At 56.3% G+C, this 115,343-nt stretch carries 85 protein-coding genes, 3 rRNA genes and 4 pseudogenes (1 of these 92 running past the window's edge); 55 read left to right on the top strand and 37 right to left on the bottom strand.

All coding sequences use genetic code 11. From position 1 onward, the window contains the following. From ACEN8Q_RS00460 to ACEN8Q_RS00450, 3 genes are all read right to left on the bottom strand, one after another. Nucleotides 1–867: the 5' portion of an aspartate aminotransferase family protein gene (locus ACEN8Q_RS00460; protein WP_413423770.1), read on the bottom strand. Its footprint begins 528 nt before the window's first position; only the first 867 of its 1,395 coding nucleotides appear in the window; it begins with the start codon at nt 865–867; its stop codon lies off the left edge, out of view. 198 nt (nt 868–1,065) lie between these two features. Then, complete coding sequence (locus ACEN8Q_RS00455) at nt 1,066–2,391, bottom strand: ATP-binding protein (protein ID WP_413423768.1); 1,326 nt, start codon at nt 2,389–2,391, stop codon at nt 1,066–1,068. Continuing rightward, on the bottom strand, nt 2,388–3,068 hold the full coding sequence (locus tag ACEN8Q_RS00450) for a response regulator (RefSeq protein ID WP_413423766.1): 681 nt from the start codon (nt 3,066–3,068) through the stop codon (nt 2,388–2,390). Before ACEN8Q_RS00450 ends, ACEN8Q_RS00455 begins: the two co-directional genes overlap by 4 nt. Before the next feature lie 154 nt (nt 3,069–3,222). Here ACEN8Q_RS00450 and dsbD point away from each other — a divergent pair, with 154 nt between their 5' ends. From dsbD to dsbG, 3 genes are read left to right on the top strand one after another with little or no spacing between them, the layout of a single operon-like run. After that, on the top strand, nt 3,223–4,959 hold the full coding sequence (dsbD, locus tag ACEN8Q_RS00445; RefSeq protein WP_413423764.1) for a protein-disulfide reductase DsbD: 1,737 nt from the start codon (nt 3,223–3,225) through the stop codon (nt 4,957–4,959). Continuing rightward, on the top strand, nt 4,959–5,813 hold the full coding sequence (locus tag ACEN8Q_RS00440) for a prolipoprotein diacylglyceryl transferase family protein (protein WP_413704295.1): 855 nt from the start codon (nt 4,959–4,961) through the stop codon (nt 5,811–5,813). The genes dsbD and ACEN8Q_RS00440 overlap by 1 nt, the downstream gene beginning before the upstream one ends. Next, a complete protein-coding gene (dsbG, locus tag ACEN8Q_RS00435; protein WP_413423760.1) occupies nt 5,789–6,556 on the top strand; it encodes a thiol:disulfide interchange protein DsbG in 768 nt (255 codons plus the stop codon). Before ACEN8Q_RS00440 ends, dsbG begins: the two co-directional genes overlap by 25 nt. A gap of 173 nt (nt 6,557–6,729) precedes the next feature. Here dsbG and ACEN8Q_RS00430 read toward each other — a convergent pair whose 3' ends face one another. The 5 genes from ACEN8Q_RS00430 to ACEN8Q_RS00410 all read right to left on the bottom strand — a co-directional run bounded on the left by ACEN8Q_RS00430 (nt 6,730) and on the right by ACEN8Q_RS00410 (nt 13,340). After that, entirely contained in the window at nt 6,730–7,467 is a 738-nt protein-coding gene (locus tag ACEN8Q_RS00430) for a molecular chaperone (RefSeq protein WP_413423758.1), read from the bottom strand. A gap of 58 nt (nt 7,468–7,525) precedes the next feature. Further along, nucleotides 7,526–8,749 (bottom strand): hypothetical protein, encoded by a 1,224-nt coding sequence (locus tag ACEN8Q_RS00425; protein ID WP_413704294.1) that lies wholly within the window; start codon nt 8,747–8,749, stop codon nt 7,526–7,528. A gap of 50 nt (nt 8,750–8,799) precedes the next feature. After that, nucleotides 8,800–11,322, bottom strand: a complete 2,523-nt coding sequence (locus tag ACEN8Q_RS00420; RefSeq protein ID WP_413423754.1) for a TcfC E-set like domain-containing protein — start codon at nt 11,320–11,322, stop codon at nt 8,800–8,802. Between the two features lie 108 nt (nt 11,323–11,430). Beyond that, nucleotides 11,431–11,928 (bottom strand): CS1 type fimbrial major subunit, encoded by a 498-nt coding sequence (locus ACEN8Q_RS00415; protein WP_413423753.1) that lies wholly within the window; start codon nt 11,926–11,928, stop codon nt 11,431–11,433. Nucleotides 11,929–12,485: 557 nt separating this feature from the next. Continuing rightward, a complete protein-coding gene (locus ACEN8Q_RS00410; protein WP_413423751.1) occupies nt 12,486–13,340 on the bottom strand; it encodes a fibronectin type III domain-containing protein in 855 nt (284 codons plus the stop codon). Between the two features lie 452 nt (nt 13,341–13,792). Here ACEN8Q_RS00410 and ACEN8Q_RS00405 point away from each other — a divergent pair, with 452 nt between their 5' ends. Beyond that, nucleotides 13,793–14,119 (top strand): helix-turn-helix transcriptional regulator, encoded by a 327-nt coding sequence (locus ACEN8Q_RS00405; RefSeq protein WP_413423749.1) that lies wholly within the window; start codon nt 13,793–13,795, stop codon nt 14,117–14,119. A 187-nt stretch (nt 14,120–14,306) separates the two neighbouring features. On the opposite strand, the gene ACEN8Q_RS00400 is transcribed toward ACEN8Q_RS00405, so the two are convergent. After that, entirely contained in the window at nt 14,307–27,305 is a 12,999-nt protein-coding gene (locus ACEN8Q_RS00400; protein ID WP_413704293.1) for a non-ribosomal peptide synthetase, read from the bottom strand. A 381-nt stretch (nt 27,306–27,686) separates the two neighbouring features. On the opposite strand from ACEN8Q_RS00400, the gene ACEN8Q_RS00395 reads away from it, so the two are divergent. Beyond that, nucleotides 27,687–28,235, top strand: coding sequence for an RNA polymerase factor sigma-70 (locus tag ACEN8Q_RS00395; protein WP_116264816.1), 549 nt, complete (start codon nt 27,687–27,689; stop codon nt 28,233–28,235). Nucleotides 28,236–28,358: 123 nt separating this feature from the next. Here ACEN8Q_RS00395 and ACEN8Q_RS00390 read toward each other — a convergent pair whose 3' ends face one another. From ACEN8Q_RS00390 to ACEN8Q_RS00380, 3 genes are all read right to left on the bottom strand, one after another. Continuing rightward, nucleotides 28,359–29,372 carry a GNAT family N-acetyltransferase gene (locus ACEN8Q_RS00390; RefSeq protein ID WP_413704292.1) on the bottom strand — a complete coding sequence of 338 codons (1,014 nt, stop codon included), beginning with the start codon at nt 29,370–29,372 and terminating at the stop codon, nt 28,359–28,361. Nucleotides 29,373–29,447: 75 nt separating this feature from the next. Then, nucleotides 29,448–30,266, bottom strand: a complete 819-nt coding sequence (locus ACEN8Q_RS00385) for a substrate-binding periplasmic protein (RefSeq protein WP_413423743.1) — start codon at nt 30,264–30,266, stop codon at nt 29,448–29,450. A 93-nt stretch (nt 30,267–30,359) separates the two neighbouring features. Beyond that, nucleotides 30,360–30,986: a TetR/AcrR family transcriptional regulator gene (locus ACEN8Q_RS00380; protein ID WP_413704291.1), complete on the bottom strand. Its 627-nt coding sequence runs from the start codon at nt 30,984–30,986 to the stop codon at nt 30,360–30,362. Between the two features lie 177 nt (nt 30,987–31,163). On the opposite strand from ACEN8Q_RS00380, the gene ACEN8Q_RS00375 reads away from it, so the two are divergent. The 8 genes from ACEN8Q_RS00375 (at nt 31,164) to ACEN8Q_RS00340 (ending at nt 40,481) form a co-directional block, all read left to right on the top strand. Then, entirely contained in the window at nt 31,164–32,966 is a 1,803-nt protein-coding gene (locus ACEN8Q_RS00375) for an acyclic terpene utilization AtuA family protein (protein WP_413704290.1), read from the top strand. Nucleotides 32,967–32,978: 12 nt separating this feature from the next. Next, nucleotides 32,979–33,848: an SDR family oxidoreductase gene (locus ACEN8Q_RS00370; protein WP_413704289.1), complete on the top strand. Its 870-nt coding sequence runs from the start codon at nt 32,979–32,981 to the stop codon at nt 33,846–33,848. 3 nt (nt 33,849–33,851) lie between these two features. Then, entirely contained in the window at nt 33,852–35,468 is a 1,617-nt protein-coding gene (gene atuC / locus ACEN8Q_RS00365) for a geranyl-CoA carboxylase subunit beta (protein WP_413704288.1), read from the top strand. A gap of 25 nt (nt 35,469–35,493) precedes the next feature. After that, nucleotides 35,494–36,651: a citronellyl-CoA dehydrogenase gene (gene atuD, locus ACEN8Q_RS00360; RefSeq protein WP_413423735.1), complete on the top strand. Its 1,158-nt coding sequence runs from the start codon at nt 35,494–35,496 to the stop codon at nt 36,649–36,651. Then, nucleotides 36,648–37,445 carry an enoyl-CoA hydratase/isomerase family protein gene (locus ACEN8Q_RS00355; protein WP_413423733.1) on the top strand — a complete coding sequence of 266 codons (798 nt, stop codon included), beginning with the start codon at nt 36,648–36,650 and terminating at the stop codon, nt 37,443–37,445. The genes atuD and ACEN8Q_RS00355 overlap by 4 nt, the downstream gene beginning before the upstream one ends. Before the next feature lie 109 nt (nt 37,446–37,554). Beyond that, the gene (locus ACEN8Q_RS00350) at nt 37,555–39,516 is read left to right on the top strand and encodes an acetyl/propionyl/methylcrotonyl-CoA carboxylase subunit alpha (RefSeq protein ID WP_413423731.1); all 1,962 of its coding nucleotides are present in this window, start codon (nt 37,555–37,557) and stop codon (nt 39,514–39,516) included. A gap of 70 nt (nt 39,517–39,586) precedes the next feature. Next, nucleotides 39,587–40,135 (top strand): exonuclease domain-containing protein, encoded by a 549-nt coding sequence (locus ACEN8Q_RS00345; RefSeq protein ID WP_413423729.1) that lies wholly within the window; start codon nt 39,587–39,589, stop codon nt 40,133–40,135. 61 nt (nt 40,136–40,196) lie between these two features. Beyond that, nucleotides 40,197–40,481 (top strand): pyrimidine/purine nucleoside phosphorylase, encoded by a 285-nt coding sequence (locus ACEN8Q_RS00340; protein ID WP_007940055.1) that lies wholly within the window; start codon nt 40,197–40,199, stop codon nt 40,479–40,481. Nucleotides 40,482–40,552: 71 nt separating this feature from the next. Here ACEN8Q_RS00340 and ACEN8Q_RS00335 read toward each other — a convergent pair whose 3' ends face one another. Beyond that, a complete protein-coding gene (locus ACEN8Q_RS00335) occupies nt 40,553–41,359 on the bottom strand; it encodes an MOSC domain-containing protein (RefSeq protein ID WP_413704287.1) in 807 nt (268 codons plus the stop codon). A 187-nt stretch (nt 41,360–41,546) separates the two neighbouring features. Then, nucleotides 41,547–42,482 carry a chemotaxis protein CheV gene (locus tag ACEN8Q_RS00330; protein ID WP_007973464.1) on the bottom strand — a complete coding sequence of 312 codons (936 nt, stop codon included), beginning with the start codon at nt 42,480–42,482 and terminating at the stop codon, nt 41,547–41,549. A 462-nt stretch (nt 42,483–42,944) separates the two neighbouring features. Here ACEN8Q_RS00330 and ACEN8Q_RS00325 point away from each other — a divergent pair, with 462 nt between their 5' ends. From ACEN8Q_RS00325 to ACEN8Q_RS00315, 3 genes are all read left to right on the top strand, one after another. Continuing rightward, on the top strand, nt 42,945–43,415 hold the full coding sequence (locus tag ACEN8Q_RS00325) for a hypothetical protein (RefSeq protein WP_413423725.1): 471 nt from the start codon (nt 42,945–42,947) through the stop codon (nt 43,413–43,415). A gap of 501 nt (nt 43,416–43,916) precedes the next feature. Next, on the top strand, nt 43,917–44,810 hold the full coding sequence (locus ACEN8Q_RS00320) for a sensor histidine kinase (RefSeq protein WP_413423810.1): 894 nt from the start codon (nt 43,917–43,919) through the stop codon (nt 44,808–44,810). Then, nucleotides 44,807–45,466: a response regulator gene (locus tag ACEN8Q_RS00315; protein ID WP_413423723.1), complete on the top strand. Its 660-nt coding sequence runs from the start codon at nt 44,807–44,809 to the stop codon at nt 45,464–45,466. Before ACEN8Q_RS00320 ends, ACEN8Q_RS00315 begins: the two co-directional genes overlap by 4 nt. Here ACEN8Q_RS00315 and ACEN8Q_RS00310 read toward each other — a convergent pair. Continuing rightward, nucleotides 45,450–45,767 (bottom strand): annotated as a pseudogene (locus tag ACEN8Q_RS00310) (lipid kinase YegS); the annotation flags it as partial. The gene ACEN8Q_RS00315 and the pseudogene ACEN8Q_RS00310 overlap by 17 nt on opposite strands. Nucleotides 45,768–46,126: 359 nt before the next feature. Between ACEN8Q_RS00310 and ACEN8Q_RS00305 the strand changes: the two are divergent. Next, nucleotides 46,127–46,417, top strand: coding sequence for a hypothetical protein (locus tag ACEN8Q_RS00305; protein ID WP_413704286.1), 291 nt, complete (start codon nt 46,127–46,129; stop codon nt 46,415–46,417). Nucleotides 46,418–46,481: 64 nt separating this feature from the next. Here ACEN8Q_RS00305 and glp read toward each other — a convergent pair whose 3' ends face one another. Both glp and moaB read right to left on the bottom strand, forming a co-directional pair. Beyond that, nucleotides 46,482–47,708 (bottom strand): gephyrin-like molybdotransferase Glp, encoded by a 1,227-nt coding sequence (gene glp, locus ACEN8Q_RS00300; protein ID WP_413423719.1) that lies wholly within the window; start codon nt 47,706–47,708, stop codon nt 46,482–46,484. Next, nucleotides 47,692–48,231, bottom strand: coding sequence for a molybdenum cofactor biosynthesis protein B (gene moaB / locus ACEN8Q_RS00295; RefSeq protein ID WP_413423717.1), 540 nt, complete (start codon nt 48,229–48,231; stop codon nt 47,692–47,694). The genes glp and moaB overlap by 17 nt, the downstream gene beginning before the upstream one ends. 81 nt (nt 48,232–48,312) lie before the next feature. On the opposite strand from moaB, the gene mobA reads away from it, so the two are divergent. Then, the gene (mobA, locus tag ACEN8Q_RS00290) at nt 48,313–48,915 is read left to right on the top strand and encodes a molybdenum cofactor guanylyltransferase MobA (protein ID WP_413704285.1); all 603 of its coding nucleotides are present in this window, start codon (nt 48,313–48,315) and stop codon (nt 48,913–48,915) included. A gap of 76 nt (nt 48,916–48,991) precedes the next feature. Next, nucleotides 48,992–49,213: a YgdI/YgdR family lipoprotein gene (locus tag ACEN8Q_RS00285; RefSeq protein WP_413423713.1), complete on the top strand. Its 222-nt coding sequence runs from the start codon at nt 48,992–48,994 to the stop codon at nt 49,211–49,213. Nucleotides 49,214–49,463: 250 nt separating this feature from the next. Here ACEN8Q_RS00285 and ACEN8Q_RS00280 read toward each other — a convergent pair whose 3' ends face one another. The 4 genes from ACEN8Q_RS00280 to ACEN8Q_RS00265 all read right to left on the bottom strand — a co-directional run bounded on the left by ACEN8Q_RS00280 (nt 49,464) and on the right by ACEN8Q_RS00265 (nt 52,467). Continuing rightward, nucleotides 49,464–50,354, bottom strand: coding sequence for a pseudouridine synthase (locus tag ACEN8Q_RS00280; protein WP_413423711.1), 891 nt, complete (start codon nt 50,352–50,354; stop codon nt 49,464–49,466). A gap of 71 nt (nt 50,355–50,425) precedes the next feature. Continuing rightward, a complete protein-coding gene (locus ACEN8Q_RS00275) occupies nt 50,426–50,743 on the bottom strand; it encodes a hypothetical protein (RefSeq protein ID WP_008020364.1) in 318 nt (105 codons plus the stop codon). A gap of 172 nt (nt 50,744–50,915) precedes the next feature. Continuing rightward, nucleotides 50,916–51,152, bottom strand: coding sequence for a glutaredoxin family protein (locus ACEN8Q_RS00270; RefSeq protein ID WP_085715299.1), 237 nt, complete (start codon nt 51,150–51,152; stop codon nt 50,916–50,918). A gap of 106 nt (nt 51,153–51,258) precedes the next feature. Next, nucleotides 51,259–52,467, bottom strand: coding sequence for an ammonium transporter (locus tag ACEN8Q_RS00265; RefSeq protein WP_413423707.1), 1,209 nt, complete (start codon nt 52,465–52,467; stop codon nt 51,259–51,261). Between the two features lie 330 nt (nt 52,468–52,797). On the opposite strand from ACEN8Q_RS00265, the gene ACEN8Q_RS00260 reads away from it, so the two are divergent. The 7 genes and pseudogenes from ACEN8Q_RS00260 to ACEN8Q_RS00230 form a co-directional block, all read left to right on the top strand. Next, nucleotides 52,798–53,112 carry a DUF883 family protein gene (locus tag ACEN8Q_RS00260; protein ID WP_046040614.1) on the top strand — a complete coding sequence of 105 codons (315 nt, stop codon included), beginning with the start codon at nt 52,798–52,800 and terminating at the stop codon, nt 53,110–53,112. Between the two features lies 1 nt (nt 53,113). Next, nucleotides 53,114–53,503 carry a phage holin family protein gene (locus tag ACEN8Q_RS00255; protein ID WP_008020360.1) on the top strand — a complete coding sequence of 130 codons (390 nt, stop codon included), beginning with the start codon at nt 53,114–53,116 and terminating at the stop codon, nt 53,501–53,503. Beyond that, nucleotides 53,500–53,844, top strand: coding sequence for a hypothetical protein (locus tag ACEN8Q_RS00250; protein ID WP_413423705.1), 345 nt, complete (start codon nt 53,500–53,502; stop codon nt 53,842–53,844). Before ACEN8Q_RS00255 ends, ACEN8Q_RS00250 begins: the two co-directional genes overlap by 4 nt. Nucleotides 53,845–54,023: 179 nt before the next feature. After that, nucleotides 54,024–55,352 carry a deoxyguanosinetriphosphate triphosphohydrolase gene (locus tag ACEN8Q_RS00245; RefSeq protein WP_008020358.1) on the top strand — a complete coding sequence of 443 codons (1,329 nt, stop codon included), beginning with the start codon at nt 54,024–54,026 and terminating at the stop codon, nt 55,350–55,352. A gap of 177 nt (nt 55,353–55,529) precedes the next feature. Next, entirely contained in the window at nt 55,530–55,922 is a 393-nt protein-coding gene (locus ACEN8Q_RS00240) for a response regulator (RefSeq protein ID WP_413423703.1), read from the top strand. 245 nt (nt 55,923–56,167) lie between these two features. Next, nucleotides 56,168–56,794 carry a response regulator gene (locus ACEN8Q_RS00235; RefSeq protein ID WP_413423701.1) on the top strand — a complete coding sequence of 209 codons (627 nt, stop codon included), beginning with the start codon at nt 56,168–56,170 and terminating at the stop codon, nt 56,792–56,794. An 8-nt stretch (nt 56,795–56,802) separates the two neighbouring features. After that, nucleotides 56,803–59,772, top strand: a pseudogene (locus tag ACEN8Q_RS00230) (transporter substrate-binding domain-containing protein); the annotation flags it as partial. 310 nt (nt 59,773–60,082) lie between these two features. Here the strand turns inward: ACEN8Q_RS00230 and ACEN8Q_RS00225 are convergent. From ACEN8Q_RS00225 to ACEN8Q_RS00210, 4 genes are all read right to left on the bottom strand, one after another. Continuing rightward, entirely contained in the window at nt 60,083–62,485 is a 2,403-nt protein-coding gene (locus ACEN8Q_RS00225; protein WP_413704284.1) for an efflux RND transporter permease subunit, read from the bottom strand. Beyond that, the gene (locus tag ACEN8Q_RS00220) at nt 62,482–63,591 is read right to left on the bottom strand and encodes a WD40/YVTN/BNR-like repeat-containing protein (RefSeq protein ID WP_413704283.1); all 1,110 of its coding nucleotides are present in this window, start codon (nt 63,589–63,591) and stop codon (nt 62,482–62,484) included. Before ACEN8Q_RS00220 ends, ACEN8Q_RS00225 begins: the two co-directional genes overlap by 4 nt. An 88-nt stretch (nt 63,592–63,679) precedes the next feature. Next, nucleotides 63,680–65,032, bottom strand: coding sequence for a DUF1329 domain-containing protein (locus ACEN8Q_RS00215; protein ID WP_413704282.1), 1,353 nt, complete (start codon nt 65,030–65,032; stop codon nt 63,680–63,682). A 24-nt stretch (nt 65,033–65,056) separates the two neighbouring features. After that, nucleotides 65,057–66,709, bottom strand: a complete 1,653-nt coding sequence (locus tag ACEN8Q_RS00210) for a DUF1302 domain-containing protein (RefSeq protein WP_007941915.1) — start codon at nt 66,707–66,709, stop codon at nt 65,057–65,059. A gap of 226 nt (nt 66,710–66,935) precedes the next feature. Here ACEN8Q_RS00210 and ACEN8Q_RS00205 point away from each other — a divergent pair, with 226 nt between their 5' ends. Next, complete coding sequence (locus tag ACEN8Q_RS00205) at nt 66,936–67,844, top strand: GntR family transcriptional regulator (RefSeq protein ID WP_413704281.1); 909 nt, start codon at nt 66,936–66,938, stop codon at nt 67,842–67,844. Nucleotides 67,845–67,927: 83 nt separating this feature from the next. On the opposite strand, the gene ACEN8Q_RS00200 is transcribed toward ACEN8Q_RS00205, so the two are convergent. The 3 genes from ACEN8Q_RS00200 to ACEN8Q_RS00190 all read right to left on the bottom strand — a co-directional run bounded on the left by ACEN8Q_RS00200 (nt 67,928) and on the right by ACEN8Q_RS00190 (nt 71,112). After that, nucleotides 67,928–69,574: a bifunctional 3-(3-hydroxy-phenyl)propionate/3-hydroxycinnamic acid hydroxylase gene (locus tag ACEN8Q_RS00200; RefSeq protein WP_413704280.1), complete on the bottom strand. Its 1,647-nt coding sequence runs from the start codon at nt 69,572–69,574 to the stop codon at nt 67,928–67,930. A gap of 85 nt (nt 69,575–69,659) precedes the next feature. Next, entirely contained in the window at nt 69,660–70,220 is a 561-nt protein-coding gene (locus tag ACEN8Q_RS00195; RefSeq protein ID WP_413704279.1) for a VOC family protein, read from the bottom strand. 40 nt (nt 70,221–70,260) lie between these two features. After that, on the bottom strand, nt 70,261–71,112 hold the full coding sequence (locus tag ACEN8Q_RS00190) for a fumarylacetoacetate hydrolase family protein (RefSeq protein ID WP_413704278.1): 852 nt from the start codon (nt 71,110–71,112) through the stop codon (nt 70,261–70,263). Between the two features lie 126 nt (nt 71,113–71,238). On the opposite strand from ACEN8Q_RS00190, the gene ACEN8Q_RS00185 reads away from it, so the two are divergent. The 9 genes from ACEN8Q_RS00185 to ACEN8Q_RS00145 all read left to right on the top strand — a co-directional run bounded on the left by ACEN8Q_RS00185 (nt 71,239) and on the right by ACEN8Q_RS00145 (nt 80,819). Next, nucleotides 71,239–71,820, top strand: a complete 582-nt coding sequence (locus tag ACEN8Q_RS00185; protein WP_413704277.1) for an amino acid synthesis family protein — start codon at nt 71,239–71,241, stop codon at nt 71,818–71,820. Between the two features lie 70 nt (nt 71,821–71,890). Beyond that, nucleotides 71,891–73,006: an alcohol dehydrogenase catalytic domain-containing protein gene (locus ACEN8Q_RS00180; protein ID WP_413704276.1), complete on the top strand. Its 1,116-nt coding sequence runs from the start codon at nt 71,891–71,893 to the stop codon at nt 73,004–73,006. Between the two features lie 58 nt (nt 73,007–73,064). Beyond that, on the top strand, nt 73,065–73,616 hold the full coding sequence (locus ACEN8Q_RS00175) for a cupin domain-containing protein (protein ID WP_413704275.1): 552 nt from the start codon (nt 73,065–73,067) through the stop codon (nt 73,614–73,616). 36 nt (nt 73,617–73,652) lie between these two features. Continuing rightward, entirely contained in the window at nt 73,653–74,210 is a 558-nt protein-coding gene (locus tag ACEN8Q_RS00170) for an NADPH-dependent FMN reductase (protein WP_413704274.1), read from the top strand. Between the two features lie 122 nt (nt 74,211–74,332). Further along, entirely contained in the window at nt 74,333–75,349 is a 1,017-nt protein-coding gene (locus ACEN8Q_RS00165; RefSeq protein WP_413704273.1) for an AraC family transcriptional regulator, read from the top strand. A 276-nt stretch (nt 75,350–75,625) separates the two neighbouring features. After that, entirely contained in the window at nt 75,626–76,972 is a 1,347-nt protein-coding gene (locus tag ACEN8Q_RS00160) for an MFS transporter (protein ID WP_413704272.1), read from the top strand. Nucleotides 76,973–77,036: 64 nt separating this feature from the next. After that, nucleotides 77,037–77,777 carry a nitroreductase gene (locus ACEN8Q_RS00155; RefSeq protein WP_413704271.1) on the top strand — a complete coding sequence of 247 codons (741 nt, stop codon included), beginning with the start codon at nt 77,037–77,039 and terminating at the stop codon, nt 77,775–77,777. Further along, a complete protein-coding gene (locus ACEN8Q_RS00150) occupies nt 77,774–79,417 on the top strand; it encodes an AMP-binding protein (RefSeq protein ID WP_413704270.1) in 1,644 nt (547 codons plus the stop codon). Before ACEN8Q_RS00155 ends, ACEN8Q_RS00150 begins: the two co-directional genes overlap by 4 nt. A 139-nt stretch (nt 79,418–79,556) precedes the next feature. Further along, entirely contained in the window at nt 79,557–80,819 is a 1,263-nt protein-coding gene (locus ACEN8Q_RS00145) for an OprD family porin (RefSeq protein ID WP_413705457.1), read from the top strand. Nucleotides 80,820–80,981: 162 nt separating this feature from the next. Here ACEN8Q_RS00145 and ACEN8Q_RS00140 read toward each other — a convergent pair whose 3' ends face one another. Continuing rightward, nucleotides 80,982–81,197, bottom strand: a complete 216-nt coding sequence (locus tag ACEN8Q_RS00140; RefSeq protein ID WP_413705456.1) for a hypothetical protein — start codon at nt 81,195–81,197, stop codon at nt 80,982–80,984. Between the two features lie 1,033 nt (nt 81,198–82,230). On the opposite strand from ACEN8Q_RS00140, the gene ACEN8Q_RS00135 reads away from it, so the two are divergent. From ACEN8Q_RS00135 to ACEN8Q_RS00110, 6 genes and pseudogenes are all read left to right on the top strand, one after another. Continuing rightward, nucleotides 82,231–83,124, top strand: a complete 894-nt coding sequence (locus ACEN8Q_RS00135) for a LysR substrate-binding domain-containing protein (RefSeq protein ID WP_413704269.1) — start codon at nt 82,231–82,233, stop codon at nt 83,122–83,124. Between the two features lie 373 nt (nt 83,125–83,497). Continuing rightward, nucleotides 83,498–83,862 (top strand): annotated as a pseudogene (locus ACEN8Q_RS00130) (hypothetical protein); the annotation flags it as partial. A gap of 399 nt (nt 83,863–84,261) precedes the next feature. Beyond that, entirely contained in the window at nt 84,262–85,602 is a 1,341-nt protein-coding gene (locus ACEN8Q_RS00125) for an aspartate aminotransferase family protein (protein WP_413704268.1), read from the top strand. A gap of 440 nt (nt 85,603–86,042) precedes the next feature. Further along, nucleotides 86,043–87,458, top strand: a complete 1,416-nt coding sequence (locus ACEN8Q_RS00120) for an APC family permease (protein WP_413704267.1) — start codon at nt 86,043–86,045, stop codon at nt 87,456–87,458. A gap of 562 nt (nt 87,459–88,020) precedes the next feature. Further along, complete coding sequence (locus ACEN8Q_RS00115) at nt 88,021–89,367, top strand: aspartate aminotransferase family protein (RefSeq protein ID WP_413704266.1); 1,347 nt, start codon at nt 88,021–88,023, stop codon at nt 89,365–89,367. Between the two features lie 262 nt (nt 89,368–89,629). Further along, the gene (locus ACEN8Q_RS00110; protein ID WP_413704265.1) at nt 89,630–90,103 is read left to right on the top strand and encodes a hypothetical protein; all 474 of its coding nucleotides are present in this window, start codon (nt 89,630–89,632) and stop codon (nt 90,101–90,103) included. A gap of 259 nt (nt 90,104–90,362) precedes the next feature. Here the strand turns inward: ACEN8Q_RS00110 and ACEN8Q_RS00105 are convergent, their stop codons facing one another. The 4 genes from ACEN8Q_RS00105 to ACEN8Q_RS00090 form a co-directional block, all read right to left on the bottom strand. Continuing rightward, nucleotides 90,363–90,617, bottom strand: a complete 255-nt coding sequence (locus tag ACEN8Q_RS00105; RefSeq protein ID WP_413704264.1) for a twin-arginine translocase TatA/TatE family subunit — start codon at nt 90,615–90,617, stop codon at nt 90,363–90,365. 355 nt (nt 90,618–90,972) lie between these two features. Next, nucleotides 90,973–91,731, bottom strand: a complete 759-nt coding sequence (locus ACEN8Q_RS00100) for a hypothetical protein (protein ID WP_413704263.1) — start codon at nt 91,729–91,731, stop codon at nt 90,973–90,975. A gap of 403 nt (nt 91,732–92,134) precedes the next feature. After that, the gene (locus ACEN8Q_RS00095; RefSeq protein ID WP_413704262.1) at nt 92,135–93,592 is read right to left on the bottom strand and encodes a flavin monoamine oxidase family protein; all 1,458 of its coding nucleotides are present in this window, start codon (nt 93,590–93,592) and stop codon (nt 92,135–92,137) included. Between the two features lie 388 nt (nt 93,593–93,980). Further along, a complete protein-coding gene (locus ACEN8Q_RS00090) occupies nt 93,981–94,991 on the bottom strand; it encodes an AraC family transcriptional regulator (RefSeq protein ID WP_413704261.1) in 1,011 nt (336 codons plus the stop codon). Nucleotides 94,992–95,449: 458 nt separating this feature from the next. Between ACEN8Q_RS00090 and antA the strand changes: the two genes are divergently transcribed. The 13 genes and pseudogenes from antA (at nt 95,450) to ACEN8Q_RS00025 (ending at nt 109,379) form a co-directional block, all read left to right on the top strand. Continuing rightward, entirely contained in the window at nt 95,450–96,853 is a 1,404-nt protein-coding gene (gene antA / locus ACEN8Q_RS00085) for an anthranilate 1,2-dioxygenase large subunit (protein ID WP_413704260.1), read from the top strand. Nucleotides 96,854–96,857: 4 nt separating this feature from the next. Then, nucleotides 96,858–97,349 carry an anthranilate 1,2-dioxygenase small subunit gene (gene antB / locus ACEN8Q_RS00080; RefSeq protein WP_413704259.1) on the top strand — a complete coding sequence of 164 codons (492 nt, stop codon included), beginning with the start codon at nt 96,858–96,860 and terminating at the stop codon, nt 97,347–97,349. Nucleotides 97,350–97,368: 19 nt separating this feature from the next. Next, entirely contained in the window at nt 97,369–98,388 is a 1,020-nt protein-coding gene (antC, locus tag ACEN8Q_RS00075; protein ID WP_413704258.1) for an anthranilate 1,2-dioxygenase electron transfer component AntC, read from the top strand. Between the two features lie 124 nt (nt 98,389–98,512). Next, nucleotides 98,513–99,457 (top strand): PDR/VanB family oxidoreductase, encoded by a 945-nt coding sequence (locus ACEN8Q_RS00070; protein ID WP_413704257.1) that lies wholly within the window; start codon nt 98,513–98,515, stop codon nt 99,455–99,457. A gap of 18 nt (nt 99,458–99,475) precedes the next feature. Further along, nucleotides 99,476–100,807 (top strand): aromatic ring-hydroxylating dioxygenase subunit alpha, encoded by a 1,332-nt coding sequence (locus ACEN8Q_RS00065; protein WP_413704256.1) that lies wholly within the window; start codon nt 99,476–99,478, stop codon nt 100,805–100,807. Next, entirely contained in the window at nt 100,797–101,330 is a 534-nt protein-coding gene (locus ACEN8Q_RS00060) for an aromatic-ring-hydroxylating dioxygenase subunit beta (protein ID WP_413704255.1), read from the top strand. Before ACEN8Q_RS00065 ends, ACEN8Q_RS00060 begins: the two co-directional genes overlap by 11 nt. Then, complete coding sequence (locus tag ACEN8Q_RS00055) at nt 101,330–101,920, top strand: cysteine hydrolase family protein (RefSeq protein ID WP_413704254.1); 591 nt, start codon at nt 101,330–101,332, stop codon at nt 101,918–101,920. Before ACEN8Q_RS00060 ends, ACEN8Q_RS00055 begins: the two co-directional genes overlap by 1 nt. Continuing rightward, a complete protein-coding gene (locus tag ACEN8Q_RS00050) occupies nt 101,920–102,714 on the top strand; it encodes an SDR family oxidoreductase (protein WP_413704253.1) in 795 nt (264 codons plus the stop codon). The genes ACEN8Q_RS00055 and ACEN8Q_RS00050 overlap by 1 nt, the downstream gene beginning before the upstream one ends. A gap of 23 nt (nt 102,715–102,737) precedes the next feature. Next, nucleotides 102,738–103,973, top strand: a complete 1,236-nt coding sequence (locus ACEN8Q_RS00045; RefSeq protein WP_413704252.1) for a dienelactone hydrolase family protein — start codon at nt 102,738–102,740, stop codon at nt 103,971–103,973. A 111-nt stretch (nt 103,974–104,084) separates the two neighbouring features. Continuing rightward, the gene (locus ACEN8Q_RS00040) at nt 104,085–105,551 is read left to right on the top strand and encodes an aldehyde dehydrogenase family protein (RefSeq protein WP_413704251.1); all 1,467 of its coding nucleotides are present in this window, start codon (nt 104,085–104,087) and stop codon (nt 105,549–105,551) included. A 258-nt stretch (nt 105,552–105,809) separates the two neighbouring features. Then, nucleotides 105,810–107,105 (top strand): hypothetical protein, encoded by a 1,296-nt coding sequence (locus tag ACEN8Q_RS00035; RefSeq protein WP_413705455.1) that lies wholly within the window; start codon nt 105,810–105,812, stop codon nt 107,103–107,105. Nucleotides 107,106–107,231: 126 nt separating this feature from the next. After that, nucleotides 107,232–108,521, top strand: a pseudogene (locus ACEN8Q_RS00030) (HAMP domain-containing protein); the annotation flags it as partial. A 102-nt stretch (nt 108,522–108,623) separates the two neighbouring features. After that, the gene (locus ACEN8Q_RS00025; RefSeq protein ID WP_413705454.1) at nt 108,624–109,379 is read left to right on the top strand and encodes a methyl-accepting chemotaxis protein; all 756 of its coding nucleotides are present in this window, start codon (nt 108,624–108,626) and stop codon (nt 109,377–109,379) included. Between the two features lie 80 nt (nt 109,380–109,459). Here the strand turns inward: ACEN8Q_RS00025 and ACEN8Q_RS00020 are convergent, their stop codons facing one another. The 4 genes from ACEN8Q_RS00020 to ACEN8Q_RS00005 form a co-directional block, all read right to left on the bottom strand. After that, nucleotides 109,460–109,885 carry a tyrosine-type recombinase/integrase gene (locus tag ACEN8Q_RS00020; protein WP_413704250.1) on the bottom strand — a complete coding sequence of 142 codons (426 nt, stop codon included), beginning with the start codon at nt 109,883–109,885 and terminating at the stop codon, nt 109,460–109,462. A 281-nt stretch (nt 109,886–110,166) separates the two neighbouring features. Continuing rightward, a 5S ribosomal RNA gene (rrf, locus tag ACEN8Q_RS00015) occupies nt 110,167–110,282 on the bottom strand. A 149-nt stretch (nt 110,283–110,431) separates the two neighbouring features. After that, nucleotides 110,432–113,323, bottom strand: a 23S ribosomal RNA gene (locus ACEN8Q_RS00010). A gap of 311 nt (nt 113,324–113,634) precedes the next feature. Then, nucleotides 113,635–115,171 (bottom strand): 16S ribosomal RNA (locus tag ACEN8Q_RS00005). The 16S, 23S and 5S rRNA genes sit together here, the layout of an rRNA operon. Between the last annotated feature and the right edge of the window lie 172 nt (nt 115,172–115,343).

Here is a 115,343-nt window from a genome sequence, read left to right as displayed (position 1 = left end):
ATGCTCGAAGGCGAACATCTTGCCGGTGCGGGCGAATCCACTCTGGATTTCATCGACGATCAGCGCGACACCCGCCTGCTCGGTGATCCGCCGCACACCACGCAACCAGTCCAGATCCGCCGGGATCACCCCGCCCTCGCCCTGCACCACCTCCACGATCACCGCCGCCGGCAATTGCACGCCGGCCTCGGGATCGTTGAGCAGGTTTTCCAGGTAACTCAGGTTGGCTTTGACCCCTGCCGCACCGCCGAGCCCGAACGGGCAGCGGTAATCGTAAGGGTACGGCATGAACTGCACGCCGCTGCCGAGCAAGGCGCCCAGGGGCTTTTTCGGCCCCAGGCTGCCCATCAGGCTCAACGCGCCCTGACTCATGCCGTGATAACCACCCTGGAACGAGATCACGGTGCTACGACCGGTGGCGGTACGCACCAATTTCAGTGCGGCTTCCACGGCGTCGGTGCCCGTGGGGCCACAGAACTGGATCTTCGCTTCAGCGGCCAGGGCTGGCGGCAGCAGGCTGAACAGATCCTGGACGAACCGGTCCTTGACCGGTGTGGTCAAGTCCAGTGTGTGCAACGGCAGTTCATCGGCCAGCACTTGTTGAATGGCTTCGATCACCACCGGGTGGTTGTGCCCCAGGGCCAGGGTCCCGGCACCGGCCAGGCAGTCGATGAACGTGCGGCCTTCGACGTCTTCGACATATATGCCCTTGGCGCGCTTGAGCGCCAGGGGAATGCGTCGCGGATAGCTGCGGGCATTGGATTCCTGCCGGCTCTGACGAGCCAGCAGCGGTGATTCGTTGAATTGATAAAGCGTCTCGGCGGACGTCGCCGGCTGATCTTCGATAAGGCTGGTAGCGACTGACATCTCTCGACCCCTCAATAAGGTTTTCCTGTTCTGGAAACGCATCAGCGCTTGAGGGATTTAGGCGGTAACACGCAAACCTCTGTAGGAGCGAGCTCTGCTCGCGATGGACTCAAGAACACCGCGTGCATTCAGAAAGCACGCGTTATCGTTATCGACCATCGCGAGCGAGCTCGCTCCTACAGTGGTATGTGGTGTTTTTCAGACCGGTTGCAGCGGCATTGTCAGCTCAACCCGCAAGCCGTCCGGCCGGCTATCGAAATGCAACGTGCAGCCGCAACGCTGAACGATGGCCTGGACAATCGCCAGGCCCAGACCACAGCCTGTGCTCTGGCCGTTGCGCCAGAAGCGCTGGGTCAGGTGTTGCAAATCCTCTTCGGCAATCCCCGGCCCATGGTCGCGCACCACGAACTGCACACGATTGCCGGTGGTTTCCAGGCTTAATTCCACCGCTTTGTCGGCCGGGGTATGACGCAGCGCGTTGTCGAGCAAGTTGCGCAGTGCGGCAATCGACAGCACCGCTGGCATCTGTACAGGTGCAGCGGAGACTTTGCTCGGCAGCTGAAACCTGATGCGTTGACGATCGCCGCTCGCCGCGTCCTGGATCGCCAGTTTCGCCACTTGTTCGGCATTGCATTGCACACCGTCATCGAACGACAGGCTGCCCTCGACTCGCGCCAGCAACAGCAATTGTTCGAGGGTCCGGTGCATGCGGTCCGCGCCCTCTTCGGCCCGGGCCAGGGACTGATCCCGAGCGTTGCCGTCGGTCATCCGCGCCACTTGCAGGTGGGTCTTGATCGCCGTCAGCGGGCTGCGCAGTTCGTGGGCCGCGTCCCCGGTCAGGCGACGTTCGCGCTCGATGGTCTTGCCGATGCGCTGGAGCAACTGGTTCTGGGTTTCCAGCAAGGGTTGCAGCTCACTGGGCAATGGCTGGATCTGCAAGGGCTCGAGGGAGTCGGCGCTGCGGCGCATCAAGGCATCGCGCATGCGGTTGAGCGGCGCCAACCCCTGGCCGATGCCCAGCCACAGCAGGCACAGGCACCCGAGCAAAGCCACGCCGACCGGTACCGAAGCGGCCAGCAGGATCGACATGTTCAAGGCTTCACGCTCGATCTGCCGGTCGGCGGTGGTGATGCGCAGATCGCCCCGGGCCAACGTGAAACTGCGCCACGGCGCACCGTCGATCATCTGATCGTGAAAACCGAGTTTTTCGGCCTCCAGGGCCTGCTGCGGATCGGTGTGACTGCGGGCCAGGATTTCACCGCGCAGCGAGCTGACCTGGCACGCCATGCCACCCGGAATGTTCAGTTGTTCGGCGCTGAAGTGGGTGCCCTCGCCCTTGCTCGGCACGGGCGGCAGTTGCTCCATCAGGCCGGCGACCATGCGTGCCGACGCCACCAGGCGCTGGTCGAGGGAAAACATCATCTGATTGCGCAAATCGCTGAGCATCCAGGCCGCGGCCAGGGCCCAGATCAACGCAAATGCGGCGCCGAGCGTCAGGCTCAGGCGCAAACGCAGACTCATCACTTCGATTCTTCTCCGCCATCAGCCGGCCCCAGGCGATAACCCAGGCCGCGCACGGTCTCGACAATGCCGTTGCCGAGTTTACGCCGCAGGTGATGGATATGGACGTTGAGGGCGTTGCTTTCCAGCTCGTCGTTGAAACCGTAGACGCTGTCCTTGAGTTGCTCGGTGGACAGCACGCGGCCACGGTTGTGCAACAAGGCTTGCAGCAGCGACTGCTCGCGGCGTGACAAGTCCACCGGCCGCCCCGCGAGCGTGGTTTCGCGGCTGCTCGGGTCGTAGGTCAGGGCACCATGCTCGATCAGGTTGACGCTGCGGCCTGCCACCCGCCGCAACAGCGTGTGCAAGCGTGCCGCCAGTTCACGCAGGTCGAACGGTTTGAGCAGGTAATCATCGGCACCGGCTTGCAGGCCATCGACGCGGTCGGTGACCGAATCACGCGCGGTGAGGATCAACACCGGCAACTCCAGGCCTTGATGACGCAACTGTTGCAGCAGCTTGAGGCCATCTTCGTCCGGCAGGCCAAGGTCGAGCACCATGACGTCGAACTCCGCGACCTTGAGCATCGCCCGGGCGGCGGACGCCGTGGCGACGTGTTCCACGGTCAGGCCCTGGGCGGTCAGGCCGGCGACAATGCCGCTGGCAATCAGCTCATCGTCTTCGCAAACCAGTACGTGCATGGGGAGCCTCGTAGAAATAAAGCTGATTAAGCCGTTGACCGATTAAGCCGACATTATGCCGCAGGCGCCACCGCTACAAGGCCGGGACGGTTAATCATCGGTTAATCGCCACCCGCCACTGTGCACCTCAATAGCACAGGGCAAAGGCTTATCCATGCATCGTCTGTTTTTACTTTTTACCCTCATGATCGCTGGCCTGGCCCAGGCGGGAACCAATCCATTCGATAGCAAACCCGAGTTTCTCCCGGTCGATAAAGCGTTCGCGTTTACCTCTGAACGCCTGGAGTCCGGTGAAACCCAGCTCTTTTGGCAGATCACCGACGGCTATTACCTGTACCAGAAACGTTTGAAATTCGACGGTTTGCCTGTCGCGCAGCATCCCGCGCTACCGGAAGGTGAAGCCCACAGCGACGAGTTTTTCGGTGAACAGCAGATCTATCGCCAGGGTCTTGAACTGAAGATCCCGGCCGGTGCCAGCGGTACGGTCAAGGTCAGTTACCAGGGTTGTGCCGATGCCGGATTGTGTTATCCGCCGCAGACGCAGGTCGTCGATCTGGGTGGCAAAGCGGTCACCGTTGCGGCAAACGAAGCACCGGACCAGGCATTGGCCAGCGACCTGCAACAACGGGCGCTGGGCTGGAGCCTTCTGGTGTTCTTCGGCCTTGGCCTGTTGCTGGCCTTCACGCCATGTTCGTTACCGATGTTGCCGATTCTGGCCGGGTTGATCGTCGGCAGCGGCGCCACGCCCAAACGCGGATTCGCCCTGGCCAGCAGCTACGTGGTCAGCATGGCGCTGGTGTATGCGGCGATGGGTGTCCTGGCTGCCTCCCTCGGGGCGAACCTGCAAGCCTGGTTGCAGAACCCCTGGCTGCTGGGCAGTTTCGCGGCGATTTTCGTGCTGCTGGCGCTGCCGATGTTCGGCTACTTCGAACTGCAACTGCCGGTGGCCGTGCGCGATCGCCTGGAAAACGTCTCGCGCAATCAACGCGGCGGCAGTCTGATCGGCGCCGGAGTGCTGGGCGCCCTGTCCGGCCTGCTGGTCGGCCCGTGCATGACCGCACCGCTGGCCGGCGCCCTGCTCTACATCGCGCAAAGCGGTAACGCGCTGCATGGCGGATTGATTCTGTTCGCCATGGGCATCGGTATCGGCGTGCCGCTGCTGTTGCTGGTGACCGTCGGCAATCGCTTCATGCCCAAACCCGGTGCCTGGATGAACCTGGTCAAAGGCATCTTCGGCTTCCTGTTCCTCGCCACCGCGTTGCTGATGCTGCGCCCGGTGCTGGACGAATCGCTGTGGGTTGGCTTGTGCGGTGCGCTGCTGTTGATAGCGGCCTACAGCGCCTGGAAACAGTCGGAAGGTTTCGGCCGTATCGCGCACCTGTTTGGCGCCAGTTCGTTGCTGCTCGGATTGTGGGGCAGCCTGCTGGTGATCGGGGCGGCCGGTGGCAGTGACGATCCGTTCAAGCCGTTGCAGGTCTTCCGTGCCTCGAACCAGGCGGTGGCTGCCGTGTCTGTTGGCCACGATGCCTTCACCACCATCAAGGATCCACAGGCACTGCAACGGGAACTCGACGCCGCACAGGCTCAAGGCCAGTGGGTGCTGCTGGACTACTACGCCGACTGGTGCGTGTCGTGCAAGGTCATGGAAAAGCAGGTGTTCGGCAAAGCCAATGTCCTGCAAGCCCTGAACGACGTGCGCTTGCTCCGACTGGATGTGACCGCCGACAATGCCGCCAGCCGCGAACTGCTCGGCCGTTACAAAGTGCCAGGGCCACCGAGCCTGCTGTGGATTGGCGCTGACGGTGAAGAGCGGCGCAGCCAGCGCATCACCGGCGAGGTCGATGCCGATACCTTCCTGCAACGCTGGACCAACACCCGAGACGCCCATTAATGCTGACCTTCACCCTCGGCACCTTTGCCATCGCGCTTAATCATCTGCTACTGATCAGTGCGCTGGCGCTGGCCACGTTTGTCGGCTGGCGGGTGGCCAAGCGTGGCGGCGACAACCCCGAGTCGGTGCTATTCAGCCTGTTTCTAATGGGCATGCTGGCGGCGCGAATCGGTTTCGTGGCGGCCTATTGGGCGCACTATCACAACGATCCGTGGCAGATCATCGACCTGCGCGATGGCGGTTTCCTCGCCTGGCCGGGGGTGATTGTCGTTTTGCTCGCCACACTTTATCGCGGCTGGCTTCGCCCGGGTTTGCGCCGACCATTGGGCTTTGGCGTGGCCAGTGGCCTGGCGTTCTGGTTGTTGGCGACGTTCTCCCTGTCGATTTATGAACAAGGCACACGCCTGCCGGAAATCGCCCTGCGCAATGCCGCCGGCGAAACCGTGCAATTGACCGACTACAAGGGCGGCCCGTTGGTGATCAACCTCTGGGCCACCTGGTGCCCGCCGTGCCGCCGGGAAATGCCGGTGCTGGAAAACGCCCAGCAACACCGGCCGGACCTGACGTTCCTGTTCGTCAATCAGGCGGAAAGCATGCAAAGCGTCGCGACCTTCCTCGAAACCCAGGGCCTGAGCCTGTCCAACGTGCTGTTCGACGGCGGTGGACGTCTGAGCCAGGCCGTCGGTTCCATGGCATTGCCGACTACGCTGTTCTACAGCCCCGAAGGTCGCCTGCTGGGCAGCCATCTGGGCGAGTTGTCGGACGCCAGCCTGGCCCGCGCGCTGGAAAACTTCGACACTGTACCCGCCACCTCTTCAAGGAAATTGCCATGCCCCGCCTCCGCCACCTGCTGACCCTGAGCCTCGGTGCTGCCCTGCTGCACCTGCCATCGGTGCAGGCCGAAGAATTGCCCGATGCGATCAAGAAAATCGAGGCCAAGGGCGCGAAAATCGTCGGCCAGTTCGACGCCCCCGACGGTTTGCGCGGTTATGCCGCGCAATACCAGAGCCGCGGCATGGCGCTGTACCTGACCCCGGATGGCAAACACGTGTTGCTGGGCAACTTGTATGACGCCGAGGGCAATGACCTGAGCAGCGCACCGTTGCAGAAACTGGTGTACGCACCGATGGCCAAGGAAGTCTGGGCCAAGTTCGAAACAAGCAACTGGATCGGTGACGGCAAGAAGGATGCGCCGCGCGTGGTGTACCTGTTCAGTGACCCGAACTGCCCGTACTGCAACATGTTCTGGGAACAGGCCCGGCCGTGGGTCAAGGCCGGCAAGGTGCAGTTGCGCCACATCATGGTGGGCATCATCCGCGAAGACAGCCCGGGGAAATCCGCCGCACTGCTCGCGGCCAAAGACCCGGAAAAAGCCCTGCAGGACCACGAAGCCGCTGGCAAGGGCAGCTCGCTCAAGGCCCTGAAGGAAGTGCCACCAGTGATTCAGGCAAAACTCGCGGCCAACATGCAGTTGATGGAAGATCTGGAGCTGCAGGCGACACCGGCGATTTTCTACATGGACGACAAGGGTAATCTGCAACAGCAGCAAGGTGCGCCGTCGCCGGACAAGCTGGTGAAGATTCTCGGACCGAAATGACGCTGCTTGATCCGCACAGGTTGAGCGGCCACATGAACTGGTAATCAGACCCCGAAAGCAAGCGTGGCCACAGTCAAAATGACAGTGGCCACGCAAAACGAACTATCCCACCGCTAATCCATGTCCCACTTGCCTGCACGTCTGGTTTGGGAAACATGACTCATGAGCGCTAACTACCTCCTCACTACCACAGGTGTATTCTTTTCGTCTTCGATCAGGTTGTAGCGATAGACTCGACCCGCCTGTTTTTCGAACGCGAAATCATTACCTGGAATCAAGTGTACTTTTTTGGTCGGCTTGCAATCATCTTCATTCTTGGCCGCACAGTCCTTGAAGGAGTCGATTACGACGACGCTATTGCCATTGTTTTTCAACTGGTAGCGATCAGCAGTGTTGTCTATTTTGGTATCAAAACGGGTATTGGCCGGACGAACGAAAAACACCATGCCATAACCGGCCATTACGTTGAAACCGGCAGACATGTCTTTTTCATAAATTTCACGCTCAGTGTCCGAGACGGCAAACTTGTCTTCTTTTTCGGGGACGACGGGTAAAAATCGAACCCGAAAATACCGCTCTTTACTACGATCACCGGTATAGAGCAGACGTGTTCCCTGGGTACCCTTGGCTGGCACGATTAGTCGGGCCGGGCTGGCAACCAGACCATCACGGGTACTGCCTTCGACAATCTTCAAGGGCTCTTCACGGGAGTCGGCATTTTTTTCGTAAAAAATCTCCTTGATCTCGATTTTGACAAATGCCGTCGACGTTCCGCCATTATGAATTCGCTTTAAAAAGCTACTCTGATTAGCGCCCATAAAATCATAGAACGTACCAATTTGCAGACTGGGTCCGGCTTGAGCGCACATACTGAATAAAAGTGTGCACAGCGACATATAAATATATTTCATGAGAAAAGCCTCGCACTGTAAAATCAGCCTGAGTAAGCCTCAGGCTTTGCTACTGCTATTAGATATCCGAATCGAAAGTCACATAGACGGTTCCACGATAACGGCTGCCGGATTGCATATCCTTCACTGAATCTTGCGGCACTTCAAAGTGCAACAGGCTGGGCGATTGATTGGGCGAGCCTGTAGCCTTTATATTTTTCAAGCCCTCGCCACCCAATATCAGCGGACGCCGCTCTATTGGCCGGCCCGTATCATCCACCCAGGGACTTGGCAGGCTGACACTGATGTCGACCGGTACTTGATGTGAACCGTTAGAGATCAAACAAGTATCAATTCCCAGACGCTCGCAACTGAGATCCATTTTGAACGGCGCGGAACTCAGAATGAAAAACCGCAGGTCTCCCAATAACTTCTCGGGTTTTCGCCCGTGGGTGATCCACTCCATCCAGCCGCCCTTGGGTGTCAGGTAGACCCGGTCGGCGGACATTTCGACTTTCACGTCTTGTTTTACCGCCAGGTTCAAATTGAATGTCATTGAAGGGTCATTGGCATTCAGATTGCCCATATCGAAGTCGCTACCCATGGAATAGGTATACGACCCCTGATAGTTACCAGTCATTAATTTTTCCGGTCGAACAGCCCGCAACTCGTAGTGCACGTCAAGTCTTTGCAAGGAAATGCCTGGGACTTCAAATTTTGGCCTCCTTGGGCAGGAGGTAACGTGCTCAGGTGTCAACCAGAAGGCGGTAAAATCCGTTCCATTGGCATCCGCACCTTGGGAGGTACCGTTCACTCCCAGGCAAGGAGCAATTGCTTCAGCCCATGAGGGAGACCAGAGAAAAGCATGATAATCAAACACCGGCAAACCTATCGGCATGCCCGTTATTTCTTGCGCTTTTTTACTCAAGCGATAACGGGTTCCCACTCCGGCAATGCGAATTTGAATCTCTGCCGTTTCGCCAGGAATACTCGAATGAGAAACAGTAAATGTGCGCCATCTCGCCGGAAAACCAAACGGGATCGCTTGATCAACGGGAATGCTCCCTGACGACTGGAAACTGATGTTAAAGCTGTCGCTTCGAATCTTTCTGCTGTTACATTCAGCAGGAAACTCCGTACAGTATCCGGTAACTGGAGTGTTATTGATAATCTGCGCGCTTCCCGGATTACTCGGATCCGGCCTTATTTCGGCCTGGACCTCCAATACAGCGGCATTGGATAAACCTGCATAAAACCCGCCGAGTGCCGATACCAACACCAGGCGGCTCATTAACTTGTTCATTTGACTGTCCTGTGTACGCCATGTTCTGACTGCTGTTCGATAAGTGCCTGTCAACTGGCTTTCTCAGACTTATAAGCAGCTTCGGCCAAGGTGTCGGGATGACACCGCAGATCCCCTACCATCAGCACATCATTCTCTCGACGCTGGGAGGCCGGATCGAGCCTGAACTGGCATAACAACTGACTGTCGTGCCGCACTTCGAGTGTAGGAGAGTTCTCGCTAAGTTCCATGGAGAAGAACCCATCGACTTCGCTGACGCCACGACTGGCGTGGTTGATAACGTGATGGCCTTTCAAAGGCTTTCCACCCGCATCCAGCAGGCGCCCCATCACCGTCACGGTCTTCAGGATACGCACCTGGCGATAATCCACCCCACCCTTGTTCAAGTGATAGGTCGTACGCGCAGGCTGGATTGCCGCCGCAGGGACATCAGTCCCGTTGAAATCAAAATTGACCGTGCCGTTCTTGTACGCTGAAACAGGAATGAAGTTTCGTCCTGGCCGCAACGAGGCATGGGTGCCGGAAAAATCGTCGGCCCGCAGCTGGATATCATCCACGTCGCTCTCGACATCAATGATCATTCCCGCCTCCCCGTTAGTCGCCTGGCTGCTCAAGACCACGTTTTTGCCACTGACGGCCAGGGTGCTGTCCAGATTCAGGCCTCCACTGATCTGACCGTTGAAGGAAGAACGTTGCGCATGCATCGAGCCGTTGACCTGGTCAGTCTTGAAATCCGCCGTGCCCGCCTGACCTGTCCCGTACACATCCTTGCTGACGGTTGCAGAAACACTTTGCAGAACGTGATCCTTGAGGTCGCGGCGATAGGTCACGGACGCATTGGCATCCCGCCCACCGTCACGCGATGTGCGCGAACCGACGCTTCCGGACACTTGATGACCGTCCGCCCCCAGCGCCAGGCGCAGGCTGATATCGATCCCGCGATTGCGCTGGTCAGCAGTGCCAACCGTGCCTGGTCGATCAAACAACGACACGCGCCAGTCAGCGTTATTGCCGAACAACTGGGCGTTGCGGCTCCAACTCAGGTCGAGGCCCAAGCCTTCGGAATACCCCTGGCTTTGAGAGACTTGCGCGCTGACCGAGCTCTTGCTGTTCAAACGCTGATTCAAAGACAGCGACGTATTGCTGGTTTGACCGTTGTACGTGTTGCGTTGACGGATGTGTGTCCCGTCTGGCAGCACTTCGTAACTGTTGCGGGTATCCAGCCAGCTACGCTGGTGACGCAACACCACACTGCCGCCGTCGTAGTGATGCACACCTTGCACCTCGACCCCCGTGCCTTCGCCCTTGGTCTGGGAGAGGCTGCTGTAAAGGGACGTTTTCTCGCCCACCGTCCATTCGGCGGAGGTGCCCAACTGCATCTGCTCCTTGACCTGACGAGCGGAAAGCCCCAGGACAATTCGCGGATGCAGAAGGAAATTAAAGGCAGCCCCCGCCGTCATGTCGCCGTCATCGCGCTCCTGCCAATTACTCAGTAATTTGGATTCGCGACCGGCAAACAGGTTGTAGCGCCAGCGATTTTCCGGGTTGCGCCAATTGGTGGGCTTATAAACAAGCTCCGGAGTGGTAGTAATCACTTGACCGTCCTCGACCAGGCGTACTTCCACTTCGTAAATTCCGCCCGGCAACGGTCGCGTGTCGAGGGTCTGAAGGCCGCTCGCCACCTGCTGACTGTTGATCAACACGCCGTTGCGATAGATTTCCACCATCGCTTGTCGATTGGCGGTCACCGTTATGGGATAGAGACTGGGTTTGACGTTGTCGACCGCCAGGCTATCCGAACTGCCGTACATCATTCCCATTACCGTATCGGGACCAAGCCCCATTGTGCGTGCTGGTCGCGTCAGACCTTGGGCACTGGGCGTAAAGTACCCGGCACGGATGAAAGTACCCTCCAGTTCGCGCTGCATATGCAACTCATAAACAGCATGCTTGATGCCGGTATCTACCCCGGACATGCGCGAAAGTTGAGCATTGAACGTGTTAGTCCAGTTGCCCAGGCTCGCACTTGCCTCCAGGCCATATCGACCGGCCATGTTCTGCTGCTGACCGCCGCTGACATTCAGCTGATTGCGCACAATCAGACCAAGGCTGCCGCCCTCGGGTTGATCGTGAAACAATCGGGTTTGCGGGTCGCGCTCGGCGTTAGCCGTCACCAGCGACACCATGGAATCTTCAAGGCTGTAGTGAACCGACAGCAACTGCCGGGGGCATCCGCTTTTACATGCGCCCAGCGCAACACCCGGAGTCAGGAAAGCGGACCACTCGTCTCGCTCACTGGAGGTCAGGTCACTGTTCCGAGTATCGGTGAAGTTGATCAATGTCACGCGCTCATCACGACTTAACAGGATCATGGCTTCGCCCAGAAACTGTTGGTCGACTTCGATTCGAACCGCGACTGGGACATCAAAAAAGAATTCATGAAAATCCGCAGGCAAGCCTTCAGCCTGCTGAAGCAAACTAACAGACTTATCCGCTGGTCTGGTTTCATTGGCGAGCGCGCCTGCGCAAACAATAAGCGCAAGCGCTCCCGCGATAGGAGTCTTCGAAAACATGGAAACGTATCTCAAGTTAGCGCTTGCGAGTGCAAGAAAGAGTGTGGCCAACTTTACTCGTCGGCCACACAGACAACACAGTGATAGCTGGAACTTAACCAGCAAACGTTATGGCGCGTCGAACATCACACGAACGATACCGGCGTAGTTACCTTCTTTATAGCCAGCGCCTGGTTTGACCGGGGTAATTTGCATAGGCGCAATGATTTCAGTCACTGCAGCATCAGCATTAACAACATCTACGGCAGTATCTTTTACCAATGCAATATTATTAAAACGAACCTGCAAATCGATAGTCTCTCCACCGGAGGTCATGCCAACCGGATCCAGCAACGTTGCCTTGATGGCCGGGTTACCAGTCCCACCGACAGCAGCACTTTTTGCCTTGAAATCACGGCTGATGCCTTCCAGTTCAGAAGTAGTGTCATTCCATACCAGGCGCTGCGGCTGAGTAACAGTGCCGTGATCTACTGGCTGCACATAAAAATCGGTGCTCGGCACGTCAGCAATCACCTGGATATCGTGAGTCTGAGGAACAGCCAGTGCAGCGGAAGAAGCAAAAGCCAGGGCAAGCACAGAAGAAGACATCGCAATTTTCTTGAACATTAAATTCACCATCTTTTAGAACATCTAAGTAATAGTGCAAGCTTCAGCCAAGCTGACGAAAGTCCGGCACTGGGTTGTTGATCAAGCAATGACGAAATGAGTCGTTGCGTTTGAACGGCGCACATCTTCGCGCTTTCTGTAGGACCGGTATGCAAGAACAATCTGCAGTATCTGTAGGATTTATCCCGCACCCCTGAAACAGAAATGCAGTCATTTCCTATCGTTTGCAGGAATCATTTTTTTGAAATGACTGGCCAGACCCAGCTGTCTAAAACCGTATTTTCAGGACGTAGGGAGTCATCAGGATGTGGAAAACGGAACCGTAAGCGTGCGCATGGCCGGTGGCAACGGATAAGGGATAGGGTGTTGGCAGCCTGTGTTGACGAAACAGTCAGTCGGCCGTTTACGGAAGTCAGGCTGAAATGGACAGATCACATGGGTGAGTGCCACCCGGAAAATCCTCTCGTGATGAAGCCTGTGCTACGCACATAAAAAAGTCCCGATGCAAGGCATCGGGACTTTTTTATGCACACATGGTCAGCGACACAGGGAAACGACTATTTCCTCTGAAGGGAAACACCCAGTGCCGGATATTGAATGGTCACCCTCTCCGACTTATGACCGGTTTTATCGGAGGCCGTCACTCCAAATTCATATCGCTGCCCCGGTTGCAATCCGGTAATGGCAAACTCCGTTTCCTTTGTCGTCCCCAATTGAGTACCCTGGCCCTGATCAATTGTATAAGTAATATCACCGGAACTGTCGTACGACTCCTCCCAACTCAATATCAGGCCTAGATTGCTGGTACGCAAATTCGTAGGGGCTGTGGGTGCGGTTTCGTCCTTGATGGGGACGGTTATACAATGAGGCTCAGAAAAATAAAACTCATCATCAAAGGTACGTATGCAGTAAACATGGTCCTTTCCCTGCTGAGGATTTTTATCTGTATAGGGGGGGCGTGAAGGCGTATCGAGCAAAACCCCGTCTCGTCGTATTTCATAACCAGGCTGGCCACCATCTACTACCCCTGCATCCCAATAAAAAGATACTTCTGTGGGCGTTTGACCAAATGCTTCAAAAAATGTTGGTGCAACCGGAACTTCTCTAACGGCCGTACGTGCGTGGATCAAGATCGGCTTAGTCGACTTCCCACCGGCACTTTCTCCGCTGAGAAAATAAGAATATTCGGTATTTGACTTAAGCGAAGAGTGAGTAAATGCAGTATCTGGCCCTTCATAAACTGTTCCACCTGGGTTCCCGTTTGCGGAAGTAAGAAGATACTTTACTACACCTTCGCGCTTCTCCCACGACAGCCCGATAGTGTTTCTTGACTCATATTCAACTTTATAGGAAAGATGTGACTCATCGAAATCCAAGGAAAGAACTGACTCATCGAAACATGGCTTATTCATTTACCATCTCCACCAGAAGTAATTTTACAATCACAGTGTTTTCCATAAAAACACTCCGCACCTGTATTAATCCATAAAAAAATCTGCCAGCACACTAACAGAACTGCTAGGACACCATACAAATCACTTCCAGCTCGCGTAAATCCTTTACTTTTCACCAACTTAACACTTATCCCTCCATCAGCATCAACTTACTGACAACAGTTTCATCGCAACTTTTTTCAATTCGCACCCAACACAATAAAAAATTTTAATTCTCAACTAAAAACAAGACAAAACACTATCCACTCAGTCAGCACACACTCCCCTCCACTTACACCCGCAACCAGCCTACGAAAAAAGCGCACCGACCTGTTATTTCTTACAGGTTCCAACGACGCTGAATCGCGCTATAAAAGACTCCTGGAGTTACTCACTGCCCTCCGGGGCGCCCCTACCCCGGGAGACCAGCCATGTACACTGCGAGCCCAACCCAATTCCAACCCGGGACGCTACCTGCCAAGCCCCACAGCTATGCGGATACAGCTCAAATCCCGCCGAACCTCTCTGCCAAAGAGCAGGAAATCCTGAAGTGGTGTGCCATTGGCAAATCGTCCTGGGAGATCGGGCGGATCCTCAATTGCTCTGAGGCAGGAGTGAACTATCACTTTTGCAATATCCGCCGAAAATTCGGCGTCAGCTCGCGCTGGCTGGCACTGATCAAAGCGCTGGAAATGGGAATGATCCATTTGGAGGGAGAGGCCGAACTTCATCCAGCGGTTGCACAGATAACTCGATGAGCGTCGAAAAGGTTGTAGCGCCCTGCTGAAGGGGCAAAGCGAATACCAGCCAAAAGTCAGTTGAGGGTTTCCCCTCAACCATAGAATCTCCCACATCGGATTTTTGTCGCTCACAAAATCTGTAGCCACTGCAAATCCTTGTGGGAGCTGGCCTGCCCGCGAGAAGGCCTCTATAGACGCTAGAGAATCAAAGCCCCTCCAACTCGGCCATCAAGTCATTCAAGCGATCCACTTTCTCCTCGGTGATCTCACTCGCCGCCAGCCCGGCTATATGCCCGGCCAGTTCCTCCACCGTGCTGCACTCGAACATCGCCCGCAGCGGCACGTCCCGTTGCAGGGTTTTCTGCACCCGCGAAGCGATTTGCGTGGCCAGCAATGAGTGTCCGCCGAGCTCGAAGAAGTTGTCGTGAATACCCACTCGCTCGACCTTCAACACCTCTGCCCAAATATCCGCCAGGGTCTGCTCAAGTTCATTGCGCGGCGCCTGATAGGCCTGGCTTTGCATCTGGCCGATTTCCAGCGCCGGCAACGCCTTGCGATCCAGTTTGCCGTTGGCGTTGAGCGGCAGTTTGTCCAGCCACAACCAATGCAGCGGCACCATGTATTCCGGTAGCTCGGCACGCAGGCGTTGCTTGATGTGCTCCAGGCATTTGGCAGGATCGAGCGCTGAATCGACAGCCACCAGGTAGCCCACCAGATGCTTGCCGTTCGCCCCTTCCTGCACACCCACCGCCGCATCGCGGACTTCCGGTTGCTCATGCAGGCGAGCCTCGATTTCACCCAACTCGATGCGGTAACCGCGAATCTTCACCTGATGGTCGATGCGACCGACGTATTCCAGAACACCGTCGCTGCGACGGCGTGCCAGGTCGCCAGTTCGATACAAACGCTCGCCAGGGGCACCGAACGGGTTCGGCACAAACACCGGTGCGGTGCGCAGCGGATCGCTGACATAACCGCGGCCGACCCCGGTGCCCGCCACGCACAATTCACCCACCGCGCCCAGCGGCACCAGTTCCAGCGCTCCATCGAGCAGGTACAGACGGTTGTTGTCGGTCGGCGTGCCGATCGGCAGGTAGCTGCCGCGAGTCGAAGCCATGTCAACGCGGAAGAACGCCACGTCGTCCGAGCACTCAGCCGGACCGTAGGCATTCACCAGACCGATCTGCGGATAGCGCAACAGCCATTGATGCGCCAGTTCCGGTGGCATCGCCTCACCGGTTGGCAGCATCCAGCGCAAGCCGTCGAGGCTCATGCGCTCCTGGGCGAGCATGCCATGGATCAGCGACGGCACGCTCTCCAGCACAGTAATGCCCTGGCTCTGCACATGGGCCAACAAGCCTTGCGGATCGTGGGCAATGGCGTTCGGCACAATGTCCACCCGTGCGCCGAACAACGGCGCGGCGAGGAACTGCCACACGGAAATGTCGAAGCTTTGCGACGCCGTCTGGGCGATCACATCGGCGTCGCTCAGGTTCAGGTACGGCACCTTGCTCAACTGATTGTTGAGCATGCCGCGCTGTTCGACCATCACGCCCTTCGGCAAACCGGTGGAGCCAGAGGTATAGATCACATAGGCCAGATTGTCCGGGGCGCTGTACAGGCCAGGGTTATCCGCCGACAGCGCAAGGGCCTGAACTTCCTCCCAGACCAGCAGCCGTGGCCGATTGGCGCAGGCGAACTCGTCGAGCAGGGTCTGCGCCTGTTCACGGCACGCTTGCGTGCACACCAGCAAAGGCGTGCGACTCAATTCGATGATCCGGCTCAGACGCTGGCTCGGCAGCCCCGGGTCCAGCGGCAAGTAACCCGCACCGGCCTTGAAGCTGCCGATGATCATGCCCAGCAAATCGAGGTTGCGTTCGGCCAGCAACGCCACCGGTTGATCGCACCCGACACCTGCGGCGATCAACGCATGACCCAGACGGTTACTGCGCTGGTTCAGTTCGAGGTAGCTGTACTGCCGGTCAATACAGCTGGCGGCAATGCGCTGCGGGTGCCGGGCGACCTGGCTTTCGAACAATGAAACGTAGCTCTGCTCCAGCGGGTACTCGTGTTCGCTCTGGTTGCAGCCATGGATGAGGAAGTCCTGCTCCTCGGCCCCCAGCAACGGCAAGTCGGCCATGTCGCCATGGAACCCGTCCATCAATGCCAGCAGCAAACGCTTGAACTCACCGAGCATGCGTTCGACCGTGGTCTCATCGAAATAGCGCTGGTCGTAGGACAGATGCAAGCCCAGGTCATCACCCGGATAGCACACCGCCGTCAGCGGGAAGTTGGTGTGCGTGCGACCCGAATCCGAGGTCGCGTTGAGGCTCTGCGCGCGGTCCAGCACCGAGACTTCCACCGGGGCGTTTTCGAACACGAACAGGCTGTCGAACAGAGGCTGGCCTTTGGGCAGTTCGCTCTGTTCCTGGATGTTCACCAGCGGCAGGTATTCGTATTCACGCAGTTGCATGTTGTTGTCGAGCAGACCGCTAAGCCACTGGCGCACGCTGCAACGCTGGCCGTCCTCGGGCATTTTTACCCGCAGCGCGATGCTGTTGATGAACAGGCCGACGGTGCGCTGCATCTGCGGCATGTCCACCGGACGCCCGGCCACAGTGACACCGAACAGCACGTCGCGATCACCGCTCAAGCGCCGCAGCACCAGCGCCCACGCCGCCTGGGCGAAGGTGTTGATGGTCAACTGATGGGCCTGGGCCAGTTCACGCAATTGCACGCCGTCACGGGCATCGAGCCTTGTGTAGCGGTCGCCGACGATCATGCCGCCGCTGTCGCCGGCATGTTCGCGCAGGAACGGCCGGTCGCTCGGGATCGGTGTGGTGCGTTCGAAACCCTGCAGGCTGGTTTTCCACCACTGCCGCGCTTCGGCGAGGTTCTGATGCTGCAGCCAGCCGATGTAGTCGCGATAACGCGACACAAGCCCAAGCTGCGCTTCCCGGTCTTCGCCGAGGGCGCTGTAGATCTCGAAGAAGTCATTCATCAGCAGCGAACGGCACCAGGCATCGATGAGGATGTGGTGGTTGCTCATCATGAACCAGTAGCGCGGCGCGCCGACCCGGATCAGGCGCAAGTGGAACGGTGCCTGGTTGAGCAGGTCGAACCCGGCCTCGCGTTCGGTCTTGAGCAAGGTTTGCAGCTTCGGCTCTTGCTCCGCTTGCGCGATGTCACTCCAGTCGAGGTATTCGATCGGCGTGCTGCCCGGTTTGTGAATCACTTGCAGCATATTTTTGCCGACGTTCCAGCAGAATGAGGCACGCAACGCTTCGTGGCGGGCGATCACCGCTTGCCAGGCCTGGGCAAAACGCTGCGGATCGAGTTCGCTGTTGATGCGGTAGCGGTCCTGCATGTAGTACAGGCCGGTGCCCGGCTCCAGCAAGGTGTGCAAGAGCATGCCTTCCTGCATGGGGGTCAACGGGTAGACGTCTTCAATTTCGGCGGCCGGGACCGGCAGCGCATCCAGTTGCGTCTGATTGAGCTGCGCCAGCGGGAAGTCCGACGGCGTCAGGCCACCCGCGTCGTCGCGCAGGCAATGCTCGATCAGGCTGCTCAACTCACCAAGGTAGGCATCGGCCAGCTCGCCGATGGTTGACGGATCGAATCGTTCGGCGCTGAAGGTCCAGCGCAGTACCAACTCACCGCCATACACCTGACCGTCGACGCTCAGCTCGTTGGGCAGCGGGGCATTGGCATCGTGGGCCGCACCGATGGCTTCATCCAGTGGACGGAACAGCGCATCGGCACCGAAGCTCTGGTCGAACTGGCCGAGGTAGTTGAAGGTGATCGGCGCCTGCGGCAACGCCGTCATGCGGTGGCGGCTCTGCTCATCGGCGAGGTAACGCAGCACGCCATAACCCAGGCCCTTGTGCGGCACGGCGCGCAATTGCTCCTTGATCGCCTTGATCGACGCGCCCTGACCGGCGGCTTCTTCGATGTTCGACGGCGTCAGGCGCAGCGGATAGGCGCTGGTGAACCAGCCTACGGTACGGGTCAGGTCGATCTCGTCGAACAGCGCTTCGCGGCCGTGGCCTTCCAGTTGAATCAGCGCCGATGACTGACCGCTCCAGCGGCACAGCACGCGAGCCAAAGCGGTCAACAGCAAGTCGTTGACCTGGGTGCGATAGGCGCTCGGCGCCTGTTGCAGCAACTGCCGCGTGTGCTCGCTGTCGAGGCGCACGCTGACGGTTTGCGCATGACGGTTCTGCCGTCCGCCATTGGGGTGATCGCAGGGCAGATCTGCACCTGGCCCGGCCAGATGCGCCTGCCACCAAGCCAGTTCTTCGCGTAGGGATTCGCTACCCGCGTAGGCCTGCAAGCGTGCGGCCCAGTCCTTGAAGGCGCTGGTTTTCGCCGGCAGTTTCACCGACTGCCGGGCGTCCAGTTGGCGATACACGGTCTGCAAGTCATCCAGCAGCACCCGCCACGACACACCGTCCACCACCAAATGGTGAATGGCGATAAACAAGCGTTGCTGGCCTTCAGGGCCATCGACCAGCAACACGCGCAGCAACGGCCCCTCTTCAAGGTCGAGGCTGCGTTGGGCATCGGCGAACAAGGCGGCGCATTTGTCCATGGACGCAACGCGCACCTGCCACAGCACCGGCGCATCGGAAATCGGCTGGTGTGTGGCCTGCCATTGGCCGGTAACCTTGCTGAAACGCAGGCGCAGGGCGTCGTGCTGTTCGATCACCGCCAGCAGTGCTTGCTCAAGACGATGAGGTTCCAGGGCGACAGTCGGCTGCAGCAACAACGCCTGGTTCCAGTGGTGGCGCTGCGGGATGTCGGTGTCGAAGAACCAGTGCTGGATCGGCGTCAGTCGCGACTCGCCCATGATCAAGCCCTGCTCGGCGCTGACCTGCTCGCTGCAGGTGGCCACGGCGGCGAGAGTCTGCACGGTCTGGTGCTGGAACAGGTCGCGAGGGCTGAAGTGGATGCCCTGCTGGCGCGCCCGGCTGACCACCTGGATCGACAGAATCGAGTCACCGCCCAACTCGAAGAAGTTGTCGTTGAGGCCAACCTGAGCGACGTTCAGCACTTCGCACCAGATCTGCGCCAGCGTGACTTCAAGCTCGTTGACGGGCGCCACGTAATGTTGGCGACCCGACTCCGGGTCCGGCGCCGGGAGCGCACGGCGGTCGAGTTTGCCGTTGGCGGTCAACGGCATGCTCGCCAGCAGGATCAGGTGCGTGGGCACCATGTAATCCGGCAGGTGCGACTTCAAGTGTGCCTTGAGCGCTTCGCGCAATGCGGCGTGTTGCGCTTCGCTCTGTTCGGCGACGTCAGTGGCGAGGTAACCCACCAGTTGCTTGCCGCCCGGTGCATCCAGGGCCAGCACCACCGCTTCACGAATCGACTCGTGCTCCAGCAAACGGGTTTCGATTTCACCCAATTCTATGCGGAATCCGCGAATCTTCACCTGATGGTCGATCCGGCCAAGGTATTCCACCAGGCCATCAGCGCGCTGACGCACCAGATCGCCGGTGCGGTAGATGCGCCCGCCGCCGGCGACAAACGGATCAGCCACGAAGCGCTCCGCGGTCATGCCCGGACGCTGGTGATAACCCTGGGCCAGGCCAGCGCCACCAACGTACAACTCGCCGGTCGCGCCTTGCGGCACCAACGCCAGATCGGCGTCGAGAATGTAGGCCACGCGGTCGCCGATCACACTGCCGATCGGCACGCTGCCGACGCCCTCTTCCAACACTTCAGGCGCCAGGCTGGCCAGCGGCATGACCACGGTTTCGGTCGGACCGTAGGCGTTGAAGAACAGACTCGGCTTGAACGCTGCGCGAATGCGCGCCAGGTGCTCACCGGTCAGCGCTTCGCCTCCAGTGATGATCATGCGCACCGGCAAAGTCTGGTCCTGGGTCGCCAGCCATTGCGCCAACTGACTGCCGTAGCTCGGCGTGAAACCGAGGACGTTGATGTGATGACGACGGATCAGGCCACAGATTTCTTCCGCGTCCCACTGCCCTTGAGCGCGCAACACGACTTGCGCGCCACTGAGCAGCGGCACCAGCAATCGCTCGGTCGCGGCGTCGAAGTTGATCGAATAAAAGTGCAGTTCGCAGTCATCGGGGCGCATGCCGAAATGCTCGATCACGGCGCGACAGTGCATGGCGATTTCGCCGTGGGACACCACCACGCCTTTCGGTTTACCGGTCGAGCCCGAGGTGTAGATCAGGTAGGCCTGATGCTGCGGCAGGCTGATCAGCGGCAGCCCGGTGGCCGGGTAGTTGGACAGTGCCACGGCGTCCTCTTCAAGACACCAGCGGCCAACGGTCGCTGGCAGCTCGCCCAGGGCCTTGAACATCGCCGCATCGCTGAGCAGCAAACCGAGGCCGCTGTCTTCGATCATGTAATGCAAGCGGTCCAGCGGGTATTCCGGGTCCAGCGGCACATAGGCGCCGCCGGCCTTGAGGATCGCCAGCAAGCCGACAACCATCTCCAGCGAGCGCTCCAGTGCCAGCCCCACACGCACCTGCGGTCCGACGCCACGCTCGAGCAGCATCCAGGCCAGGCGATTGGAGCGGCTGTCGAGCTCGGCGTAGCTCAGGGTCTGCCCGGCGAAAGTCAGGGCCGGAGCGTCCTGGCGCATCGAGGCTTGCTCGGCGAACAGGTGATGGATGCACTGATCCAGCCGATGTTCGCCCGCCTCGACACCGAGGCTGTCGAGCAGACGTTGTTGTTCATCGCCCGCCAGCAGCGGCAGCTCGCTCAAGCGTTGTTGCGGATCGGCAATCAGCGCCTCCAGCAGATTGCGCCAATGCCCGGCCATGCGGGCGATGCGCGGTTCGTCGAACAGATCGGTGCTGTAGGTCAGGCAGCAACCGAGGCGATGGTCGAGGTCGGTGACTTCCAGGTTGAGGTCGAACTTGGTCGCGCGGGCATCGTTGGCCAGGTACTCGACCGTCATGCCGGCCAGGGTGCGGCTTTGCTGGAACTCCCAGCGCTGCACGTTGCACATCACCTGGAACAACGGGTTGTAGGCCGCGCTACGTGGCGGTTGCAAGGCTTCCACCAGATGATCGAAAGGCAAGTCCTGATGGGACTGGCCCTCGATCACCGTATGGCGCACCTGCTCGAACAGTTCGCCGACAGACATCTGCCCGTCGAGCTGGCAACGCAGCACCTGGGTGTTGAGGAATGCGCCGATCAGCCCTTCGCTTTCCGGACGAATGCGGTTGGCGACTGGCGCGCCGATGCGCAGATCGCTCTGACCGCTGTAGCGGTACAGCAGCGTAGCCAGGGTGGCAGTCATGGTCATGAACAACGTCAGGCCATGTTGTGCATTGAAGGCACGGACCCGTGCCGCGAGGTCGTCGCTCAAATCGAAACGGTACAACTCACCCTGATGGCTTTGCACCGGCGGACGCGGGCGGTCGGCCGGCAACTCCAGCAGCGGATGTTCGCGGCCCAGTTGCGTGGTCCAGTAATCGAGCTGGCGCTGGCGCTCGCCGGACTCCAGCCACTGACGCTGCCACACGCTGTAGTCCAGGTACTGCACCGGCAACGGCGCGAGCGGCGACTCGCGGTCGTCGACAAAGGCTTCGTAGAGTGCGCTGAGTTCCCGGGCAAAGATGTCCATCGCCCAGCCTTCGGTGACGATGTGGTGCAAGGTCAGTACGAAGTAGTGTTCTTGTTCGGCGGTCTTGACCAGACAGGCGCGCAACAGCGGTCCGGTTTCCAGATCGAACGGCTGGTGCGCTTCATCGTCGGCCAGTTGCTGGACCTGCCACTCGCGACCGTCGGCATCCAGCGCGGTGAAATCCTTCCACGCCATGCGCACGCCGGCTTCCGTGTGCACGAGTTGACGGGCGACACCGTCGATGCTCGGGAACGTGGTGCGCAGGGTTTCGTGACGCAGGATCAGGGCTTGCAATGCGGCTTCGAAACGCGCGACATCGAGCACACCGCGCAGTCGTGCCATGCCACCGACGTTGTAGGCCGGGCTGTCCGGCTCCATCTGCCAGAGGAACCACATGCGCTGCTGGGAATAGGACAGCGGTACCGCCTGGCGGCGGTCGACTTTCTCGATGGGTGGCTGTTCGTTGGTGCTGCCGCTGGCCTGGATCAAGCGAACCTGTTCGGCAAATGCACCCAGTTCACTGTGTTCGAACAGCACCCGCAGCGGCAACTCGACGTCGCAGGCCTGACGGGTACGGGAGATGATTTGCGTGGCCAGCAGCGAGTGACCGCCCAAGGCAAAGAAATCATCGTGCAGGCCGACCTGTGCCAAGCCCAGCACCTCGCGCCAGATACCGGCGATTTGTCGTTCCAGTTCAGTCACTGGTTCAACGTGCTCGCGCACCTGCCACTGTGGTTCCGGCAAGGCGCGACGGTCGAGTTTGCCGCTCGGGCCGAGGGGCATTTCCCGCAGGCGCATCAGTTGCGCCGGGACCATGTACTCCGGCAGCTCGGCGGCCAAAGCGCTTTTCAGGTACGCGGTTTGATCGGCTTCGTCCCCGGCACTGTCCGCAGCGGTGTAGTAACCGATCAGCTGTGCACCGGCCACGGTTTCGCGCACCAGCACCACGGCTTGCGCAACGCCGACCTGGGCCAGCAGCCGTGCTTCGATTTCCTGTGGCTCGACCCGGAACCCGCGCAGTTTGACCTGCTGATCGAGACGGCCGAGGTATTCAATCACGCCATCGGCCGTCCAGCGTGCACGGTCGCCGGTGCGGTACAGGCGCGCGCCCGGCTCGCCCAAGGGATCGACCACGAAGCGTTCAGCGGTCAACGCCGGACGACCGAGATAACCACGGGCCAAACCCACGCCGCTGATGCACAGCTCACCCGGCACGCCAGCCGGAACCGGATTGAGATCGTTGTCGAGTACGCGGCAGACGACGTTACCCAGCGGACGGCCAATCGGCGAACGCTCGCCATCAGCGCGGGAGCAGTGCCAATGGGTCACGTTGATTGCGGTTTCGGTGGGGCCGTAGCGGTTGTGCAGTTGCACTGCCGGCAACTGTTCCAGCACGCGATTGCGCAGTTCAGCGGGCAACGCTTCGCCCCCGGAGAACACGCGGCGCAGGCTGGTGCATTCAGCGCTCAACGGTTCCTCGATGAACAGCGAAAGCAACGGCGGCACGAAGTGCAGCGTGGTCACGCCATGCTCTTTAACAAGCTGCGCGATGCGATGCGGATCGCGGTGTTCACCGGGGCCAGCGATCAACAAGCGCGCACCGGTAATCAGTGGCCAGAAGCATTCCCACACCGACACGTCAAAACTGATCGGTGCCTTTTGCATCAGCACATCGGTTTCGTTCAGGCGATAGGTTTGCTGCATCCATTGCAAGCGCTCGGCCAGTGCCGCGTGGGTGTTGCCGACGCCTTTGGGCTGGCCGGTGGAACCGGAGGTGTAAATCACATAGGCGAGGTTGTCGCCATGCAGATGCAGGTCCGGCGCACGGCTAGGCCAGTTCTCCAGATGGAGCGCGTCCATGGCTATTACGCTGACACCCTCGGTGGCTGGCAGACGATCAAGCAATTGGGTCTGGGTCAGCAGCAACTCGACGCCGCTGTCGTTGAGCATGTAGGCCAGGCGTTCGGCCGGGTAATCCGCATCCAGCGGCACATAGGCACCACCCGCCTTGATGATCGCCAGCAGGCCGATCAGCATTTGTGGCGAACGCTCGCAGGCGATGGCCACACAGACGTCCGGACCAACGCCTTTGTCGCGCAGGTAATGAGCCAAACGGTTGGCCCGGGTGTGCAGTTCGGCGAAGTCCAGGCTACCGCCGTCCCACACCAGCGCGGTGCGTTGCGGCGCTCGGTGCGCCTGCTCGTTGAGCCATTCAGGCAGCCATTGGCTGGCGGGTGCGCACACTGCGGTGGCCCAGCCCGATTGCTGACGGTGCTCGGCAGCCGTCAACAGTGGCAGGTCGCCGATGGCGATGTCCGGTTGCTCGCAGACAGCCCGCAACAGATTGCTGAAATGCTCGGCCAGGCACTCGATGGTCGCGGCGTCGAACAACTCGCTGGCGTAGTCGAACGACAAGGTCAGGCGACCGTTGCGGTCTTCTTCGCTGTGCAACTGCAAATCGAACTTGGCTTCTGGGCTATGCCACGGCAGCTCTTCGGCCAACAGCCCCGGCAGGCGGCGCAAGGCACTCAGGTCCCGTTGCTGATGATTGAACATGACCTGGAACAGGCCCTGCTCGCGGGCCTGCGGGAAAGCCTCCAGCAGTTGCTCGAATGGCAGGTCCTGATGGGCCTGGGCGCCCAATGCGGCGCGCCGGGTTTGCGCCAGCAACTCAGCGAATGGCTGGCGTGAGTCCACCTCGGCACGCAGCACTTGGGTATTGATGAAGAAGCCCATCAGCCCTTGGGTTTCCAGGCGCGGGCGGTTGGCATTGGGTACGCCGATACGGATTTCACGCTGGCCGCTGTAGCGGTGCAACAGGCCCTGAAATGCTGCGAGCAGCAGCATGAACGACGTGGACTCATGGGCTTGGGCGGTCTGGCGGATGGCTTCGCTGAGGGGCGCCTCCAGGCGCACCGTGTGGCGCGCAGCACTGCGCAGTTGTTGTGCCGAACGGGGATGGTCGGTGGCCAGGGACAAGGTCGGGTGTTCGTCGCCCAACTGCGTTTTCCAGTAAGCCAGTTGCCGCTCGCCCTCCCCTTGCGCCAGCCATTGACGCTGCCAGCTGCCGTAATCGGCGTACTGCGTCGGCAATGGCGCCAACTGCGTGTGCTGCCCCTGGGAGGCCGCCGCATACAGGCGCGAGAACTCGTCGATCAGTACATTCAGCGACCAGCCGTCCGCAATGATGTGGTGCAGGGTCACCAACAATTGGTGATCTTCGTCGTCGAGGCGTACGAGTGTCACCCACAGCAGCGGACCTTTTTCCAGATCGAACCGGGTACGCGCCTGGGCCTCACGGATTTGCAGCGCCCGGGCTTCACGCTCGGCAGCCGGCAGGTCGCTGATGTCGATCATTTGCAGATTGAACCCGGCGGCCGGGTCGACCTGTTGCAACGCCACGCCATCACGCTCGAAGAATCGCGTGCGCAGGGATTCGTGGCGCTCGATCAACTGCTGGAAACTGGTGCGCAAGGCGTCCTCATCCAGTTCACCGCGCAGGCGCAAGGCACCGGGAATGTTGTAGGCGCTGCTGTGGGGTTCCAGTTGCCAGGTGATCCACAGGCGGTTTTGTGCCAGGGATTGCGGCATCGGTTGCTGGCGCGACAGCGCAGTGATCGCGCCCTGGGCCAGGCCTCCGTCCTGTTGCTGGCGGGCCACCGCTTCGGCGAATGCACCGAGCGTCGGCGCTTCGAACAGCAGGCGCAGGCTCAACTCCAGCCCCAGCTCTTCACGCAGACGCGCCACGACTTGCGTCGCGGCAATGGAGTTGCCGCCAAGCAGGAAGAAATGATCGTCGGCGCCCACCTGCCCGACCTGCAACTGCTCGCACCAGAGGCGACCGATCAGGCTTTGCAGCCCGGAGCCCGACTCGATCGGGCCTGCACTTTCGGTGGTGGCCGACGGGAACACCGCGTAGCTGTCGAGGCTGCTGTCCGCCAGGCGACTGCGGCACGCCGAGCGTTGCAATTTGCCGCTGGATGTCTTGGGCAGCGCGCCCGGATTGAGCAGCACCACCACGCTCGGTGCTTCCTGATACGCCTCGGCGACGGCCTGGCGAATGGCTTTGATCAAGGATTCGGGCGGCAGGATTTTCTGCACGCTGCGGCCGATTTCGGCGGCGATGCCGATGCCTTCCTGACCATCAACCGTGACGGCGAAGGCGGCAACCCGGCCTTTGCGCACCACTTCCACTTCGCGTTCGACAGCCTGCTCGATGTCCTGCGGGTACAGGTTGTGCCCACGCACGATCAGCATGTCCTTCAGGCGGCCGGTGATGAACAGTTCACCGTTGCGCATGAAACCCAGGTCACCGGTTCGCAGCCAAGTCTGGCCGGCGTGCCGGACGAAGGTCCTGGCGGATGCCTCGGGATTGCGCCAGTAACCGAGGGCGATGCTCGGCCCGCTGGCCCAGATTTCACCGACGGCGTTGTCGGCCTGTTCGTTGAGCGAGACAGGCTCGATGATCAGCACGGCGTGACCCGGTTGGCTGACACCACAACTCATGATCGGGCTGCCCTCGCCCGCTTCGACACGGTTTTGTGCCAGAGCCTGATCGTCTACCCGCAGGTTGCCGATGCCTTGGCCGCGCGGTGTGCCGGCTACGAACAATGTGGCTTCGGCCAGACCGTAGGAAGCCATGAAACTGTCTGCGGTGAAGCCGCAGGTCGCGAACTTCCCGGCGAAGCGTTCCAGCGTGTCGAGGCGAATCGGTTCGGAACCGGAGTACGCCACGCGCCAACCACTCAGGTCGAGCCGTTCCAGGGCTGACTCACTGACCCGCTCGCTGCACAAGCGATAGGCAAAATCCGGCCCGCCGCTGATGGTGCCGCCGTATTCGCTGATCGCCTCCAACCAGCGCAACGGCCGGCCGAGGAAGTACGCCGGCGACATCAACACGCAAGGCACGCCACTGAAAATCGGCTGCAGCAGGCCACCGATCAGGCCCATGTCGTGGTACAGCGGCAGCCAGCTGACGATCACGTCGTCGGGGTTCAGATCAATGCCGAAACCGTGGCGAATCAGCAATTCGTTGGCCACCAGATTGCCGTGGCTGACTTGCACGCCTTTGGGCAGCGCGGTAGAGCCGGAGGTGTATTGCAGGAAGGCGATGTGATCGTCCTGCAAGTCCGCCGCGACCCAGCGCTCGGCCAGCGCAGCGTCGAGGGAATCGACACACAGCATCGGCGGCGCCCCGTCGATTTGCTGTAACGCATCGCGCAACCCGGCGCTGGTCAGCAGCAAGCGCGGCTGGGCATCGCTGATGATCGACAACAGGCGTTCCTGATGATGACGCCGTGTCGATTCCGGCGGGTAGGCCGGCACCGCGATCACGCCCGCGTACAGGCAACCGAAGAACGCCGCGACGTAATCAGGGCCACTGGGAAACAGCAGCACGGCGCGGTCACCGAAATCCGCCTGAGCCTGCAACGCGCCGGCAATCGTCCGCGCCCGCTGATCCAGCTCGCGATAACTGAGCACCACAGCCTGATCCGGGGTCTCGGCGAGAAAGCGCAAGGCCACCCGATCCGGCGTCAGAGCCGCGCGGCGCTGAAGGGCTTGGACCATTGTGCTGGGGAGTTCGAACGCGTCGGTCATGAGGTTTCCTGCCTGATTTCGGCTGTAGGAGCGAGCTTGCTCGCGAAAAACCCAAGGACGCCGCTGGGCATCTGGTTTTACGCGTTATCGTTGACGACCATCGCGAGCGAGCTCGCTCCTACAGGGTTATGAGGATTGCGCTGTGTCATTCACCAAGGAGAACGGATGACGTCTTGAAATAATTAGGTGCCGGCTGGACCACCAAGCGCACTGAAGCAGGTCAGCTTGTCGCAGTGCTCACTCTGCACTTTTTAAAGAATTAGTTCTTCTTCTCATTTGACAATCATTATCATTAAGCCTAGTTTGTCGCTCGATGTGTAGGACGGCCCCCCCCCGATTCATTCGCCGCCACACTAACCTTTTGGCAGCAGGGTGATTTCCATGATGGAACCAGTATCCACAAGCAGGTGCGATACACCTCTACTTCAGGCATTCGTCGACAATCGACTGATTCTGGTGAAGATCGCCGCCAGAATTACCGGTTGCCGCTCGCGTGCCGAAGATGTTGTGCAGGACGCATTCTTCCGGCTGCAATCGGCCCCACCCATCACCAGTTCGATCAAGGCTCAGCTCAGCTATCTGTTCCAGATCGTGCGCAACCTGGCGATCGACCATTACCGCAAGCAGGCGCTGGAGCAGAAATATTCCGGTCCTGAAGAGGAAGGACTGAATGTGGTGATCCAGGGAGCGTCACCGGAAACGTCGCACATCAATTTCTCGACGCTGGAGCACATCGCCGATGCGTTGACCGAGTTGCCGAGCCGCACCCGCTACGCCTTCGAGATGTATCGCCTGCACGGCGTACCGCAAAAAGACATCGCCAGGGAACTCGGCGTCTCGCCGACCCTGGTGAACTTCATGATCCGTGATGCGCTGGTGCACTGCCGCAAGGTGTCGGGCAAGCGTGGGGATGCGGCTGCTCGGCATTAAGAGCTGAAATCCGTGTCGCGCCCTTCGCGCTCCCACATTTGACCTGTGTTCGCAGGAACCTGTGGGAGCGGGCTTGCTCGCGAAAGCGGACTCAAGATAAAAGAAGCACTTGAGCCTTGAACATCAGGCCAACCGGCACCGATCAAAAAACCGCTCCCGCCCCAACACCATCAAGGCCGCGCGTTTGTGCGGGAAGTCGAACTCTTTCTCGCAGTGAAAGCATTGGTCCTGCATATACCCGATCATCTTCGCGTTATCGGCACGCGGCTCGGCAACCACGCGTTGCGTGCGCGGATCATCGAGAAACAGGTAATGCACCAGCGCCGATAACCAGCTCGCCACCTTGTGCGGACCGCGATGATTTTCTTCGCCCACCAGCATGTGAATGCCACGGTCGTAATCGTTGGCCTCATAGAACGGTGCGATGCGATCTTCCTTGGCCCAGTAGGCTTCGAAGTAAGCGAACGGCCGATCGTCGAAACACCCGATCAAGGTCAGGGCGTGCGGGTCAGCCTCAAGTTTGCTCAGATATTGGCGATGCTGTTCGAGGCTGCCCTCCTCCTGCCAGAAACTCGCGACGCGCGGGCTGTTCTGCCATCGGTTGAAGCGTGCCAGGTCCTGCTCGATGTCCAGAGTGCGCAGGGAAACCCAGGCCCCCAGCCGCGCATCGAAGCGTCGATACACTTCACCCCGGGGTTTCACCGGTCGTCGAGGATGACGTTTGCCGTCGGTGATGACCATTTGCTGTGGGTAGCTGCCGGTCAGGGAATGCCTCAGCCACGGCTGCGGCAACTGCCAGAACAAGGTGCGCTCGCAGTGATACTGGCCGCTGATGGGGGTCGCAATCAGCAAGCCGCTGGACACGGCTTCGTTCGGCACTTCCTGCAGTTGCCAGATCAGGCGCTGACAGTCGGGGTTGCGAGCGAACAGCCAGTAACAGGCCGCCCACAACGCTTGCCCTTCAGGGCAACTTGAACGCTCTGGCAATTGCACGTGCAACTCGGGGCCACGAATCAACCGCAGGGTGAGCAATGGTTGCCCTTCCAGGCTGAGGCTCAGGTGGCTTTGCGTTTCATCAGCGGCAAGACGACTGCCTGTCGGCAGACACAGGGCAGTCAGGTCATTCAGATTGGACATGGGTCGGGCTCACGATAATCGTCGACAGTTCAACGAGGTGACGTCAGCCACAGCGGGAAATTTAGGAAAAGACCATCAATTGGCGACTTGTGGTGCCGGTTCGTTGTGCGGGACCGGCACAAGCGCAATCTTGTACGGATCGAAAATCTTCAGCATCTGGCCGTTGTCCCGCAAGCCTTGCAGCACCCTGGCGAATGCCTCGCCGCTGATGGGAGCCGTCGGGCGCAGGATGGCGTAATGGTGATAGACCTGATCGATGCGTTGGGACGCCAGCAACTCGCTGGCAACTTTTTCATTGCGCAGGAAGTAGTCGCTCAGGTACGAACGCGTGACCAGGGCAATGTCGGCCCGGCCGCGCAACACCATCAGCAGATTGCTGTCATGGGAATAGGTCAGCGTGGCGTTGTAGTTTTTCTCCAGGTACTTGGGATCGGCATTGAAGTTGGCGAACTCGTAGTGATAGCCGCTGAACAGTGCCAGACGCTTGCCGCCCAGGTCGGCGAAATAGCTCTGCTGCCGATCGGGCAGGCGTTGCGCGACAAAAATCTCGGCGTCCTCCAGCCCCATGTCGACGGCGGTATGGGGAATGTCTTTCCAACCCCAGGCCGGGTTTTCGAAGATGGCCATGTCGACCCGGCCCTGCTTGAAGTCACCGAAGCGCCGGGGAATGGAAGTGGGCACCAGGACAAACTGGTAGTCGCTTTGCGATGCGTTCATCGCCTCGACCAGTTGCGGCAGCAACCCGGTATCGATCCCGGATTCCGGGCGCACGGTGTAGGGAGGAAAGTGCGCGGCACCAATGCGCACCAGTTGTGCAGCCTGGGACGGCACCATCGCTGACGCTGCAAGCATTGCCAGCAAAAGCCGCGAGGCTTTTCGAATTGGCGAACCCATCAAAATAACCCCACTCCCCAATAAAACGGCATCAATGCTATCAAGCTAGGCGGTTTCGTCCAGTTAGCCAGTTTAAAGTTGGCCAACACCACTTTATTGCCGGTCTTCCAGCACCAGAATCAACGCCTCATCGGCCAACTGATCGAGGGTCATGCTGCCCCCGGCGCGAAACCAGGTGGTGGTCCATGACAATGCGCCGGTCAGGAACCGCCGCGTGATGAACACATCGCCGCGGATAAACCCGGCGGCCTTGGCTTCGCCCAGTACTTGCAGCCAGATGTCTTCATAGATATCGCGCAGCGCCAGGACCCTGGCCTGGCCCTCTTCGGACAGCGAGCGCCATTCGTAGACCAGCACCGCCATGGCCTCGCCGCTGCCACCCATGATCGACTGCAATTCACAGCGGATCAGCGCCAGCACCCGCTCGCGAACATTGCCGGCGTCGGCGATGGCCGCACGCATCAGCGCGGTGTTGTAGCGAATGGTTTCTTCCATCACGGCGCGCAGGATTTCGTCCTTGCTTTTGAAGTGGTGGAAAATGCTCCCGGACTGAATGCCCACGGCGCCGGCCAGATCGCGCACGGTCGTGCGTTCATAGCCTTTATTGCGGAACAGGTGGGCCGCCACTTGCAGCAGCTTGCCACGGGCGCTGTCCGGGTCGGTCAATTGGCCGTCGTTGACCAATTCGCGCATGACCCTCAGGGCTTTTTGCTCGTCCACCCGTTCTCTCCTACAGTCGATCTATCAATAACGCCGATCCCCCGAAAACACCGGAGTTGCGCCGGCAATTTAAGCTGACGGATGGCACCAAGCAAGCGCTTGGGCAGAAGAAAATCAAGTCATTTACAAACCAAGCGCTTGCTTGGTAATGTCAACGCACTTCGGCTGGAGGTGGCTATGGAATGGACTGCGCCCAAAACAATTCGCATCGGTTGCGCCAGCGCCTTCTGGGGCGATACCTCGACCGCTGCCGCGCAACTCGTGGAACACGGGCATCTGGACTATCTGGTCTTCGATTACCTGGCCGAAATCACCCTGTCGATCATGGCCGGCGCGCGGATGAAAGATCCCCAGGCCGGCTATGCGGGCGACTTCATCGAAGTGCTCGCCCCCTTGCTGCCGCAGCTCGCGCAGCGCAACATCCGGGTCGTCAGTAATGCCGGGGGCGTTAATCCCCAGGCCTGCGCCGCCGCCCTGCAAGCGGCCTGCGACAAGGCCGGGGTGGCCTTGAAGATCGCCGTGCTGCTGGGTGATGACCTGCAACCGCAATTCAAACAACTGGGCAGCCTGGGCATTCATGAAATGTTCAGCGGCGCGCCACTGCCACCGATGTGCGTCTCGACCAATGCCTACCTCGGCGCACCCGGCATCGTCGAAGCCCTGCGTCTGGGCGCGGACATCGTGATCACCGGGCGCGTGGTCGACAGTGCGGTGGTCAGCGCAGCGCTGGTGCATGAGTTCGGCTGGTCGTGGCACGACTACGACAAGCTCGCCCAGGCGGCGCTGGCCGGGCACATCATCGAATGCGGCGCGCAGTGCACGGGCGGCAACTTCACCGATTGGCGCGACGTGCCCGACTACGAACACATTGGTTTTCCCATCGTCGAAGTCAGCGCCGACAGCCAGTTCATCGTCAGCAAACCCGAAGGCACCGGCGGGCTGGTCACGCCGCTGACGGTGGGCGAACAGATGCTGTACGAAATCGGTGACCCGCGCGCCTATCTGTTGCCCGACGTGGTGTGCGATTTCACTCAGGTCAAACTGCTGCAACAAGGCCGGAACGCGGTACAGGTGCACGGCGCCAAAGGCCTGCCACCGACGGCTCAATACAAGGTCAGCGCCACGTACCCCGATGGTTTTCGCTGCACCGCCAGTTGCCTGATTGCCGGCATCGATGCCGTCGACAAGGCGCGACGAGTCAGCGCGGCGATCATCAACAAGACCTCGGAAATGTTCCGCCAACGCGGCTGGGCACCGTACAGCGAGGTGAATATCGAGTTGCTGGGCAGCGAGGCCACCTATGGCCCCCATGGCCAGCGTCAGGACAGCCGCGAAGTGGTGATCAAACTCGCGGTGCGCCATCCGGACAAGGAGGCATTGGTCGTGTTCTCCCGGGAGATCGCCCAGGCCGCCACCGGCATGGCGCCAGGGCTGACCGGCATTGTCGGTGGCCGGCCGACGGTGTATCCGCTGATCCGGCTGTTCTCATTCCTGATCGACAAAACCGCCTGCACGCTGGACATTGATTTCATGGGTCAGCGCCACCCGTGTGCCCTGCCCGCGCTCGATGTGCTCGACCCGCTGGACCTGCCAGCCCTGCTCGCGCCACCGAAACCGAATGGCCTGGCCGACGCCAGCGTGGCCCTGGTCAAACTGGCGGTTGCCCGCTCTGGCGACAAGGGCAACCACAGCAACATCGGCGTCATGGCCCGCGAGCCCGAATTCCTGCCATGGATCGCCGAAGCGTTGACCCCTGAAGTGATCGTCGACTGGATGGGCCACGTCCTCGATCCAATCCACGGACGGGTTGAACGCTGGTACTTGCCCGCCAGCCACAGCCTGAATTTCCTGCTGGAAAACGCCCTCGGCGGCGGCGGTGTCGCCAGCCTGCGGATCGATCCGCAAGGCAAAGCCTTCGCCCAGCAACTGCTGGAAATCCAGATCCCGGTGCCGCAACGCATCGCCGACCAGTTCAACTAGAGGATCGCCGCCATGACCTACGATTCGATTTTCAGAGCCGATCTGTTTGCCGGCCAAAACATCATCGTCACCGGTGGTGGCAGTGGCATTGGCCGCTGCACCGCCCATGAACTGGCAGCCCTCGGCGCCCATGTGCTGCTGGTCGGGCGCAAGGCCGACAAGCTCAAAACCGTTGCCGCAGAGATTGCCGAAGACGGCGGCACGGCCGATTGGGCGGTGTGCGACATCCGCGAGGAAGAACCGGTGCAGCACCTGGTCAGCGAATTGATCCGCAAGCATGGCCCCATTCATGGCCTGGTCAACAATGCGGGCGGGCAGTATCCGTCACCCTTGGCCTCGATCAATCAGAAGGGTTTCGAAACCGTGATGCGCACCAATCTGGTGGGCGGGTTCCTGATGGCCCGGGAAGTGTTCAACCAGTCCATGAGCAAGCACGGCGGCGCCATCGTCAACATGCTCGCCGACATGTGGGGGGGCATGCCCGGTATGGGGCACTCCGGCGCGGCGCGTTCGGGCATGGACAACCTGACCAAGACCGCCGCGTACGAATGGGGCCATGCCGGAGTGCGGGTCAACGCCGTGGCGCCGGGCTGGATTGCCTCCAGCGGCATGGACACCTACGAAGGCGCCTTCAAGGCGGTGATTCCGACCTTGCGCGAACACGTACCACTCAAGCGCATCGGCACCGAATCGGAGGTCAGCGCGGCGATTGTTTTCCTGCTCAGCCCGGCAGCGGCGTTCGTCAGCGGCAGCACCTTGCGCATCGACGGTGCCGCCAGTCTCGGCGGGCGCGCCTGGCCTATCCACAAGGCTACCAACAACGAGTCGTACAACGGCTTCCACCGCGCCTACATACCAGACGTGTTGAAGGACAAGGAATAACCCATGCCGGTGATTCAGTCGCAACTCGATCCCCACAGCGAGCAGTTCGCCCGCAACCGTGCGGCGATGCTTGGCGCCATCGAACAAGTGCGCGCGCTCGAACAGAACTTGCTGAACAAGGCTGCCGAAGCCAAACCCAGGTTCGAAAAACGCGGTCAGTTGTTACCCCGCGAGCGCCTCAACCTGCTGCTGGACCCCGGTGCGCCGTTTCTCGAACTGGCGAGCCTGGCCGGCTACAAGCTGCACGACGATAAGGACGGCAGCTCCGCCGGTGGCGGCTTGATCGCCGGCATCGGCTATGTCTGCGGCGTGCGCGTGCTGGTGGTGGCGAACAACAGCGCAATCAAGGGCGGGACCATTTCCCCCAGCGGTTTGAAAAAATCCCTGCGCCTGCAACAGATCGCCATGGAAAACAAACTGCCGGTGATCACCCTCGCCGAAAGTGGCGGCGCCAACCTCAATTACGCGGCGGAAATTTTCGTCGAAGGCGCGCGCAGCTTTGCCAATCAGGCGCGGATGTCGGCCATGGGCTTGCCGCAGGTCACCGTGGTCCACGGTTCAGCCACGGCGGGCGGTGCCTATCAGCCGGGCTTGTCGGATTACGTAGTGGTGGTGCGCGGCAAGGCCAAGCTGTTTCTCGCCGGCCCGCCACTGCTCAAGGCCGCCACCGGCGAAGTCGCCACCGATGAAGAGCTGGGCGGCGCCGAGATGCACGCACAAACCGCCGGCACCGCCGAATACCTGGCTGAAAACGACGCCGACGGTGTGCGTCAGGTACGCGAGATTGTCAGCCTGCTGCCGTGGAACGAGCAGTTGCCCCGACTCCCCGAACGTCGCTGGGAGGAGCCGCTCTACCCCATCGACGAACTGCTGGGCCTGATCCCGGATGACCCGAAAAAACCCTACGACGTACGGGAAATCATCGCCCGTCTCGCCGACGCTTCGAGCTTTCTTGAATTCAAGGGCGAGTTCGATCAGCAGACCGTCTGCGGTCACCTGAAAATTCAGGGGCGCGCCTGCGGCTTCATCGGCAACAACGGCCCCATCACGCCAAAAGGCGCGAGCAAGGCCGCTCAGTTCATCCAGCTGTGCGATCAGAGCCAGACGCCGTTGCTGTTTTTCCACAACACCACCGGGTTCATGGTCGGCACCGAGTCGGAACAACAAGGCGTGATCAAGCACGGCGCGAAGATGATTCAAGCGGTGGCCAACGCCCGCGTGCCGAAACTGACCATCGTCGTCGGTGGCTCCTATGGCGCCGGCAACTATGCAATGTGCGGCCGCGGCCTCGACCCGCGATTCATCTTCGCCTGGCCCAACAGCCGCACGGCAGTGATGGGCGGCGCGCAAGCGGGCAAGGTGCTGCGCATCGTCACCGAGGCCAAACAGGCCAAGGACGGCCTGGTGCCCGATCCGAAAATGCTCGACATGCTGGAACAGGTCACCGCGCAGAAACTCGACAGCCAGTCCACGGCGCTCTATGGCAGCGCCAACCTCTGGGACGATGGTTTGATCGACCCGCGCGATACCCGGACGTTGCTGGGTTACTTGCTGGATATCTGTCACGAGGCCGAGGTGCGGCCATTGCAGGCCAACAGTTTCGGTGTGGCGCGGTTCTAAGCCGACTATCAGGAGAACAATAAAAATGATCTTCACCCAGGAACACGAAGCACTGCGCCGCACCGTGCGCCAATTCGTCGAGCACGAAATCAACCCGCACGTCGAGGAATGGGAAAAGGCCGGGCGTTTCCCCATCCACGAAATCTTCCGCAAGGCCGGCGACCTCGGCTTGCTGGGCATTTCGAAACCGGAGAAATTCGGCGGCATGGGGCTCGACTACAGCTATTCGATCGTCGCGGCCGAAGAGTTCGGCACCATCCATTGCGGCGGCATACCGATGTCCATCGGCGTGCAGACTGACATGTGCACGCCTGCGTTGGCACGTTTCGGTTCCGATGAACTGCGCGAGGAATTCCTGCGCCCGGCCATCAGCGGTGAGCAGGTCGGCTGCATCGGCGTCTCCGAAGTCGGCGCCGGCTCCGACGTCGCCGGGCTGAAAACCACGGCGCGCAAGGACGGCGACGACTACGTGATCAACGGCAGCAAGATGTGGATCACCAACTCGCCGAGCGCCGACTTCATCTGCCTGCTGGCCAACACCTCGGACGACAAACCGCACATCAACAAATCGCTGATCATGGTGCCGATGAACACTCCGGGCATCAGCTTGAGTTCGCACCTGGACAAGCTCGGCATGCGCAGCTCGGAAACCGCCCAGGTGTTTTTCGACAATGTGCGCGTACCGCAGCGCAACCGCATCGGTCATGAAGGCGCGGGGTTCATGATGCAGATGCTGCAGTTCCAGGAGGAGCGCCTGTTCGGTGCGGCCAACATGATCAAGGGCCTGGAGTACTGTGTCGACAGCACCATCGAATACTGCAAGGAGCGCAAAACCTTCGGCAATGCGCTGATCGACAATCAGGTGATCCACTTCCGCCTGGCTGAACTGCAAACCGAGATCGAATGCCTGCGGGCGCTGGTCTATCAGGCCACCGAGCAATACGTCAAAGGCCAGGACGTGACGCGCCTGGCGTCCATGGCCAAGCTCAAGGCCGGGCGGCTGGGGCGCGAAGTCAGCGACAGTTGCCTGCAATATTGGGGCGGCATGGGCTTCATGTGGGACAACCCGGTGGCCCGGGCCTACCGCGATGTCCGGCTGGTATCGATTGGCGGCGGTGCCGACGAAATCATGCTGGGGATCATCTGCAAACTGATGGGCATTCTGCCGGGGAAAAACAAATGAGCAGCCTGCCGGCATGCCAGACCTTGCTGCTGGAACTGCACAGCGGCGTGTTGCACATCACCCTCAATCGCCCGGACAGCCGCAACGCGATGAGCTTGCAGATGGTCAGCGAGTTGCGCTCGGTACTGGCAGCCGTGCGCGATGACCGAGGCGTTCGGGCGCTGGTGATCGGCGGTGCCGGCGGCCACTTCTGCGCCGGCGGCGATCTCAAGGACATGGCCAGTGCCCGTGCCCAGGGTTCGAGCGCGCACCGCGACTTGAATCGGGTATTCGGTGCACTGCTGCAAGAGGTGCAACAGGCTCCGCAAGTGGTGATCACGGTGCTGCAAGGCGCGGTGCTCGGCGGTGGTTTCGGCCTGGCCTGTGTCAGCGATATCGCTTTGGCCGATCATCAGGCGCAGTTCGGCCTGCCGGAAACCAGCCTCGGCCTGCTGCCGGCGCAAATCGCGCCATTCGTGGTCCAGCGCATCGGCCTGACCGAAGCCCGGCGCCTGGCCCTGACCGCGGCGCGTTTTGATGGCCACCAGGCACGGCGCATGGGGCTGGTGCATTTTGTCGAGCATGATCCGCAGGCCCTGGCTGAACGTCTCGATGAGGTGTTGGCGCATGTGTTGTGTTGTGCGCCCGAAGCGAATGCGATGACCAAGAAACTCCTGCTGGCGAGTGCCGGACAACCGTCGGATGCCCTGCTGGATCAGGCAGCCGAATGGTTCGGCGAAGCGGTGACCGGGGCCGAAGGCGTCGAGGGAACGATGGCTTTCGTGCAGAAACGCAAACCGGGGTGGGCCTCTTAAAAGCTTCGCGAGCAATCCCGCTCCCACATTGGAACGCATTTCAAATGTGGGAGCGGGCTTGCTCGCGATGAGGCCCGACCAGACACAGCAAAATACAGGGAGCCAACCCATGCCCGGACTCAAAAAAATCCTCATCGCCAACCGCGGTGAAATTGCCTGTCGCATCCAGCGCACGGCCCAGGCGCTGGGCTATCGCACGGTCGCCGTATTCAGCGACGCCGACGCCGACGCATTGCACGTGCAGATGGCCGACGAGGCAGTCAACATCGGGCCGGCCGCGGTGCAACAGTCTTATTTGAATATCCCGGCCATCCTCGACGCAGCCCGGCGTACGGGCGCGGATGCGATCCATCCGGGCTACGGCTTCCTCTCGGAAAACGCCGGGTTTGCCCGCGCTTGCCAGGACGCCGGCATCACCTTCATCGGCCCCAGCCCCGAGGCAATCGAATTGATGGGCAGCAAGCGCCTTTCGAAGATCGCCATGATCGAAGCCGGCGTGCCCTGCATCGATGGTTATCAAGGCGACGGGCAGGACGACGCGACCCTGAGCCGCGAAGCCGGGCGCATCGGCTATCCGTTGATGATCAAAGCCAGCGCTGGCGGCGGTGGACGCGGTATGCGCCTGGTGCACGACGCCGGCCATTTGCTGGAGCAGATCCGTACCGCGCGCTCCGAAGCCCTGAACGGTTTTGGCAGCAGCGAACTGATTCTCGAACAGGCACTGGTCGAACCACGTCATGTCGAGGTTCAACTGTTCGGCGACCGCCACGGCAACCTGATTTACCTCGGCGAGCGCGATTGTTCGGTACAGCGCCGGCATCAGAAAGTCATCGAAGAAGCACCCTGCCCGGTGATGACGCCTGAACTGCGCCAGGCCATGGGCGAAGCGGCGCTCAAGGCCGGGCGGGCAGTGCAATACGTCGGCGCGGGCACCGTGGAGTTTTTGCTGGATGCGCGCGGGCAGTTTTACTTCCTGGAAATGAACACCCGGTTGCAAGTGGAACACCCGGTTACCGAACTGATCACCGGGCTGGACCTGGTGGCCTGGCAGCTGCACATCGCCGAGGGGCAACCGCTGCCATTGCGTCAGGAGCAGGTGCAGCTCCATGGGCACGCCATGGAAGTGCGCCTGTATGCCGAAGATCCGGCTCAGGGTTTCCTGCCGCAAACCGGGCACGTCGTGGCCTGGGAACCGGGATTGCAGGACGGCGTGCGGATCGACCACGGCCTGATCGAAGGCCAGGTCATTAGCCCGTTCTACGACCCGATGCTCGGCAAGCTCATTGCCCACGGCGCCACCCGCGAAGAAGCCCGGCGCAAATTGCTGCGGGCGGTGCAAGACAGTGTGCTGCTGGGCGTGCAAAGCAATCAGCGCTTGCTCGCCAGTTTGCTGGATCACCCACAGTTCGCCTGCGCGGATTTCAGCACCGGGTTCATCGCGCAGCACTTTTCCGAGCATGCCTGCCTGCGGTCCCATGCCCCAGGCGCACAACACCTGGCCATCGCGACCGCCCTCTTCTATCAGGCTCAAGCGCAGGCTCATCCGGCCCCGCTTTGCGGTTGGCGCAACAACGCCAGTGTTCCACTGCACTATCGCATCGGCCTTGAGGACCAGGATTGGCCGGTCGGGTTGCAGGCCATCCCGGGCGAGCCGTTGCGCATTCAGGTCGCCGGGCACAACCTCGAACTGAAGATCATCCACTGCGACGGACGCTGGGCCACCCTCGAAATCGAAGGCATCCGCCAGCGCCACGCTTACCGCCTGGAGACCGGGCGTCTCTGGCTGTTTACCCGGCCCGGCAGCCTGCAGTTCGTGGATCGCACCCAGGCGCCGGTCTGCAGCGTGACCAATGTAAGCTCCGGCACCCTCAAGGCACCGATGGACGGGGCGATTGTCGACGTGCTGGTCAACGAAGGCAGCCCGGTCACCCAGGGCCAGTTGCTGGTGGTACTGGAGGCGATGAAAATGGAGCACCCGTTGAAATCGGGCATCGACGGTGTGCTCAAACGCCTGCAAGTCAAAGTCGGGGATCAGGTGAAAAACCGGCAGATTCTGTTGGAGGTCGAATAAGCCGCTAGGCGGAACCGTCGGGTTTGGCTACGCTCAAACCCTACAGGACGCGGATACCAGGAACCCTGCAATGCCTCACTGGCTGGTCATTGATCTGGAGGCCACCACCGATGAGGGTGGTTGGCCCGTAACAGATATGGAAATCATTGAAATCGGCGCCACCCTGGTGGACCGCAAAGGGCGCGAAGTGGATCACTTCCAGTGCTTTGTGCGGCCACTGCGACGGCCGCTGCTTACACCGTTTTGTCGGGAGCTGACGCACATCACCCAGGCCGATGTCGATTCGGCCCAGACACTGAGCGAGATCTGGCCCTCATTCGAACAATGGCTGGGACAATATTCATCCCTGGAAAGCTGGGTCAGCTGGGGTGATTACGATCGCCAGCAGTTCCTTCAGGAATGGCAGCGCCTGCAACTCGACAGCGTCCTGAGCCGTACACCGCATATCAACCTCAAACAGCGCTTTGCCAAAGCCCGCCGCCTGGAGCGCCCGCTGGGGCTCAACGGCGCGCTGCAACTTGCAGGCCTGCAATTTACCGGGCAGCAACACCGGGCCCTGGAAGATGCGCGTAATACGGCGCGCCTGTTACCGCAGATTCTCCCCCCTCTGGAGAGGTGACGGCATCGGCCCCCTTGTGCATACTGGCCGGCCCTTTTTAGCCCTTTTCGAGGAATCGCCAATGTTTAAAGTCAACGAGTACTTCGACGGAACCGTCAAGTCGATCGCCTTTGGCACCGCAGAAGGTCCGGCAACCATCGGCGTCATGGCTCCGGGCGAGTACGAATTCGGCACCAGCCAGCGTGAAATCATGCACGTGGTCAGCGGCGCATTGACCGTCAAACTGCCAGACAGCAGCGACTGGGAAACCTTCGCCGCCGGCAGCCAGTTCAACGTGCCGGCCAACAGCAAGTTCCAGCTGAAAGTGGCCGTCGACACCGCTTACCTGTGCGAATACCGCGGCTAAAATCCCGCGTTTTTACAGCGAAAAAAAAATGCCCGTGTTCCTGGACACGGGCATTTTTCATTCACGGGTTTTTACTCGAGAACGGTCACCGGCATACCGACTTCCAGCCGTCCATTGCCGTCATTGACCAGATTCTGCCCGAACATCGCACCATCAGCCTCGGCACGGTACTTCTGCAAGGTCGCCAACGGTTCGCGATCTTCGCTACGTTCGCCGGTTTGCGGGTCGATGGTCGTGAGGATGCAGCGCGAGCACGACTTGACCACGCGGAACTCGACCTCGCCGATACGGATACGCTTCCAGCCGTCCTCGGCGAACGCTTCACTGCCTTCGATCACCAGGTTTGGCCGGAAGCGCAGCATCTCCAGCGGGCGACCGACTCGCCGCGACAGGTCTTCCAGCGATGCCTGGCCGATCAGCAGCAGCGGGAAGCCGTCGGCGAACGCCACCTGATCGTCGTCCTTGCCGTAACCGGCCTCGGTCGTACGCGCACGCTCCAGTGGCACTTGCACCAGACGCGTCGGTTTTCCGATGAACTCACTGACCCAGGCACCTGCCACGTCGCCAGCATCGGGTACACGCAAGGTGTCGCGCCAGATCGTCACGCCACGCAGTTCTGCATCACTGCCGGGCAGGGCAATGTCGATCGGCGAATGACCAGGCGCACTGAGGGTCAAGCCGCCTTCGGCATTCCACAGTGCCGACAACTGGCTCATCTGCGCCACCGCCCGCTGGGTCAGGAAGCGCCCGCTGGCCTCGTCCACCAGCATCCAGCGGCGATCGCCGTCCAGCCCCAGCTTGTCGAGGCCGACTTGCTGCAAGACCTCGCCCTTGCCGGATTTCAACGGATAACGATAAAGCGCGCTCAGACGCAACATGGCCAGCTCCCTGTGGGCAAAAATGCCACCCTATACGAGCTTGGTCAGCGAATCAAAGTGCAAAAAACCCTGTAGGAGCGAGCTCGCTCGCGAAAAACCCAAGGACGCCGCTGGGCATCTGGTTTTACGCGTTATCGTTCAAGACCATCGCGAGCAAGCTCGCTCCTACAGGTTGACGGTGGTCTGATCAGGCCGGTACTTCGTCGAGCATCAGGCGCTGGCGCACTACGTCGACGAGTTTGTCCGGCTGGAATTTGGAGAGGAAATTGTCGCAGCCGACCTTTTTCACCATCGAGTCGTTGAAGCTGCCGGACAGCGAGGTGTGCAGCACCACGTACAAGCCACGCAGGCGTGGATCGTTGCGAATTTCGGTGGTCAGGCGATAGCCATCCATTTCCGGCATTTCCGCATCGGTGAAAACCATCAGCAGTTTTTCGGTCATGTCCACGCCGGTATCGGCCCAGGCCTTGAGCATGTTCAAGGCCTTCAATCCGTCGCTGGCGATGTGCATCTTCACGCCCAACTGTCCCAAGGTATCGCGCAATTGCGCCAGGGCCACGTTCGAGTCATCCACCAGCAGCACCTCACGGCCACGGGCGCGTTCCAGTACCGGATCCTCGAGCTTGTCACGGGAGACTTTGGCGTTGTACGGGACGATTTCGGCCAGGACTTTTTCGACGTCGATGATTTCCACCAGTTGGTCGTCGACTTTGCTGATGGCTGTCAGGTAGTGCTGGCGCCCGGCGCTGCTCGGTGGCGGCAGGATGGCTTCCCAGTTCATGTTGACGATCCGGTCCACGCCACCGACCAGGAAGGCCTGAACCGAACGGTTGTACTCGGTGACGATAATCGTGCTGCCAGGCCCCGGCACCAATGGGCGCATGCCAATGGCCTGGGACAGGTCGATCACCGGCAGGGTCTGGCCACGCAGGTTGACCACGCCGCACACGAAAGGGTGGCGCTGCGGCATCAGCGTCAACTTTGGCAGCTGCAAGACTTCCTGTACTTTAAAGACGTTGATTGCGAACAATTGCCGTCCGGCGAGCCGGAACATGAGAATTTCCAGGCGATTCTCACCCACCAGTTGCGTGCGTTGGTCTACCGTGTCGAGAATGCCGGCCATCAATGACTCCTGGTCTTGTTCGGATGAATTCACTAAAGAAGGTTATCGGCTGTTTTTGCCGAAGCTTGACCCTCTCCGAAATGCCACGCCAAGGCATTGATGTCACATTAACATCATGCTTTACTGGCGCCGTGATTACATCTGCCGCACTTCAGCGCCACGCGACCATGGTTCTAGCGAAAGGTTCCGCTGCGTAAGGGATTCCCCTATCAACAATCAGGTGCAACCTGATATTCGCAATATCCAATAGCCATTAATGTGACGCCATTCTCATTGCATGAACGGAGTCAGGCTTTTGTGTGCGATCGCAAGTAAGTGGCCAACCACCCTCTCGTGTTCCCCAGCCTGCCTCCGGGCCAGCCGAAGCTCGTTCACCCGACGACTCGGCAATGCCGGGGTCCCGACCGCCCTCGTCGACACGCACGATATCCCCTCATTTGACATGACGTTGTGGAGATAAGTATGCCGAACGACCGTAAAGAGTGGGCCCGACGGCTCCCGGAGTTTCTCGTCGAGGCTGAAACACTCCTGGCCAAAACCGAGGAATGCCTGAGTCATCTACAGCTGATCAGCAATGACAAGGACGCCATCGACTGCATGCTCAGCACACTGCTCAAGCTGGCCAACAAGGCCGATGCCCTGGCGTTGGCGGCCGTGTCTGAGTTTTCCCTGCATATTCATGGCCTGCTCAACCACGCACAACACACGATGAGCCTGCACGACGAGGCACTGAGCGCCCTCAAAGACTGCCTGACCCTGATTGCCTGGCAACTCGAACTCATCGACCAGACCACCGGACAGCTCAGTCTCGACGACAGCGAGCAAGTTACCCTTATCGAAGCTTTTGCCTTTCAGGTCGGACAAAGCCGATATCAACCACCGGTCAACTCCAGACCGTTCAGCCTCGTATCCTATTCGGAACGACAGGCCTGAACTTGCCAAATCATGCCGTATGGTGTGTTTTGGTTATCAATACCGCGCTGTAACTTGAGTGCGCACATGTCGCAATTTAATATCTCATAGCTATAAGCGACATGCTTTAACAACCACTATTTGCCCATCGACAATTGCGCGCCTGTCTTGACCGGGGTATTGCCTGGTCTCAATAAAAAACCAGGGACAGTCGGTATTTTGCGACGGCAACAGCCAACTTGCTCCATTATGGAACCATCGTCCAAATGGCTGGATTCCTGACTTTTCGGACATATATACAGACGCGACCAACGGTATCTTAAGTGCTACTATGCCGCCTATTAGTTGACGCCAATTAATGGCAGTGTGGTTGCGGCCGGACACAGCTCGCTCCAGTCCGGAGCTGAAGTCTCCAACAAAAAGTACATCCCGTTGAAGTCGACGCTCCACATTAAAAAACAGGGGCCTGTCAGCCAGCATGACCGGTCAGCCCGCAGCGAACATCCATTGGCTCCATCCGTTATGCACGCCAGCCTCAAGTCAATCGCCATGTGGCCACCGTCCCGAGAAAATGCGCGTACATTCACGCTGTTGTTATGCGCCTGCTCGACGCTCGGCAGTTTGCTGGTCTATGGCTTGTCTATCCCTTTGCCTCTGTCATTGCTGGCACTCGACATTGCTGCGCTGACCAGTGTTGCTGTGCAGTACCGCCTCTCGCGCAAATCCATCAAATTCCAGCCTCAGGAACTGGCCGACCGGTTGTTACAGGTTCAGGAAAACGAGCGTCACCGACTGAGCCGGGAACTGCATGACGACATCGGCCAATTGCTGACCGCCGCAAAACTGCAAAGTGACTGGCTCAAACGCCGGATGCCCGAAGAACTTCAGGGGCAATGCTCGGTCCTCTGCGACACGCTGGAAGAAACCCTGACAAAAGTTCGTGACGTATCCGCCATTCTCAACCCCCGGCAGTTGACCAGCCTCGGGCTGGAAGCCAGTCTGCGGGCACACTTGCTCAAGACCCTGGCCAACACGCCGGTGCACTGGAGCCTGGAATGCCAGCAACGCCTGACCGGCATACCGGAGGAAATGGCCGTGGCAGCGTTCCGTATCACTCAGGAAGCGGTCACCAACATCCTGCGACATGCCCAGGCCAAGAACCTGCTGGTATGCCTGCAACGCCTGCCCCAAGGCCTGAAGTTGCAGATCAGCGATGACGGTCAGGGCTTCTCGCCCGCAACCGATCCTGGTCGTGAAGGGCAACGAGGTATGGCCGGAATGTCGGAACGGATCGATCAACTGGGCGGCACACTGACCGTTACCAGCGAGCCGGGCAAAGGCACTCAAATCGAAGCTCTTTTTCCCTGGGCGCCCCGTGCGCTCGAACGGGCCAGTTCGAATAAGGTTCTGCATTGACTTGTAATTTACTACTGGTGGATGACCACTCGCTGATCAGGGCTGGCGTGCGCGCCCTGGTGATGGATCTGCCCGGCTATGCGGTCATCGGCGAGGCCAATGACGGCTCGCAGTTGCTCGAAATGGTCGGGCGTCTGTCCCCGGATATTGTCCTGCTGGATCTTTCAATGCGCCAGACCGGCGGCCTCGAAGCCTTGCAGCAGCTAAAGCGAGTGCGCCCGCAGAGCAAGGTCCTGATCCTATCGATGCACACCGACCCGGCCCTCATCATGCAGGCGCTGGAGTCCGGAGCCCACGGCTACCTGCTCAAGGACACCACGGCGACCGAACTGGAGCACGCACTGGAGGCCTTGCGCAACAACGAGCGCTATCTGAGTCCGGCCATTGCCCACACGGTAATCAATCAGGCATTGACCCGAAACCAGAGGCACCAACCCGAACCTGCCGACTCGCATAACCTGACGGCGCGTCAGCTGGAAATCCTGCGGTTGATCGTTCGCGGAAAATCCACTCGAGAGATCGCCAATGGCCTGGGGCTGAGCGTCAAGACCGTCGAAACCCACCGTTCGCAGATCATGAAGCGTTTGCAGATCTACGATGTGGCCGGCCTGGTGCTGTTTGCCGTGCGCGAACAAATCATCAGCCTTGATGACTAGGCACTTCACAGGCACGTAACAGCGGCGAATCCTCAGGCAGATGCACGAGTAACGCCGCCGGGCGAATCGAGAAACACAGGTTGTCCCCTTCCAGCGGTTCACCATCAAGGTTGATGTAAAGCCCTTCCGAGACCTTGATCTCGACCCAGGGCAGGCGCGCCCGGACAAACATGCTGTCGATGCCAAAGCCTTCGGTCAGCAGGTTTTTCAATGTACCGGCCACTTCCTGCGGTGCCGGCAAAACACCGACATCCAGCAAACCATCATCTACCAGTGCCTGTGGGCACGACGCCCGCCCACCAGTCTCTGCGCATCGCCGGCTTCCCAGGTCATTCGAACAGGCAGTTCCCAACCTTACTCACGCCGGCTTTCGACTGCCGTGCGAACTGCTTCGTTGAGTGCCTGTTTACCATGCAGAATCAACAGTGCCTTGCGATCGCCCATCAGTTCACCCCAGGTTTGAATCGCATCCGGGAGATGTTGACCGCGAAGCCCCCCCCCCGTCAAAAGTCGCAAGAAAATGAATTATTTCCAGTCGGACAGTCTTGATCCCTCACATGGCAGGAATTTTCTTACAACACGTGAGGAATCGGCTCAATTGACCGGGAATCTGAATTGGTAGACTTTTGGGGTTACCGCAGGACATCACAAGGACGTGCCATGCAAAGCCAAAAACTCGATTCACCGGCCATTGTAAAAAGTGCAGGCGATCGAGCTGAATGCAGCAGCACAAAAGCCACCGGAGAAATCGATATGGAACCTCGCGTCACCGAGCTGGAAGCACACCTCAAGTACATACGCAGGGACATGGACGAAGTCCGGGGTGACGTCAAATCCATCAAGCACAGGCTTGCCTACTCCGCCTGCGGCACAGCCGTGATCCTTGGCCTCCTTGGCTGGATCGCCAATAGCCGGTTCGAACAGGTTATTTCATTGTTTCTGGCGCATTGAGTTGCCATCAACACAAAACCCGGTTCAATCAACCGGGTTTTGTGTGGCAAATCCGCTGTATCTGTCAGCCCAGGACTTCGCTCAACGGAATGAAAAAAACGCCATCGCCCTGAACCAGCGTGCGACCTTCAAGGACTTCTACCAGTCCATCGGCCCAGGCAGCGCTACGCAGTACACCGGAACTCTGGTTTTTGTAGATCGTCGCCCTGCCGTTTTCCAGCCGTCCGCGCAAATACTCACGCCGATTACCAGGCTGGAGCCAGTTAAACCCTGCCGGCACCTGCACCTTCAGCGGCTCAACTTCTTTCACACCCTGACGGCGCAGGAGATAGGGTCTGGTCAACAAGGCAAAGGTCACGAGGGTCGATGCCGGATTGCCCGGCAAGCCAATCACCGGCACGCCGCGAAAATGCCCGAACGTCAGCGGTTTACCAGGCTTGATGGCGAGCTTCCACAGCGTCAGTTCACCCTCTTCGCGCAAGGCGATGCCCAGAAAATCGGCTTCACCCACCGATACGCCGCCGGTGGAGAGGATCAGGTCGACATCCTTCAACTCACCCAATCGGGAACGCGTGGTTTCCAGATTGTCCGGAAGAATGCCCGCGTCGACGACCTCACACCCCAAACGCTGCAACCAGCTACATAACAACACCCGGTTGCTGTTGTAGATCTGTCCCGGCCCCAGCGCCTGCCCCGGCTCAATCAATTCGTCGCCAGTGGACAGCACCGCCACACGCACCTTGCGAACGACTTCCAGCTCAGCGCACCCCAATGAGGCAGCCAATCCTTGCTCGATGGGCCCCAGCCGCGTACCTGCCGGCAGAATCAACTCGCCGACGGTCGTTTCCTGGCCTTGCGGACGGATGTTCTGGCCTTGGGCCAAGGTTCCAGTGAAACGTACTCGCTCATCCGCCTGAACCTCGGCGTTTTCCTGCATCTCGACGCAATCGGCACCGGCGGGAACAGGCGCCCCGGTGAAAATGCGCGCACAGGTTCCTGGCTGCAACGGTTCGGGGGCCTGGCCGGCAAACACCTTCTGACTGACCACCAACGGCTCTCCCGTCCAGTCGGCCATACGCAAGGCATAACCGTCCATGGCACTGTTGGGCCAGGGTGGCAGATCCAGCGTCGACACCAGATCTTCAGCCAATACACGCCCCTGTACCTGCGCCAACGGCAAGCGTTCACGCTCGACAATCCTTGAGGTCTCGGCCATTTCCAGCAAGCGCGCCAGCGCCTGCTCGACAGGCATCAGGCTGCCAGTCTTGCCAGGCTTACCCACGGGAGTCACAAGGCGCAGCCTGTTTCAGGTGAGGCACGAAATTGCACGGGCGATGCCGCGAATCCAGCTGCTCGGCCAGTATGCCGTCCCAACCGGTGCGCACGGCATTGGTCGAGCCCGGCAAACAGCAAACCAGCGTGCCGTTGGCCAGGCCGGCCAACGTCCGGGACTGAACGGTCGAGGTGCCGATATCGGCAACCGAGATCTGGCGGAACAGCTCGCCAAATCCATCAACCTGTTTGTCCAGCAGGCAACTGACGGCTTCCGGCGTACTGTCGCGCCCGGTAAAACCGGTTCCGCCGGTGATCAGCACAACCTGCACGACATCGTCGGCAATCCAGTTGGCGACTTGCGCGCGAATTTTGTAGAGATCATCTTTGAGCAATACCCGGGCTGCCAGGAAATGACCGGCAGCGGTCAAGCGGTCGACAAAGAGCTGGCCCGAGGTGTCGGTTTCCAGTGTGCGGGTATCGCTGACAGTCAGCACTGCAATATTCAGCGGTGCGAAAGGTACATCAGCCTTGGCTTTCATAGGCTCGTCCAGTTGTAGGAGAAACAGCCCGGTGTTATATCACAGCGCTCCGTTTTTTCGCCGCTCCCATGGAGACCTGCCATGACCTCGAATTCACAATTGCCACCCTGCTCCATTCTGCTCCTGGCGGGCGGTCGCGGCCAACGCATGGGGGGTCAGGATAAAGGGTTGCTGGACTGGCAAGGCGCCCCCCTGATTGCGCATCTGCACCGCAAAGCCCGCCCGCTGACCGATGACCTGATCATCTCCTGCAATCGCAACCTTGAGAAGTATGCACCCTACGCCGACCAGTTGGTCCACGATGATGAAGGTGGCTTCCCCGGACCTCTGGCGGGTATTCGAGCAGGCCTGAAAGCTGCTCGCCATACCCATCTGCTGGTCCTGCCCTGTGACGTTCCGGGCATTGATGCAACGTTGATCGGCAGTATGCGCGAGACCGCCAACCTGCATCCGGACAAGCCGCTGATGGTGCGACATGATGGCCACTGGGAACCGTTGTTGTGTGTGATTCCCCTGGTACACCGCGCAGCATTTGAAAAAGCCTGGATCGAGGGTGAACGTAGCCCAGGCCGGTTGATGCACACGCTCGGTGCGACCGCGCTGCAATGCCCCGACAAGGACCCTCGGCTGGCCAACCTCAATACGCCGGAACTGTTAAGCGGTCATAAGACTGTGTCAGACTGACAATCATCAGGAACTTGCGCGGACAGTGCACGTCTCAAGTCCGACAACCAAAGAATTCTTATTCGGAGACACACTCATGATTCAACGGACCCTCGCCACTTTCATGCTCGCACTGGGCCTTGCAACCCTCGCCGGTTGCGCATCGCCTACGGTGATCACCTTGAATGACGGTCGCGAAATCCAGGCCGTCGACACGCCTCGGTTTGACAAGGACTCCGGTTTCTACGAATTCGAACAGCTCGACGGCAAACAGACCCGCATCAACAAAGACCAGGTTCGTACCGTTAAAGAGCTGTAATCCTGGCGCCGCCGGATACGGAAAAGCCCGCTTGATGCGTAATGCTGTTCAGTTAAGGATTCTGTAGGAGCGAGCTTGCTCGCGATGGACTCAAGAGCGCTGCGTTTAGTCAGTAAACACGCGGCATCGTTAACGACCATCGCGAGCAAGCTCGCTCCTACAACGGATCACTCTCGCTTAACTGAACAGCATTACGCTTGATGCGGGCTTTTTCATGCCTGAAGTACAACGCTTCAGGGTCGCCCCCTGATCACCATTGCAGGGTGATTTCACTCTCGAACTCTCGCGCCTGGCCCGTGACCGGATCGATGAATTTCAGCCCCTGAGCCAGCAGTTTCAAAGGATTGGCATAGTCATCCTGCGCATCCTTGAGCACCTCGGGGTAAAACGGGTCGTTGCAGATAGCGGCTCCCAACGCCGCCATATGTACCCGAAGCTGATGTTTCTTGCCCGTCACCGGGTAAAGACCATAACGCCAGAGATCCCCCTGTTTTTCCCTGATTTCGACCGCAGTCTCGGTGTTGCTGGCCCCCGGCCCCTCCTGCATGCGGAAGAACGGCTCGCCATCGACCAGTCGGCTTTTATGAACCAACGGGAAAACCAGGTCAGGCAACGCCCGTGCGATGGCCTCGTAGCGCTTTTCTATCTGCCGGGTTGGAAACAACGACTGATAAGCTGAACGACTCTGCGGATTGGCGGAAAACAGTACCAGCCCCGCGGTATGCCGGTCGATGCGATGCAACGGCACCAGATGCGGATTGTCCAGGCGACGGATCAAGCGCCTCAGCAGGGTCTGTTCAACGTATTCGCCAGCCGGCGTCACGGGTAGAAAGTGCGGTTTGTCGGCCACCACCAGATGCTCGTCCGCGTACAGGATCGACTCGATCACCGGGATCGGTTTTTCATCCGGCACTTCGCGAAAATAATGAATCCGCAAACCTTCCCTGTAGGCCAGATCGAGGGCAATCGGCATGCCCTGCCCATCGAGGACCCGGCCGCGGGCGATTCTGTCCAGCCATTGTTCACGACCGATGGCGCTGAAATGCTCACACAGGCAATCGATAACGGTCTGCCACGGGCCAGGTGGCAAGTAGAGCGTACTGGCCTGGCTGTGTGCCGCGGAAAAAGTAGAAGTGGACATACGAAAGCTCTAACCCTCAGTGCAGAGCGGCATTATCCAACAGCAGGGAGTACGAACCTAGAGAAGATTCCTCAAGCCGGAATCTGCGTGCGCGCCGCCGCTTCGGTGTACTCCTTGAGCCAGCGCAGTACATCGACCGCCTCCCAGCGAGCGGGGTCATACAGGGCGTACAACAACCCCTGATAACCCACGACATCGAGTTGCCGGTGATATCCCGCGCGTTGAAACAAGGCTTCGATTTCTGCGAAACAGGTATTGAAATGCGTTTTGTTGAAAGGCGTTTTCCCCTCGGTCACCAGACCATCCAGACGCAACTCAAGGACGGCCTCGCGCACGACGTCCGCGGACATCCTGTTCACGCTGTTCTTCAACTGTTCGACATTGACCACGATTCATCCCTCTCACGCCCGGGCTTGCCTGCTCGCTGCCGAAAACCGGCAACGGCAAGGCAGGCACTGCGAATAACTGTATGCGCATACAGTATCCGATCAACGCCGGATAAGCCAAGGGGATCAATCGCAAAGTTCGACGGGCGGGACATGCCGCCAGTGCAAAAAACGCTTAACGCAGGAACGTCACCACCTCATCGGCACTGAACGGCCAGCCCAGTTCAGCACCGGTATCGACGCGTCGCAGCACCGGAATTCGCAGGCTGTAAGCTGCAAACCACGCTTCATCGTCGGCGATATCCACCAGTTCCACCAGCAGACCGCGCTCGACAAACTCCATCAGCATGGCTTCGGCTACTTCACAGAGATGGCATCCAAGGGTGCCGAACAGCTGACATTCGGGAAGCATGAGCGCTCAACCAGAAAATGAAGTGACCATTCTAGGCCTGCCCCGAAAAACCGTCGAGCCATTGAGCCCCCTGCCCTTGATGCCGTCGCCCATGAAGTGACCCGAGTCAGTCCTGGCTCACGGCGCCGATCTTGTGGATCGACAGGTCCGCGCCGTAATACTCCTCTTCCTGGCTCAGGCGCAATCCATGCAACGCCTTGATCACTCCGTACACCGCAAACCCGCCGGCCAGTGCCACAGTGACGCCCAGCGCAGTGCCGATCAACTGGCTGATCAGACTGACCCCACCGAGCCCGCCCAAGGCGCTCTGGCCGAAAATGCCGCAGGCAATGCCGCCCCACACGCCACACAAGCCATGTAACGGCCACACACCCAATACATCGTCGATGTGCCATTTGCCCTGGGCCGCGGTAAAGCACCAGACAAACAGGGCCCCCGCGATGGCACCAGTGACCAGCGCCCCCACAGGATGCATCAGGTCGGATCCGGCACAGATTGCCACGAGCCCCGCCAACGGGCCGTTATGCAGAAAGCCAGGGTCATTGCGCCCGACAATCAGCGCCGCCACCGTACCGCCAACCATGGCCATCAACGAGTTCACCGCCACCAGTCCGCTGACACCTTGCAGGGTTTGCGCGCTCATGACGTTGAAGCCGAACCAGCCAACAATCAGGATCCACGAGCCCAACGCCAGAAACGGGATGCTCGATGGCGCGAATGCGACCAGCCGACCGTCGCGATAACGGCCATTACGCGGCCCTAGTAACAGCACCGCCGCCAGTGCCAGCCAACCGCCCATGGCATGCACTACCACTGAACCGGCGAAATCATGGAAACCGGCGCCAAAGCGCTCCAGCAACCAGGCTTGCAAACCGAAGTTGCCGTTCCAGACCATGCCTTCGAAGAACGGATAGACGAACGCGACAATCAACGCGGTTGCGCACAATTGCGGGACAAACCGGGCGCGCTCGGCGATCCCCCCGGAAATGATCGCCGGGATCGCCGCGGCAAAGGTCAGCAGGAAGAAAAACTTCACCAGTCCATAGCCATGGTCGGCATTGAGCACGGCCGCTGGTTGCATGAACGTCACGCCATAGGAAACCCAATAGCCTATAAAGAAGTAAGCCAGTGTCGAAACAGCGAAGTCGCTGAGGATTTTCGACAACGCATTGACCTGGTTTTTCTGTCGCACGGTTCCGACTTCGAGAAAGGCAAAACCGGCGTGCATGGCCAGAACCATGACCGCACCGATCAGAATGAACAGCGTGTTGGAGCTATGGACCAGGGTGTCCACAGCGCTTTGCAGATTTTCCATGGGATGGGCAGACCTTATGGCAGAAAAAAAGCACCAAAGCAGTTCGCGATGACCGCTCACGCACCAATTTGCGGCTTCGAAGCATCAGCGGACTGATCTCGTTTGAACCGCTTTGGCGCACGGATACCGTCCAGGAAAAACGCGCCCCGGACGTTTACGCGAGTTTTTGATTGTTGGTCCTGCGGTTTTACTGAAATCATGCCCGGCTATAGCGCAATGGTGCGGACCGGCGCACCACGACACAGCAAAAGTTGTACCAGTCATTTGTACTGAACCTTCGCCGAAGGCTCATACTCGAACGCATCAGAAAGCCACTTATGGAGATCCCCCATGGCCCGCACCCAGGCAAAGACTGCTCAAGAAATCCTGATGAACGACTTTCAGACACTGGTCAGTGACACCGAACGGTTGCTGGAGCACACCGCGACCCTGGCAGGCGATCAGGCCGACGAGTTGCGCGAGCAGATTCACGACAGTCTCTTGCGTGCCCGTGAAACCCTCAAACTGACCGAAGACTCCCTGCGCGAACACGGCAAGGCTGCGGTCACCGCCACGGAGGACTATGTCCAGGCCAACCCTTGGCAATCGGTCGGGATCGCGGCCGGCGTGGGTTTCCTGATTGGCCTGCTGGCTAGCCGGCGCTGATATGTCGATCGGTGAATCCGGCCCGTCTGAAACGGGAACCAGCTCCTCTTCGCGGCGCCTGGGTGCGGCCTTCCTTGGGTTGCTGCACAGCCATGTCGAACTGTTCGGCATCGAATTGCAGGAACAAAAAGCCCGCACCGTCAGCCTGTTGCTGTTTGCCGGCCTGGCGCTGGTGTTTGCGTTGCTGCTGCTGGTAGGGCTGTCGACGCTGGTGCTTATCGTGTTCTGGGACACGTATCGCCTGACCGCCATCATCGGTCTCTGCGTGTTCTACACCCTCGCTGCCATATTTTGTGGAATGCGCTTGAGAGCGGCGATTTTCGATGAGTCCTCGCCCTTCCACGGCACGCTCGAAGAGCTGGCCAACGACCGGGAGCGTCTGCTGCCATGAGCCTGCCTGAATTGCCACACAACAGCTCACGCACGGAAATGCGCAAGGCCCTGATCCGCCTGCGCATGGAAATGCATCGTCAGGAAATCCGCCACGAATCCGCGCAACTGCTGCAACCCTTGAAACGCGTGCGCGGGATGACGAAAAACCTGCAGGACGGTTTCGGCATCAAACACGCCCCCCTCTGGGGCGTGGCCGCCGTCACCTTGCTGGGTTTTCTGACCGGCAAGGGGGCAAAAAACGGCGGCGGCCTCAGCGGCCTGACCCGGCTGATCCGCCTCGGCACCACGCTGGGGCCGCTGATCACACTGATCCTGCAGGGCTCTTCACGCAAAGACTGATCAGTATCTTTCCGGCTGCATTCCTGCGACGTCGACGGGATGCGCCTCTCTATCGAGGGGCGCCATCCTGCACGTGTGCTGCTCATCGATATCGGAGCCGCCGAGTTGTAGTTCCGCTTGCAGGTCATGGCGCGAAACGGGAAGCTAGGCCATCAGTCACCCGACGGAGAGCCCCCGCCTTGGATTGGCACACCCTGCTTACTCGCGAACGTCTCGGAAAACCGCTGCACAGCCCTGAAGAGCTCGGCCGCAGCCCTTTTCACAAAGACCACGACCGCATCATTTTCTCGGGGGCTTTCCGCCGCCTCGGGCGCAAGACCCAGGTCCATCCCGTGTCCAGCAATGATCACATTCATACGCGCCTGACCCACTCGCTGGAAGTCAGTTGCGTGGGTCGCTCACTGGGCATGCGGGTCGGCGAAACCATCCGCAATGCCCTGCCCGACTGGTGCGAACCCAGCGACCTGGGGATGGTGGTGCAATCGGCTTGCCTGGCACACGACATCGGTAACCCGCCTTTCGGCCATTCCGGTGAAGACGCGATCCGTCACTGGTTCCAGCAAGCTGCCGGCCGTGGCTGGCTGGATGCAATGAGTGAAGCCGAGCGCAATGACTTCCTGAATTTCGAAGGCAATGCCCAGGGCTTTCGGGTACTCACTCAACTGGAGTATCACCAGTTCGACGGCGGCACCCGCCTGACCTATGCAACGCTGGGCACGTACCTGAAGTATCCATGGACGGCCAAGCACGCCGACTCGCTGGGATACAAGAAACACAAGTTCGGCTGTTATCAGAGCGAGCTGCCGCTACTGGAGCAGATCGCCCATAAGCTCGGCCTGCCGCAACTGGAGGAGCAACGCTGGGCAAGGCATCCACTGGTGTACCTGATGGAGGCCGCCGACGACATATGCTACGCGCTGATCGACCTGGAAGACGGTCTGGAAATGGAGTTGCTGGAATACGCCGAAGTCGAGTCACTGCTGCTCGGTCTGGTGGGCGATGACTTGCCGGAGACCTACCGCCAGCTCGGTCCCGGCGATTCGCGCCGACGCAAACTGGCGATCCTGCGCGGCAAAGCTATCGAGCACTTGACCAATGCCGCGGCCCGCGCCTTCGTCGAGCAACAGGACGCACTGCTGGCCGGTACATTACCCGGCGACCTGGTGGAACACATGCACGGGCCCGCCAAGCGTTGCGTGCTGAACGCCAAGGACATGGCCCGCAAGAAAATCTTCCAGGACAAGCGCAAGACCCTGCACGAGATCGGCGCCTACACCACGCTGGAAATCCTGCTCAACGCCTTTTGCGGAGCAGCGCTTGAGCAGCACAACGGTCGGACCCCTTCGTTCAAAAGCCGCCGCATCCTTGACCTGCTGGGCAACAATGCACCCGACCCTCACGGCCCATTGCACACGTCGTTTTTGCGCATGATCGATTTCATCGCCGGCATGACCGACAGCTATGCCAGTGACATGGCCCTGGAAATGACCGGACGCGCCAGCCACTGAGGCGTATCGACTGATCAGCCATTACGGCATTCGTTATGGCTGATCCCCCTTCAACTTCCAACAGCACTCAAGCTTCGTCGAATCGCCCTACAACATATGGCGAGCAAACTGATCGCATGTCCGGCACGCTCGCGAAACAATCGCCCTCCTTTCTGTTCAACAGATGAAGTGCGCCCCATGGCCGAAAACGATCTACGCATCCTCGTGGTGGAGGACCACCCCTTCCAACTTTTAGCCACTCGATACCTGCTGGAAAGCTATGGCTTTACCCGACTGGCGACCACCGACAGCGCCAAAGACGCCATGCAGCAAATGCTCGGGGCCGACCAGCCGTTCGACATCCTTTTATGCGATCAATGCCTGCCCGATCTGACGGGGCTCGATCTGGTCCGGTTCGCCAGCCAGCTGGGACTGATCAGACAGGCGATCATTCTGAGTAGCCTGACGACGTCTGAACTGGATGAACTTGTAAAAACGGCCACTGAACACGGGCTACCATTATTGGGCTACTTGATAAAGCCATTGAAACAATCTGAATTTAGAGACCTGTTGACCTCGGTACACATGTAGAAAAAACACCTATAACATCCGACAAATACACGGCGTAAAACTTACAAACAACTTCTTTCTAAAGTACCTCCAAGCGCCAAACTTCCTCACCCTTCCTAACAGAAAACCTAGTTAATACGTAGTCCTTTTCCTTTAAGTTTGTAGGAATTCTCCTATATTGCTGCTACAGCTCGGTGAGTTCATGCGTCCCCTCAAGTATCTGAGCTAAGGTGCGCGCTTTATTTGAGCTCGCATGGGACTTTATTATGAACTCCGTTTTTATTGTCGATGATCACCCGGTTATCCGCCTTGCCGTTCGAATGTTACTGGAACATGAAGGTTACAAAGTCGTCGGCGAAACTGATAACGGGGTCGACGCCATGCAGATGGTTCGCGAATGCATGCCGGACCTGGTCATTCTCGACATCAGCATTCCAAAACTGGATGGACTGGAAGTACTATCCCGATTCAACGCAATGAATACTCCTCTTAAAACACTGGTATTGACAGCACAATGCCCAACACTTTTCGGTATTCGTTGCATGCAATCCGGTGCATCGGGCTATGTCTGCAAACAAGAGGACATCAGTGAACTGGTCAGTGCCATAAAAGCGGTATTTGCAGGTTACAACTATTTTCCGAGCGAGGCCTTGAACCCCGTCCGTGGAGATGAAACACGCTGCATCGAATTGGAACTGTTCAAATCCGTAAACGACCGGGAACTGATGGTCTTGCAACTTTTTGCCCAAGGTCGCACAAACAAGGAAATCGCCAAGGGCATGTTTCTGAGCAACAAGACCGTGAGTACCTACAAAAAGCGCCTCATGCAGAAACTCAAAGCCAAATCCCTGGTTGAACTCATCGAGATGGCAAAACGTAACGCGCTAGTGTGAGAACCTGGATGCCCAGCCGTTTGAAGGTCTTTCTGATTCAAGTGACCGCAGGTCTATGCGTGAGCACCTCGTTGTTCGGGGCACCGGGCGATGAACACTACACGCTGCTCAGCCGATCGAAGGCCGGGGCGCTGGAGGTTCGACTGGATGAATCGCAACGACAATGGATAAAACGCAAGAATCAACTGACGCTCGGGACGTCAGCCCCGGACTATCCCCCCTTCGACCTGACCACCAGCGGCCAGGACTATGAAGGGTTTACCGCCGATTACGCCGGTCTTCTGGAAAAAACAACCGGGTTGCCCGTCAAGGTTCAGCGCTTCGATTCCCGAGGAGCCGCGATCGCTGCACTGGAGAACGGCGAAGTCGATCTGCTAGGCACCGCCAATGGATTCGAAGCTGGCAATGCCGGCATTGCACTGTCCATACCCTATGCCGTTGACCAACCTGTATTGGTGACCCGTGAAGGGGAAACCCGTTCCCTCACCGATGGCCTGGCCGGATTGCGCCTGAGCATGGTGTATCACTATTTGCCGCTGGCGGAAGTCACGGCGTTGTACCCAAAGGCGATCATCACGTCCTATCCGTCCTACCAGAATGCGATCAACGCTGTTGCTTTCGATCAGGCGGACGTGTTTCTCGGCGACACCATTTCAACTCACTACATGATCAACAAGGGGTACTTGAACAACATCCGGATGGCCAACTTCGGTAAACATGAAGCCTATGGTTTCAGCTTTGCCGTTAACAGGAACAACCCCGAACTGCTTGGCATCATCAATACAATGATCAGGGCCATCCCCACCAGTGAACGAGAAAGCATCGCCAAACGCTGGAGCGCCGGTAGCGACATTCTGCTGACCGATCAAAAGCTGCAACTCACTGAACGGGAAGAACGCTGGCTGGCACACCACCCGACAGTGCGTGTCGTCGTCAACGAAGCTTTTGCGCCACTGACGTTTTTCGATAGCAATGGCAACTTTCGCGGGGTCACCGCAGATTTGCTTGAGCTGATCAGGCTGCGCACCGGCTTGCGCTTTGACATCCAGCACAGCCGCAGCGACGACGAGATGATCAAACAGATCAAGGACAACAAGGCCGATGTCATCGCCCCATTGCTCCCCAGCGCCCAACGTCAAACCCAGCTGAACTTTACCCGCCCCTTTCTGGAAAATTCCTACGTCCTGCTGACCCGCAAAGCCGACGACAGCCCGACCAACCTCGAGCAGTTGCAGGACAAGCGCCTGGCCATTGCCCGCGGCAATCCACTCATGGACTACCTGCGCAGAGAGTTTCCCCGGATCAAATTGATCGAGACCCCGGACACCTTCAGCGCCGTAGAGTTACTCGCCCAAGGTCAGGCCGAGGGCGCGGTGAACTCACTGATCATTGCCAACTACTTCATTTCGTCGCGGCTGTTCGAGCACACATTGCAAATCAGCACCACCATCGGCACCGAGCAGGCAGCGTTTTCCCTTGCCACCGCTCGGGGTGCCAAAGAGCTGAATGCGATCCTCGACAAGGCTTTACTGAGCATTTCCCCGGAGGAGCTGGGCATCATCAACAGTCGCTGGCGCGGCTACTCGGCGTCCTCGCAAAGCACCTGGCGCAATTATCAAAGGCTGTTCTACCAAATCGTCTTCGGTGCAGGCGTGCTATTGCTGATTTCCATTGCGTGGAACGACTACATGCGACGCCAGATCAAGCAGCGCAAGGCCGCAGAGCGTGCGTTGAACGATCAGTTCGAGTTCATGCGATCGCTGGTCAATGGCACGCCCCATCCGATCTACGTACGTGATCGCCAGGGGCTACTGCAAAGTTGCAACGACAGTTACCTGCAAGCATTCTGCGCCAGGCGTGAAGATGTCATCGGCAAAAGCGTCATGCAGGGATCGATGAGCAATGTATTCGAAGCCCGGGAGTACCAGGCTGACTACCAACGCGTGGTGGCCGAGGGCAGACCGTTGATTGTCGATCGCGAGCTGCACATTGGTGGCCGGCGACTGACGATTTATCACTGGATTCTTCCCTATCGGGATTCCAGCGCAACAGTGCAAGGCATTATCGGTGGCTGGATCGACATCAGCGAACGGCGGCAACTGCTCGACGACCTGCGTTGCGCGAAAGAACGTGCCGATAACGCCAACCGGGCCAAAAGCACATTTCTGGCCACGATGAGCCATGAGATCCGCACGCCGATGAATGCAATCATTGGCATGCTTGAATTGACACTCAAGCGTCTTGATCATCAGCACCCGGAACGTCCGGCCATCGATGTCGCGTACAACTCGGCGAAAGGGTTGCTGGAGCTGATCGGCGACATTCTCGACATTGCCAGAATCGAATCGGGACGCTTGAGCCTGAGCCCGGAGCGCGTCAATCCGGGTGAACTCGTGGCCTCGGTCGTGCGGATTTTCGATGGCCTGGCCCGACAGAAGGAACTCGAACTGGTGCTGGAGTTTTCATCGGCCAACCCGACCTTCGACGTGTTGCTGGACCCCTTGCGCTTCAAGCAAGTGCTGTCCAACCTGATCAGCAATGCCATCAAATTTACCGAGCAAGGCCAGGTCCGGGTCGTTGTCGACCTGCACCCGGCAACGCAACCCGAGCACGTGCAAATGCGGGTGCAAGTTCACGACAGTGGTATCGGGATCAGCGAACAGGATCAACAGCGCCTGTTCGAACCCTTTGCCCAGGCAGACAACGCCATGCAATCGGCCAGGGGGGGCGCCGGGCTTGGGCTGGTGATCAGCCGCAATCTCTGCGAAATGATGGGCGGCAGTCTGCAATTACGCAGCGAGCCGGGCCTCGGCACTCAAGTGGAGTTGTTGCTGCAACTGGAAACGTTGCCACTGCAACAGTCAGCCCTGGTGGCCGAAACGCAAACCGTCGTCGCCACAATCCCATTGAATGTCCTGGTAGTCGACGATCACTCGGCCAATCGTTTGCTCACGTGCCAGCAGCTGGAGTTTCTTGGCGGCGAAATTCATTAAAAATGGAAATCAAGTCATTAAAAATGAGAACGAATTGATGACTTTTCACCTCTATTAGAACTCTTAGCATTAAGGTAGCAATCGACCCAGGCTGTATAAAAACGCTGGCGTTTTCACACAGCCTGGGTCGACATCTGCTCGCTACGATGGGCAGCGAATGGCCAGACGCTGACGCTCGCCGGTATCTGGTGGCCATCTACCTCGTCAGGTCTTCCCCTGCGACGCGTTACTACAGAGTCCGGCCATGCTGATAGAATCGCTCAGGTTATCCGACCCATACTCCACTAAATAGACCTCACGCGTTCGTCAGCAATGACTTGGGCTTGAGCAGAAAATGCGCCAATGCCGGAACCAGTACCAATGCGCCCACCATGTTCCAAATGAACATGAACCCCAGCAGAACGCCCATGTCGGCCTGGAACTTGATCGGCGACAGCACCCAGGTGAGCACTGCAACGCCCAGCGTAATCCCGGTCATCACCACCACCTTGCCCGTGGACAGCAAGGCAAGGTAGTAAGCGTCAGACAGACTTGAACCATTGCGCAGATTAGTGAGTGTCACGCTGAGGATGTACAGCGCGTAGTCCACCCCGATGCCGACACCCAATGCGATCACCGGCAGGGTTGCCACTTTGACGCCGATGTTCAGCCCCACCATCAAGGCCTCGCACAAAATCGATGTCAGCATTAATGGCAGCACCGTACACACCACCGCTCGCCACGACCTGAAGGTGATGAAGCAAAGGGCAATGACAGCCGCATACACCATGAACAGCATCTGCACATTCGAACGCTTCACCACGATATTGGTGGCAGCTTCGATACCGGCGTTGCCCGCGGCATTGAGGAACTGGATCTGATCGGTGTTATGGGTCGCCGCAAACTGCTCGACGGTCTGGACCACACTGGTGAGCGTGTCAGCCTTGTGGTCCTTGAGGTAGACATACACTGTCAGCAGATCGCAGTTCTGGTTGAACAGCTCTCGCGGCGCGCGGGTGATGATCGCATTCAGCAGTCCCTGGTTACGGGGTATCTCATACCAGGTCATGCTGCCTTCGTTCATACCGGCCGCAGCCTGCTTGCTCAGCGCCGCCAGTGACGTCGTGGACACCACGCCTGGCAACTGCTGAAGCTGTGCTTCCAGGGCATCGACGGACACCAGTGTCTGGTAATTGGCGCAATAGTATTGGGGCGTTTTCACCATCACCACAAACTTGTCGCTGCTGGCGGAAAAGTTGCTGACCATGAAGCGGTTGTCGCTGTTGTAGCGCGACTCGGGACGCAGTTCCGGTGCCCCGGGGTTCAGGTCACCGATCTTCACCTGAAGGCTGACGGCAAACCCTGCCACCCCGAGTAACAAGGCGACGATGATTGCACCGCTCGCCCATTTGCGTTCGGTGAAACGATCCAGAAAAGCCCAAAACGGATGCCGGGAGTGATGAGCGTCCAGCTTCGAAAATTTATCGTTAGCCGCTTCACGCTGCGCCGCCGCTTTGCTGACACCGGTGTACGACAACAGAATCGGCAACAGAATCAGGTTGGTGAAAATCAACGCCAGCACGCCCATCGTTGCGGTCACCGCCAGGTCCTGAATCACCGGAATTTTGATAATCATCAACACGGCGAAACCCACGGCGTCGGCCACCAGTGCCATCAGCCCGGTCAAGAATAGCCGGCGAAAGGTGAAGCGCGCGGCCACAAGCTTGTCTGCTCCTCGCCCGATGTCCTGCATGATGCCGTTCATTTTCTGGGCGCCATGGCTCAAGCCGATGGCAAATACCAGGAACGGAACCAGGATCGAATACGGATCAAGATCAAAGCCCAAGGTAGGGAGCAATCCCAGTAACCAGACAACCGCGATGATCGAGCACAGCAACACCAGCAATGTGCTGCGCACGCAACGGGTGTACCAGAACAGCACGATGCCGCAGATCACCAGCGTCGCGGCGAAGAACAGCTGCATCTGCCGCATACCGTCAATCAAATCGCCGACGACTTTGGCAAAGCCGGTGATATGGATTTTGATGTTGTCGGTTTCGTACTGCGCGCGAATCTGCTCCAACCGGCTTGAGAGCGCGCTGTAGTCGAGCGGCAGCCCCTCGTCGGAGGCGGTTTCCTGAAGCGGCAATAGCACGATGCTCGACTTGAAATTGGCGGCCACAAGCCGACCGACCTCTCCCGATCGCTCAACGTTCTGCCGTACCTGGTCAAGGCTTTTGGCAGAGCCGTCGTAATCATCCGGTATCACTGGCCCGCCGTCGAAACCCTCTTCTGTGACGCCAATCCAGCGGGTCGCCGGGGTCCACAGGGACTTCATGTAAGACCGGTCGACACCGGGGAGCAGAAACACCTCATCGTTGATTTTCTTGACCGTCTCAAGGTACGCGGCATCAAAAATGCTGCCGTGCCCGGCCTCGATCGCAATCCGCAAGGTGTTGCCGCCCTCGCCCAACTGGCCACGATTTTTCAGGTAGTTCTGCACATATGGGTGATCGGTCGGGATCATTTTTTCGAAGGCGGCATTGAGCTTCAAACTCAACGCCTGATAGCCGAGCACCAGACTCAGTAGCACGCAGATGCCCAAGACGATGCTGCGATGATTGAACAACAGCCGTTCAACCAGCGTGCCGGAGGAAGGATCGAATACATCTGGCTTGGGGACGACGTGAGGCTCGGCAGAACGGGTAAAGCTGTTCATTGATCGTGCTCCGGCGATTCGGCTGCCAACGCGGACGACAGCATGCCGCGCGCGCTACTGATGATCAGGTCACCGTTCGCGGCTTGCGCCATGCCTGTGAAGTAACTGGTTTTGGGTATCTGAAGGACAGCGGCCTTGGTGTCACCGCCCGCAAAGCGCAGCACTCTGCCCGACTCATCGGCGAGGAGCACCGAGCCATCGTCAAGCCGCAGGCCACTGGTCAATGTGACGGGTTGCAACGTGTCGAGTGGTTGCCAGGTAGCGCCGCGATCCCGGGACTCGAAGGCTTTGCCACGAAGCCCGAATGCCACAACCGACCCGCTGCCGGTCACCTGAAGCCCGAAGGTCGTGCCCTCATAAGGCGACGCCAGCGCCTCGAAGGTTTGTCCCTCGTCACTGGAGCGCAACAGCGTGCCCTGTTCGCCGGCGACGAACAGATCCGTCCCTACCAGCTCGATGCTGTAGAGATGCAATCCGTTCGGGTTATCGAGACGGGAACGGATCGATTGCCAACTGAGCCCGCCATCATGGGTGACAAACGCCAGGCCATAAGCGCCCACCACCCAGCCGTTTCTGGCGTCCAGAAACAGCACATCCAGAAGCGGTTTGTCGGGGCCGTCATCGACCAGTTGCCGGGCCTGAGCCAGACGTTCCTGCGCCTGTTCATCGGTGCCGCGACTGGCTTCCTGCAATTCGATCTCGGCCGCCTGGACGCCATCCAACTGCTTGCTCCAGCTCAGGCCACCATCCTGGCTGTGCAAGACAACCCCGGCATGCCCGACCGCCCAGCCTTGGCGCTCATCAATAAAGCGAACCTTGACCAGCGTCATGCTGACCGGGGAACTGACTTGCTTCCAGGTGGTGCCGTTGTCGTCAGAGACAATGATGAACCCTCTTTCGCCGACAGCTACGAGTCGTTGCCCTGCCCGCGTCACACTCAACATGACCGATTGGGCAGCCATGGCGCTGGTGATCGCTGGCAGCACCGGCAATCCATCGGTTTGTGCCGCTGCTGCCGTGCCGGTGAGCGCCGCCATGATCGACACGCTCAGCATCAACGCCTTGAACGGCTGTACATGGAAAAACCTGGGGGTTTGAGTACGCATTGGCGAGCCTCGATGATGCGGTCCAGTGGCCGCGATGTCAGTGACACCGCGCCTCTGGAACACGAGTTTGATTAAGCTGTTGCTAGGCTCAGCGCACCGACCCGGACGCTACCGAGTTACCGGTAAAGAAGTTCTCGGGCTTGCGCGGGATAACGCTATAGGTTTCGCCGTTCAGGCTTTGCACCACGCTGTAGGTCTTGGCTTGCAGGTTGTAGATCACCACCGGCTTCACCACCACCGCCGGGATGGAAGGCACTACGAATGGCAGTACTTGCGACACGCGCCACAGTTTGCCCTCGGCGTCGTAACCATCGACCAGCGAGACCGTCCAGCTGTCTTCATCGATGAAGAATTTGCGCTTGGGCACCGCGTGGCGTTTGCCCGAGGCGACCGTGGCCTCCAGCTCCCAGACGCGATGCAGCTCCCAGCGCACTTTGTCCGAATTGAGGTGGTTGGCCATAAAGGCGTCGTCGCGTTTTTCGGCGTTGAACTTGTTGTCGTTGTACGGGATGTACAGCTCTTTTTTTCCGACCAATTTCCAGTCATAACGATCCGGGTGACCGATAAAGCCATGCACCTCATCGAAGTAGTTGGCACCTGAAGCCACGAAGTCTGGTGTGTCATAACCCACGGTAGGGGCGCGGCGCACGCGGCGTTGGCCGACCAGGTATTGCCAGGCTTCCCGCGGTTCCTGAGCGTTGATGCTGTCGTGCGTCACCAGCGACTCACCGGCCTTGAACGGAGGTTCGTTGGTCAAGAACCGCAGCAGCGCATACTGCCCCGACCACTTGTCCACGCCGCCGTCCTTGAAGTAATACGGGTACTGCCAGTTCTCCACGCCACGGCTGGCCAATGTCCGGGTTCCGTCGGCATTGCCGATGATGTTGGCATAGCCCATCTGAATCGATTCCGCCTCGACCCGCAGCAGGAAATTCCAGATCACCTCATTGCCGGTTTTCGGAATCGGGAACGGGATACCGCCGTAGCAGCCCTCCACCGATAATCCATTGCTGGTGGTCTTGCAACGGGTAGCGTTGGCGAACGTGTTTTGATAAACGCTGTCCGGCGCCGCCGCGGTGCGATGGGTCGGGTACACATCGAGATGGAAGGTGTCGGGGTATTTGGCCAGCAAGGCTTTCGTCCCTTCGTTCAACTTGTCCGCGTACTGCGCAGCGTTCTTCGCGGTGATCTGCAGCACCGGTTTCTCACCCGGGAACGGATCGACCGGCATGTCGCCCGATTTGGCCCCGGCCACCTCTTTGGTCAGCCCACCGGTCCAGGCGGGAATGGAGCCATCGGCATTGCCGGCCTTTTCGGCGCCCATGGGCGTCAAGGTGGTCTTGAGCTTCGCCGCCTCGTCAGGGCTCACCGCCGCGAATGCGCTGTTGGCGCACAGGGAGATCGACAGGGTGGAAAGCAACAGCAGTTTAATTTTTGTCATTATCAGGGCCCGCCTGTTCTTTGCTTAAAAGGTTCGCTGGATCGAAAACGCCACGAAATCCCGGTCTTTCATGTTTTGCTGGTAGGTGAATGAATTAGCGGTGTTGATGACCGGCCCGGCCTCACCGAAGAAGTTGGTGTAGGACAGCGAGGCGTACCACTGCTTCTTGTAATCGGCCTTGAGCCCCAGGGTCAGGTCACCACCATGTTCCGGACCGAATGCCTGAGGCGTGACGGAAGAGCGTCCGGAAGGGTTGTAACCCACCGAGATCGGCGCTTGAACGTCGATGCCGGGGAAGACCTGGAAGTACTGCGGTTCAAAGGTGAAGCGCAGGGCGAACGCATCGCGAGTGGTGTTGGGGTCCAGCTGATCGGCATTTTTGGTCACGCTCAGCCGACGGTTGAACGCCAGCTCACCGACAAACGAAGCCCCATCCCAAAGCGGCGAACCGCCGTAGACATTGACCATCGATACCTGCGCATGCCACGACCGGCCAATGGGGTATGCCGGGTTCGAGTCGTTGTCGGAATCCAGACCGGTGATGATCGTGCCGCCGACGCCAGCGAGCGGCGTATCGAGCCTGATCGAGGTTTCGCCGGCGATGTTGGCTTCGCCCACCTGGGTGCTGAAACTCGCCCCGAACACCTTGACGTCCTCGGGGTAAACGTTGATGAACGTGTCGTCCGCACCGGGTACCAGCGCCGCCGGGCGGAAGTAAAACACCGGGGTCTTTTCGTGGTATTTCGCGGCGTACAGGCCAAACTCCCAGTCCTCGACGGCGAACTTCAGTTGCGCTCCGAACTGCCCGGAATCCCTGGCATCCTTGTCCTTGCCGTGGCGTAATTCGCCGGTCGGGAAGAACACCCGCTCCCCGCCCTCACCCACAAAGTCGGCACCACTGAAGTAGCTGCCCGCTGCGGGAAGGCGGGTCTTGTTCCACTCGAACTGGTAGTAGGCACCGACACTGACTGTGTCGCTCAACTGCCAGTTACCCGAGACCTGCTTGGTCGGCATCAGAATCTCTTTGAACTGAGAGCCTGGCACCGACTGCAGCTTCACCAGATCGACGGTGGACTGCGCATTGGCAATACCGTTGGCGCCGAAGAAAAGACTTTCGCCGTAGATCTGCGTGAACTGCCCCAGACGCCCGGACAACGAGGTGTTGCCGATTTCCTTCGAGCCATAGACGAAGGCATCGAGGATTTCGGTGCGCTGTCCGTGGATGCGGCGCGTGTCACTGGTGAACTCATCGTGATCGACGCTCACGGAGTTGGCGGTGCCGGGTGAGTCGTTATCGTTGTCGTGGCTGTAGACATTGTCGTACCAGGACGCCGCGCTGAGACGGGCACCCACATCTTTGTACTTGATGTCGAATTCGGACAGCAGATCCAGGCGATTGGAAATGAGCCCGCGATCGAAATTGCGGTCGCCATCGTCCAGGTTGGGATTGCTGTTGGCGGTGCCCGGCCCGGCCGCGACCTTGTGATCGAGTTTATTCACGCGCCAGGCGTTGCTGTACTTGATCGTGTTGTCCCAACTCGCCGAAAGATCGGGATTGCCGGTGTCGATCTGAAACGCTTGCGAGGGCGTTGAGAGGCTCAGCAGGACCGTTGCGCTGACCGCGCAGGCGAGGCTGGAAACCGGCAACGGGCAGAGCCGCTGGTTGGCTGTCTTCATGGAGATGTTCCTGTTTTTTGTTTTTGTAAAAAGGTCATCCACTCGCAACATCGGCTGCGAATACCACTGGGTGCTGCGTACCGCGCTGAGCTCCTTCGTTGTCCTTTTTTACGCTCGAACACATTGTGCGTAAAAAACATTTTGCTGCATCACAAATAACTTTGTGCACAAAAAATATTCCTGCGCAAATTCAATGTCAAGAACATTCGGGACCCCGGACGCGTGGGTGTGGCGCAATGGGAGGCAGGCGGGGGGACTGATCATTTCTTCAGAGAGGACGGCCGCAAGGAGGCTCAGGGCCGGACTAGAGCGCTGCACAGACTGTTTTGAAATTTTCTCCTTGCGACGAAGGAAAATTTATGATCAAGAAGGTCTATTCATCCTTTGCACTAAACGGTTTTTTGCGCATAAAATCCGTTTAGTGCAATATTTCAGGATGACCACGACCATGATCCCCTCCCCCAACAGTCCGCTGATCGATGTCGCGTTGACGAAGATGAAAAAAGCGATTGTTTGCTGTGAGCTGGCCCCCGGCGAAAAACTCAAAGTCGCCGAGCTGTCCAAAATCTACGGGCTCAGCAGCTCTCCCATTCGTGAAGCGCTCAACCGGCTGACTCAGGACGGCGTTGTCGAAGCCAGCGATAACAAGGGGTTCAGGGTTGCACCCATTTCCACGGCAGACTTCCGGGACATCACGCGGATGCGCTGCCTGCTGGAATGCGAAGCGCTGGGAGATGCCATCCAGTATGGCGACGACGCGTGGGAGGCGGATGTGCTGGGAGCATTTCACCGCTTGAATCTGATCGAGAAGAAACTCGGAAGCGGCGAGCTTGTACTCGACGATGACTGGTCCACCCGGCATAAGGCTTTCCACTTTGCGCTGTTCGCGGCCTGCCCCTCGCCGCTGATGTTGAAGATGATCGACTCCCTGTTTGACCGGGCCGAACGCTACCGGCGCTTTTCCGCCAAGCAGCGAATCACCCCAAGGCACAAGGGCAATGAGCACCAGGAATTAATGGAGGCTGCCCTGGCGCGTGATGCCGAGAAGGCAGTGACGCTGTTGCGCAATCACATTCAGGACACCCTGGGCCGAACTGTCGAAGCGATCGAACGCCAACAAGCCACGCTTCAATAGATCAATCGGTAGTCCAGAAAAAAGCCCTTCGCCTCGCCACTGCTTTCGTGGACAGTGCGAAGCGAAGGGCCCACAACCCTCTCTTACTGGTTTAGCGCCTGCGCAAACCTGAGCGTCGTATCGCACGTTCCGCCATGACCCTGTGCAGCCTGCTCCGGCTCCTTGCACCACAGCGCAAGCTCCATTCCCTCCAGCAACTCCATCGCCCAGGCCACCGTGACCGCCCCGCCATACACGTAGTGATCCGGCCGCACGATCACCACATTGCAGCCTCGACGTTCAAGCCATTGCGCCAGCACGCCGTCGACCTCCTGATAATCATCGGCAGTGCGCGTGCCTGGCTGTTGAGCGCTGACCAACCGCACGACATGGATGGGCAAACCTTTAAGCGATTGACTGCTGTGCAGACACCTCAACAAAGCGCTGGCGTCGAACCCGGGCGCAATGACCACGCGAAAGGATTGCCCGGTAAATTCATCCAGCAGCGCCTGCTTGCCGGCATGGTTGATCACCATCGGTTGAGGAAACAGCTCACCGGCCGGCGCGACTTGTGCGACAAAGCCTTGAGACAAACCGGGAATCAGCGATTGCCTGATGATTCCGCCAGGGTTCTCCGTCATCTGCTGGATCAACCGCGCATCCCGAATCGCGGCTTTCTCGCTATCACGCTCGCAGATCACGCGGCCAAATTCTTTGGCCGCCATCGTGGTTTGGCGGACATGGGGAATTCGCTCGGCCTGGTAGGTGTTCAAAAACGCGGGGGCTGCCAGCCCTCCTTTCACCAGCGCAAGCTTCCAGACCAGGTTCAGCGCATCGCGGATCCCCTGGCACATGCCTTGGGCCAGGAACGGTGGTGTCATATGGGCCGCATCCCCGAGGAAGAACACTCGGTCGGACTTCCACTGCTCCAGAATCAGTGCATGGAATCTATATGCCGAGGCTCGCCACAGCTGGTAATCACCCTCCGGCAACCAACGAGCGATCAGCTTCTTGATCGCTTCAGGCTGCGAGATTTCCGAAGGTTGCTCATCGGGATTGATCATGAACTCCCAGCGACGATGCCGACCGGGACCGACGACAAAGGTGCACGGCCGGGCCAGCTCGCAAAACTGCACGTTGGTCTTCGGCAGATGCTCGCCCGCCCCTTCGTTGAGGATCACATCGACCACCAGCCACGGTTCGTCGAACGCAAGGTCCTCCATCTTCAACCCCAGACGGGTACGGATCGGGCTGGTTCCGCCATCGCACGCCAACACATAGTCAGCCGTGACTGTGCGCTCAATCCCGTCCTTGGCCTGAATGCGCACGTGCGCCCGGGAACCGCTGGAGTCGACCGACAGCACTTCTGAACCGAGTTCAACGGTGACGGACTTCAAATCGGCAATTTTGCCGCGCAGTGCGCGCTCCACCGGTGGTTGCGAAAACACATAGTTCGGCGCCCAGCCCAGCTGAAAGGGCGGTTGGGCCGCATCGATGCGCTTGATCAGCGCAGAACCGGTGGTTCGGTACTCCGAAGGACGATAAGGCATGACATGCTCGGCAATCTCATTCGCCAGGCCAATATTGCCGAAGACACGCATCACTTCATGGTCAAACCCCATGGCCCGGGGGTTGGTGTACACCGTTTCGGACTTGTCCACGACGAGCGCATTCAGCCCCCACATGCCGGCCAGATTTGCGCACAGGGCACCCACCGGGCCCATTCCAACAATGATGACATCGTAGTCCATCGTCTACTCCGCTTTTTGTTTTTATCCAGTGCGACTTCCGGTTGATGAACGGGCTGGTGCACGCCCATCAACCAGGCCTCAACAATCAACCGACGCGAACCCGCTGCTCTTCGATCTTCGCCCGAATGGAATCCATCCATTGCTCGCGAGTCTGGAAGCCGGGGCGGCGCTTACACATGGCTTCGGTCTGGGCCAGGATGGCCTCGGTCGGCAGTTCGAGATCGAGTGGCTCCTTGCAAGGTTGAGCGGTGTAGAACGGCGCATCGACATACATTTCGATCGGGTTGCCTTCGGGGTCTTTGAAGTAAATCGACCAGGCGTTCCCGTGATCCACCTGAACAATCCCTTCGATGCCACGGCTTTTGGCGAATTGATAGTAAGTCTTCAGGTCATCCAGGGAGTTGAGCAGAAACGACAGCTGGTTGATCGGGTTGAAGGGCAGATCGACAGGTTTGCCGTCAAACAGCACCACCTGGTGATGCAGCTCCGGGTTCTGCGTCATGAAGAACAGGCGATGCCCGGTTGAGGCCACGCCCTTGTCGCTGACGATGAAGCCCAAGGTGCGGCAGTAGAAATCGACCATACGATCGAGGTCTGCGCAAAACACGCCGGTGTGAGTGAAATTGATAGTCGGTAAGGCGGGCATTTGGAACCTCCGGTTTTTATGATTGTGTAGAGGACAACGCTCAGGCTTCGTCGATAACGCCGTTCGACAGTGTCCCGATTTCGGTGATGACCACTTCGAACACATCACCGGGTTTCAGGAAAATCGGTGGATTTCTCTTGAAGCCGATCCCGCTCGGTGTACCGGTTGCCAGAATGTCGCCCGGGTTCCATGGCAGCGCTTTCGACACATACGAAATCAAATGTGGAATGTCGAAGGCCAACTCTGCAAGGCTGCCCTCCTGCAATTGCTCGCCATTGAGTACACCCCGTACCACCAGCTTACGGTAATCGGCAATTTCCGACGCTGGAATGACCCATGGCCCCAACGCGCCGGTTTTTCTGAAGGTCTTGCCCATGCCGTACTGGTGCGTATGGAACTGCCAGTCGCGAACACTGGCATCGTTGAAGCAGGTATAACCCGCGACGTGATCCATTGCATCGGCGGGATCGATGTGCGCGCCGCCCTTCCCGATCACCACGGCCAACTCGGCTTCGAAATCGAATTGCTCCGATACCTGAGGCCTTACCAGCGGTTCTCCGTGGGGCAGCAGGGTTTCGGCAAAGCGCTGGAAAATCACCGGGAACTCCCCAACCTTTCTGCCCGCCTCTTCGGCGTGAGCCACATAGTTGATGCCCACACAAATCACCTTGCCGGGATTGGGGATGACCGACTCCAGCTGGATGCTTGAGAACGGGTAATCGGGCTGGGTGTCCTCTACGACCTTGCGTGCTTCCTGTACCAACAGCGGATTGGCCAGAAAGGATGCGAGGTCCGGAACCTGCGCAAAACGACGTGTCAGCTCGACGACCCCGTCACCCGACACGGCTCCAAAATGGGCCTTGCCTTCTTTACGGTACGAAATCAGCTTCATGTTCTTCTCCTATTTTTTATGCACAAAAACTAATTTCTTGCACCATACATCATTAAATGCATAATGCAAAAGGCCGGTTTAAAAAAATAACGAGCTGCATAAGGCTCACGGTTCTGGAGGTTAGGCATGTCGCTTGTGATGGTTCGTAAGGTAAAACTGGACATCGAAGAAGTGTTCCACGAAGGCGGGCCTCGCTCGTCGGCCCCACTCAGGGTTGCGGTCGCCACCGCCGTGGTCGCCAACCCCTACGCGGGTAAATATGTAGAAGACCTGCTGCCGTTCATGCAGGAGTTGAGGGGGCTGGGCGCAGAACTGTCCGAGCGATTGATCCATGCACTGGGCGGTGCCCAACACGTGCAGGCCTATGGCAAAGGTGCCATCGTCGGTGAAGACGGTGAGTTGGAGCACGGCGCGGTCTGGCACGAAGCCGGTGGCTGGGCAATGCGCGAAGCGCTCGGCAATCCGAAGGCGATCGTGCCGGCGGGCAAAACCATCGGCGGTCCCGGTTGCCGAGTGATGATCCCGCTCGGGCATATCCAGGCGGCCTATGTTCGCAGCCACTTCGGTGTGGCTGAAATGACCGTATGGGACGGCCCTCGTCGCGGCGAAATCGCTTTTGGCCTGGCGATGGCCACCGGCGGCCGGATTCATGCACGGCTGGGTGGGCTCGCGGCGGCTGACGTGAAGGGCGAAGACGGGCTGCGTTAAGGCCCAGGATTTGAAGCGTGCTCCAGGGTTACGTACCACTACAAAAACAATATGTGTGTTGGAGAAGATCATGACTACAAAAACTATGCGCGCCGCACGTCTGTATGAAGGCGGTAAACCCATGGTCATCGAGCAAGTGCCCGTCCCCGAGATTCGCCCGACCGAGGTGCTGGTCAAGGTCAAGGCGTGCGGGATCGTCCCGAATCTTCACAACATCCTGACCAACTGGGTCAAATGGTTTCCGCAGAGCCCGCTGCCCAAGCTGCCTGCCATTTTCGGACTTGATCCGGCCGGGGTCATCGAAGCTGTCGGCGCCCAGGTCTATGACTTCAAGGTCGGTGACCGGGTCTATGTGAACCCGGGTCGCCACTGCGGCTCATGCCGGGCCTGCCGCGCGGGCAACACCATTGCCTGCAGCGCCTATACCTTCAACGGTTACTTCGGGTTCACCGCCAAAAGCCCGCGCATGTTCGAAGACTATCCCTACGGTGGTCTTTGCGAGTACATCCCTGCCCCGCAATACAGCCTGGTCAAACTGCCCGACAACATCAGCTTCGAGACCGCTGCACGCCTGGGCTATCTGGGCACAGCCTATAAGGCATTAATCAAAGCCAACGTCGGTCCCGGCAGCACCGTGCTGATCAACGGGATCAGCGGCACTCTCGGCCTGGGCGCTGTCGCCCTGGCGCTGGCCATGGGCGTTCGTAAAATCCTCGGCACCGCCCGAAACCAGGACCTGTTCCAAAAGGTGAAAGACCTGGCAGCCCCGGGCCGGATTGAAATTCACACCCTCGGTGCAATTCCGACCAACCAGTGGGTCAGTGAAATCACCCATGGTGAAGGTGTCGATGTCGTCATCGATGCCCTGGGCCCCGGCGCCCCCCACGAGAGCCTGACCCAAGCGCTGAAATCCCTTAGCCGTGGCGGGCACCTGGTCAACGTCGGCGCCATCGCCGGCGAAGTCCCCATCGACCTACACTGGATCATGGACAACGATATCCAGATCAGCGGTTCGGCCTGGTTCACCACGGGCCAAGGTCAGGACATGGCCGACATGGTTGAATCGGGGGTGCTTGATCTCTCATTCTTCGAAAACACGGCCTTCAGTCTGGAAGACGTCAACAGCGCGATCACCGGTATCGAAAACCGCCATGGTGGCTTCAGCAACTACGTCATCTGTCCTTGATAAAACGCAGCGAGCGGAGCGTTCTCCCCTCCCTCGCTGCCTCATTGAGTAATCCAGAATGCAGATCAGAAGAATCGTCACCGGCCACGACGAACAAGGGAATTCCGTGTTCGTTTCCGACGACTATACCCCAAGGGCGCAGTCCTTCGCCTCGATCCCGGGGCATGCGATGGCTCAGTTGTGGACCACTTCCGCCAATCCGGTACTCCTCGAACAGGAACGCGATCCTACGCTCGATTACGCATCGCTGATTCCTCCTCAAGGAGGCACCAGCATCGCTGTGTTTGACTTTCCGCCTGACACCGTCATGCAGAATCTCGTAGATGGCGTTAAGGCTTTTGAAGAGCTGAGCGCCGCACTGCCGGGCCTGATCGAAACGTTTGAGCCAGAAAATCCGGGCATGCACACCACGGCCACCATTGATTACGGAATCATTCTGGAGGGCGAAATGTGGCTGGAGCTGGATAACGGTCAGAGCCGTCTGGTAAAGGCAGGCGAGATCGTTATTCAGAACGGTACGCGGCACGCCTGGCGGAACAAAAGTGAGCGGATAGCCCGAGCACTTTTTGTGATGATCGGCACGTCACGTCCAGAGAAACAGGCTGTGTAGTTTTTTATTCTTCATCTCGCTAGTCCAAGGAGTTTTATGGCCACTGTCGCTCATCGTCTACTCGGTATTTCAGGCAGCCTGCGTTCACAGTCTACAAATACCGCGGTTCTCAAAACCCTCGGCGCTCGATTGGGCGACAAGGCGCAAATGAGCCTCTTCGCACTGAATGATATCCCCCTCTACAACAGTGATCTGGAAGCAGAGACGCTGCCTGCATCAGTGGTTGCGCTGAAAGACGCAATATCACAGGCCGATGGATTGATCATCTGCTCGCCTGAATACAACTATGGCACTTCCGGCGTTCTGAAAAATGCGCTGGATTGGGCCTCCCGCCCCGGCTTCAATTCACCGCTGAAACATAAACCGGTGCTGATCATGACCTCGTCACCCGGCGTGCTCGGCGGAGTACGCGCCCAGTCTCAACTTCGTGAAACGCTTTCCGCCACTCTTTCCAGAGTCATTTGCAGCCCCCAAATAGTCATTCCCGGCGTCAATCAAAAGATTCAGAATGGCCACTTCGCCGACGAAACAACGATCGAGTTCATGCTCGCCGCCGTCGATAATTTGATCGCTGAAATCAATCTCGTGGCTTAGCCATCCAGCAGTAAAGGAGGCCGCAGCACCCGACAGTCATGCACCCAGTCAAGCGGTAGCCGGCATCGCAATGCAGCGAGTCGATCGGAAGACCAAACACAGCTACAGCACACGGAGAACTCATGACTAAGTCCCAGGACAAAGGAACCACGTCAATCGCGCTGGTGCATGAGGCCCTCTACAGCGCCAGGCAACGAGACATCGATGTGGCACTTGCATTAGAGAGTGCCGATATCGACCCTCAACTGCTTGATGCACCGCGAGCGAGGGTTTCTGCCAGCTCATTCGCTCGTCTGTGGGTCGAACTGGCGAATCTGCTGGATGACGAGTTCTTCGGTATCGACAGTCATCCCATGCGCCGTGGCAGTTTCAAATTGATGTGTCATGCCCTCTTTGATTGCGACACCCTGGGCCAGGCGCTGAAGCGGATGCTTTCGTTCTTGCGGCTGGTACTCGATGACATTCATGGAGAGCTACACGTCAAAGAGGATCACGCCTTCATCATCCTGCAGGATCACGGGCACATGAGGCGCCTGTTCGCTTACGGCACCTGGTTTATCCTGGTACATGGCCTTGCGTGCTGGTTGGTCAACCAGCGCATTCCGTTGCAGACGCTTAGTTTCCGCGCCCCAAAGCCTGCGGATGAAAGCGACTACCGAATGCGCTTTTGTGAAGACATTCAATACGACGCGCCAATGACCCAGGTCAGTTTCGACAAAAAGCTCCTGGACATGAAAATTGCACAAACGCCTGCCAGCCTCAGCGAGTTTCTGAAAGAGTCCCCCGCCAGCCTTTTGGTCAAATATCGTAACGATGACAGCATCAGCGCGCAGATAAGACGACGCTTACGAGGGTTGAGCCCGGACAAGTGGCCGGAAAGGGACGAGCTGGCGCTAGTGCTCTGCATGTCCAACTCGACCCTGCAGCGCCGGCTGCAAGCAGAAGGCACCCATTATCAGAACCTCAAAGATGATTTACGTCGCGATATGGCCATCGACCTGCTCTCGCGCGGCGATATGACGGTTAACGAAGTCGCCACAGAAACCGGTTTTCAGGAAACCAGCGCGTTTCACCGCGCTTTCAAGAAATGGACCGGCGTTAACCCGGGCGCCTATCGGCGCAACCATTCGGACGAATAGTGTCCGTTTACCAGAATAACGCACCGCCTTCCCTTCCCCGCTCCATACACGCCGGCCAATAACCCCGCTTTTTTGGCAACCGCGCTTGTCACTCCGTCGCTCTGCCATTGGCGTTCTGCTCTCCGCAAACATGCCCAAATAGCTCACACAACTTGGTCTCGCCAGACATGGGCGGTCCCGAAGCGCCTTCCTAGAATGGCCCCGACGGACTAGCCATCTTGATATACCCGGGCCAGTGCACTTCACCAAAAAAAATAAAATCGAAGGAGACACGATATGCAACCAGTGAACGTCTTTACGCTCGCAGGCGAGTCGAAATTCAACAGATTCCATCGGCTGATTCTTTTCTGGTGCGTTCTGATATTGGTCATTGACGGCTACGACCTTGCCGTTGTGGGTGCTGCATTGCCCGCCATCATGAAGGACATGGGAATTGACCCGACAAGCGCAGGCATCATGGCCGGCTCGGCTCTGTTGGGAACAATGCTCGGCGCGATTTTTCTGGGGACGCTGGCCGACCGCATCGGTCGACCAAAAATGATCGCAATCTGCGTAGCCTTGTTCAGTCTGTTCACAGCGGCTGCGGGGCTCACCAGCGACCCGATCAGCTTTAGCATCGCCCGTTTTATCGCGGGGCTGGGAATCGGTGGCGTCCTGCCGATCATGACCGCACAAATGGGCGAGTTCTCGCCAGCGAAACTTCGTACCCGGCTTGTGACCTTAGTGTTTGCGGGCTACTCCGTGGGCGGCATTCTGGTCGCACTCACGGGCAAACAACTGATCGAGAGTCACGGATGGCAGTCGGTTTTTTACGTCGCGGGTCTTCCCGTGCTGTTGATTCCGTTGATCTTGAAAACCATGCCGGAGTCCATGGCTTTCTTGCTCAAGCAGGGTCGCCAGCAGGAACTGTCCACCCTCATCAAAAGGATCGACCCCGCGTATCCATTGGACAGCCAGACTGTTCTGGCGGGGAATCCTGCCGAGACCCGTTCCTCGCTCAACGCCCCGGTCAAAGGACTGTTCAGCGAAGGCCGTGGCTTCAGTACTGTGATGATCTGGGTGGCCTTCATGACCGGCCTGTTCATGGTCTACGCGCTCAATTCGTGGTTGACCAAACTGATGGCAATGTCAGGCCATAGCCTGGGCTCTGCACTCAACTTCGTCATCGTTTTTAACGTAGGTGCGATTGTCGGTGCGATCGGAGGCGGATGGCTCAGCGACAAGTTCAACATCAAATATGTCCTGGTTTCATTCTACGTGGTAGGTGCGGTGGCGCTGACAGCGATGGGCTTTACACGCTCGACTGAGTTGTTGTTCGTGGTCGTCTTCATTGTCGGCGCCTCCACCCTCGGCACTCAATTGATTGCCTATGCCTATGCCGGCGATTTTTACCCAACCTCAATCCGTTCGACAGGTGTGGGCTTTGCGTCTGGAGTCGGCCGCATCGGCGCAATTATCGCACCGGTACTTATTGGCTGGCTCGTATCGCTGGCCTTGCCACTCGAACAGAACTTCATGGTGATCGCACTCGCGGGCCTCATGGGTGCCTTGGCGGTCACATTTGTAAACCAGGCACGGGCGGACTCCGCCCAGGTCAGCAAAGCGCCAGCGTTGTCCCGCTGACCGAGTGTCTGCAGTGCAGATCTCCTTGTCCGTCTGACTCAATATCAGTTGAAGGATGTGTACCTTGAATCGCTTGTCACTACCGCCGCTGTCAGCGCAAGAACTGAAGCGCACCGTCGACTGGGCAATCGCCTCACGCCGCAGTGTGAGGGCCTTCCTGCCGACTGCCGTATCGCGTGAAGAAATCGAAGCGATTCTGGACGTCGCTCGTTTCAGCGCCTCGGGCGTCAACATGCAACCGTGGCGCGTTCACGTCGTCACCGGCGAAGTGAAGGAACGTTTGTCGATGGCGATCGCCGCCATCGACAACGATCCGCAGCTCAATAGCGATATGCAAGACCCTTACGAATACTACCCCCGCGAGTGGGTCACGCCCTACGTTGATCGCAGGCGCAAAGTGGGTTGGGATCTCTACGGGCTGCTGGGGATTGCCAAGGGCGACAAGCAACGCATGCACCAGCAGCACGGGCGCAACTATCGGTTTTTCGATGCCCCGGTAGGTCTGCTGTTTACCCTCGACAAAGTACTTGAGCAGGGCAGCCTGCTGGATTACGGCATGTTCCTGCAAAGCGTGATGGTGGCCGCCCGCGGTCGAGGCTTGCACACCTGCCCGCAAGCCGCCTTTCTCAAATATCACAAAGTCATCTCAGAGGTGCTGAGCATTCCGGCCGAGCAAATGCTGGTGTGTGGCATGAGCCTTGGCTACGCCGATCCCGCGTCCATTGAAAACACGCTGATTACGGCCCGGGAACCGGTCAGCGCTTTCGCCGTTTTTCATCAAAATAATAAGGAGACCTGTTCATGACGTACACACACGGACTCGATCAGAGCCCGGCGAACCATGTCCCGCTGACCCCCCTCGGATTCCTGGATAGAGCCGCTCTGGTTCATCCTGAACGAGTCGCCATCATCCATGGCGAGCTGCAGAGGACTTGGGCGCACACCCGCGAGCGTTGCTACCGACTGGCTTCGGCGCTGGTGGGCAGAGGCATCCGCCCAGGCGATACGGTCTCCATCATCTCGCCCAATACGCCGGCGATGGTCGAGGCGCATTTCGGGATTCCTTTATCGGGCGCCATCCTCAATACGATCAACCATCGCCTGGACGCCGACGGCATCGCTTTTATTTTGCGTCACAGCGAATGCAAGTTGCTACTGGTCGACTGCGAGTACATGGCGGTCGCCACTGCGGCACTTGAGCGACTCGAACGTCGTCCGGCAGTGATCAACATTCGCGATCACTTGGCCACCGTCCTGGTCGACTCGAAGGTGCCCGACTACGAAGCACTGCTCGCCGAGGGCGACGCGGAATTCGAAGGGGTATGGCCGAGCACTGAGTGGCAACCGATTGCCCTCAACTACACCTCAGGTACCACAGGAGACCCGAAAGGCGTGGTGGTCAGTCACCGTGGCACCTACTTGATGAGCCTGTTGCAGATGACCAACTGGTCGCTCCCTCAGGCACCTCGATACTTGTGGACGCTGCCTATGTTCCACGCCAATGGCTGGTGCTTCACATGGGCGATCACCGCTGCGGCCGGCACCCACGTGTGCCTGCGCAAGGTTGCGGCAGAAGCGGTGTTCGACGCGATTGCCCAGCACCAGGCTGACCATTTCTGCGCGGCCCCCACGGTGATGGCCATGATCGCCAATGTGCCCCAGCCGCCAGCGCTGCCCCACTCGGTTCGTGTACTGACGGCAGGCTCTCCACCTCCTGCAGCGGTGCTGGACGCCGTGGTATCCATGGGTTTCCAGGTTGACCATGTGTACGGCATCACTGAAGTGGCGGGCACACCGATCAGCTGCGTCTGGCAGGACGGATGGGATGAGCTCCCCGCCCGAGAGAAAGCGAAAATGCGTGTTCGGCAAGGCGCCCGGGCCGCAGCGTTCGAAGGCTTGATGGTTGCAGACACAGAAACGCTACAGCCCGTCCCCCATGATGGCCAGACCACCGGCGAACTGTTGCTGCGAGGCAATACCGTGATGATGGGCTACCTGAAAAACCAGACAGCAACGCACAAGGCATTCGAGGGCGGCTGGTTTCATACCGGTGACATTGCGGTGGTTCATGCAGACGGTTACATGCAGATCACCGACCGCTGCAAGGACGTCATCATTTCCGGTGGCGAAAATATATCCTCCGTCGAAATCGAAGACATTCTCCATAGCCATACGTCGATACTTCATGCCGCAGTGGTCGCGCAGCCGGACGATAAATGGGGCGAGGTGCCCTGCGCTTTCATCGAACTGAAAAACGAAGCCCTCTCCCCTACAGAGGCGGAACTCATCGCGTATTGCCAGGCACGCCTGGCTCGCTACAAGTGCCCACGCCGGGTGATATTCATGGAGCTTCCGAAAACGGCCACAGGAAAAATCCAGAAGTTCATTCTTCGCCAACAGGCAGGGAGTCAGGAAGCCATCGTGCGACTGGCTTCAAGCGGCTAACAACGTGATCCCGGATCACGCTGATCCTGCACAACCGACACCCACACATTAATCAACGTCCGGAGCGCAGCCGCGTTGCTCTCTCAGGGAGCGGTGCGCGTTGCAAACACCAAAAACAACAACAAATGGTGCATTAGACATGTCAAGAAAACCCATAACGTCGCTCTCGACAATTCTGTTCACTTGCGCGGCTCCCAACGCCTTTGCAGATTTCATTGGCGATACGCAGACCAGCCTTGAGCTGCGCAATTTCTATTACAACCGTGATTTTCGCAACGATGGCGCCAGCCAATCCAAACGCGATGAATGGGCGCAAGGCTTCATTTTGAACGTGCAGTCGGGCTTCACCGAGGGCACGCTTGGTTTTGGCGTCGATGCGCTCGGCCTGCTGGGGGTCAAACTGGATTCCAGCCCCGACCGAACCGGTTCCGGCCTGCTGGCCTTTGATTCGCAACGCAATGTGAGGGACGAATACAGCAAGTTGGTTCCAACCGCCAAGGCTCGCCTGGGGCGCAGCGAATTACGCATCGGTGGTCTCAATCCGGTGCTGCCCCTGTTGTCCAGCAACAACAGTCGCCTGCTTCCGCAAGTGTTCCGCGGTGGCATGCTGGTATCCAAAGACCTTGAGCCGCTGACCTTCAGTGCCTTACGAATTGATGCCGTGAAGCAGCGGAACTCGACGGACTTTGAATCGCTGACCACGTTTGGCTACAAAGCGGTCAAAGCCGATCACTACACCTATCTGGCATTTGACTACAAAGCGTTGCCAGGACTTTCGCTCAGCTACCATGTGGCCGAACTGGAAGATCTCTATCGTTCGAATTTTGTCGGTTTGAAGTTTGAACGAGCGCTAGGAGCCGGATCGGTGATCTCCGACGTTCGCTATTTTTCTGCCAGCGAAACCGGGGACGAAAGACTGGGTGAAGTGGACAACCGGACACTCAGTACGCTGCTTTCCTATCGTCAGAGCGGCCACACGTTCGGCGCCGGCCTCCAGAAAGCCTGGGGTGAAACATCATTCGCCATGATCAATGGCGCCGATACTTACCTGTTCGGCGAGTCGTTGGTGAGCACCTTTACCGCACCCAGAGAACAGGTTTGGATAGCACGTTACGATTTCGATTTCGCAGCAGCCGACCTGCCAGGCCTCACTCTGGGCTTGAAGTACGTCAAAGGCGACGAGGTAGACCCCACCCTTTTGAAAACTTCACAGGCCGCCTCTCTACGATCCCTTGGGGAAGATGGCAAGGAATGGGAGCGCGTTACCGACATCACCTACACCGTACAAAGCGGCCCGTTCAAGAACGTATCGGCACAGTGGCGCAACTCCACGAATCGCTCTACCTATGCCGACAGCGCTAACGAAAATCGTCTGATTTTCCGATACACGTTTAAGTTCTGAAAGACATCACCAACCGATGAGCGGTATTGATCCCGCTGAACACCGCCTATATGTAATGTTGTCCTGAAATAGCTCCAAATAGCCTTTGAATCTCAAAGGCTATCTACACGTCCTAAGAGGTTCCCCCCTACCCGACCATCCGCAATGATGTGATTGGGGCGGTCACGCGAGCTTAATGGTACCGCCCTGAATATCGTCTCGCGCCATCCGCAGATCGCTGGCATCTTGGTTGAGCCGATGAATCAGGTTGAGTAACCGTTGGCGCTGCACCTCATCCTGGAGTTGCTCCGCTGCGCGCATCACATGAATCGCCGCAGCCTCATTGTTGGTAGCGACGGAGTCGAGCAACTTGCGCATGCTTCTTGATGGCCGATTCATCTCTAGCCCTTCAGTTTTGGTTGCGCGAATCATATGGAAGGTTTGTTTCGACAGTGTTTCAGCAGCAGTCGCCCTGCTGGGCTATTTTCAGTTCACATAGTTTTCACACTAGGCTCCCTATGTTCGTACCAGCTCCTTCATCATCCCTTTAGCCCACGCGCTCCTCGTGGGCTTTTCTTTGCGTGCCATAGGCACAACCGTTTCTATGAGTGGTTGCCCATTGAGCATCCACATTCGTTGCTTCACGAAATGAATGAAAACTCCGTTTGCACCGACTTCCCGGCAGAAGCCCTATTACTGCTGAGCCTCACAATAGAGGATCAATCATGGATTCCATCGGACTTCACATCCTGTCTTAGCCAAATTGTCCGAGCCGCTCCGAATCTCAGCGCCGATGACAAATACAGAAAATTGATGGAGGGCGTACGCCGTCGAGGCGGATGAATCCCGCGTGAACAAACGGGCGGGGGCGAAGAGCATTGCTCTAAAGCAATTTCACCGCCCCTGAAGCTAAACAGATTATATATGTATAAAACAAGGATCGTATACATGGGCGACTCACGAAGTCGCGGCATCTATGAAGAGCGAAAAAACTATCAATAAAACGAAAAAATGATAATTTAGTTAAAGAAATTTTCAATACAATTTTTACCTAACCAAAATTTAAGTATATTTAACCAAAATATTCGGATAGTTACCGCTTATCTAATTCAAGCCAATCACTGATATAGTTCAGTTACAATACAGCCAGCACCAATTCGGTGCGGAGTATATTTTAGCGCTTTTCCAATCTGCTACAATCTTTCCCGATCGTGTCCATCAGGTAACATTTTTTTCGCGATGTCAGTAGGCGCAAACTATCAAAGCTAGAGCACTGATTATCAAACTCTTTAGTAACGCGTTTTGCCGGCCCTCTGGCAGGCCACCATAGCTGTTACACCCTTTGTGCCTTCCCTAGCAGCCAGTCAATGCGGTAGAAAGGTGCGATTTTTGCTAGTGAATGCCTAACCTCCACCAACGCGACACATGAATCATGGATACCAAGAAATTACTGCTTGCTGTGAGGCTAGGTGAAACACTCCATTTCGGGAAGGCTGCGGAAATTGAAAACATGGCGCAGTCAGGCCTGAGCGCGCAGATTGCAAAATTGGAGAGTGAATTGGGCTTCCGTCTTTTCGTTAGGGCAAATCGCAGAGTAGCTCTCACAGAAGCAGGCGAAATATTCATCAACAAAGCACGCACTATAATAGCGGATATGCATAACTCTATTGTGGAGTGCAAGGCGCTGGCAGACAACAAGCGTGCCGTGGTGAAGATTGGTTTATTTGGCGACCAAGCCGCAGAATACACACACCCGATGTTCGCCCTTTTTCAAAGGCTAAATCCAGATATTCGATTGGTATTTATCGAATTACAGATGACAAACCAAGTTCAATCCTTAATAAGCGGCAATGTTGATGTCGTACTGATGCGAATTCCAACTCATGATGAAAGATTAGAATACGTTGAACTTTTCAAAGAACCTCGAGTTGCTGTCGTTCCCGCCACACACGAACTTGCATGCTTAAATTCGCTAACTGTATCTGACCTACTAGATAAACCATTCGCCATCCCTGCAGAAGGCGCGCCCTCTGATCTGATTTCGTACTGGAGCTTGGCTGATATTAGAAATGAGCCGAGCAAAATTGCAGCCACTGTAAGAACTATACCTGAAGTTATATCTGCAGTCGCATACGGGGGAGCCTTCGATACTTTTCCATCATCTTTAACGAAAGCATACGATCATCCCGGCATACGATATATTCCTATTGAAGACGCGTCTTACAGCACGATGTCACTTGCTACGCTTCAAGGTAATCGAAGCCCAGGTATAAGGGCGTTACGTTATTGCGCATCTCAGACATTTCAAATTGATTTCCTTCCCTAAACTAGGATTACTGACTTCTCCTCGCGCAGCCTCCTTATACAAGTACGCGTATTTTTTCATGGCGAGCGCCTGATTTCTAATCAGACGAAAAAGTTTTGGTTAAGAAAGCAATGAGCTGCCTCCCTATTGGAAGTTGACCACTGGCTTCTCATCCAACATATCCCCAATGGACTGATCCGAGGCCTTATTCTCCATTGCTGAAGACGTAAGGGGGGATTCAAGCCATGGGCATCCGCGCTTGCACTACTGCGAAGGGGAAATGAAACGCACATGGGATACGTTTGTATTTTTGTAGTTGGGGAGTCATAAAAAGCTCTTTGAACCGACGACTCAGTGACTCGGGCGCTTCGGGGCCCAAATCAACCGCTAGACTCTGCTTTCATGCCGCGCTGAAAGACTTGTGGGGGTAGATTACGAAATGGATCAGGTAGCGCCCAGGAGAGGCCTACTGGAAATGATCGAGCCGTATTACCCAAAGGCTGGTGGTGGACGTACACCGTATCCGCCGAAAACCATACTGCGCATCCATCTGCTTCCCTGTGTCAGAGCACCATCGTCGGTGCGACGATTATTCTTGCTCCCAGTTCGACCAAGAACGAGGAAGGCAAGCGGGATCCTGGAATGCATCAATCGACGAAAGGTAGTAACTGTTTCTCTGGCCTGAAGGCGATATCGGCGCGGATGTAAAGTCGGGGCTGGTTCATCACATTTACGGGCACGGCAGCGAATATCGCCGATCCAAAAACGCACGCACCTCGGTAAATCACGCTACGCTCCCACACCCAGATTTTCTGGGGCGCTTACCGATGAAAATGGCCAAACCCCTGCGTCATTTCCGATCGCACCTAGACACTGCCTTCCCCTCTGCTGCTCCTATGCCTCTCTCGTGGAGTTTCCACTGATCTCAAAGCGTGATTGATCAATCAGCTTTGGCGCGTTGAACCAACCTTCAGATGGTCACATGATCGCTACGTCGATTCATGAAACACGGGCTGCAATATTGCTGAAAATAATTCTGGTTCTTGATGCGGTGCTTTCACTCGGGGTTTCAAGGGCTACAGGCATCTTAGACCCTTCTGTTATTTCGCAAGACTATTGTTTCAGCTCCATACAATATCTACTAAACGAGAGACCACAATGAACAACGTAGAAAAATTATTGGAGTTGGATCGCCGTCACTTAGTCCACCCTCACTTGCCCCTGAGCGATCTAAATCGCACCATCTTCAATCGCGGTAAAGGGTGTAAGTTATGGGATGTTCAAGGACGGGAATACCTTGATGCTACGGGAGGGCTGTGCCTAGCTCAAATAGGTCACGGACGCGAAGAGATGGCAGAAGCGGCAGCTCGCCAGATGAAACAGTTGGAGTATTTTACCTGCTTTTGGGACTTTTCAAACGAGCGTGCAATTGAACTGTCTGAGAAACTCGCGAAACTCGCCCCGGGCGACTTAGAGATGAGCTTTTTCACCAGCGGCGGCTCTGAGGGTGACGATGCAGCGATCAAGACCGCTCGCTACTATCATCATCAAAAAAGCGAGCCTAAGCGTACTTGGATCCTTTCCCGAACAAACGCATACCACGGCTTGGCATATGGCGGCGGTACAGCAACTGGCTTCGAAGAAATGCGCGAAGGAACAGGGCCAGGCTTGCCACATGTTGCGTACCTGACTCAGCCAAGTGCTTACCGTACCTACTATTTCGACGGCCAGGATCCCACCGACTTCTGTGTAGCGGAGCTCGAAAAAACAATCGCTTCTATTGGGGCAGAAAATATTGCTGCAATGATTGCAGAGCCCATCATGGGTGTTGGCGGCATGGTGAGTCCTCCTGCCGATTACTGGCCTCGAATGTCGAAAGTTCTCAAGAAGCATGGCATTTTGCTTATTTTTGACGAAGTAGTAACTGCTTTTGGGCGAGCTGGCCACTGGTTTGCGGCAGAGAAGTTCGGCATTACTCCAGATATCCTGGTTACTGCCAAGGGAATTTCAAGCGGATACATTCCACTTGGTGCTGTGCTGATGACCCGCGATGTAGCAGATACTGTTCGGGAAGGTCACGGTTATCCACTCGGCTACACCTATAGCGGCCATCCTGTTGCATGCGCTGTCGCGCTACAAAACATCCGTATACTCGAAGAGGAAAACTTGGTAAGTCGCTCAAACGAAATGGGGGTGTACATTGCAGAGCAACTTTCCACACTGCGTGACAATCCATGCGTAGGTGAGGTTAGGCAAGCTGGTATGGCAATCGGAATTGAATTGGTTACGGACAAACACTCTCGTCAGCCCCTCCCAGACCTTGCCATGATGATTCCGAATATTATTCGAGAAGAAACTGGAGTAATCGTACGCATTAGCAACTCTACCAACCTTGTTATGGCTCCCCCGTTGATTATGTCCCGAGATGAAGCGGATCGGGCAGTGGAAGCAGTATGCACTGTTCTCTCACGGGTACGACCTGACGGTAACGTCTGCTAACTATAGAAAGTCATCTTAGAGCTGGAAGTTCGCACCGCAGATCCAGCTCTAAGAACTGCAACCTTCCCTCCAGAAACTCAATCGCTTAAATAAAAATAATAGGTAGCGACACTTGAACATACTAAAGCCAGTCATCCTCCTGCCATCAGTTGCATTATCAACGGCATCTTGCCAAATGGTGCAAAAAAAATGAATGACGTCTATTGTCACCTCCTTATCGATCATTGGCGTAATTCAGTAACACTGTAACTGTGTTCGCCACTTTCAATAGGCGGTCTTGCTGTGTCTCTTACGCTGAAAAGTAGGGACTCTTCAAAACCCAGACGCTAATAAAATGCATTCGAGAAACGCTCGCATTTCCTATGATTTTGACTATCAACACTTGTATGTGGTAGCCGAGTTATGGCGATGCGTTGTATATATTTCGCTAGGAGGACCTCATGCAAAACCATGATCGGCAACATAATCTAAAAACAAACTCTCTAGGTGTATCCGATATTGTATTTTTTGTAGTTGCTGCAGCAGCCCCTCTAGGTGCAACCCTTGGTGGTTCACCCGCAGTTTTCGCTATCGGCGGCCGTAGTGCTCCAGGGCTATACCTGTGTGCGTCTTTAATCCTTATGCTTTTTGCCATAGGGTTTGCTGCAATGAGCCGATATGTTGTTAGTGCTGGCGGGTTTGCCGAACTTGTTAAGGTTGGTATTGGAAATCGCGTTGGCCATGCGGCATCTGGTATTGCAATACTCGCGTATGTCTGCATGCTGGCTGGAATCTACGGTGCATTTGCCGCTTTCAACTCAGAACTTATAAAAAACCTCACCCATATCGAAATTAGCTGGCAATTAAGCGCATTATTTGCGATTGTAATAGTTGGGGTGTTCGGCTATCTCGATGTAAATATATCGGCTAAAATTCTCGGATTCTTGATGATTCTCGAGGTTTTAATTCTTGTCATATTCGACATTGCCGTTCTTATCAAGTCAGATCCCACCAACATAACTTTTACAAATTTTATACCTACAGATTTTAGTGCGCCAGGCCTTGGCGTAGCATTAATGTTTGCCTTCGCTTGCTTCGTTGGATTCGAATCAACAACGATATATGGCGAAGAAGCCAAAAACCCTCACAGGACAATTCCAATCGCAACCTACATCGCAATTGCATTGATTGGGATTTTTTACACGCTAACCACTTGGTGCCTGGGCATTGCGTATTCTGACAGTGATATACAAGCCGCCGCAGGGGGGGACCTGGTCAACTTCGTATTTAACGTCAATACCAAGTTCGTCGGACTCTGGTCCACCAATCTGATGCAAATATTAGCAGTAACTAGTCTCTTTGCGGTGCTGTTGTCATTCCATAATGCCTTGTGCAGATACTTCTTCTCCCTCGCGCGCTCAAAATTTCTGTTTAATTCACTGAGCCGGGTGCATCCAAAGCATTGCAGCCCTCATTATGCAAGCTCAGCACTCAGCATCATCACTCTTGTAATAGTCTTGGTTTTTATGCTTGTAGGGGCTGATCCAATCAACAATCTTTACATGTGGATGGTTGCACTAGGAACGTTAGCGATCCTCGTTCTACAGGCCATGGGCGCAATTGCGGTTATTGCCTACTTCAGAAAGACTCGAAATGGCTTCTTCTGGCAAGGCTTCATTGCACCTATGTTAGGAGGAACAGGACTTATCCTTGTGGTGATACTTGCACTCACCAACTTCCAAGAGTTGAGTGGCGCCAAGTCTGGAATGGCAAGTCTTTTGCCGTGGTTAGTGCCGATAGCGGCCATTGTTGGCATAATAAATGGGAGACGCAAGGCTGCAAATTTTATTTCAGATGAAAGCCCGGCATCAAATTAAAATTGTAAAAATATAAACTTGAGATGCTGACTTGTTACTCTCCTTGGCTTGACGTCCGTGTATCTCGTCAAGTCAACGGCTGTCCCAATCGGGTTTACAGCTACTACACAAGTAACTAATTCAGTTTTCAGTTTCACCAAGCAGGGAGATCTTCCATATTAGAATCCCGCACGCTGTCGCTGGCAGACCGAGGGTAACTTTGGGGTGGTGCTGATAAAAAACTGACTCTCCCTGCCGATTGAAAATTGACCCAGGGCGGATTGCTGATTTTTTGCATCACCAGTAGTAGACAGGAAGAAATGCAGCGATCACGAAACGCGATCAAGAAATCCAGAAATGATGATTGCCCGATCCCTGATCGCGAAAATAATATGACCGATGCTTCCATCAAGCAACCAAAGAGTGATCAGCTCGGTGCCAACGGGAACATAATCTATGTTGAATTTTCACCTGCTGTAAGTTCGAACATCGAAATCCAAGGCGAGTATTGGACAAACGCATCGGCACCATCCGAGCTCAGCCCCCTAAACGACTGTTGTTATATTTTAATGCGGAAATAGCCATGAAGCTTGATTACCAACAATCTCTAAAAAACTTCTCCGAAGCCTTTAACCTTTCCAAAAAAGAAACAACCAAGGGAAAGGATTACATTCCAGGAGGATTTAGCAGGCGCACATTTGGCTTTGGCCCACATGCAATATTCGTCGATAAGGGTGAGGCTCAATATATTCACACTATCGAGGGAAAAAAACTACTGGACCTCAATAACAATTTCTCGACCAATGTACTGGGCCATAATCATCCGGCTATAGTCAAAGCGATTGAGGAGATGCTGCCGAATGGCTTTTCATTCGGCAACCCGACTGATCATGAGCTGGAACTGGCCAAGCTGCTATGTGACAGGATTGAGTCCGTCGAGCAGGTTAAGTTTTCTTGCTCAGCTAGCGAGGCGTGCCTCAGCGCCATACGTATTGCAAGGGGTTACACTGGCCGTAAGAAAATCGCCAAGTTCGAAGGCGGCTATCACGGATTTACGGATGACTTGGCGATCTCAGCTCATCCCAACCCAGCAAACTTCCCCGGCCCAGACTTCAACCCAAAAGCGCTGCCTGACTCCGACGGCATCCCAACCTACAAAAGCGACAATGTCGTTATTTTGATTCAAAATAACTTCGAAGCTTGCGAGAAAATCCTTCGCGGAAATGCCGAAGATGTCGCCTGTGTCATCATGGAGCTGCAGTCCTGCGCGGGTGGTATCGTCGAGCTGGATAAGACGTTCGTTCAGAAGCTCCGCGCTCTAACTGAAGAACTGGGCATTGTGCTGATCGTCGACGAGACCGTCACCTTGCGTGCTGCATACAATGGCCTTCAGAGCGTGTACCAAATCAAACCTGATTTGACTGTACTGGGCAAGATGATTGGTGGCGGTCTGCCTATCGGTGCGGTTGGCGGTAGCCGGAAGGTGTTCCGAGTGCTGGAAGAGGACCAAGTCATGATCTCCGGCACTCACCATGGTCACCCACTGGCATGCGCCGCAGGTATTGCATGCCTTAAAGCCATGGATGAGAAGGCCTATAAAAGGCTTAACGACATGACCGCGAAGATCAAAAATGAACTGAACACCTGGGCAGCAGAGTTCAAGTACCCATTCACTATTTTTGGTTCATTCTCGGTATTCGCGTTTGCGTTTACCCATGAGTTTGGCCAGACAATCAACACTCATCGCGACTATTGGCACAAAATCGACGAAAACAGCATGAGCATCTACGCGCTAGAAATGGCTACTCGCGGTTACTTTCCAGTACACCGTGGTCAGGTCGGTCTAACACTTCCTATGACTGATGATGACGTCATCGGCTACATCGAGACGACGAAGGACGTCATCCGTCTTATCTATTGCAAAGATTGACCCCAATGTAACCCGGCCGGTGTATCAATGGTCTGTATATGCTGGCCGGAACACACCGGCCCCTGCTAGATGCCGCGCCCCCTTAACCATTCCTCGCAGGCTTGGACCGGGCACAACCGCTTCAACGCCGGCACGGAGAGCCTGCGGCCGCGATTCGCAGTCTGAATGCTATGAGGGCGGACTATTCCGATTTGGGAGAGCTTTACCAGATCAGCATTATCTCAACTCACGATTAGTTGCCGTCAGCAGGTTGGAGACGCTTGTGCTTTGGCCGAAACCTTTTGCGATTTCGTTGGAGAGGTTGGAAATCGGTTTTACGCCGTCTGGCTTTCGAAACCGGTTGAAGCAGGAAATCCAATCGGGAGACGCGGCTAAATACCCTGGAAAGCCGGCATTAATCCAGAGATTAGGACGCTGTCTTTTCGAAGACCATGACCATAGAGGGATTGGAGCGGCCTTGAACTTATTACATGGATTTATCAAGAACGAAGAGGCTTTCACCAATGTGAAAATGAACCTTCGACGTGAGCTTTATGAAACGCTCAAGCTGGGAAGTTTCGATGACCCGGAGCAGGGCTACACCCAACTGAGCAGCCGTAGAACCGAAGAACGTGAACGCCTCAATCAGATGCTTTCTGAAGGGGATTCTAGTAATGGTGCTGCCGAACCATATGTACATGTATACGAATCTCCAGCAACTTATCCAGAAAGCAGCTTGATTCTTTGGCCGAAGTGACACCGGTCACTTGAACTGGATATCCAGCCCAAAAAATTTGTCAAGACCAACGATAAACAACTGTTGATACCAGTTGTGGGACCTCGACGTGCCCAGGATCATCTCTGTCGTACTCATGTCTGTAAGTCAGAAAGTCCGCTTTTGATAGCATTCTGCCGGTCAGACCAGAACGTGGGCGTCAGCTATCACTCTGATTAGGATAATCGTTGACATGGTTAATGGCGGTGCTGATCCAATCTCACACGTAAAAAAGTGATAATCACTCTGTAGCAGCGCGGATAGCAGCTTCAGCATTCTGACAGCTCGAGGTATTAGTTGCCTGATGCGGCTGAGCTGTGAGCGATGATTGAGCCGGAGTTTTCTCAGGGGATGTGTCATCGTCATTCATCGCCTTTCGAAAACCCTTAATGGTTTCACCGACATCGGTACCTAACCCCTTGAGCTTTTTCGTGCCGAAGACCAAAATCACAACTACCAAAATTACAATCCAATGTTTCCAATCCATGATGCCCATTTCATTCACCTTTGGCTGAATAGTTATTAGATAAATCTAGATGAGGGTAGAGTCTCAACAACTCATCAGGGATTACTCAAAAATCATCGACAACGAGCTTCGAAATTAGAGGCGCCTTGGAGCGGGGACGACAAACTGAGGTCATTTTCAGTATCACATTGTCATGACTCGCACCAAAAAAGTGCCTTCAATAACTGAAGGCACCACCACCAAAGGAGTAAGATGGAAGCCATTTATCAAGAGCCACCACAAAAGCGACTCTTTTATTTCCAAAAGTACATTCGTTATGGTGTCCTGCCGAAACCAGGCTCCCTGATCTCCACCCACAAAGTGGGTGCAAGCTCTTAACTACATTTTAAGAGCCATGTGCAACGCCATTCGAATTTACTGCTTCTGACTTTTTCTCTACATTTGCGACGGGCCCACGCCAGGCTATAACACCAAGCCAAATGTAGAACAGCGGCGTGGCATAAGTTACGCCTGTGAGTGCTAAACCAGCTAACTCGCCCATATCAAGAATTTTTCCGAAGCTCGAAACGAAGGCACAAGCAGCGTTGAGGAACACCACCACTGCGAAAGCTTTTTTGTGTCGCCACAAGATTATCGAAAGACCGAGATACCATACGCCCGACAAGAAGAATTCCAGTCGGCCCCACATGCCGTCCTGAACAGCCATAGTCAGGATCCGAAAAGTTTCCTGGGTAATCAGTTGAGTAGCTGGATCGATGGACGTCGCGTGCAAAACGGTCAGGACCGGCCAGACAACAGAAAGGATAGCCGCGCCGATGGCACCCACTACTCCGAAGAGGATACCTGCGACCGTGGAGACGGATAGCAGATACGGTCGGTCTTCTCTGAGAGCAAACCACAGATACAAACCTGAGGGTATGCTGAATAGATAGAAGCCAAACATGTCGCTGAGCATCATCCACTTAAGGTTCGGTGAACCGGCGACACCAACATCGAGTTGGCCGACAATGTTACCCGTGGCTTCGTACTCAAAACTGCCTGCTTGGATGGCTAGGTAGACAGTGTTGAAACAAAGGAATACTGCCAAAATGTTTAGCAGCAATAAAAAACGATTTCGCGTGAAATGAGTGAGAACTGGATTCATTTTGTAATCCCTTCTGCGGCCAGAGGCTAATTATTAGAATTCGCGAGTTTGCAAATTATTGCAGCACGCGTACCGGGGTCCGATACCGGACCGTAGGGCATACCATTGCCAGGAACCAAGGACTGTGGATCAGTCAAAAACAAGTCAATCGTGCTAGGCGTCCACTTTAGACGGCTCTGTGTCATTGCTGTGGAAAATACATATCCCTGAAGGGATCCCGACATCCGCCCCAAAACTCCATGGAGGTTTGGACCGAATTTGGTGTCATCTCCCTCAGCAACCGAATGACACACAGAGCATTGACTCCAGCTGAGCTCGACTCGCACGGGGTCACACTCTTGCTGACTAGCAATCGCGCTGCAAGGAAGTAGCGCGATCACGACTGTCCCCAAAGTGGCCTTAATCACGCCTTGCTAGTAAGTAGCTCGGAGGCGACTCGACCAGCGCGGAGCCCTGTTTCGATAGCACCGTCGATGAAACCACGCCATCCATCCGCAACGTCTGAACCTGCAAAAACGATTCGACCCTCGGTCTTCCGCATGTCAGCCCCGTATTTGCTCCACATCCCTACCTTATAGTCACACCAGCTGCCTTTGGAGTAAGGGTCATTGGTCCAATCATAAGCGAACGTATCCAGAACTTCGGCGTCAGGCAGCAGCTTCTCTACCTCCTTGAGCACGAGATCTTTGTTGTTGTAGTCAAAGCCAGGAGTCGGGTATCCCATGCAGAAAAGCGTAGTGTGATCGTCATAGAAATGGTCGGTGTACACCATGTTTACCGGGTGCCCTACCCCGGCCAGACTCTGGTAGGCGCCCTTGTTTCCTTTGACCTTGATCTTCAGCTTGAAGCCTGCACCTACATGGCGCTCTTTGCTCGCGGCAACCTTGCCTGGCAGCAATGCAGGAGACCATTCGATGTCATTCCAGCAATTCATTGGCATCGCCACCACGCAAGCACGGGCCTTGAAAACGTCTCCGCTTTGAGTAGTTACCGTGACTCCGGTCGCATTCTGCTCGACTTTACGGACAGGCATGCTTTTACGAACGTCCGCTTTGCTCTCATTCAGCATGCTATTGATAAGCGAAGATGTACCCGACTTGATGTAGTACTGGGTGCAAGCCCGCAGAAGCCTGCCCATGTCATTGTCTGCGCGGGCGTACCAGTGAATCTGATCCAACATTCCCGCAGTTTCCAGGCTGCCACTTACTGCCGTGGCGAAGAAGGATTCAAGGATCGTATGGGTAGTGATATCCAGATCGATCTGCTTCAGACGCTGAGCAATGGAGATATCGTCGTGTTTCAAGAAGCTCAGATCGAAATTTGGATCATAGGGCCGTGGGAATGCATTGATCAGGTCGCCGCAGAAAACCTTCATGCCTTTGTCCAGCATTGCAAAGGAGTCAGCCGGGTCGACGTTTTTCAGCTCATTGTTGATGAGTACGGTGCCATAGGTAGGGTTCGCGCCTGGCGTCTCATCAATTTCGAGCCCATACCGCTTTAATTCAGCCCAAACGTGAGGCTGGTACCAATGGACCCATTGGCCTCCGACTTCGGACTGCTGACCGAAAATATCTGCCGTCCAAGTACGACCACCGAGGCGATTGCGAGCTTCCAATACCAAACATTTTTTCCCTTGGGCTCCCAATTCGCGAGCAGCCGTTGAGCCCGCCATACCGGCACCAATGATGATCACATCATAAGCACCGTTAGGCTGGCTGGTTTTACTGTTGTCTGATGCGGCTGCACGCACCAGCGAAGAGGCCGCTAACGTTGTTGCACCCAGAGCCATACCCAACAAAGTGCTACGCCGGCTCAGTTGCAAAGGTTCTTTTTGTTCTGGATCTTTATCGTTAGTAGACATTTTTAATCTCGCACCCATAGATAAACACGCGCCTAGCTTCGGCTAACCGACGAAAGTAAGCGTCGGCCTTTGTATACTTTCACAAATCACGGGCGTATAGAACATTGGAAACCTCATGGAAGCCGCACCTCCAACTCATACTACCGCGCAGATCCATTCCACATGATACGACCAATCGGTACAATCCAAAAACTTAGCAAAATAATCCGAAAAATTTGCTTCAAGCCAAAAAATACGGATCACCCCTGCAACACCCCCATATCAATGAACATATCAGCAGTGACAAACCAAAATGACGGTAAAAAAAATGGCCTGGGATTAGTTATCAGCCAGGCCATTTTATGAATAACAAAATGCATTAAAGACGCACAATCAAACTGCGAAACCATCACATATGCGCACGACTACTATCATTCCGATGCATTGTCGCACTTGGAATTTCATTGAAAAGCTTTTTATACTCACTTGCGAACCGCCCCAAATGATTAAACCCCCATTCAGTTGCCACAGTTGAAATATTTATCCCCCTGCCGCCCTTTAGTAACTGCTTACGTACTTCAGAGAGACGTAGTTTTTTAAGGTAGGCCATAGGGGACATGCCCATATGCTTTCTAAACCCATCAAAAAGCTTAAACCTCGAAACTCCTGCCGCAACCTCAATATCCTCTAGCCGAATATCTTCCCGAGCATTGGAGTGAATAAAATCTTTAGCTTTTAACAAATAGCTTGGCAGCCTACCGATCAAACACTCCTGTATTTCATCGGTGTAATTATTTTTCTGAGCCAGAATCAGCCCACGGACAAGAGACGCTTCAATATCTCTAGAAAATAGCGTTTGATCGAATACAGCTCCTCCAGCCTCTTGCTCCGAAACGAAGTGCCCTATCAGGCGCCACCAAGAGGCGCTGGCCCCAGCCTGTCCGTCCATCACGGGATCAAAATTGATAGGGATTTCAACAGGGCGCTTGAGGATTTCTTCGAGAGCCAGCCTCATTGTTACGCGTGGGATAACCACAGAGAGCTTTTTGCAATCACCTGCCATGGATAGCTCCTGGCTGTGAAAGGGCGAGACGATGACTCCGATGCTCCTATTCGAGTGGATACGGTTTCCCAGGTAGAGCAGCTCCTGCTCGCCAACAAGAGGCAAACTTAAACTGTAGCTGTCCAGATGTTCGGATCCTTCGACTCCGATTCGGACGTCAGCACCGTATTCCATGGTGCCCAGCGTTGTAGCATACGACCGAAAGACTCTCGCACTATGCCGAAAAGACACCCGATCAGGCTGGGCGCTCTGGAGACTGTGGGGACCGCATACTTCCTCCATCCATGCTCGGGCTCCTGCCATGTCATAGCTGTTGATTCGGATATCACTATGGGTAACGACATGAGGCTCAGTCATTAGCAAGGCTCCACGATTACGGATGACGTGCGCTCTTCGGCGCGTCCCCGTTGGGCAGCAAGACGTATGCCACAGAGGTACCCAGAAGGGGAAATCTGCCTATCCGGACACCCTTATCCGACTAAATGGATAGTACCGATGCTCAGAGCGAATTATCCTTCGCGCAGTAACACTCCGCGCACCATTTTAGAGCGCAAATACCGATTTACCGCCCCACCTGTTACCAAAGGAAAATAGTAAAACGCTAATTATCGGCACCATTCTACCCACCGAATAGTAACACTTAATTCAATGATGATTATCGTTCTCATCAAAACCTTCGACATATAAATGTATACATCTGTTAATCCTATCGATCACAAATAGTGGACTTAAGTCATCTACAAACCGGATAGACCAATCGCGGCTGTCCCCCTCTAATGGGAACCCTGCATAGCCGCACGATTGAGGATCTACCTATGAGCCGTATGCGTGATATTAGCCAGTGGCAAGAATATATCGAAAGCTGCTTAGACTTCCGAAGTGAAGAAGGCATCTACCGCGTTGCTCGCGACATGTTTACAGAGCCAGAACTTTTCGACCTAGAGATGGAGTTAATCTTCGAAAAGAACTGGATTTACGCATGCCATGAAAGCGAAATCGCAAACAAACATGACTTCGTTACAATGCGCGCGGGACGCCAACCACTAATTATCACCCGTGACGGCGAAGGTAAGTTGAATGCATTAATAAATGCCTGCCAACATCGCGGCACAACTTTGACTCGCGTAGGGAAAGGAAACCAGTCCACATTTACCTGCCCATTCCACGCTTGGTGCTACAAAAGCGATGGTCGGCTCGTTAAAGTAAAAGCGCCGACTGAATACGGCGAAGACTTCGACAAAGCAACTCGCGGCTTGAAGAAGGCGCGCATTGAAAGTTATAAGGGCTTCGTATTCGTTAGCCTTAACGTACAGGGCACGGACTCGCTTGAAGATTACTTGGGCGATGCAAAAGTGTTCTTCGACATGATGGTCGCCCAATCTCCTACAGGTGAACTGGAGGTCCTTCCTGGTAAGTCGGCGTACACCTACGATGGCAACTGGAAGTTGCAAAACGAGAACGGCCTCGATGGCTATCACGTAAGCACCGTCCACTACAACTATGTGTCGACCGTACAACATCGGCAGCAAGTTAACGCTTCCAAAGGCATTGACTCCGGCGACACCCTTGATTACAGCAAGTTGGGGGCTGGCGATACCGAAACTGACGATGGTTGGTTCGCCTTCAATAACGGGCATAGCGTCCTGTTTAGCGATATGCCAAATCCAGAGGTTCGCCCAGGCTACGCCACCATCATGCCTCGTTTGGTCGAGGAGTACGGCCAAGACAAAGCTGAATGGATGATGCACCGCCTGAGGAACCTGAACGTTTACCCAAGCATGTTTTTCCTGGATCAGATCAGTTCGCAGTTGCGGATCATCCGCCCAATCGCTTGGAACAAGACGGAAATCAACAGTTTTTGCCTAGGCGTGGTGGGAGAGTCCGATGCCGACCGCGAAAATCGTATCCGCCAATTCGAAGACTTCTTCAACGTTTCCGGAATGGGCACGCCGGACGACCTTGTAGAGTTTCGTGAAGCCCAGCGCGGTTTCCAAGCCCGTCTTGAGCGCTGGAGTGACATTTCCCGAGGTCGTGACAAGTGGACAACTGGTCCGACTAAAAACACTGAGACCATCGGGATTTCACCCGCAATGATTGGTGCCGAGTTCACGCACGAAGGCCTGTACGTCAACCAACATGGAAACTGGCAGAAATTTCTGCTTGACGGTCTCGCGCGTAAAGCGGCCGACGCCGAAGCGCTGAAACTGAAAGAGGTATAAGCAGATGAATTTCGAACTTCAGTACCAGATCGAACAATTTTTGTTCAAAAAAGCAGAGCTTTGCGATGCCCAAGATTGGGATGGATATTTGGCGCTGTTCAGTGAGGACAGCGTATTCCATCTGCCGCAGTGGGACTCTGAACATGTTTACACCACAGACCCAAAGCGCGGAATGTCACTGATCTACTATCCGAATCGCGGAGGCCTGGAAGACCGTGTTTTCCGTATTCGCACGGGTAAAGCCGCCTCTGCGACACCAATGCCCAGAACATTGCATCAGATTAATAACGTGCGGATCCACCCATTGGAAGGTGGCGACCTCGAAGTACGTGTGAATTGGCAAACTTTGTATTACCGCCAGTCCACCTCTGAACAGTTTTTCGGACGAGCCACTTACACACTTCGGCCTCATGGTGATAGTTGGTTGATTTCAAAGAAACATACCGTGCTACTGAATGACACGATCAATTCGGTGCTGGATTTCTACCACATTTGAGTCGCAGAAAGGTTAAGTCATGTACAAGGTTGCGTTGAACTTCGCTGACGGCAAGACCCTGTTTTGCCCCGTCCAGCCTAACGAAATTTTGTTAGATGCTGCACTCAAGAGTGGAATCAAGATCCCCTTGGATTGCCGCGAAGGGGTTTGCGCGACCTGCCAAGGCCGCTGCGAATCGGGTAGTTACACTCAAGATTATGTGGATGAGGAGGCTCTTTCGGAGCAGGACCTGGCAGAGCGTAAGGTCCTGTCTTGCCAGACGAGAGTGCTGTCTGACGCGTCATTCTACTTTGATTTCGACTCGACCCTCTGTGGAAGCGAAGGAACAGCTGAAGTAACGACTACCGTCACTGAGGTGATTCAGGTATCTGAGAGCACTGCGATACTGAAGGTCGAAATAGGGTCCGACGCTGCGCCTTTGAATTATCTGCCGGGCCAGTATGCGCGGATTCAAGTTCCGCATACCGAGCATAGCCGCTCCTATTCATTTGCCTGTGCACCTGGAAGTCGGACTCTTGAATTTTTGGTACGCCTCTTGCCCAGTGGCGTCATGACAGACTACATGCGAGATCGTTGCAAAGTTGGCGATACGATCAAGATGGAGGCGCCATTGGGAGCCTTTTATCTGAGGCATATTGACCGTCCGGTGATAATGGTTGCAGGCGGGACAGGCCTTTCCGCTTTTCTGGGCATGCTCGATCAGTTGGCGGAGAAAGGCGGCTCAGGTTTCCCAATCCACCTCTTCTATGGCGTTCGGACCGAACAAGATTTGTGCGAAATACCTCGCATCGAGGCATACAAGAAAAAAATTAGAGACTTCGACTTCACGCCGGTTCTTAGCGATGCGGATGAGAAGTGGCAGGGGAAAAAGGGGTTCATTCCTGAGCATCTCTTGCCGTACGAAACTTCTGACACGCCATTTGACATGTACATGTGCGGCCCTCCCCCAATGGTGGAGTCTATAAAGAAATGGCACCTGGATAAAAAACTTACGTCAGTCCGGATGTATTTTGAAAAGTTTACCGAAAGCAATACCTAATCTATTTTAGGCCTTGGCTTATTTGCTGATGTTTCCACTGATTGAGAAACATCGTTAATAATAATCACTGGGACCGGACTACCAGTTAAGTTTAATGATCGCTTGTTATATGCGCAGGTTTCCTATGTCCAAATTATCATTAAAAGTCGAAAAAATTGAAGCTCTTACTCCCCGCATTCGGCGGCTTGTGCTTACAGCTAAAGATGGGGAAAAGCTGCCTGAATTCACCCCGGGCGCACATCTAGAGCTACATATTCCTGGTGAGCGGAAACAGAAACGCGCATATTCAATCGTGAATTTGTCGGCACATAACCACTATGAAATTGCGGTACAGCTCGATGACAAGAGTACTGGTGGTTCAAAGTGGGTGCACAGCCTCACAGAGGGTCAAGTTATTGAGGTCGACCCACCTCGTAACCACTTCCCTCTAATAGAGGACGCAGAGCATTACCTGCTCATTGCAGGAGGTATTGGCATCACACCAATGTTGAGCATGGGGCGTGCGCTGATGGAGTCCGGAAAAGACTTCACCCTGCATTACGCAGGCCGCGATGCAGTGAACATGGCTTACTTAGACGAAGTTAAGTGCTTCGACAACAGTCGGTGTTGGATCAGCGGCGGAGATGCAACTAAACGTTTTCCCGCGGCAACGGTTTTAGCCAACCCCAGTGCACGAACTCACCTATACATATGCGGCCCAACAGAGATGATCACCTCTGTGATCCAAATAGCTCGGGAGCTCGGCTGGCCAGAAGAACACGTCCACTACGAACTTTTCGCCGGAGCCCTGGAAGAGGAAGGTGATCAAGCATTTGAAGTGGAGCTTCGCGCAAGTGGCGTGACACTGGCAGTTAATGCGGGCCAGAACCTGCTGGATGTGATGATTGAAGCAGGTTTAGATCCGATGTTTGACTGCCGACGCGGCGACTGTGGTGTATGTGTGACTCAAATCATTGATGGTGAAGCCGATCACCGTGACATATGCCTATCTGATCGCGAGCGATCCAGCGGCGCCTTCTGTACATGTGTTTCTCGTGCCAAAACTGCCAAGTTGGTACTTGACCTCTAATAAGCAACGGAGAGAACAATGATTCCTACGAATGAACAAATCTCGGATTTGATTCGAGAAGATAGTGTGCATAAGAGCGTCTATACCGATCCTGTTCTTTTTCAACTTGAAATGGAACGAATTTATGGCCACGCATGGATTTATGTGGGCCACGAAAGCCAGGTCAAAAACCCTGGTGATTACCACACCACTCGCATCGGCGATCAAGATGTTGTAATGGTCCGTGCACCTGATGGACAGGTGAACGTTCACTACAACCGTTGCCCCCATAAAGGGGCAAAATTAGTCGCGGACGGTGACGGCAACGTCGGCAAATTCTTCCGCTGCCCCTACCATGCTTGGACATTCAAGCTGGATGGCTCGCACTTGTCGGCCCCGTTGAAGAGCGGATTCGAAGGAACTTGCTACGACCCTAAGCATCCTGATTTCTCTATGGTCAGCGTGGCTCGGGTTGATAGCTATCGCGGCTTTGTATTCGCGAGCCAGGCTTCGTACGGCGAAGATCTTAAGACTTTCCTCGGCGGCGTCGTGACGTCAATTGACAACATGTGCGACCGGTCCCCTGTCGGTGAGCTTGAAGTTGCCGGTGGTATTTTTCGAGTACAGCAACGCTCCAACTGGAAAGTTTTCTACGAAAACCTCCATGACACCATGCACGCACGTGTAACCCACGAGTCATCAGTTGATGCTGCGCGTGAGGAAGCCGAGGCTATCGGCGAAATGCCGTTCGAACTCCTAATCATGGACGGCAATGGCGAACCCTACGACTTCTGGGAAAAATTAGAGCTTCGCGCTTACCACAACGGCCACGGCTACATGGAAGCGATTTTCGATCCGGGCGCCGCTGAGCGGGATGAAGTATCTCGTGCGCATTTCGAATGCCTGAGTGAAGCATACGGGGCAGATCGGGCTCGTGAAATCATGGGTATGAATCGTCATAACACCGTGATTTACGGGAGTGGTTCGCCTCATACCGTATTCATGCAATTCCGGGTTATTCGTCCCGTCTCGGTTGATAAGACCATGGTCGAAATACAGACCTTCCGCTGCAAAGGTGCACCCGACGTAGTGTTTGACCGTGCACTTACTTACGCGAACGTCATCAACTCCCCTTCTTCCAACGTGATGCCAGACGACGTTGAAGTTTATGCACGCTGTCAAGAAGGCAACATGACCAGAGGGGGTAGCTGGATCAGCATGCACCGTTATGTCGGTACAGATAAAATTCTCGAAGATGGTGCGGTATCAACCAACGGTACAAGCGAACTTCCAATGCGTAATCAGTTTGCTGCCTGGAAGAAGTTTATGACTGGAACCATCATCGCCAAGGAGAGCAATAATGTTGCTTGACCGCTCTTTCAACGTAAAAACCGACAACCTGACACCTACGATTGTTGATGAAGTAACTCTTCGTTCGATCGAGCAGTTTATCTTCAAGGAAGCTCGACTTCTAGACACTTGGAAGTTTTGGGAGTGGGATAAACTATTCACCGATGACGGTATGTACTGGGTGCCTCAAAAGCACAATCAGGAGAACCCGTTTGATCACATCTCCCTTTTTTGGGAGAACCGCATGCTGCGTGAAACTCGCATACGTCGGGTAGAAAATGCTCGTAACTGGTCGCAGCAGCCACAGACTCAAACGGCTCACCTGGTAGGCAACGTGTGCATCCAAGGCTTGGATGAAGACGACTTCCTAGTCGTAAGTGCCTCTTTCCAAGCCACCGAATGGCGTCTTGACCAGCGTCAACTCGCCGGACGTTATACCTACAAACTTATAGGCAACAAGGTTGACGGCTGGAAGATCAAGCTCAAGCGAGTTGATCTAGTCAACTGCAACGACGTATTCGCTAACCTGGAGGTATTCGTTTAATGGATCGGCCAGTCGTAATTGCTCTCCATTACCAGAATGACGTTCTCCATGCGGATGGGCGGATCAAGGTAGGTCTAGACACTGACGGAGAGGGGCGCGCGAATCTGATTTCAGCTGCGACCGAATTGCTACGCGTTGCTCGTAAGAACGGCTGGCCAATCATCCACGCGCGGGTTGCATACCGTGGTAATTATTCCGACTTGATTGCCAACGCCCCGATCTTGGAAAACGTAAAAAAGATAGGTGCTGTAATAGATGGATCATGGGGCGCTGAGTTCTTTGACTCTTTAAGCCCGCACGAAAACGGGAAGGAATTTGTAATCACTCACAAGCGTATCAATGCTTTTTATGGTACGCATGCGGAGGCACTCTTGCACATGCTTGGCGCACGCACGCTGATTATTGCGGGTGTAGCAACTCACTCAGTTGTAGAGAGTACTGTAAGGCACGCTGTGGATTGCGGATATAACGTAGTAGTTCCCTCAGACGCATGTTCGGCTGCTGATCCTGCAACCCATGACGCATCTCTTAAAAGCATGAGTTTGATAGCCAAAATCTCCAGCGTCCGCCAATTGATTGAGGTGCAATAATGAGCCTTGCAGGAAAAGTTGCAATCATAACTGGGAGCACTCAAGGACTTGGTCTGGATATCGCCAAGGTCATGCTGGCACAAGGTGCCGAAGTAATGCTTGTGGGTCGGAATGCGGTCGTTGGCCGTGAGCTTTGCGAACAACTCGGGCCATGCGCTTCTTACACTGAGTGCGATGTCGAAAACGATGAAGACATTGACACGTGCATCGATAATACGATCAATCAATTCGGAAAAATTGACATTCTTGTCAACAACGCTTGTATCTATATCGATCACGGTATCGAGTCATCTCGCGAAGACTGGCACAAAAGCTTAAATGTGAACGTGATTTCTGCGGCAATGTTTGTGCGGAAAGTGTCTCCCCTTTTAAGGCCTGGAAGCACCATTGTGAACATCACGAGCACCGGTGGGAAATTCGGTGCAGCAGGCCGAGCGCTCTACCCCGCCTCGAAAGCGGCAATGCTTCAGCTAACCAAAAATTTCGCAGTGAGTTTGGCCGATAAAGGCACCCGTGTTCTCAGCGTTTCCCCTGCCTGGACTTGGTCCCCAGCCGTCGCAGGCCTGACAAATAACGACGTCGAGCTTGCGGACCGCGTGGGCGCTGATTTCCACCCACTCGGTCGGATAGGGCGCGGTGAAGAGGTGGGCAATGTTGTTGCATTTCTATGCACCGCCGGAGCCTCTTGGATGACCGGAGTGGATGTGCCAGTCGATGGGGGATTTTCCATCCTTGGCCCAGACAGAGGGCTATCGCCCCGCGTGTGGTTCCAGCGTCATTCCGATTCCAAATAGTTTAATTCAGAGGAGCACAAAAAATGGGCGAATTCATCGACATCCAAACCCTGGATAAAGAACAAACGTTTCGCGGTTATCTCGCCGTACCCGCTAGCGGAAAAGGGCCAGGGGTTGTTCTCGGCCAAGAAATTTTCGGTGTCAACGCTAACATGCGCGCCGTCGCTGACCTCTACGCCGAAGAGGGCTATGTCGTGCTCGTGCCAGATCTTTTTTGGAGATTGGAGCGAAATGTCGACCTGGGTTACACGGAAGAAGACTTTACTAAAGCAATCGACCTCTTCCAGCGTATGGATGTGGATCTGGCTGTTCGTGATATTGCTGCAAGCCTTGCCAAATTAGAATCCTTGGATCAAGTCGAAGGCGATGGCCTCGGCTACGTGGGATTCTGCATGGGCGGTAAGCTAGCCTACCTGACAGCTACTCGTACTCGTGCAGCCTGCTCGGTCGGGTACTACGGCATGGGAATCGAAGAGTATCTGGACGAAGTAGACGAGGTTACTGGTCGACTGGTACTGCACTTTGCCGAAAACGATGCTTATTGTGGCGTTGAGGCACGCTCGAAAATTAGTGCCGCGCTAAAGGGCAACAAAGCTGCAGAAATCTACACCTATCCAAATGTCGATCACGCATTTGCTCGCGTTGGCAGCGACCACTTTGACAAACCTGCTGCACTCATGGCGCATGAGAGAACTATCGCTGCATTGAAGCGTGAGATTGGCCCCTACTTCAACCTTTCGGACTTGTGGGACGAGCACGTTAAGCACGAGTTCGACACGCGAGACGTCCCGGCGACCATGGCGACTATGGTGGCTGAGCCTTACGTCAACCACATCCCAACAATGACAGGTGGGGTCGGTAGCAAACAGCTGAGCCGCTTCTACCAACACCACTTCGTTCACGGAAACCCGCCGGATATGAAGCTCATCCCTCTGTCGCGGACAGTGGGCGCACTACAGATCGTCGATGAGTTTATCATGTGCTTTACCCACACCACGGAGATCGATTGGCTGATCCCTAATGTGGCCCCGACAGGCAAATATGTCGAAATTCCCATGCTGGGAGTAGTTCGATTCCGAGGTGACAAGCTGTACCACGAGCATATCTACTGGGACCAAGCGAGCGTGCTGGTCCAGATCGGCCTCTTGAACCCTGAGGGTTTGCCGATTGCGGGGGCGATTACCACACAGAAGCTCCTGGACGAGACGCTCCCCTCAAACACGTTGATGGATAACTGGAAGAAGAGCGAACCTGTCTGACGCAATGGTCTGGTGGTTCTGTAATCGGAGGGCCACCAGACCTCAAGTAATTTGAGCGCGACGTTTCGCAACATTTCCTCCTTGTAACACATGACTCATAGGTGGGCTGCAATGACCGACTTAGCCATAAAAGACCTGAAAATTTACCACCCCTATATCAATGGTAAATCCTGGCAGAGCGACGACCAGCCAGAGCAGATCGTGATCAACCCCTACAACCAAAAAGCGATTGCTCGCGTGAAGCTTGCGACAGCGGCTGACATCGACAGCGCTATTGAGGCTGCATTCGAGGCGCAAAAGACCTGGGGGAAAACTCTTGCTAAAGAGCGAGAGGCTATTCTCTGCCGTGCTGCGGACATCATCGAGCGCCGTCGCGGTGACATTGCGAAGATCCTCATCGAGGAAGGAGGCAATGTGTTCGGCAAAGCGATGTTCGAATGCGACTACATGGTCAGCACTTTCCGCATCGCAGCAGGACAAGCGCGAGACATACGCGGAGAGACCATGCCTGCTGACGGTGCTGGACGTATCTCAATGTCCATTCGCCAGCCGCTTGGCGTCATTGCAGGGGTCGGACCGTTCAACGCGCCGCTGCTGTTAAACGGGAAAAAACTCGCCCCCGCCTTAGCTGCTGGCAACGCATTCCTGCTGAAGCCTGCACCGCAAACGCCACTGATTGGTTTGCTGTTTGCTGAGATTCTCGAAGAAGCAGGCATTCCACCAGGTGTCTTCAACGTGCTGCCGACCACCAATGAAGCACTGGGTGATAAGTTCTTCTCAGACAAACGCGTCAAGATGGTGACTTTCACGGGATCAGCGAAAGTCGGCCAGTACCTGTCCGAGCTTGCTGGCAAATTCCAGAAGCGAATCGTTCTAGAGCTTGGCGGTAAGAGTCCAATCGTAATTCTGAATGACGCCAAGCTTGATTACGCAGTGAGCGCCGCTGCTTTCGGGATTTTCTTCAACCAAGGCCAGGTTTGCATGGCTAACTCTCGGATAATCGTTGAAGAAGCGATCTACGAAAAGTTCTGTACTGCATTCGTTGAGAAAGTCCGTTCCATTCGTTGTGGTGATCCAACAGATCCTTCAACGATAGTCGGTCCGTTGATCAACTCCAAACAGTGCGAATTTATTCGTGGTCAGATCGATGATGCCCTGTCTAAAGGTGCGGCGCTGCTAACCGGTGGAGAGTATCAAGGAAATCTGTTCCAGCCTGCCGTATTGACCGATGTTGATCCATCAATGGCCGTGTACAACGAGGAAAGCTTCGGCCCCTTGGTTTCCATTTACAAAGCCAAAGACTTCGAGCATGCAGTCGAGCTTGCGAACGACACATCCTACGGACTTTCTTCCGGCATTGTGACCAACGACCTTCAAAAAGCGTTTGATTTCGCACTTCGGATTGAAGCTGGTTCAGTTCATATCAACGACAACTCTTTTGACGATGATCCAAACGCGCCTTTCGGCGGATTTAAGGAGAGCGGTCACGGCAAAGAAAATGGTCGTTATTCGATCCACGATATGACCGAATTGAAATGGGTCACGCTACAACTAGGCGAGCGCGCCTTCCCTATCTAACGAACAATAATAAATGGCCCCACCGTTATTGGATGGGGCTTTATATAAAACCCCCAACGCCCGCGTCGGCGGGTGCTGCTTCAAAATAATAAAATCAGAAGGCAGCAAGCACATCAGCTTTGTCTCGGACTTTCTAAAACTCCAGGGATCCCAAATCTGCCGTTCTGCTTTAACTCCATTTATCGCTCTACATTCCGTAGAAACTTACCCGGAGTACAAACTGTGGTCAGAAATAATAAAAAAGTGGGAACTCTGATAATGCTCGCGGCACTTCAGACCTCCTTAAAAGCTGAAGCCTATGAGTTATATTCGTCAGAGAAAGGTGCTGTGAACGCGGATTTCGAATTGGCCTTAGGGGCATTTCATAGCCGTAAATCCTATGCCCAGTCCAGTGACCTGAAAGCAGGATCAAAAGACTGGCAAGAATCGTATGCCAAATATGGCTTCAGTGGCTGGCTTGCAGCAGGTGACGCAGAGCAGCGTACCTATGGGGCGCTAAACTGGTTGTCCAGTGCAACATACGGTCAAGGCGATGCAGCAGGCTGGACAGATGGATCCGAACGGACCACCAAAATTGAGGACGCATACCTTGGCTGGAAATCTGGGAACGCTTTTTCGCTGCTTGGTAAAGATGGTCTAGACATTTCAGTTGGTCGCCAGAACATCGTCGTTGGTGACGGTTTCCTTATTGCTGGTGACGCCCTGAATCTGGGTAAATCCTTCGGTGATGGGGAATTCAACCGAGGGGGGGCCTATTATCTGACGGGTCGAAAAGCTTTTGATGAAACAGCCGTTGTAAAAATAGGCGGGGCTGAAGGACTTCGTAGTGATTTGATGTGGCTTAAATCAGATAACCCCGCTCAGGGTAAAGCAGAAATAGTTGCGGGAACACTTGAAAACGTGACCGATCTTGGGACTATTGGACTGACTTATTTAAAAGTTGTGGACACTGACGAGGCCTTTGACTTCATTGATCGTAAAGATACCCGAACGGTCTCGGTGCGAGCGCAGGGTAATCTAGGACATCCAAGTTTGTTTCTAAGCGGCGAGTACGCTCGACAACATAGAAACTCAACTGGCGACGAGAGCGCCTGGTACACGGAAGCTGGATGGACTTTTTCTGATATAGCATGGCGTCCCTATGTCAGCTATCGCTTCAGTCGCTTTTCCGAAGGATACGACACTTTATTCTATGGTAACTTCAGAGCATTAGGAACTTGGTTCCAAGGTGAGGTTGCTAGCAACTATTCTGGCCCCTTCAGTACCAATACACGCATACAGCAAGTCGGCTTGACGTTGACCCCTATGGACAAACTCACATTAGGCGCACTGGCTTACCGCTTTGACACCTTAAGCTCCACAGCAGGTGCATTTTCAAACCTCGATGGCAAAGAGCTAGATGTGTATGCCATGTGGCAGATTACGGACCATATTTCAGCAATGCCGCTAGTTGGCTTCTACAAACCTGACAAGGATGTGGACAACGGTGGTTCTCAACTGGGTGATAACCAAACCAACGTATACTCGCAATTCATTCTTCAAGTGAAATTCTAGTGAGTTGACGGGTCCTAACCGACCCGTCATTTTTTTCAATAAGTTTTGACCCTCGCTTCGGAAGTTTTATTCTCATCAACGGGCATACCGAAGCAACGTATTCCAATACTCAATGCGAGCATTAGTATGTTCAATTCACTCTCCATTCGGCTTAGAATTATCCTGCTGGCTGGCCTCTCACTCGCAGGTGTAGTTATTACCCTTGTCTGCATGAATATTTACCAGAGCAGTTCGAACAATGTACTGGTCAGTCATCAAAGTGAACGCGCTCTGACACAGAGCACTGAACAACTCCTGCTAGCCCAAGCAGCGGAGAAAGCCGCTCTCCTGCAAAAACTTTATTCCTCGGACGTCATGCTCGCACACGACATGGCTGAACAGCTTTCCAATCTAGGCAGCGCTGCGAAACGGCTCGACATATCCGACTCTGCTATTCGAGAAGAAGCCACTAGGGCTATAGAAAAGGCGTTCAAACGCAACAAATCGGTCTTAGGGGTTTGGGGTGTTTTTGAACCTAATGCTCTGGATGGAAACGACCCAGCCTTTGTCAACGACACAGGCCGTGGATCGAATGAGCAAGGCCGGTTTGGGTCTTACTGGAGTCGTTTCGGCGGTGCCGACATCCACACTGTTATCACAGAAGCCGACTTAAAAAAGGCGGATGCGAACGCGACTGGTGCACCTTCTAATACTTGGTACTGGTGCGCATTAGCCTCTGGAGCCTCTGGCAAGCAGTGCCCATTAGAGCCCTACGCAGGAGTGGTCGGCACCGAAACCGTGCTCATGACGACTGTTGCCGTCCCCATCAATATAAACGGGAAGGTCGTAGGTGTTGCCGGTGTGGACCTTGCCTTAAGTTCACTTCAAGCAAGCGCCGAGCAGGCTGGAGCTGAGCTGTTTAATGGTGCTGGCCATGTTCTGATTGTATCGAGCCAAGGTGTCCTTGCAGCTAACAGTGATAACCCTAAAAGCGTGGGAGATTTGATTCAAACGGCCCTTGGCGATGACGGGCAAGAAATACTCCAACTGACTCAAGCGGGTACGGCCACGGTCGTTGCACAAGGAAGCCTAATCAGAGCAATTTATCCGGTGAGGCCGGTCGAGGGTGTGTCCGCCTGGGGAGTTGCAGTGGACGTTCCCAGAGACGTGTTGCTTGCAGACGCATTAAAAATGCAATCGATGCTCAACGACTCACAACGTAGCGCTACCTGGATGACCTTACTTGTTTCAATTGGCGCTGGACTCCTAGGGCTGGGACTTTTGTGGTTAACAGCGTCGGGCGTGTCTAAGCCTATCAATCGTGTCGCTCAGATGCTGAAAGACATAGCGAGCGGTGACGGTGATCTAACACAGCGTCTTGATTACAGCCGTAAAGACGAACTGGGTGCTCTGACGGGCAACTTCAATAAATTTCTAGATAAGCTTCAGCCAACCATCGCCCTCATCAAGACCAGTATCAACGACGCTCGCACGACTGCTGATAAATCTTCCCAAATCGCGCATCAAACTAGCGATGGAATGCAGCAGCAGTATCGTGAGATCGAACAGGTAGCTACGGCGTCACACGAAATGAGCGCTACCGCTCAAGACGTTGCTGCCAGCGCCGCCAATGCCGCCACGGCAGCTACCGGCGCCGACGAATCCGCCCGAGAAGGTATGAAGATAGTTGAACGTACGACTCTGGACATCAAAGCCTTGGCTGAGGACGTCAGCAAAGCGGTCACTGAGATCGAAACTCTGGCAGTTCACAGCTTAGAAATCGGGACGGTGCTGGAAGTCATTCGCAGTATTGCAGAACAGACCAACCTCCTCGCCCTCAATGCAGCAATTGAAGCTGCACGAGCGGGCGAAAGCGGTCGTGGTTTCGCGGTCGTGGCGGACGAAGTTCGCAACCTCGCCAGACGGACTCAAAACTCGGTGGAGGAGATTCGAAACGTCATTGATCGTATCCAAGGAAGCACCCAGGATGTGGTCAATACAATGCATTCGAGTCGTGATAAGGCAAATGTGAATGCTGTCCAAATTATCCGAGCGTCTAACGCCCTGACGCAGATCAGCGACGCGGTTGGCGTCATCACGGAGATGAACTTGCAGATAGCCAGCGCTGCAGAGGAGCAAAGCTCCGTAGCGGAAGAAGTCAGCCGAAACGTGTCTGCAATACGTACCGTAACCGAGACCCTGACACAGCAAGCCGCTGAATCAGCTGAAGTGAGTGCAAGTCTCAACTCCTTGGCCAGTCACCAGATGAGTTTAGTGAATCAGTTTAAGGTCTAGTCGGCAATGCGGGCCAGTCTCTGCCGGTGCCGATTGACCTTACTGAAGGGCAGTTGAGCCGCGATGAGCGCTTAGTTTTGTTACCTACATTGCACTATCGAATGGAAAGGTTGCCTGGTGGAAAGATGGTCTGAAGCATGCAATCGAGTTGGAAACAAGAAGTCCTCGCTGCGGAGGTGCGCCTGATGCATCCACGCCTCCAAAACCGTTCGAGTTTGCTCAGTGATTTCAAATTGCACTGGGTGCTGAGTTTTCTGCTGCATCACGATGGCCCGTGACGAAACATGCTCCCCATGGGCGATGTCTCGAACTCGCAGCTTGGTTAAGTCACAAGCACGTAGCTTGCTGTCGATGGCCAAGTTGAAGAGCGCCAAATCACGTGTCTTCTCCGCGAGCTGGAGTCTGACCCGAATAGCCCAGATATCTCTGACTCGGAGCGGGGCTTTCTGCCCGACAAGCTTTCCCTTGTTCCAAGGCTGATGGCAGTACTTAGCAATAGTGTTCATGGCTCGTCCTCCACGTTGAGGGGGGACAAGGGTGAATCAGTCACAACGAGTGGCGGTCGCTATTCGACCCAAAGCCGACGATGGCGATTCAGAGTATCTCCAGCCTCCGCGCTGCCACACGTCAACTCTAAAGCCTGTTAAGGCAACGACCACGACACAGAAACGCTCCCTGGCCAAGTGCCGGCTGAGCCGGCTCTGAGGGTATAAGCGGCGACATAAACTTTTCGCCAGGCAAAACAAAACCCCTACCTGTATGCGCAGATAGGGGTTTCGGAATTTAATCTTGACGATGACCTACTCTCACATGGGGAAACCCCACACTACCATCGGCGATGCATCGTTTCACTGCTGAGTTCGGGATGGGATCAGGTGGTTCCAACGCTCTATGGTCGTCAAGAAATTCGGGTACTGAGTCGTGGCCAACTGGCCTCGCTTCAGCAAATTGGGTATGCGATAGATTTGTGTGTTTGCGAACTTTCGGTTCATTGCGTCTTCACACACCGCAATCTGGTGCCTTTTCAGGTCAGCAAATTGCTTGGGTGTTATATGGTCAAGCCTCACGGGCAATTAGTATTGGTTAGCTCAACGCCTCACAGCGCTTACACACCCAACCTATCAACGTCGTAGTCTTCGACGGCCCTTCAGGGGACTCAAGGTCCCAGTGAGATCTCATCTTGAGGCAAGTTTCCCGCTTAGATGCTTTCAGCGGTTATCTTTTCCGAACATAGCTACCCGGCAATGCCACTGGCGTGACAACCGGAACACCAGAGGTTCGTCCACTCCGGTCCTCTCGTACTAGGAGCAGCCCCTCTCAAATCTCAAACGTCCACGGCAGATAGGGACCGAACTGTCTCACGACGTTCTAAACCCAGCTCGCGTACCACTTTAAATGGCGAACAGCCATACCCTTGGGACCGGCTTCAGCCCCAGGATGTGATGAGCCGACATCGAGGTGCCAAACACCGCCGTCGATATGAACTCTTGGGCGGTATCAGCCTGTTATCCCCGGAGTACCTTTTATCCGTTGAGCGATGGCCCTTCCATACAGAACCACCGGATCACTAAGACCTACTTTCGTACCTGCTCGACGTGTCTGTCTCGCAGTCAAGCGCGCTTTTGCCTTTATACTCTACGACCGATTTCCGACCGGTCTGAGCGCACCTTCGTACTCCTCCGTTACTCTTTAGGAGGAGACCGCCCCAGTCAAACTACCCACCATACACTGTCCTCGATCCGGATAACGGACCTGAGTTAGAACCTCAAAGTTGCCAGGGTGGTATTTCAAGGATGGCTCCACGCGAACTGGCGTCCACGCTTCAAAGCCTCCCACCTATCCTACACAAGCAAATTCAAAGTCCAGTGCAAAGCTATAGTAAAGGTTCACGGGGTCTTTCCGTCTAGCCGCGGATACACTGCATCTTCACAGCGATTTCAATTTCACTGAGTCTCGGGTGGAGACAGCGCCGCCATCGTTACGCCATTCGTGCAGGTCGGAACTTACCCGACAAGGAATTTCGCTACCTTAGGACCGTTATAGTTACGGCCGCCGTTTACCGGGGCTTCGATCAAGAGCTTCGCGTTAGCTAACCCCATCAATTAACCTTCCGGCACCGGGCAGGCGTCACACCCTATACGTCCACTTTCGTGTTTGCAGAGTGCTGTGTTTTTAATAAACAGTCGCAGCGGCCTGGTATCTTCGACCGGCGTGGGCTTACGCAGTAAATGCTTCACCCTCACCGGCGCACCTTCTCCCGAAGTTACGGTGCCATTTTGCCTAGTTCCTTCACCCGAGTTCTCTCAAGCGCCTTGGTATTCTCTACCCAACCACCTGTGTCGGTTTGGGGTACGGTTCCTGGTTATCTGAAGCTTAGAAGCTTTTCTTGGAAGCATGGCATCAACCACTTCGTCACCCAAAGGGTAACTCGTCATCAGCTCTCGGCCTTAAGATCCCGGATTTACCTAAGATCTCAGCCTACCACCTTAAACTTGGACAACCAACGCCAAGCTGGCCTAGCCTTCTCCGTCCCTCCATCGCAATAACCAGAAGTACAGGAATATTAACCTGTTTTCCATCGACTACGCTTTTCAGCCTCGCCTTAGGGACCGACTAACCCTGCGTCGATTAACGTTGCGCAGGAAACCTTGGTCTTTCGGCGTGGGTGTTTTTCACACCCATTGTCGTTACTCATGTCAGCATTCGCACTTCTGATACCTCCAGCAAGCTTCTCAACTCACCTTCACAGGCTTACAGAACGCTCCTCTACCGCATCACTTACGTGATACCCGTAGCTTCGGTGTATGGTTTGAGCCCCGTTACATCTTCCGCGCAGGCCGACTCGACTAGTGAGCTATTACGCTTTCTTTAAAGGGTGGCTGCTTCTAAGCCAACCTCCTAGCTGTCTAAGCCTTCCCACATCGTTTCCCACTTAACCATAACTTTGGGACCTTAGCTGACGGTCTGGGTTGTTTCCCTTTTCACGACGGACGTTAGCACCCGCCGTGTGTCTCCCATGCTCGGCACTTGTAGGTATTCGGAGTTTGCATCGGTTTGGTAAGTCGGGATGACCCCCTAGCCGAAACAGTGCTCTACCCCCTACAGTGATACATGAGGCGCTACCTAAATAGCTTTCGAGGAGAACCAGCTATCTCCGAGCTTGATTAGCCTTTCACTCCGATCCACAGGTCATCCGCTAACTTTTCAACGGTAGTCGGTTCGGTCCTCCAGTCAGTGTTACCTAACCTTCAACCTGCCCATGGATAGATCGCCCGGTTTCGGGTCTATTCCCAGCGACTAGACGCCCTATTAAGACTCGCTTTCGCTACGCCTCCCCTATTCGGTTAAGCTCGCCACTGAAAATAAGTCGCTGACCCATTATACAAAAGGTACGCAGTCACCCAACAAAGTGGGCTCCCACTGCTTGTACGCATACGGTTTCAGGATCTATTTCACTCCCCTCTCCGGGGTTCTTTTCGCCTTTCCCTCACGGTACTAGTTCACTATCGGTCAGTCAGTAGTATTTAGCCTTGGAGGATGGTCCCCCCATATTCAGACAAAGTTTCTCGTGCTCCGTCCTACTCGATTTCATTGATAAGAGATTTTCGCGTACAGGGCTATCACCCACTATGGCCGCACTTTCCAGAGCGTTCCGCTAATCTCAAATCAACTTAAGGGCTAGTCCCCGTTCGCTCGCCACTACTAAGGGAATCTCGGTTGATTTCTTTTCCTCAGGGTACTTAGATGTTTCAGTTCCCCTGGTTCGCCTCTTGCACCTATGTATTCAGTACAAGATAACCATCTTATGATGGCTGGGTTCCCCCATTCAGACATCTCCGGATCAAAGTCTGTTTGCCGACTCCCCGAAGCTTTTCGCAGGCTACCACGTCTTTCATCGCCTCTGACTGCCAAGGCATCCACCGTATGCGCTTCTTCACTTGACCATATAACCCCAAGCAATCTGGTTATACTGTGAAGACGACATTCGCCGAAAATTCGCACTTGCTCTAAGAGCAACTCACAAATTTTACCTTAGCCTGATCCGTTACCAGTGAAAGTAACGTTCAGTCTATCTTTCTATCACATACCCAAATTTTTAAAGAACGAACTAGTCAAAGACTAGAAATCAATATTCACACTGGAATATTCATTTCTAAACTCTAACGAAGCAGACCGCCTTAAAGGCTCGCCTCTCGTCTTCTTCAATGAATCAAGCAATTCGTGTGGGAACTTATGGAGCAGCTGAGTCGTCGATTAAGGAGGTGATCCAGCCGCAGGTTCCCCTACGGCTACCTTGTTACGACTTCACCCCAGTCATGAATCACACCGTGGTAACCGTCCTCCCGAAGGTTAGACTAGCTACTTCTGGTGCAACCCACTCCCATGGTGTGACGGGCGGTGTGTACAAGGCCCGGGAACGTATTCACCGCGACATTCTGATTCGCGATTACTAGCGATTCCGACTTCACGCAGTCGAGTTGCAGACTGCGATCCGGACTACGATCGGTTTTGTGGGATTAGCTCCACCTCGCGGCTTGGCAACCCTCTGTACCGACCATTGTAGCACGTGTGTAGCCCAGGCCGTAAGGGCCATGATGACTTGACGTCATCCCCACCTTCCTCCGGTTTGTCACCGGCAGTCTCCTTAGAGTGCCCACCATTACGTGCTGGTAACTAAGGACAAGGGTTGCGCTCGTTACGGGACTTAACCCAACATCTCACGACACGAGCTGACGACAGCCATGCAGCACCTGTCTCAATGTTCCCGAAGGCACCAATCCATCTCTGGAAAGTTCATTGGATGTCAAGGCCTGGTAAGGTTCTTCGCGTTGCTTCGAATTAAACCACATGCTCCACCGCTTGTGCGGGCCCCCGTCAATTCATTTGAGTTTTAACCTTGCGGCCGTACTCCCCAGGCGGTCAACTTAATGCGTTAGCTGCGCCACTAAGAGCTCAAGGCTCCCAACGGCTAGTTGACATCGTTTACGGCGTGGACTACCAGGGTATCTAATCCTGTTTGCTCCCCACGCTTTCGCACCTCAGTGTCAGTATCAGTCCAGGTGGTCGCCTTCGCCACTGGTGTTCCTTCCTATATCTACGCATTTCACCGCTACACAGGAAATTCCACCACCCTCTACCATACTCTAGCTTGTCAGTTTTGAATGCAGTTCCCAGGTTGAGCCCGGGGCTTTCACATCCAACTTAACAAACCACCTACGCGCGCTTTACGCCCAGTAATTCCGATTAACGCTTGCACCCTCTGTATTACCGCGGCTGCTGGCACAGAGTTAGCCGGTGCTTATTCTGTCGGTAACGTCAAAATTGCAGAGTATTAATCTACAACCCTTCCTCCCAACTTAAAGTGCTTTACAATCCGAAGACCTTCTTCACACACGCGGCATGGCTGGATCAGGCTTTCGCCCATTGTCCAATATTCCCCACTGCTGCCTCCCGTAGGAGTCTGGACCGTGTCTCAGTTCCAGTGTGACTGATCATCCTCTCAGACCAGTTACGGATCGTCGCCTTGGTGAGCCATTACCTCACCAACTAGCTAATCCGACCTAGGCTCATCTGATAGCGCAAGGCCCGAAGGTCCCCTGCTTTCTCCCGTAGGACGTATGCGGTATTAGCGTCCCTTTCGAGACGTTGTCCCCCACTACCAGGCAGATTCCTAGGCATTACTCACCCGTCCGCCGCTGAATCAGAGAGCAAGCTCCCTTCATCCGCTCGACTTGCATGTGTTAGGCCTGCCGCCAGCGTTCAATCTGAGCCATGATCAAACTCTTCAGTTCAAACATCTTTGGGTTTTGAGAAAACCCTAAACTTGGCTCAGCAATCGTTGGTTACATCTTTGATTTCTCGCGGAGTAACTTGTGATGCTGATAATCTGTTGACTAGCAGCCTGACTCCACAAGCACCCACACGAATTGCTTGATTCAGTTGTTAAAGAGCGGTTGGTTAAGA

The sequence above is a fragment of the Pseudomonas sp. Pseusp16 genome, from assembly GCF_047324915.1.
In the GTDB taxonomy this organism is placed as follows: Bacteria; Pseudomonadota; Gammaproteobacteria; order Pseudomonadales; family Pseudomonadaceae; genus Aquipseudomonas; species Aquipseudomonas fluorescens_CD.
This window is presented reverse-complemented; position numbering and strand designations above follow the sequence as displayed.

What these genes read in the sequence shown, in the direction of transcription:
- ACEN8Q_RS00450 (WP_413423766.1), bottom strand. Translation starts at nt 3,068, where the DNA reads ATGCACGTACTGGTTTGCGAAGACGATGAGCTGATTGCCAGCGGCATT.
- dsbD (WP_413423764.1), top strand. Translation starts at nt 3,223, where the DNA reads ATGCATCGTCTGTTTTTACTTTTTACCCTCATGATCGCTGGCCTGGCC.
- ACEN8Q_RS00440 (WP_413704295.1), top strand. Translation starts at nt 4,959, where the DNA reads ATGCTGACCTTCACCCTCGGCACCTTTGCCATCGCGCTTAATCATCTG.
- dsbG (WP_413423760.1), top strand. Translation starts at nt 5,789, where the DNA reads ATGCCCCGCCTCCGCCACCTGCTGACCCTGAGCCTCGGTGCTGCCCTG.
- ACEN8Q_RS00430 (WP_413423758.1), bottom strand. Translation starts at nt 7,467, where the DNA reads ATGAAATATATTTATATGTCGCTGTGCACACTTTTATTCAGTATGTGC.
- ACEN8Q_RS00425 (WP_413704294.1), bottom strand. Translation starts at nt 8,749, where the DNA reads ATGAACAAGTTAATGAGCCGCCTGGTGTTGGTATCGGCACTCGGCGGG.
- ACEN8Q_RS00420 (WP_413423754.1), bottom strand. Translation starts at nt 11,322, where the DNA reads ATGTTTTCGAAGACTCCTATCGCGGGAGCGCTTGCGCTTATTGTTTGC.
- ACEN8Q_RS00415 (WP_413423753.1), bottom strand. Translation starts at nt 11,928, where the DNA reads ATGTTCAAGAAAATTGCGATGTCTTCTTCTGTGCTTGCCCTGGCTTTT.
- ACEN8Q_RS00410 (WP_413423751.1), bottom strand. Translation starts at nt 13,340, where the DNA reads ATGAATAAGCCATGTTTCGATGAGTCAGTTCTTTCCTTGGATTTCGAT.
- ACEN8Q_RS00405 (WP_413423749.1), top strand. Translation starts at nt 13,793, where the DNA reads ATGTACACTGCGAGCCCAACCCAATTCCAACCCGGGACGCTACCTGCC.
- ACEN8Q_RS00400 (WP_413704293.1), bottom strand. Translation starts at nt 27,305, where the DNA reads ATGACCGACGCGTTCGAACTCCCCAGCACAATGGTCCAAGCCCTTCAG.
- ACEN8Q_RS00395 (WP_116264816.1), top strand. Translation starts at nt 27,687, where the DNA reads ATGATGGAACCAGTATCCACAAGCAGGTGCGATACACCTCTACTTCAG.
- ACEN8Q_RS00390 (WP_413704292.1), bottom strand. Translation starts at nt 29,372, where the DNA reads ATGTCCAATCTGAATGACCTGACTGCCCTGTGTCTGCCGACAGGCAGT.
- ACEN8Q_RS00385 (WP_413423743.1), bottom strand. Translation starts at nt 30,266, where the DNA reads ATGGGTTCGCCAATTCGAAAAGCCTCGCGGCTTTTGCTGGCAATGCTT.
- ACEN8Q_RS00375 (WP_413704290.1), top strand. Translation starts at nt 31,164, where the DNA reads ATGGAATGGACTGCGCCCAAAACAATTCGCATCGGTTGCGCCAGCGCC.
- ACEN8Q_RS00370 (WP_413704289.1), top strand. Translation starts at nt 32,979, where the DNA reads ATGACCTACGATTCGATTTTCAGAGCCGATCTGTTTGCCGGCCAAAAC.
- atuC (WP_413704288.1), top strand. Translation starts at nt 33,852, where the DNA reads ATGCCGGTGATTCAGTCGCAACTCGATCCCCACAGCGAGCAGTTCGCC.
- atuD (WP_413423735.1), top strand. Translation starts at nt 35,494, where the DNA reads ATGATCTTCACCCAGGAACACGAAGCACTGCGCCGCACCGTGCGCCAA.
- ACEN8Q_RS00355 (WP_413423733.1), top strand. Translation starts at nt 36,648, where the DNA reads ATGAGCAGCCTGCCGGCATGCCAGACCTTGCTGCTGGAACTGCACAGC.
- ACEN8Q_RS00350 (WP_413423731.1), top strand. Translation starts at nt 37,555, where the DNA reads ATGCCCGGACTCAAAAAAATCCTCATCGCCAACCGCGGTGAAATTGCC.
- ACEN8Q_RS00345 (WP_413423729.1), top strand. Translation starts at nt 39,587, where the DNA reads ATGCCTCACTGGCTGGTCATTGATCTGGAGGCCACCACCGATGAGGGT.
- ACEN8Q_RS00340 (WP_007940055.1), top strand. Translation starts at nt 40,197, where the DNA reads ATGTTTAAAGTCAACGAGTACTTCGACGGAACCGTCAAGTCGATCGCC.
- ACEN8Q_RS00335 (WP_413704287.1), bottom strand. Translation starts at nt 41,359, where the DNA reads ATGTTGCGTCTGAGCGCGCTTTATCGTTATCCGTTGAAATCCGGCAAG.
- ACEN8Q_RS00330 (WP_007973464.1), bottom strand. Translation starts at nt 42,482, where the DNA reads ATGGCCGGCATTCTCGACACGGTAGACCAACGCACGCAACTGGTGGGT.
- ACEN8Q_RS00325 (WP_413423725.1), top strand. Translation starts at nt 42,945, where the DNA reads ATGCCGAACGACCGTAAAGAGTGGGCCCGACGGCTCCCGGAGTTTCTC.
- ACEN8Q_RS00320 (WP_413423810.1), top strand. Translation starts at nt 43,917, where the DNA reads ATGCACGCCAGCCTCAAGTCAATCGCCATGTGGCCACCGTCCCGAGAA.
- ACEN8Q_RS00305 (WP_413704286.1), top strand. Translation starts at nt 46,127, where the DNA reads ATGCAAAGCCAAAAACTCGATTCACCGGCCATTGTAAAAAGTGCAGGC.
- moaB (WP_413423717.1), bottom strand. Translation starts at nt 48,231, where the DNA reads ATGAAAGCCAAGGCTGATGTACCTTTCGCACCGCTGAATATTGCAGTG.
- mobA (WP_413704285.1), top strand. Translation starts at nt 48,313, where the DNA reads ATGACCTCGAATTCACAATTGCCACCCTGCTCCATTCTGCTCCTGGCG.
- ACEN8Q_RS00285 (WP_413423713.1), top strand. Translation starts at nt 48,992, where the DNA reads ATGATTCAACGGACCCTCGCCACTTTCATGCTCGCACTGGGCCTTGCA.
- ACEN8Q_RS00280 (WP_413423711.1), bottom strand. Translation starts at nt 50,354, where the DNA reads ATGTCCACTTCTACTTTTTCCGCGGCACACAGCCAGGCCAGTACGCTC.
- ACEN8Q_RS00270 (WP_085715299.1), bottom strand. Translation starts at nt 51,152, where the DNA reads ATGCTTCCCGAATGTCAGCTGTTCGGCACCCTTGGATGCCATCTCTGT.
- ACEN8Q_RS00265 (WP_413423707.1), bottom strand. Translation starts at nt 52,467, where the DNA reads ATGGAAAATCTGCAAAGCGCTGTGGACACCCTGGTCCATAGCTCCAAC.
- ACEN8Q_RS00260 (WP_046040614.1), top strand. Translation starts at nt 52,798, where the DNA reads ATGGCCCGCACCCAGGCAAAGACTGCTCAAGAAATCCTGATGAACGAC.
- ACEN8Q_RS00255 (WP_008020360.1), top strand. Translation starts at nt 53,114, where the DNA reads ATGTCGATCGGTGAATCCGGCCCGTCTGAAACGGGAACCAGCTCCTCT.
- ACEN8Q_RS00250 (WP_413423705.1), top strand. Translation starts at nt 53,500, where the DNA reads ATGAGCCTGCCTGAATTGCCACACAACAGCTCACGCACGGAAATGCGC.
- ACEN8Q_RS00240 (WP_413423703.1), top strand. Translation starts at nt 55,530, where the DNA reads ATGGCCGAAAACGATCTACGCATCCTCGTGGTGGAGGACCACCCCTTC.
- ACEN8Q_RS00235 (WP_413423701.1), top strand. Translation starts at nt 56,168, where the DNA reads ATGAACTCCGTTTTTATTGTCGATGATCACCCGGTTATCCGCCTTGCC.
- ACEN8Q_RS00225 (WP_413704284.1), bottom strand. Translation starts at nt 62,485, where the DNA reads ATGAACAGCTTTACCCGTTCTGCCGAGCCTCACGTCGTCCCCAAGCCA.
- ACEN8Q_RS00220 (WP_413704283.1), bottom strand. Translation starts at nt 63,591, where the DNA reads ATGCGTACTCAAACCCCCAGGTTTTTCCATGTACAGCCGTTCAAGGCG.
- ACEN8Q_RS00215 (WP_413704282.1), bottom strand. Translation starts at nt 65,032, where the DNA reads ATGACAAAAATTAAACTGCTGTTGCTTTCCACCCTGTCGATCTCCCTG.
- ACEN8Q_RS00210 (WP_007941915.1), bottom strand. Translation starts at nt 66,709, where the DNA reads ATGAAGACAGCCAACCAGCGGCTCTGCCCGTTGCCGGTTTCCAGCCTC.
- ACEN8Q_RS00200 (WP_413704280.1), bottom strand. Translation starts at nt 69,574, where the DNA reads ATGGACTACGATGTCATCATTGTTGGAATGGGCCCGGTGGGTGCCCTG.
- ACEN8Q_RS00195 (WP_413704279.1), bottom strand. Translation starts at nt 70,220, where the DNA reads ATGCCCGCCTTACCGACTATCAATTTCACTCACACCGGCGTGTTTTGC.
- ACEN8Q_RS00190 (WP_413704278.1), bottom strand. Translation starts at nt 71,112, where the DNA reads ATGAAGCTGATTTCGTACCGTAAAGAAGGCAAGGCCCATTTTGGAGCC.
- ACEN8Q_RS00185 (WP_413704277.1), top strand. Translation starts at nt 71,239, where the DNA reads ATGTCGCTTGTGATGGTTCGTAAGGTAAAACTGGACATCGAAGAAGTG.
- ACEN8Q_RS00180 (WP_413704276.1), top strand. Translation starts at nt 71,891, where the DNA reads ATGACTACAAAAACTATGCGCGCCGCACGTCTGTATGAAGGCGGTAAA.
- ACEN8Q_RS00175 (WP_413704275.1), top strand. Translation starts at nt 73,065, where the DNA reads ATGCAGATCAGAAGAATCGTCACCGGCCACGACGAACAAGGGAATTCC.
- ACEN8Q_RS00170 (WP_413704274.1), top strand. Translation starts at nt 73,653, where the DNA reads ATGGCCACTGTCGCTCATCGTCTACTCGGTATTTCAGGCAGCCTGCGT.
- ACEN8Q_RS00165 (WP_413704273.1), top strand. Translation starts at nt 74,333, where the DNA reads ATGACTAAGTCCCAGGACAAAGGAACCACGTCAATCGCGCTGGTGCAT.
- ACEN8Q_RS00160 (WP_413704272.1), top strand. Translation starts at nt 75,626, where the DNA reads ATGCAACCAGTGAACGTCTTTACGCTCGCAGGCGAGTCGAAATTCAAC.
- ACEN8Q_RS00150 (WP_413704270.1), top strand. Translation starts at nt 77,774, where the DNA reads ATGACGTACACACACGGACTCGATCAGAGCCCGGCGAACCATGTCCCG.
- ACEN8Q_RS00145 (WP_413705457.1), top strand. Translation starts at nt 79,557, where the DNA reads ATGTCAAGAAAACCCATAACGTCGCTCTCGACAATTCTGTTCACTTGC.
- ACEN8Q_RS00140 (WP_413705456.1), bottom strand. Translation starts at nt 81,197, where the DNA reads ATGAATCGGCCATCAAGAAGCATGCGCAAGTTGCTCGACTCCGTCGCT.
- ACEN8Q_RS00135 (WP_413704269.1), top strand. Translation starts at nt 82,231, where the DNA reads ATGGATACCAAGAAATTACTGCTTGCTGTGAGGCTAGGTGAAACACTC.
- ACEN8Q_RS00125 (WP_413704268.1), top strand. Translation starts at nt 84,262, where the DNA reads ATGAACAACGTAGAAAAATTATTGGAGTTGGATCGCCGTCACTTAGTC.
- ACEN8Q_RS00120 (WP_413704267.1), top strand. Translation starts at nt 86,043, where the DNA reads ATGCAAAACCATGATCGGCAACATAATCTAAAAACAAACTCTCTAGGT.
- ACEN8Q_RS00115 (WP_413704266.1), top strand. Translation starts at nt 88,021, where the DNA reads ATGAAGCTTGATTACCAACAATCTCTAAAAAACTTCTCCGAAGCCTTT.
- ACEN8Q_RS00105 (WP_413704264.1), bottom strand. Translation starts at nt 90,617, where the DNA reads ATGGGCATCATGGATTGGAAACATTGGATTGTAATTTTGGTAGTTGTG.
- ACEN8Q_RS00100 (WP_413704263.1), bottom strand. Translation starts at nt 91,731, where the DNA reads ATGAATCCAGTTCTCACTCATTTCACGCGAAATCGTTTTTTATTGCTG.
- ACEN8Q_RS00095 (WP_413704262.1), bottom strand. Translation starts at nt 93,592, where the DNA reads ATGTCTACTAACGATAAAGATCCAGAACAAAAAGAACCTTTGCAACTG.
- ACEN8Q_RS00090 (WP_413704261.1), bottom strand. Translation starts at nt 94,991, where the DNA reads ATGACTGAGCCTCATGTCGTTACCCATAGTGATATCCGAATCAACAGC.
- antA (WP_413704260.1), top strand. Translation starts at nt 95,450, where the DNA reads ATGAGCCGTATGCGTGATATTAGCCAGTGGCAAGAATATATCGAAAGC.
- antB (WP_413704259.1), top strand. Translation starts at nt 96,858, where the DNA reads ATGAATTTCGAACTTCAGTACCAGATCGAACAATTTTTGTTCAAAAAA.
- antC (WP_413704258.1), top strand. Translation starts at nt 97,369, where the DNA reads ATGTACAAGGTTGCGTTGAACTTCGCTGACGGCAAGACCCTGTTTTGC.
- ACEN8Q_RS00070 (WP_413704257.1), top strand. Translation starts at nt 98,513, where the DNA reads ATGTCCAAATTATCATTAAAAGTCGAAAAAATTGAAGCTCTTACTCCC.
- ACEN8Q_RS00065 (WP_413704256.1), top strand. Translation starts at nt 99,476, where the DNA reads ATGATTCCTACGAATGAACAAATCTCGGATTTGATTCGAGAAGATAGT.
- ACEN8Q_RS00060 (WP_413704255.1), top strand. Translation starts at nt 100,797, where the DNA reads ATGTTGCTTGACCGCTCTTTCAACGTAAAAACCGACAACCTGACACCT.
- ACEN8Q_RS00055 (WP_413704254.1), top strand. Translation starts at nt 101,330, where the DNA reads ATGGATCGGCCAGTCGTAATTGCTCTCCATTACCAGAATGACGTTCTC.
- ACEN8Q_RS00050 (WP_413704253.1), top strand. Translation starts at nt 101,920, where the DNA reads ATGAGCCTTGCAGGAAAAGTTGCAATCATAACTGGGAGCACTCAAGGA.
- ACEN8Q_RS00045 (WP_413704252.1), top strand. Translation starts at nt 102,738, where the DNA reads ATGGGCGAATTCATCGACATCCAAACCCTGGATAAAGAACAAACGTTT.
- ACEN8Q_RS00040 (WP_413704251.1), top strand. Translation starts at nt 104,085, where the DNA reads ATGACCGACTTAGCCATAAAAGACCTGAAAATTTACCACCCCTATATC.
- ACEN8Q_RS00035 (WP_413705455.1), top strand. Translation starts at nt 105,810, where the DNA reads ATGCTCGCGGCACTTCAGACCTCCTTAAAAGCTGAAGCCTATGAGTTA.
- ACEN8Q_RS00025 (WP_413705454.1), top strand. Translation starts at nt 108,624, where the DNA reads ATGCAGCAGCAGTATCGTGAGATCGAACAGGTAGCTACGGCGTCACAC.
- ACEN8Q_RS00020 (WP_413704250.1), bottom strand. Translation starts at nt 109,885, where the DNA reads ATGAACACTATTGCTAAGTACTGCCATCAGCCTTGGAACAAGGGAAAG.